Consider the following 115,343-nt stretch of genomic DNA (forward strand, 5'->3'; position numbering starts at 1 on the left):
TCAGATTTGAACCGTCGTTGACAGTACTGCTCAGAAGACATATCCCTCGATGATCCTGAACAGGTCCTCAATAACCATTTCACAGGTCGTTTCGCTATCCTTGATGCAGGCCAACGGCGTCTTGCCGTCCAAACGTGACGTTGGCTTTTGCAAGTACTCCCTAGCTGCATCAGGGCTCCCAAAGACCAAGAGTGCCAGGGCCAGGGTTTCAGTCGTCTGCCAATCTGTTAGCAAGCCGTCTGTGAATCCAAGCTCCAGTCCATTTTGCTTTTTTGGTACGCGGCTTATAGCGTGTTGAAATTCGGCTAGACGTGCCGCCGGTAAACCATCACGAATGTTCATTCTCACAGACATCCTCTTGCGGCGGGTGCCGGTGACAGAAGGATCGTCACCGGCTCATGCTCAGAATATGCTCATGATCGCGTTCATAGAGGTGGTTTTGCGCTTCCCTTCACCCACCAGAATGTAAACGGTGTTTCTGGTTTCAAAAAAACAGGGGGGAGTAAATTTGGTCAATGGTGTGGTCCTAACCCAGTTGCCCGGCTCGAAACGCCGACTGCTGTCGTACATGACGTGATGCGCATACACCATCACAGGTTTGAGATTCCGCGTCTCTAGATCCTTGATGATTTTGTCGTCCACATCCAGGTCAGCCCAAATCCAGTCGCGTACGATGCAATAGGGCATGCACTTAGCAAAGGCTTGCCCCTGTTCTTTAGCCTCTTCCAGCGTGAAGATGCCGCCCTGCATGGGTTCGCCTTCACCGTATAGTAGGTCAGTCATTTCTTTTAGATCAGTCATATCAGGTTCCGTCATGTATGCCTTGGCTATCGGTGGGAGTATGGAAGAGCCAATGGCTGTATGTATAGCCAGTATTTTTACCAGCATGACTTCGATGCTTGTCAATCAACCGAGCAGGATTTGAACAGGCCATTAAAGGCCAGATGCTCAGCCACGCCGGGTCTCTGGGTCCAGGGCTTGCATCGCAAGCCCTGATTACCAGATGACCTACGGCGGGCTCGGCAGCCAGTAACTGCTGGTGGGCCCGGGGCCTTGATCCTTGGCGAAGGTTTGCCACTCGGGTAGCTGGCTAAACGCCCTTTGACGATTGCTGGCAGCCGCGCTCATTACGTCAGCTTGTTTAATGGTTAATGCAATCGGCATCAAAGGCCTTTGTTGTTTGGGGCGAAGCATCCAGTCAAACAGGTAGCGCAATGCATTGGCTCCGTCAGGCCATTGCGTGTCGAGCTGAGCCAGCGCTGGTAATGCCAGTTCCAGCCCCAGTAACTCATGGCTGACCAGATAACCCGTTTCGGTTCGGCGACCGTCCGGATGAATGCTACGGACCTTGCCTAAGTCATGCAGCAGCCCGGCAACCGCCGCTAGCCAGCGTTCATGTTCAGCAAAGCAGCCGCTCACTGCATATACCGATTTCGCGACTTCCAGGCTGTGTTCTGCCAACCCACCGGGATAACAGTGGTGGTGGCTGGCACTGGCGGGAAGATTGAAAAAAGCGCAGCCAATAGCAGGTTCCCCCAAAACCTGATAGACAAAACTCTTCAGGGATGGATAGGGACAGGACTTCAGCCATTGCTCAACCCTCATCACAGACTCCATCGAGCTGACCCGGCTGACGGGCAGGTGACATAACGATTTGAAGCTCTGCGGTGCCATTACCTGACTATCCTTGCCCAGCAGAAAACTGCCGTGTCTGGTGGCCTGCATGCTGACGGCAACCAAACCGTTAGACGGCCACCTCGCAGGGTGGTCTTCCAGGTCCAGCAGTACCTCATGGCAGCCGAACAGATTTTCTAAAACAAGAAAAATGGCTGATTTCAACGGTAACACCTGATAAGCCTGTTGTGGTACCAGACAACCTGTCAGCCAAAACGTCTCCAAATTCTGACCATGAATAACAGGAGGCATAGATTGATTCATCAGGCAGCCCCCCAGCGTTCCATGGTGCTTTTCAGGTGTACCAGCAGGTAAGGCAAAACGGCTTTGTCACATTCCTCTTCCAGCTGAGGCAGTGCTTCCTTAACCCAGGTTTCCAGGGCATCCAGGTTGGAAGTCTCGTGGCCACGTCCGATCAGAAAGACCAGCGCATCGCCATCAGGGATGCGCAAAGCGACCTGAATGGCACTGGCAAGGCGGCGGCAAGTGCGATGCGATACGTTAAGCATGTTCATTCTCCTGAACTTCGGTCTGGCTGTCCTGGTGAAACTCATTCATTAACAAACGCTCCATCGCCGAGCCGTCACGGCGAGTCAGATTGGGTACATAACGGGAATACACACGGAACAGCATTTCGGTCGTGGTATGCCCCATCTGCCGTGCGATCCACTCGGGAGCCTCGCCTGAAGCCAGCCAAAGTGTCGCCGCGGTATGCCGGGTCTGATAGGGCCTGCGTTTTCTGAGACCTAGATGGCGTAATAGCGGATACCAAACCCTCTGGGTGATATTGCGATGCGCCATCGGCTTGCCATTTCGTGTACAGAACACATATTCGAACTCGCCGGTAGCTTGCCGTTGTGATTGCAATGCCTCAAAGACTGGCCCAGACATATCGATGGTGCGGAACGAGCCATCATTCTTGGTGTAAACCAATTCGTCTTTGACCAGCGCTTGGCGAACCAGGATCTGCCGTCGTTCAAAATCAACGTATTGCCATTGCAGGCCGTCAATTTCACCGGTACGCATTCCGGTCAGAAATCGCACGGTGTAGTAATTCTTGAAGTCGGGCCGGATTGTTTCAAGAATCTGCTTCACTTCATCGAAGGTGAAGGGCGCAACATCCGTCCGTGGTACCTTTATGGATTTGATGCCTAGATAAGGTGAGGTAAACTCGAAGCGGTCGGCTGCTTCATTAAGGATCATGCGCAAAGGCGTCATGATATGGTTGATTCGCTCTGCTGAGAGGGGTTTGTCTTTTCCGTTTCTGACTTTGGCGAGCTGGGACCGGAATGACAAAATCTCTGCTTTGGTGATGGAGCCGACCCCCTTTTCACCGAACGCTGGTTTTAAATGGGCGCGCAAGGTGGTTGCCACCGTGTCGATGTGCGAGCGCCGCCACTGAGCCTGCATCTCCGCAAACCAGGTATCGGCGAAATCGCTGAATAGCGGTGTTGCGTGTTGCTTTACAGGCGCCCTGATCGCATCCGCCTCGCTAAACTTGCGCGCATTGCTACTACCTGGAAAGTACCGGGCATACTCGAACGAGCCAAGGGTAATCTCGGCCTCAATTTTTTTCAGGATAGTCTCAAGCTTGCGTCGGTTGGCCGGTGTGTCATCCAGCGCTGTTTGCTCGCGACAACGCTTGCTCCTGTAGCGGAAGTCGAAGAACAGCTTTCCCGTCTCCGGCCGGGTAACAATCCTACCCATGACACATCCCTCCACGTGCCATCGGCACGGCAAGGCCGTTCGCATTCGAATGTCCGCCCATGTCTCGCTCTATTGCGTCCCAGATATACAGAATTTTGCGTCCGCCGAATGGGCGGATGTAATGAGTGCCCTCCAGCAGAACGCTGTCCTTGAACCGCTCGCGGATGGTTCTGGCGTCGTACTTGATACGGGCGGCTAGCTCGTCGGTAGTCAAATATTGAGTGCTCACAGGTGTTCTCCTTAGCTTCAAATGTAGCTATTTGGCTACATATATCAACTTATAGCTTCGCCAGGTGATGTGTGCAAGCTTTTTTTGAAGCGTATTGCTAACATTTGCAAATTACTGGTAACGGTTGTAGTCAATATGCTTCGTTTCAAGATCAAAGAAATGATCGCTCGCAGGGAGTTTGAGGAGGGGCGGCGCATCACCATCGCAGAGGTTGCGAAGGGCGCTGGGATCCACCGGGTGACGTTATCGAAGATGATCAACCGGCGCGGATTCAGCACCAGTACAGATCACATTGACGGGCTGTGCCGGTACTTTGACTGCAAGGTTGAGGATCTGGTTGAATACGTGCCGGACGAGCTGGTCCGGGAGGCCGATTAGATCGGTAGTCAGTTAAGAGTTGATGTTAGGGCTTTCAGAGTGTTGACACGCTTGGGTGATGTTGGAAGCACTGCAGAATGTGATGCTGGCCAGTGATTTTGCCACACGCCTCTGACTCAAAAATCGATAGGGAATAGCTACTTTACTGCGTCCGGTAAAGCGTCGTTCTCACATCGCATCATCGTCATCACGACCAACAACTGGAGCGAGCACGCCAAGGCGACTTGCAGGGGTAGTAGCTCCAGTCAGCAAGATTGATCTGCAAGCGCTGGAATACAGCCAGAATGACTGGACAAGGTACCAATGAAGGAAAAGAAGCAGCTCAGGGATCACTAGCAGTCGACCTTGAACGCTGTCTCAGTTGGGCTCAAATCAGCAGGCCGGGGCAAGCTGATCATGGCTTGTGGTACCGGCAAAACCTATACCAGCCTGAAGATCGCGGAACGCTTGGCAGGCAAGGGCAAGGGCAAGGGCAAGCGCGTGCTGTTTTTGGTGCCGAGCCTTTCGCTGTTGTTCCAGACCCTGGCTGAATGGACGCAGGAGAGCGACATCCCGCTCCACGGTTTTGCCGCCTGTTCTGATAGCGACATGGGCAAAAAGCGCAAGCAAGGGGACGATGCGATCCAGGTCTTTAACCCGGCCACCACCAAAGCAGACCGGCTCGCCGCGGAGATCCTCAAGCGCCACGATAACGAGCATATGAGCGTGGTGTTCTCTATTATCACTCCATCAACGTGATCAGCCGCGCCCAGCATGAACACGAGTTGGCAGCTTTCGATCTGATCGTTTGTGACGAGGCGCACCGCACAACGGGCGCAACCTTTTGTGAGGATGACGAAAGCACCTTCGTACGTGTTCACGATGAGGACTACATTCGTGCTGCGAAGTGCATGTAGATGACGGCCATACCGCGTACCAGCGATAAAAATGCCACGTTCGTTGATGGCGCTCTGCGTGTAACAGTCAGCGAGCAATGCGACTGTCAATGGCCATCTACTTTGGCCTACTTGAGGGTGATTCGGCACCACGATGTGCTATGACGCCGCGGAATGTTTCCGCAGCGGAAGTCGCTGCGAACCCATCAATGCAGCAAGCGCTAACGAGGGTGCGAAAAATCCCATCTTGAAAACATGGCTAAATGGTGCTGCTAAGGTGGTCATGAGCGTTTCCTAGGAATTTCTTATTTTTTTGATCAAGGGTAAGCGCCAAGAACCCGCACTTGTTTTCCATAGTCAAGCCATACCACACTGACTACATCGCAACCACAACGAGAATGTCAGATCAGCACGGAGCTCAAACAATACTGTCAACAGTATGTAGCCGATTGGCGAGCATCCGGGCAGCTTCTAATTCCACGATAAACAACACGCATTGCTCTGGAACATCCTTTTCGCCATGACAGCTAAAGAAGCTGATTTTGATCGAGCGAACCACTTCCAGCACATTTACCCGATGCGTCTGAATCTTGACGCTAAACCGCTAACGCTTGTGCCGGGAAAAGGTGTCTTGAGCTCACAGGCGGCATTCCCTAACCGTCCCGGAGCTGGATTGGTGGACAGCGCGCCCTACCTAGCTATCTGATGTGATTGGGTCGAGTTTCACCTGTGCAAACTCAAGATTTACCGACCTTCGCATAAATTTTTGCGTGTGGCCCATTTACCTGTGATTGCCAGGCTTTTGGCGTCTCGTCGAAGTCGAACTCGGCATAGTCCACAGTGATGTTTTCCGTGGTGGTGATATCCAGCAAGCGTTCCCAGATTTTGCGACGATCAGCCGGAGGGCGCTGACCGGTGCCGATGCATGAAAGCGTCCTGAACAGGAGGTCGGCGATGTCCAGGTTGAGTTGCCGTCCCGCACCGGTGCCTACTGTAACGATGCGTGCTCCCCACCGCGTTGCCTTCAGTGCATTTAGCATGGGCTGACCACACACCAGATCAAGCACTACGTCGTAACCTTCTCGCGCTTCGGCTTTGAGTGCCGCCACATCAGTTTCGTCGCCCTTGAGGCATACCGTCGCATCGGTAATTCCGCGCTCTTTCAAGCGCGCCAGAGCTGCTTCACTTCTGCCTGCGGCAACGACCTTGCCTGCTCCCAGATAACGGGCAAGCTGCAAGGCGATCTGCCCGAGCGTGCCGGTACCGCCGAGGATCAATACGGTCTCACCGGGCTGAATCTTTGCGGTTTCCAGCGGAATCAGCGCGCCGGTTGCGGCGATACCCATGGTAATGGCGGTGCGGTCATCGATATGGTCCGGCACATCCCAGACTTCTTCGGCAGGGACCAGTGTGCGTTCGGCCCAAGCGCCAAAAGGCAGTACAGAACGTTCGCCGAAGTACACTCGCTTGCCTTCCGCCGTGCGACCGACGCCCTCGCCCCGGATGACGCAGGGATAGGCTACGCCGAGTCGATACGCGCCGAGCACGTCCCAGCCGCCGAGGCCTGCAGTATCAACGTCGATCAGTATCGCGCCGTCCTGGGCTTCCGGTTCCTTGAAGTCCTGCATGACGGGGAGGGCGCCGCGTTCGGTAATGACAGCTGCTTTCATTGTTATCTCCTGTTGCTGACGGATGCGCGAGAGGGAGGCTCCGGCTGATGTCTGGCATGTATTGTGCGCTGTAGTAGGATTTCATTCTGTAGTAAGATTGATATTCTGTCAAAAGAACGGGGCGTGGCGAATGGAGGATATTTCTAAAGTCTCTTCGCGATACTCTGACCCAAGCACCCGCACTTGGTGAATACTGGATGAGTTGGTTACATAACAGCAAAACGCAGTTCAAAATCTACAATGGCCCGGCAGCTGGCTGGGGTGCGTTGCTGAGCGTTACCCATGCGTGGCTGAACAGCGAACAGCCCATCAAGAACATCAAAGCGTTGCTCAGAACCAATCAGCAGGGAGGCTTTGATTGCCCCGGTTGCGCCTGGGGTGATTCACCGGAATCCGGTGCGGTCAAATTCTGTGAAAATGGCGCCAAGGCGGTCAATTGGGAAGCGACCAGTCGCCGGGTGGACGCCGAGTTTTTCGCCCGGCATAGCGTCGCCCAATTACGTGAGCAGAGTGACTACTGGCTTGAGTACCAGGGACGCTTGACGGAACCGATGCGCTATGACGCAGCGACCGACCGATATCTCCCGATCAGTTGGGATGATGCTTTTGTGCTGATTGCGGGCCACCTCAACCATCTGGAATCTCCGGATCAGGCTGAATTTTATACGTCGGGTCGCGCCAGCAACGAAGCGGCTTTTCTCTATCAGTTGTTCGCCCGTGCTTACGGTACCAACAATTTTCCCGATTGCTCGAACATGTGCCACGAGGCGAGCGGTGTAGCGCTGAACGGGAGTCTGGGGACGGGCAAGGGCACGGTGACCTTCGAAGACTTCGAGCACGCCGATGCCATATTCGTTCTGGGGCAGAATCCCGGTACCAACCACCCGCGCATGCTTGAGCCGCTGCGGGATGCTGTCAGGCGCGGCGCGCAGGTGGTGTGTTTCAATCCATTGAAGGAGCGCGGGCTGGAGCGATTTCAGCATCCGCAGAAGATGTCGGAAATGCTCACCAACCGGTCGAAGGCGATGCATACGGACTTCTTTCGACCGGCGCTGGGTGGTGACATGGCCATCCTCCGGGGTATGGCGAAATACCTTCTGGCATGGGAAAGAGACGCGCAACGCCGCGGTGTTTCCGGCGTACTGGACGATGACTTCATTCTCATGCAGACCGATGGATTTGCCGCCTATCTGGAGGTGCTGGACGCCACTGGCTGGGAACACATTGTCGAGCAATCAGGCCTGAGTCTGGGTCAGATCGAGAGGGCCGCGAAGCTCTATTGCGAGGCGTCCAACGTCATCTTCTGCTGGGCAATGGGCATCACCCAACATCATCACGGCGTGGCGACTATTCAGGAAATAGTCAACCTGCAGCTATTGCGCGGCAACGTCGGACGCCCCGGTGCTGGCCTCTGTCCGGTTCGCGGGCACAGCAATGTTCAAGGCGATCGCACCATGGGTATCAGCGAAAGACCGCCGCAGATATTTCTCGACCGGCTGGCGGAAAATTTCAGTTTCGAGCCGCCCCGCCATCCGGGCCACAACACAGTGGAGGCCATCGGCGCGATGTTAAGCGGCTCCGCTCGTGTGTTCGTAGGTCTCGGTGGTAATTTTGCCCAAGCCACCCCAGACAGCCCTGTGACGCATCAGGCGTTGAGCAATTGCGATCTGACGGTGCAGATTAGTACCAAACTAAATCGCAGTCATTTGATGGTCGGCAAGGAAGCGTTGATTTTGCCCTGTCTCGGCAGGACTGACATTGATCAACAGGCAGCGGGCGCGCAGTGCGTGACCGTGGAAGACTCCTTCAGTATGGTTCACGCGTCCTTTGGTCAGCTTGAACCTGCATCCGATCAGATGCGTTCGGAGCCCTGGATCATAGCTGGGATAGCTCAAGCTACTCTGGGCGCACGGCCGGTTGACTGGCAGGCAATGCGAGATGATTATCGGTTGATCAGAGCCGCGATCGCTCAGGTCATACCGGGATTCGAAAATTTCGAGAATCGGCTCACAGGTCCTGGCGGTTTTCATTTATCCAACCCAGCCAGTTCGCGTGAGTGGCAGACCAGCACCGGAAAAACGCAGTTTTCCGCCAATGTTTTACCCATCAGTCTGATTCACGAGAAGGTTCATGCCAGTGGACGAACCCATGATTTGATCTTGCAAAGCCTCCGCTCACACGATCAGTACAACACAACTATCTATAGCTTGAATGATCGCTATCGGGGAGTTTCGGGGCAGCGTGAAGTCCTTTTCGTCAATCAGAAGGATATCGACAGGTTGGGCTTTGAGGCGGCTCAGAAAGTAGATCTGGTTTCACTCTGGGATGATGATGTTGAGCGAAGGGTAAAAGGTTTTACGCTGCTTCCCTACGATATTCCGGAAGGGCAGGCTGCGGCCTATTACCCAGAGGTCAATCCGCTGGTGCCGCTGGATAGTTACGGTATTGACAGCTTCACGCCAGCATCGAAGTTCATACCGATCAAGCTTTATCCGAGTGATTTCGGATCGAAGCATCAATTAAGGTTTGTCCATGGATAGGCCAGTAAGTCGCTACCTGCCAGGATTTATGCGCGAAAGGCCTCGGTTGGCTATGTTTATGCTTCTGGCTATCGCTGTATCAGGGTTTGGCCAGACCTTCTTTCTCGGTTTTTGGCGTCCACATTCGAGACGGGCTGTCTCCCAACAACGCGGATTATGCTTTTTATTACAGCACAGCCACTTTGGGCTCCGCAACTCTGTTGCTTAAAGCCGGGCCCTGGGTAGATGGCTGTCGCAAAGTCAGCCGACACCGGAACAGTCTCGATCCTCAACAGGTCACTCGGCGCATGTCACCCGCGCAACAGCAAGGCTGGACGGTGTCGGAATTGGCCAGGCGTTTGCCGGATTTGCTGCAGGTCACTTATTCAGTTCGCTGCTGGCAGGACCGCTGGTTGACAGGCTTGGTGCTCAGCATTCCTTGCCATTTACGCTGTTGCCTATGATTCTGGGCTTATTGTGTCTGGCATTAACAAAAGCCAGTTGGACGCCCTATGCTTCTTGGGGCTGACCGGCGTAAATCTTGGATTAGCTGGTACCGCGAGCGGGGTACTCTGGCCCGAGCGATACGGAATCACCCACATGGGTGCTATCCGGTCTGTGGCCCATGCTGCGCTTGTGGTAGCTACGGCGGTTTCTCCTATTACTATTGGTTTGCTGTTAGATTTGTTATTGGTAACCCCTCAATCCTTGGCGGGTTACCTAACTTTAGGCTCAAGCTTGGCTGCAGCGCTGGCATGGACCTCCGGAAGCCCTTCTGAAGGGAAGCGCTCCGAGGCGCGTTACTAATGTCAGAAGCGATTTGATCGTTTTACTCCGGCTGCTTTTTTCGTTGCTGTTGAGAGCGCACTAACTTTCGCTGATGCAGCTGGCTACTAATTTGTGACCGTCCGGGTCACGTATGTAGGCTGCATACACATTTGGTCCCACGTCCCGAAACCCTGGGGCGCCGGCGTCAGTGCCTCCCCTTTGCAGGGCACGTTTGTGAAATTCATCCACTGAGGCTCGGTCCGCTGCTGCAAAGCCTACTGTCAAGCCGTTACCTACACTGGCTGCGTTGCCATCCGACGGCGTTAGGACTACGAAGCGCGGGCCTGCGCCACCCCAGAGAGATGCCGTTTCCTTGTTGCCGAGGTTTTCATAACCCAGTGCATCAAGCACTGAATCATAGAAGGTGCGAGCTCTGGGTAGGTCGTTGGTACCTACAGTGACGTGTGAAAACATAGGCAGTTCTCCTGGTTGGAGCGCGTTACATGGCGCCCAGTTGATCACAAGGTTTCTCGGGCGCGCGGAGGATTTAGCCATCCATGCCTAGCAATGTGGTGATGTCACGTCCCGGTTCCGCATCAGTACCGTAGGAAAAGTCCCCCCGGCGCTGGCGCTTAGCCAGTTGTTCCATCTGGTAGCGGTATCGGGTGCCAGGTGCATCGAAGCGAGAATGCAGGTCACGCCTGTCTGATTCATCCAGATAACGTTGATTCTGCGGACGTACCACCGAGTTGTCTTGAGGCTGGATGATGTAATTGATTCGCGGCATCAAATAGCGAAAAGGAGAGGGCGCAGCGGTGGTATTGAAAGTAACGTCGCAACGGGAGCGATGCCGTCCCACCGGCAAAAACGGTTGCAGATTGGGAACGTCGTAACCAGGTCGAAATCGGGGGTAGGAAATGCAGACATTGCTGCGCAAGTGAATATGCAGCACAGCACGGAAATCCTGATACTTGGCGCGTATCCCACCCACCCAGCGCATCACCGGCGCGACTGACTTTTGCGTGACCATACGGGTTCTGGTTACCGTCTCGGACGTCCATTCGACTTCGACGACGTCGGATTCGGAGATGCCGTCGCCTATGGTATTGGCATGCAGGAAATCGGCGTGGGTCAGGTCTATGAGGTTTTCCACCGAGAGCGCCGATGAGGCGTCGAACCGGACAGTCCGCTGCGTGTAGCCCGGAATATTGCCGTCCAGGGGCAAGAAGGGGATATGCGGCAGCAGCTGAATATCTGCGTGATCGGGGTTGCCATACCACGCCCAGATATAGCCGTAGCGTTCGATGACAGGATAGCTGCCGGAACCTCCGGTGAAGGCGCTGCTGGCGTGGCGCAGGGCTGCCAGCCGCGATGGATGGAACTCGGCCGCCTGAGATATACCGTTTTCACGCCAGAGAAAATAAGGCTGGGAGTGGATGATCCGGCGGATGGGCCTTGAGCTCACGTCGCGACTGTGCGAGACCGGAAACCAGGTATCGTGCAGATCATAATTGACCGGAGTCCAGTCTGAGGGACGCTTGCTGCGCTGCCCTGCGACAGTGTCGTTGGTGGATACAGTGTGCATTGTGAATTCTCCTTGGGACAATCAGACGGCGGCGCGTACAGGAATCAGCGATTGATCGCGTAGCCGGTCCAAGTCACGGGAGGGTGCTACCAGCAGAGCGGCTAACGCTTCGCCATCGACATGGGAGTGCACCCGAAAAGGTGGGCGTTGTGCCCGGCGCGCTGCACGCCAGCGCAGCGGTGCAACGCCGCCCTCGCTTCGGTGCAGAAAGCCTCGCCAACAGAGACTGGTGGTACCGCGTCGGTTGGCTCCCGAGGCAATGAAAACGGTACACAGCGGCGTTTCCTCCTCGGTGAGAAGGTCGACGCGAATGTCTCCTCCGCATACAGGAACGGACGTACGGACGATCAGGGGATAGTCGACAACGAATTGCGGCGGCAGTACCTTGGTAGACCAGACTGCACCTCGATCAAGGACCAGATGGTTATCCTTCAGACAGGGATCGCCCAGAAAGAAATCGGTCATCCTTACCGCATCAAAACTGATCAGGCAGTGGGGTCCATCAAGCATTGCGGCGAGATATTCCTCGTGCTGAATACTGACGGTGGCCGCACCGGTATATTCGCGACCTTCGGGCAGATAAGTTGCCGCAGGCACCGACTCGTTCGGCTCATCTTCTCCTAACCAGACGTGAACAAATCCGTTTCGTTCAGCCACCGAGTAGGCTCGCGCAGCATATCGGGCAGGCACTCGTTCATTGGCGTGCAGGTTGGGTATCGCCGTGCAAGCGCCGCTGGCGCCGTCAAATGTCCAGCCATGGTAGCCACACTGGATTCCGCTCTCTACAACGCAGCCAAGGGATAGGGGCACGCGGCGGTGGGGGCAGCGATCTTCCAATGCAAACGCCTGACCTTGCCTATCCCGAAACAAGGCTAGCTCCTCGCCATTGCAGACGACTGCCAGGGGTTTTCCATTGTTTACGGCCTCGGACAAAGCCGAAGCCCACCAAGCGTTATCAGCCATCAAGGTCTACCTCGTTGTTGTTGTTTTAGTGTTGTTCTTGAGAGAAATGCCTGTGATCACTTTAGGCGTGGCTGGGAATATTATCCAATAATAATAAACAGATATATGATAAGTGTTCAAATGCGTTCCGAGGTCGGGCATCATGGCAATAGTGATTTATTACCGTTACCCACGCGCAGGGACTCCCGCATGCCAACTGTGATTTTTAACTTTGCTGACGGTCGTCAACGTACTGTAGAGGCCGTTGCAGGCCAGACGCTCATGCAGGCTGCGGTTAGCAGCGGTCTGGAAGGAATCCTGGGCGACTGTGGTGGGGTGTGTCAGTGTGCCACCTGCCACATTTATATTGACCAGTCATGGCTGGACAAACTGGCTGAAAAGGATGGTATGGAAGATGACATGCTTGAAGGTACCGCTGCTCCCCGGCTTGCACAGAGCCGCCTGGGCTGTTGCGTGATACTGGAGGCTGTGCATGAGGGCATGGTGGTGACTTTTCCACCAACACAAATCTGATGAAAAGTGGCGCGGAGCCGTCCCCGGCTCCGCGCCGGCGCTGATCAATCGCGCTCGACTGCCAGCGCGACGCCCTGACCACCACCGATACACAGCGTCGCCAGGCCTTTCTTGGCATCACGTCGAGCCATTTCATAGATCAAGGTAACCAGCACACGGCAGCCGGATGCGCCGATGGGGTGACCCAGGGCGATAGCGCCGCCGTTGACGTTGACCTTTGACACGTCCCATTCCAGTTCCTTGCCGACCGACAGACACTGGGCGGCGAAGGCCTCGTTGGCTTCGATCAGATCCAGTTCCGCGATAGACCAGCCGGCTTTGCTCAGGCATTTCTTGCTGGCTGGCACCGGTCCGATACCCATGATCGCCGGATCCACCGCTGCGCTGGCATAGCCCTTGATACGAGCCAGCACCGGCAGATTCAACGCCTTCGCTTTGTCCGCCGTCATGAGCATTACTGCCGCTGCGCCGTCATTCAGCGTCGACGCATTGCCGGCGGTGACGCTGCCGTCCTTCTTGAACGCCGGACGCAGGCCTGCCAGGCTGCATTCAGAGGTGTCGGCCCGGGGTTGCTCGTCGGTATCGAAGGCAACGGGATCGCCCTTGCGCTGGGGAATCATCACCGGCGTGATTTCATCCTGGAAGCGGCCAGCGCTGATCGCCGCATTGGCGCGCTGCTGGGAAAGCAGGGCGTAGGCGTCCTGATCCTCACGGCTGACCTGATACTGGCTTGCCAGGTTTTCGGCGGTGATGCCCATGTGGTAATCGTTGAAGGCGTCGATCAAACCGTCTTTCAGCAGGCTGTCTTCGAGCTGCGCATGGCCCATGCGCAGGCCGGTGCGCGCCTTGGGCAGCACGTAGGGCGCGAGGCTCATGCTTTCCATGCCACCGGCAATGATGATCTCGGCGTCGCCACAGCGGATCGCCTGGATGGCCATGTGCACGGCCTTGAGGCCGGAGCCGCACAGCTTGTTCAGCGTCAGCGCCGGGGTGCTGAACGGCAGGCCGGCATTGATCGCCGATTGCCGGGCCGGGTTCTGGCCACAGCCAGCGGACAGCACCTGGCCGAGAATGACTTCATCAACCTGGCTGGCGTCCAGGCCGGTGCTGCTCATTAACGAGCGGATAACGGTGGCGCCCAGTTCAACCGCGGGCACGTTGGCCAGCGCGCCTTGAAAACTACCGATGGCGGTACGCGTTGCTGCGACAATGACGACGTCTTGCATGATCTTTTCTCCAAAAAAAAACGTGGCTACCGCAATGGAAAGCCACGTAAAACCTTCAACGGGCAGCACTCCCAGTGCAGCTTGGTCAGCTACTCTGGAAATCAGTGAAGCCTACCCCGTAGGGCAGTAGGGCAGGCTAGTGTTTGCTTTGGTATTGCTCGGTCAGCACCGGGCAGCCGGTCGCTTCCTGCAATGCCTGGACGGTGATGCCGGGCGCCAGTTCAAGCAGCGCCAGGCCGGCGTCGGTAATGTCCAGCACAGCCAGATCGGTGATGATCCGGGTGACCACGCCAAGGCCGGTCAGGGGAAGGTCGCACTGCTTGAGAATCTTCGGGCTGCCGTCTTTGGCGTTGTGCTCCATCAGCACCACGACGCGCTTGACGCCGGCGACCAGATCCATCGCGCCGCCCATACCCTTGACCATCTTGCCGGGAATCATCCAGTTAGCCAGATCGCCTTTCTCCGACACCTGCATCGCACCCAGGATCGCCAGGTTGATATGTCCGCCACGGATCATGGCGAAGGAGTCGGCATTGTCGAAGAAGCTGCTGCCGGGCAGGCTGGTAACAGTCTGCTTGCCGGCGTTGATCAGGTCTGGATCGACCTTGTCGTCCTCGGGGAAGGGGCCGATGCCGAGCAGACCGTTCTCGCTCTGCAGCCACACATCCATGCCTTCGGGAATATAGTTGGCCACCAGCGTAGGCAGCCCGATGCCAAGGTTTACGTAAAAGCCGTCAGCCAATTCCTGAGCAGCTCGTTGCGCCATTTGTTCGCGTGTCCAGGCCATGATCAAGCGCTCCGTGTGGTACGTTTTTCGATACGTTTTTCCGGATTGGCATTGAGCACAATCCGCTGCACATAGATTCCCGGCAGGTGAATCTGATCGGGATCGAGCGCGCCGGTTTCGACGATTTCCTCGACCTCGACAATGCAGATCTTGCCGGCCGTCGCCGCCAGGGGGTTGAAGTTGCGCGCGGTCTTGTTGAACACCAGATTGCCGGATTTATCAGCCTTCCAGGCTTTGACCAGCGCTACGTCAGCTATCAGCGAGGTTTCCATGACGTACCACTCACCGTTGAACTGGCGGGTTTCCTTCCCTTCGGCGATCAGCGTGCCGTAGCCGGTCCGGGTATAGAAGGCCGGAATCCCGGCGCCACCGGCGCGCAGCTTTTCCGCCAGGGTACCCTGGGGCGTGAACTCCAGCTCCAGCTCGCCTGACAGGTACTGGCGCTCGAACTCCTTGTTCTCGCCGACATAGGACGACACCATCTTGCGGATCTGGCGGGATTCGAGCAGCAGCCCAAGCCCGAAACCGTCAACGCCAGCGTTGTTGCTGATAACGGTAAGATCCTTCTTCTGCGTATCGCGCAGGGCTTCGATCAGCGCTTCGGGAATACCGCACAACCCGAACCCGCCGACCGCCAGGGTCATGTCGTCTTCGACAAGCCCGGCGAGGGCCTCCCGAGCGTTAGGATAGATTTTGTTCATTGTTATAGATGCTCCTATTCCCGTTAAAGTCTGTCGTTATTGGTCACATTGGCTGCTGTTGGCTCGGGCAATGCGCGAACCGGAGGGCCGGTTCAACAGCGTACTGATACGGTTGCCGGCCTGAATCAGTGCGTCCAGGTCTATTCCAGTGTGGATGCCCAGGCCGTTGAGCATGTAGAGAACGTCTTCGGTGGCGACATTACCGGTGGCACCCTTGGCGTAGGGGCAACCGCCGAGGCCGGCAACCGAGCTGTCGAATACCTGGATGCCTTCCAGCAGCCCGGCGTAGATATTGGCCAACGCTTGCCCGTAGGTATCGTGAAAGTGGCCGGCCAGTTGATCACGCGAAATATGCTGCGCAACGGTTTCAAACAGATTGCGCGTGGCGCCGGGCGTGCCGGTGCCAATGGTGTCGCCCAGGGAGATTTCGTAGCAACCCATGGCGTGCAGTTCGCGGGCCACGCTGGCGACCTGGCTGGCGGCGATCTCGCCGTCATAGGGACAGCCCAGCACGCAGGATACATAGCCGCGTACCCGCACGCCGGCTTCGGCTGCGGCGCTCATGACGGGTTCGAAACGCTGTATGCTCTCGCTGATCGAGCAATTGATATTGCGCTGTGAAAAGCCTTCGGAGGCTGCGGCAAACACTGCCACCTCTTCAGCGCCGGCTTGCAGAGCCATTTCGAAACCTTTCAGGTTCGGTGTGAGCGCCGCGTAGGTCGTGTCGGCGCGCCGCTGAATCCCGGCGAATACGTCCAAAGAGCCGGCCATCTGCGGGACCCACTTGGGCGAGACGAAACTGCCCACCTCGATGTAGCCCACCCCTGCGTTGCTCAGGTCGTCGATCAGGCGGATCTTGTCAGCGTTGCTGACCGACTGGGCTTCGTTCTGCAGACCATCGCGCGCGCCCACTTCCACCAGTTTGACCGAGGCGGGCAGGCTCATTGCGCTTCCTCCATTTCCACTAGCAGGGTGCCCTCGGCGATTAGCTCGCCCTCGGCGCAGAAAATTGCCTTAACCGTGCCGGCTTCGGCTGCGCGAATGCTGTGTTCCATCTTCATCGCTTCGAGCACCAGCAGCACGGCGCCAGCCTCGACCTGTTGGCCTGGCTCGACCATGACGCGCACGACGCTGCCATTCATCGGCGCTTGCAAACCACCAGCATGCTGGTGGGAATGGTCCACTTCAGCAATCGGGTCAAATCGATCGATCCGCTGCCAGCTGTTATGCCATTGCAGATACAGGGCGCCATTGCTGATCAGCAGGCGGTGGCGGCTGGTCTGCTGCCCCTCGGTGATCAATAGCGTCTGGGTAGTCGGGCAATAGGAGCAGCCGGATACGTCTACGGCGGCAAAAGGCTGGTCCAGCTCGCCACAACGCAGGTGCAGGCGGCTCTGCGCGGGCAGTCCGGCGCGCCAGCTGGTCAGGTCAGTCCATGGGCTGGATTCGCCAGGTCCGGAGGCTACGGACGAAGCGCCCGGCATCGCCAGCAACCAGGCCTTCGCTGCGGTGCGCCAGAACCGCTCATCGAGTGCTTCAGGCGCGGGCAACAATTGCTCTGCATGACGCGGAATAAAACCAGTATCCAGTTCGGCCTGGGCGAAGGCGGGGTGGGCCAGAATACGGGTCAGGAACTTCAGGTTGGTCTGCACGCCAGCCACCACGGTCTCGCGCAGCATGGCCAGCAGGGACAGGCGCGCCTCTTCCCGCGTCTCGCCCCAGGCAATCAGTTTGGCGATCATCGGATCGTAGAAAGGCGAGACAACATCGCCTTCGGTAACGCCGCTGTCCACGCGGCGGCCCTTGCCGGCGGGTGGCTCGCGATACAGCTGCAAAGTGCCGCTGGCCGGGAGAAAGTCGTTATCGGTATCTTCGGCGTACAGGCGCACCTCAATGGCGTGCCCTATCAGAGGCACCTGCTCCTGGGTCAGCGGAAGCTTTTCGCCCTGGGCCACCCGCAATTGCCAGGCGACCAGATCCTGCCCGGTAATGGCTTCGGTGACCGGATGCTCGACCTGTAGGCGGGTGTTCATTTCCATAAAGAAGAATTCGCCGCGCGCGTCCAGCAGAAACTCCACCGTGCCGGCACCGACGTAGCCGATAGCCTGGGCAGCCTTGACCGCCGCATCGCCCATGGCCTTGCGCAGCTCGCGCGAAATGCCCGGCGCCGGCGCTTCTTCAACCACCTTCTGGTGACGGCGCTGGATCGAACAGTCGCGTTCGTTCAGGTACACGCCATTGCCGTGCTGGTCGGCAAACACCTGGATTTCCACGTGCCGCGGCTGCAACACGTATTTTTCCACCAGCATGCGCGCATCGCCAAAGGAGGACTGGGCTTCCCGCTGCGCCGACGCCAGTGCTTCAGCCATATCCGCTTCGCGCTCGACCACCTTCATGCCTTTGCCGCCACCGCCGGCGGTGGCCTTGAGCAACACCGGGTAGCCGATGCGCTCAGCAGCGGTTACGAAGGTCTGCAGATCCTGCTCGTCGCCATGGTAGCCAGGCACCAGCGGCACGCCGGCCTTTTCCATCAACGCCTTGGCCGCTGATTTGCTGCCCATGGCATCAATGGCTGAGGCGGGTGGCCCGACGAAGATCAGGCCCTGCTCTTCGCAGGCGCGGGCAAAGCCAGCATTTTCGGACAGAAAACCGTAGCCGGGATGAATGGCCTGGGCGCCGCTAGCGTGAGCGGCGGCGAGAATCTTGTCGACCAGCAGATAGCTGTCCGCTGGTTTCGCGCCGCCGAGACCGATGGCTACGTCGGCCTGTAGGACGTGCTGCGCCTGACGGTCAACGTCACTGTGTACGGCGACAGTGGTAATGCCCATCTCTCTGGCGGTGCGCATGACCCGGCAGGCAATTTCGCCGCGGTTGGCGATAAGCAGGGTATTGATCATTTTTGTTCGTCCCACATCATGGCGAAGTTGTGTGTTGTTCGGTGTTCATTGTCTTTAGCCTTGTTGCCATGCCGGCTTGCGCTTTTCCAGAAAGGCGCTCAGGCCTTCCTGGCCCTCAGTGCTGACCCGGATTTTGGCAATAGCCGCTTCGGTATAACTGCGTACTTCCCCGGTCAGTTCGCCGTGCTTGACGGTCTGCATCAGTGCCTTGGTCTCGCTCATGGCCTGGGGGCTGTTCAGCAGCAGGTTATCGACCCACTCCTGTAGCGCTACGTCCAGCTTCTCGGCCGGATAACATTCGGCAAGCAAGCCCAGTTCCCGTGCTCGCTCCCCGCTGAAACGCTCGGCGGTCAGAGCGTAGCGGCGCGCCGCCCGTTGCCCGATGGCTTGCACCACGTAGGGGCTGATAACGGCGGGAAGCAAGCCGATACGCACCTCGGACAGGCTGAACAGGCTGTCGCTGGTGCCAATGGCGATATCGCAGCAACTGATCAAACCCAGCGCGCCACCGAAGGCGGCCCCTTGCACCACGGCCAGGGTCGGCAGGCTGAGCTGCGCCAGACTGGCCATCAGTTGCCCCAGTTCCTTGGCGTCACCCAGGTTGGCCTGGTAATCGAGCTTGGCGCATTCCTGCATCCAGGCCAGATCGGCTCCGGCAGAGAAATGCTTGCCGCGCCCGCGCAGCAGGAGAAACCGCAGTCCTTCGGTAGCCTGAACCTCGTCCATGGCCGCCAGCAGCTCGTTGATCATTTCGGCATTGAAAGCGTTGTTGCGCTCTGGCCGGTTCAGCCACAGGGTTGCTACGCCGTTGTCGCTGTATTCGAGTTCGATTGTCTTGAAGCTGGTCATGGCTTTCTCAATCCGTGTTGTGGAATCAGCCGCCCGTGTGAAGCGGCAGCTGAAGCAATCACATCCTGAACACCCCAAAGCGGGTCGGTACAATAGGCGCATTTTTCGCGGCGGATATCGCCAGCCCGAGTACGTCGCGGGTCTGCGCCGGGTCAATTACCCCGTCGTCCCATAACCGCGCGCTGGAATAGTAGGGGTGACCCTGCCGCTCGTACTGCTCGAGAATGGGCTTGCGCAGCGTCTGTTCCTGCTCGGAGCTGAAGGTCTCGCCGGCGCGCTCAGCCTGCTCATGCTTGACCTGCACCAGCACGCCGGCAGCCTGTTCGCCGCCCATTACCGAGATACGCGCATTGGGCCACATCCATAGAAAGCGCGGATCATAGGCGCGGCCACACATGCCGTAGTTGCCGGCGCCGAAGCTGCCACCGATGATCACGGTGAACTTGGGCACCTGGGCGCAGGCCACGGCGGTGACCAGTTTGGCGCCGTGCTTGGCGATACCGCCGGCCTCGTACTTCTGGCCGACCATAAAGCCAGTGATGTTTTGCAGGAACAGCAGCGGAATGCCGCGCTGGCAGGCCAGTTCGATAAAGTGCGCGCCTTTCTGCGCGGACTCGGCGAAGAGGATGCCGTTGTTCGCCAGGATCGCCACCGGGTGTCCATGCAGATGGGCAAAGCCGCACACCAGCGTGGTGCCATACAGCGCCTTGAATTCATCGAACTGGCTGTCATCGACCAAGCGAGCAATGATTTCGCGCACGTCGAAGGGTTGCTTGGCATCGGCTGGAATGATGCCGTACAGCTCGTCGCTGGCGTAGCGCGGGTTAATCGGTGCGCGGCTATTCAGTTCACCCTGCTTGCGCCAGTTCAGATTAGCGATGCAGCGGCGGGCCAGGGCCAAAGCATGTCCGTCGTTCTCGGCATAGTGATCGGCCACGCCGGAGGTCTTGCAGTGCACATCGGCGCCGCCCAGATCCTCGGCGCTGACCACTTCGCCGGTGGCGGCTTTGACCAATGGCGGGCCAGCGAGAAAGATGGTCGCCTGATTACGCACCATGATGGCTTCGTCCGCCATGGCCGGCACATAGGCGCCGCCGGCGGTGCAGGAGCCCATCACCACGGCGATCTGCGGAATGCCTTGGGCGCTCATGTTGGCCTGGTTGAAGAAGATGCGGCCGAAGTGTTCGCGGTCGGGAAAGACCTCATCCTGGCGTGGCAGGTTGGCGCCGCCGGAGTCCACCAGATAGATACACGGCAGGCGGTTCTGCTGGGCAATGGTCTGCGCGCGCAGATGCTTCTTAACTGTCAGCGGATAATAGGAGCCGCCTTTGACCGTTGCATCGTTGGCCACGATCATGCATTCGACACCTTCCACGCGTCCGATGCCGGCGATCAGGCCTGCGGCCGGCACGTCTTCGCCATAGACCTCATGGGCGGTCAGCTGACCGATTTCCAGAAACGGCGAACCTGGATCGAGCAGGGCATCGATGCGCTGGCGGGGTAACAGCTTACCGCGCGAGAGGTGGCGTTCCTGGGCCTTGGCGCCGCCGCCTTCGGCAACGCGCGCCAGCAACTCGCGGAGGTCCGTCACCAGTGTTTGCATGGCCGAGCAGTTAACCGCATAGTCCGGCGCGTTGCGGTTGATTTGACTGTTGAGAATGCTCATGGGTTATCTCTTTTTATAAGGGCGCTTCTTATGAGGGGGCTTCACCGGGTCTCGTTGAACAGTTCACGCCCGATCAGCATGCGCCGAATTTCGCTGGTGCCTGCGCCAATCTCGTACAGTTTTGCGTCACGCCAGATGCGGCCGGTAGGGTAGTCATTAATATAGCCATTGCCGCCGAGAATCTGGATTGCTTCACCGGCCATCCACGTGGCTTTCTCGGCGGTGTACAGAATCACGCCCGCACAATCCTTGCGCACCTGACGGACGTGCCCGCTGCCCATGGCGTCGAGATACTTGCCGACACTGTAGAGATAGGCGCGGCACGCCTGGAGGGTGCTGTACATGTCGGCGACCTTACCCTGGATGAGCTGGAACTCGCCGATGCTCTGACCGAACTGCTTGCGGTCATGAATATAGGGCGTGACGATGTCCATGGATGCCTGCATCAGACCCATAGGGCCACCGCTCAGCACGGCGCGTTCATAATCCAGCCCGCTCATCAGCACCTTGGTGCCTTCGCCCAGGCCGCCGAGAATGTTCTCTTCGGGGACTTCAACGTTGTTAAACACCAGCTCGCCGGTGTGCGAGCCGCGCATGCCGAGCTTGTCGAGCTTCTGCGAAACGGAGAAGCCAGGGGTATTGGTATCCAGAATAAAGGCAGTCATGCCTTTGGCGCCAGCGGCGGGATCGGTCTTGGCGTAGACCACCAACACGTGGCAATCAGGGCCGTTGGTGATCCACATCTTGGTGCCGTTCAGAACGTAGCGGTCGCCTTTCTTGTCGGCGCGCAACTTCATGGAAACCACATCAGAGCCGGCATTTGGCTCGCTCATGGCCAGGGCGCCGATGTGCTCGCCGGAGATCAGCTTGGGCAGGAATGTCTGCTTCTGCGCTTCGCTGCCGTTGCGGTGAATCTGGTTCACGCACAGGTTGGAATGGGCACCGTAGGACAGGCCAATGCCGCCGGCTGCACGGGAAATTTCTTCCATGGCGATCATGTGCGCCAGGTAGCCCATGCCCGAGCCGCCGTATTCTTCGGCTACGGTGAGACCGAGCAGGCCCATATCGCCGAACTTGCGCCACAGATCCATCGGAAATTCGTCGGTGCGGTCGGCTTCGGCGGCACGCGGGGCGATTTCCTTGGCAGCAAAGCTGGCAACCGAATCACGCAGCATGTCGATGTCTTCGCCAAGGAAGAAGTCCAGTCCGGGTATAGCGCTCATATCGTGTTATCTCCTGTTCTTATGTTTATAGCTGCGTGGCCTGGATGCGCGCATCCTTGGCGGTGGCGTCGTGAAATTCCGCTTTGCGTTCATTGCGCAAGGCTGATAGCAGCCGGGCGTGCTGAATGCGGGCCTGATCCAGAAAGCGCTCCTTGACCGGACCGTAGCCGCGAACGATGTCCGGCAGGTTTGCGAGCTCTATAGCAGTTTGCAGCTTTTCCGCACTCAGCTTGTCGATAACCTCGTCAAGAATGCCTTCGTAAGTCGCCAACCACTCGCGTTCCGCCTTCCGCTCGGCGGTATAGCCAAAGGGATCGATGACCGAATTACGCAGGAATTTCAGACGTGCCAGCAATTTGAAGCTGCGCATCATCCAGGGGCCGAAACTGCGCTTTTTCGGTTCTTCGCCTGGCTTGGCATTGTTCATTACGGGCGGAGCCAGGTGGAAGTTGAGCTTGTAGTTGCCCTCGAACTGCGATTCGATCTTTTTCATGAAATCGCCGTTGGTGAACAGCCGCGCCACTTCGTACTCGTCCTTGGTGGCCAGCACCTTGAAATAGTTGCGCGCCACGGTCTCGGTCAGCTTGCCCGGTGCGCCAGCGATCTGCGTTTCAGCCTCGCGGAATTGCTGCACGCGAGCCAGGTATTTGTCACCCAGTTTGGCGTTCTGATATTCGGTCAGCGTGGCGATACGGCGCCGAATGATCTCATCCAGATTCTGCGACAGCTGCTGCCCTGCGGCTTTGCTGCTGTTGCTTTCGATCAGGCTGCGCAGGCGTGGTAAATCTGCGGCGGCGCGGCGGCCCCAATCGAATGCCTTGAGATTGAAGTCGATTGCCGTCCCGTTCAGTTCGATGGCCTGGACCAGCGACTCTTGCGCGACCGGCAACCAGCCCTTCTGATAGGCGAAGCCGAGCATGAAGGTGTTGGTGGCAATCGAATCGCCCATCAGCACCGTGGCGATGCGACTGGCATCCAGGAAATTGGACTGGCCCTCGCCAACCGCTTCGGCAATCTGCGCCGACATGGCCTGGGTGCGGAACTTGGGATCGGGGTGCGCTTCGAGGTTGCCGCTCTCGGCCTGCATGGCAAAGGTGCGCACGAACTCGCTGGTGATGCTTTCGTCCGAATTCACCACGGCATGTGTCACGCCGTGACGGAGCTTTTCCAGGGTCTCGTTGTTGGCGCTGACCACCAGATCGCAACCCAGCAACAGACTGGTTTCACCAGCGGCAATGCGCGGTGCATGCAGCTGCGATTGCTCGGCGGCGATGCGGATATGCGACCACACGGCGCCGCCTTTCTGCGCCATGCCGGCCATATCCAGGTTCAGCACGCCTTTGCCCTCGATGTAGGCGGCCATCCCCAGCAACGCGCCGATGGTCACTACGCCGGTTCCGCCTACGCCGGTAATCAGAATGCTGTAGGGCTGATCCAGCGAGGCCATGGCCGGCGTTGGCAGATGCCATTCATCGGCACCGGTGTTGCCCAGCGCCTTGGCCTTGCGCAATGCGCCGCCTTCCACGGTCACGAAGCTCGGGCAAAAGCCGGACAGGCAGGAGAAGTCTTTGTTACAGGATGACTGGTCGATGCTGCGCTTCTGGCCGAATTCGGTATCGACGGTCACTACGGACATGCAGTTAGATTTGCTGCTGCAATCGCCGCAACCTTCGCAAACCGCCTGGTTGATGACCACCCGGCGCGCCGGATCAGGGAATTTGCCGCGCTTGCGACGGCGGCGCTTTTCGGCGGCGCAGGTCTGGTCGTAGACGATGGCGGACACACCGTTGAACTCGCGCAGCTCCTTCTGCAGCTTTTCCATCTCGTCCCGGTGCAGCACTGGTACGCCATCGGCCAGGTTCTTCACCGATTCGTATTTTTCCGGCTCGTCGGTCACTACGGCAATACGCTTGACCCCCTCCGCGGCCAGTTGCTGGGTGATCTGCGGCACCGTCAGAATGCCGTCGACCGGCTGCCCGCCAGTCATGGCTACGGCATCGTTGTACAGAATCTTGTAGGTGATTTGCACCTTGGCAGCGACCGCTGCACGGATTGCCAGAATGCCGGAGTGGAAGTACGTACCGTCGCCCAGATTGGCGAATACATGCTTGGTGGTGGTGAACGGCGCCTGACCGATCCAGGCTACGCCTTCGCCACCCATCTGGCTGAACGTCTGAGTTTGCGGATAGATCCATGCGGCCATGTAATGACAGCCGATACCCGCCAGCGCCCTGCTGCCTTCCGGCACCTTGGTGGAGATATTGTGCGGGCAGCCCGAACAGTAGTGAGGTACCCGATCCATCAGCGTGCCCAGGACATTCTTGGTGGTGAGCTGTGCTTCGAGTTGCTGCAAGCGGTTCTGCAGTCTGTCGTCTGGATGCAGGCGAAGAATCCGCTTGGCCAGGGCACGGGCGATGTGCGCCGGTGTCAGTTCACTGATGGCCGGCAGCAGCCAGTCAGTGTGAGGCATGCTCCACTCGCCCTTGTCGTCAAACTTGCCGACGATGCGTGGCCGCACGTCCTCACGCCAGTTGTACAGCTCTTCCTTCATCTGGTACTCGATCATGTGGCGTTTTTCCTCCACCACGATGATCTCTTCCAGGCCCTCGGCGAAATGGCGCACGCCTTCGGCTTCAAGGGGCCAGACCATGCCCACTTTGTAAACGCGCAGGCCCATCTGCTGGACCTGCTCTGCATCGATGCCGAGCATCTCCAGCGCCTGGCAGACGTCCAGGTAGGATTTGCCTGCGGTGATGATGCCGATCCGGGCGTTGGATGAGTCCATGACCACGCGGTCGATACGGTTGGCGCGGGCATAGGCCAGGGCGGCGTACAGCTTGTGTTCGAGCAGGCGCTGTTCCTGAGCTAGTGGCGGATCGGGCCAGCGAATGTTCAGGCCGCCTTCGGGAATCTGGAAGTCTGGAATGATCGATTCGACGCGGAACGGGTCGATATCGACAATCGCTGCGCTCTCAACGGTATCGGCGACGGCTTTCAGCGCCACCCAGCAACCGGAGTAACGGGACATGGCCCAGCCGTGAATGCCGTAATCCAGATATTCCTGAACGCCAGAAGGCGCCAGAACCGGCATCATCACGGCTTTGAATATATGCTCTGTCTGGTGCGGCAGTGAAGATGAGCGGGCGCCATGGTCGTCACCGGCGACGGCCAGCACACCACCGAACTTCGAGGTGCCGGCAGCATTGGCATGCCGGAAGACGTCTCCAGAGCGGTCAACGCCAGGACCCTTGCCGTACCACATGCCGAATACGCCGTCATAGGTGGCGCCTTCAAAGATGTTGACCTGCTGGGTGCCCCAGATGGAGGTGGCGGCCAGCTCTTCGTTAACGCCTGGCTGGAAATGGGTGTGGCTCTCTTTCAGATATTCCCGGGCGCGCCACAGATGCTGATCGAAGCCGCCCAGGGGCGAGCCCCGATAGCCAGAGATAAAGCCAGCGGTATTCCGGCCCGCAGCCAGATCACGCTGGCGCTGCATAAGCGGCAACCGGACCAGCGCCTGGACTCCGGTCATCAATTGATAGCCGCTTATCTGCGTATACTTGTCGTCAAGCGAGAGGGAAGTTCCCATGGCTGATCATTACCTGTCTTGTTCTGTTTATGGCTACTGCAATTGCACGGTAGTACGGATTGACTGGAGTATATGAAGGGCTGCTGGTATCGTAAATTTATAAAAACTAGATACAGGTATCTGAAAAACAAATGGCAAGCCATGACGTTTCGATGCGCCAGTTGCGCTATTTCGTTGCCGCTGCGGAGACCGGCCAGTTTTCCCAGGCGGCTAGCAAGGTGCATGTATCGCAGTCGGCAATCACCACTGCGGTCATGCAGCTGGAGGAGCGCCTGGGCGTAAAGCTGTTCGAGCGGATGCCCTACGGCGTCAGCCTCACCGCGGAGGGCAACAAGTTCTTCCAGCATGCAAGCCACATTCTCGATACGCTGCAGGATGCGCTCAGCGAGCCGTTTTTTCTTAGCCATGCGATTAACGGGGTGGTCAGGGTAGGGGCGTCCTATACGGTGCTGGGCTACTTTTTGCCCAATTTGCTGGCGCGGTTCAAACGCAGTTACCCCGATGTCGAAATCGACCTGATCGATATGGATCGGGGCAGTATCGAGGCGGCAGTCAGCTCGGGTGAACTCGACGTGGGGTTGACCGTGATATCCAATGCCAGCGATCTCGGTGGCCTGGAGCACAGCGTGCTGATCAGGTCTCGTCGGCAACTGTGGCTGCCTTCTACCCATCCTCTGATGCAGTCGGCGTCCATCACCTTGAAGGATGTCGCCGGACACGCCTATATCATGCCCACGGTGGATGAAGGCGAGACATCGGCGCTGCGCTACTGGCATAGCCAAAACCTTGAGCCGCAGGTGGCGTTTCGTACCTCTTCAATGGAATCGTTGCGCGGGCTGGTGGCCCATGGTTTCGGGGTGACCATTCTGTCGGATATGCTTTATCGCGCCTGGTCACTGGAAGGCAAGAAGATCGAAATCCGCCCGCTTACCGACGCCGTGCCGCCGATGGAGCTGGGCCTGTTGTGGCGTGAAGGCGCAAGCCTGAACGAGGCTGCCAGCGCCTTCCAGCAATTCCTCATTCATGCTTGCGGGTCCTGAGTCGGCAATGCTGTCCAGCCAGGCGACGCATTGTTCAATCAGGAAATCGTTCAATCCTGCGCGGTGTTTTCCCTGCGCTGCCTGATCGACTCGGCGAAGTCGCGCTTTAACGTAGGGAAATAGGCAATCTGCCCGCCCATGCCGCCAGCAATATCGATAGAGGCACCGCTGATGAAGCTCGCGTAGTCACTCGCAAGGAACAGCGCCATGCCGGCCACGTCCTCTGGGCGGCCATAACGCCCGAGGGGTACTACCTTCATGACCATTTCATCGAACTCTTCCCGGGTTACGCCTGGCCCCATTTCCTTAAAGTGTCGATCCCACTGGCCGGTGTCGATCCAGCCCATGTTCAGCGAGTTGACCAGAATATTGTCCGTGGGCAGCGACATGCCAAGCGATTTTGATAGTGCTACGCAGGAGGCGCGGTTGATCACCGACGGAATCCCCTCGGGGGTGGGCACTACGCCTGCCAGTGCATTGATTTCGATGATTCTGCCCCAGCGCTGCTTGCGCATGAAAGGTACAACGGCCTGAACAAAGCGAAAGTGACCCATCTGCAACACGTTGGCATGGGCAAGAATATCTTCGGGCGTGAGGGTGTCCAGATTACCGCCTTTACCTTGGCCGGCATTATTGACCAGCACATCCACACCGCCCCAGGCCTCAACGATCTCTGCGACGAATGTCTGGACCGCGGCGGTGTCCGTGACATCGACAGAGCGTGCTATCACCGCAGCTGCACTGTTCGCCAAGTCTTTACCGGTTTCTGCTACAGCCTGCGCATCGCGAGCGCAAATGGCGACCTTGGCACCATCCGCCGCAAACGCTCTGGCAATCGCTCGGCCAATACCTCGGGAGGCGCCTGTAATGATCACTCGCTTACCACTTAAATCAATATTCATACATTCTCCGTAGTGATGGAAGTCGGGGTATACCCACTCTACCCTCGGCTGGGAGCGCCATTCAGGGCGTTTCAGACGAGACCCTGCTTTCTATTAAAACGACAACCGCCGAAAAAATTAAACACAAATGGAACAAAAAATAAATTTATGTTTAATTTAGGCTATTGATTACAAGCAAAAAACGGCGAATGCGCGGTTTTGATGGCTCTACCGCAGATTTGATGGCTGTTGCATCTGCTCCAATTTCGCTGTTATCTTCAAATCTGAATGCAGAATCAAAATCTTGATATGGAATTGTGAATTGTCTTCCGCTAGGATGGCTAGACGCTGAACGGAGCGCGGCAGGCTAAGCCAACTGATGTTGCGGTTGAGCAGGCTTGTGGTCTTGCAGCGATACGCGAAAAATTTTCATTAGCCACTGAAAATAAAAACAAGGAATACAGATGAACACTAAAATCAAATTTGGTCACATCGGTTTGGCTCGCAGTGCGCTGGCTCTTGCGGTTCTAGCGGCTACAGGCAGCGCTTCAGCCATGCAAATCGATGTCGGAAATCCTGATATTCGGCTGCGCTGGGACAATACCGTTCGCTATAACCTGGGTATCCGTGCGGAGGACCAGGATAGCGCGATCATGAACAACCCGAACTTCGACGAGTCAGACGGGAAGTTTGACAAGGGCGACATCGTTACCAACCGTCTCGATCTGTTGACGGAAATCGACCTTGCCTACAAATGGCATTTCGGTGCCCGGGTCAGCGCGGCTGCCTGGTACGACGACGCCTACAGTGATCGCACCGTTGAAAGCAACGTGCCGGGTTATGACACCAGTTATGACAACGATACCTACAGCTCCGAAGTGGAGCGTTATGTTTATGGTCCTTCCGGAGAGATTTTGGATGCATTTGTCTGGGCTAACTTCGATCTGGGCAATACTCCGGTCAACGTAAAAGTCGGGCAGCACACGCAATACTGGGGTGAAGGTCTGCTGTTTGGCGCCCATGCCATTTCCTATTCCCAGGCACCTTTGGACGCGGTGAAAGCAGTCACCAGCCCGGGTATCGAAACCAAAGAAGTATTTCTGCCGATCGGGCAAATATCCGCCAAAGCACAGGTGACCAACAACCTGTCCATTTCAGGGCAATATTTTTACGAATGGGATCACACGCGCTTTCCGTATGGTGGCACCTACTTTGGCGCGGCTGATCCTTTCTTTGAAGGGCCTGACCGTTTGCCAGCGGCCCCCGGCTTCAATCTTCGTCATGCCAACTCCAAGTTCGGGCGAGATGACGCCAACTGGGGTCTCATGGCGCGCTATGACCTTCAGAATCTAGGCGCAACGGTTGGCGCTTATTACCGTCAATTCGACGACTACCAGGCATGGCTAGCTCCTCAGATTGATCTGGCTGCTGGTGAGTACCGCCTGGTTTATCCACGAAACGTGAAGCTGATGGGTATCAGCTATGCAGGCAACATAGGCTCGGCTTCCATTGGCGCTGAACTGTCGTACCGCCAGGATGGCGCACTGAACGCCACCGGAATCAGCGCTGTGAATAACGAAGGTCCTCGCGGTGATACCTACCATGCTGTGCTGAACGCGGTGTATGGTGTGCCGCGCAACTGGCTCGCCAATAACTCGGTACTGGTAGCTGAACTCGCATTCAGCCATCTGGACAAGGTCACAGAGAACGAAGAGCTCTACAAGGGCGAAGGCTTCAACTGCGTAGATCTTCGAGGCGCTGGAGAAGGCAGCAAGGAAGACGGTTGCTCGACCCGGAACTACGCGGCCGTAGCGGTAAACTATACACCGCAATACCTTGCCATCCTGCCGTCTTGGGATTTGTCCGTTCCGTTGACCCTCAACTACGGATTGCATGGCAACGCTGCCACCGCCGGTGGCGGATCTGAAGGCGCGTTGGCCTGGTCTGTTGGTGCGCAAATGACATATCGTCAGCGCCACGATTTTACCTTGCGCTATGCGGATACTTCAGCTCAGGAGAAGAACACACTGAATGCCAACGGCGCAGAAATGGTCAATGGCAACGGGGCAGTAGGTGGTACTGACCGCGGTTGGGTATCGCTGACCTACAAGACCTCCTTTTAATAAACACAATATCGGAGCACGTTATGAAACTTCATTTTGCCTTAAGCATCGCCTTGACAGGGGTTTCGGCATATTCATTGGCCGCGGTGCCTGAGCAGGAGGCTGCCAAGCTTGGCGAGTCTCTTACGCTGGTCGGGGCGATTCAAGCGGGCAATGAAGCTGGCACTATCCCCTCTTTTGAAGGGGGGCTTCGTGACGCTCCTGCTGATTTTGAACCGGGTAGCGGTTATTGGGCGGATCCCTTCAAGGATGAAGAGCCGCTGTTCCGCATTGACGCCAGCAACTATGAGCAATATGCGGATCAATTGAGTGCAGGCCAGGTTGAGTTGCTCAAACGCAATCCTGACACCTATTACATGGATATCTACCCCAGCCACCGTACCGCGGCGCATCCTCAGGATGTTCTCGACGCCAGCGTGCGCAATGCCACGACCTGTGAAACCGTGAAAGACGGTCTTGCTCTGGATCCGGAATGCCGGGGCGGTGTACCGTTCCCGATTCCACAGACCGGGCATGAGGTGATGTGGAACCAGCAAACACGTTACAACGATGGCAAATACGGTACCACTACGACCTCCTCCAATAGTTGGATCGTAGCCTCAAATGGCACCGTAACCAAGGCTTCCGAGCAGTCGACCTTTGTCGAGCGGCCTTATTATCAGACCGATGTGGACGGCCGTGATCCGCAGATGTACTCCCGGGTTTATTCGGTCACCAAAGCTCCTGCCCGCCGGGCCGGTGAGATGACTGGTTATATGGATTTTCTCGATCCGACGCAGCAACCGCGTCGAGCCTGGAGTTACACGCCAGGCCAGCGTCGGGTCAAGCTGGCTCCAGAGTTTGCCTACGATACCCCCGTAGCCAGTATGGGCGGGCTGGAATTGTTCGATGAACTCTTCATGTTCTCGGGTATGCAGGATCGTTTTGATTTCAATCTGGTTGGTAGAAAGGAGATGTACATTCCTTACAACAACTACGAGCTGTATTTTGACTGCAATGCTGACACCCAGCTGATGGATTCCCACGTTAACCCCGAATGCGAACGCTGGGAGCTGCACCGTGTATGGGAAGTGGAAGCGACGCTCAAGGAAGGTAACCGTCACGTCTACAGCAAGCGGACTTACTACCTAGACGAAGACACCTATGGTGCCGGCCTGTATGACGCCTGGGACCAGAGTGGCCAGCTTTATCGTTCAATGATGCTGGGTGGCGTACAGCTGTATGACCACGACATCCCTTACATCGTCAAACACTCGATTTATGACTTCAACAAGGGCATGTACGGTTTGATCAATGACGCGCTCAATGGTGGCTATCAGGTCCTTGAAGAGCCTCGTTCTGATCGCGAACTCAATCCTGAAGCGATCGTGGGCCGAGAAAGCGTTCGCTAACCAGAACCAGACCAGGGCAGCGCTGTTTCTCCAGAACGGATAAAGCGCCGCCAATCATACCGGTTGACCCAGGGCATCCCGCATGAGGGTGCTCCTGGGATCACTGAGGATAAAAACAATGAATGTATCCCGCCTGTTCAGTTGGTCTGCTGGTAAACGTCGCCCACGGTCCTTGCTCGTTATGGCCGGGGCTTGCTGTATCGGTTTAACGGGTCAGGTGCTGCCGGTATCGGCTTCGGAGCAAGCTTCGGAATCGCCAACCGGTTTCCATGACCCGTTGCAGCAATCCGCTTTGGTTCAGGCCGCCGCGTACGCGCAACCTGCTCTGGCTGTTACCCGTGCTGGTGAGAACCTCGTAAGTGTCGGCTTGCGCGGTTTGATCATGATATCTAACGATGATGGTGAAACCTGGACCCAGTCCCCGAGTCCGGTGGCTGTCGATCTGGTTCAAGTGTATTTCCAGAATGAACTCAACGGCTGGGCCGTCGGGCATGACTCCGTTTTGCTGGCTACTATCGATGGTGGGCTTTCATGGGAAGCGCAGCTGGACGGTCGGAGTCTGGTCACTCTTCTCAAGGAGCATTACGCCAACGCCTCGGATCTTGATGAGTTCGAAGCGGAAAGCATGCTCCGGGAAGTCGATCTTGGAACCAGCACTTCTGCCGATCCCGACATCATGGCCACACCTTTTCTCGACGTATTCGTGAGGGAGAATGGCGAAGGATTCGTGCTGGGTGCGTTTGGTATGCTGCTGCGCACTACCGACAACGGTGCTACCTGGGAACCCTGGACCGAACATACCGAGAACGACCGTCGGATGCATCTGTACAGCATCGACATGCAGGGCGATCAGGTCTACATCAGCGGAGAGCAGGGCTTGCTGATGCGGCTGGACCGTGAAGCGCAGCGTTTCGTGCAGGTGGATACCCCCTATACCGGCACCTTCTTCGGGGTGCATATCAGTGACGGTGCGTTGATGGCCTACGGCCTGAGGGGCAATCTCTACGTCAGCCGTGACGGGGGAGAGAACTGGCAGCATGTGGACACTCAGCAAAACGCGACGCTGATCGACGCCGTGGATGGCGCCGCCGCCGGACAGGTGTTGTTGGTGAGCGAGCGAGGTGAACTGGTTCGCCTGGATACCACGACGCTGGAGACCGATCTCCTGTCGGTTCCCTATGCCGGCCAGGTGTATTCCTCGGCCAGGCCAGACGCGCCCGGCACGCTCATCGTTGCGCAAGTTTCCGGGCTTCGAAAGATAGATATCAGTCAGTTTCAATAACAGCTATATCGCACTTTTATTCGCCTCGCTGAAAGTTTGAGTAAGAACAGTTCCATGCTGCTGGAAGCCAGCAACAGCGGAAAGTCCATTGGTCTAAATGATGTTATGTCCGGGATGCACTGGCATTGGTCGAACCGCCATGCAACTTGATATGTGGAGAGAATGATGGTCGATCTTAAAAGCAATACTGGAATGCCAGTCGTGCGTGACGTCAAGGACTTTGACAAAAACTCTGGCGGCCTGTTTGAGCGGATTATTTTCAGCCATCGGACCTTGGTTCTTATAACGTGTCTTTTGGTCACTATCGTACTCGGGTTCTTCGCCACCAAACTGGACGTCAACGCCAGTTTCGAACGAATGATTCCAGTCAATAATCCTTATATTCAGAACTATCTTGATAACCAAAGCGAGTTACCCGGGCTCGGCAATAACATCAGAGTCGTGGTCGCCAACAAACAGGGCAGTATTTACGACCCGGAGTATCTGCAGGCTCTGCAGGAAGTCAATGACACGCTCTATCTTATCCCCGGCATAGACAGATCCTGGATGCGCTCGTTGTGGATGCCGATCGTTCGCTGGCGCGAAGTCACCGAAGCCGGAATCAGCGGTGGGGCGGTAATGCCGTCCGATTATGACGGCAGCGACGCCAGCATCACCGCGCTGCGTCGTAACGTCACCCGCGCGGGTCTGACCGGCAGCCTGGTGGCCAACGACAGCGCATCAAGCATGATTGTTGCGCCGCTACTGGAGACACATCCGCAAACGGGTGAGCCGCTGGATTACAGCGAATTTTCCGATCAGCTCGAGGAACAAATCAGATCGTTGGAAAGCGATCAGATCGGTATCCATATTGTCGGTTTCAGCAAGCTGGTCGGTGATCTGATCGATGGCTTGCAGGTCGTGATGTTGTTCTTCGCGATTTCCGTGGCGATTGCTGCGCTGTTTGTCTATCTCTACACGCATTGCGTACGCAGCACACTACTGCTGGTGGGTATCGCGATTACCGGCGTGGTCTGGCTGTTGGGGCTGATGCAGCTTCTGGGCTATGACCTCGATCCCTATTCAATCCTGGTGCCGTTTCTGATCTTCGCCATTGGTCTGTCGCATGGCACCCAGAAGATGAACGGTATCCTTCAGGACATCGGACGTGGCACCCATAAATATGTTGCGGCACGGTATACCTTCAGACGGCTGTTCCTGACCGGTTTGACCGCGCTGCTGACCAATGTGGTCGGGTTCGCGGTGCTGGCGATCATCGATATTCCGGTCATTCGGGACTTGGCGCTGACCACCAGTATCGGTGTCACCGTGCTGATTTTCACCAAGCTGATTCTGATTCCCGTCGCGCTGTCTTATATCGGGGTGAGCAAAAAAGCTGCCAGATTGGCCATCGAGAAAGATGCAGCCGAGCAGCAAAACAAAAGTTGGCAAGGCAAGATCTGGCAGGGTCTGGATCTGTTTACCCAGCGCAAGTGGGCCACCGTGGCTGTCGTGGTCTCGGTCCTGATCACTGGCGTCAGTGCGGTCGTCATGATGGACCTCAAGATCGGCGATCTGGATCCCGGTGCGCCAGAGTTGCGGGCCGATTCCCGATATAACCGGGACAACGCGTTCATATCAGCCAATTATGGTCTGTCCAGTGACCAGTTTGCGGTCATCATGAAAACCGATGTAGACGGTTGCCGCTTCTATGGGCCGTTGCAGACTATGGACAAGCTCGCATGGCAGCTACGCCAGACCGAAGGCGTACAGACCACCAACTCCCTGGCCGACTCAGTGCGGTTCATGACCTCGGGAATGGCTGAGGGCAGCGGCAAGTGGCTGACCATCAGCCGGGATCAGGCCATTACCAATGCGTCGGTCGACGCAGCGATGATCTCGTCGCCTGGTATCACCAACCAGAACTGCTCGGTTACCCCATTGATCGCCTACCTTACCGACCACAAAGCAGAGACCCTCACCCGTGTGTTGAACGTGGTGGAAGATTTCAACGCGGAGCACGGAACCGGACCCGACGGTGAGCAGCCTGTCCAGTTCTTGCTGGCTGCCGGCAACGCGGGCATCGAAGCGGCAACCAATATCGAGGTACAGAAAGGCATCATCATCATGTACTTCGCGGTTTACGGCGCTACGGCACTGTTGTGTCTGATAACCTTCCGCAGTATTCGCGCCACCCTGGTTGCGCTGATCCCGCTGATCATGACCACCATCATTGCCAAGGCGCTGATGGTCGGGTTGGGGATTGGCCTGAAGGTAGCCACCTTGCCGGTCATGGCTGTGGGTGTCGGAGTCGGGGTTGATTACGCGCTCTATCTTCTGAGTGTCCAGCTTGCCGTGCAGGCCCGCGGGGAATCGCTGGCAGTGGCCTACCGCCGTTCGCTTGATTTTACCGGCCGGGTAGTTGCGCTGATCGGTCTGACGATGGCAGCAGGCGTTATCACCTGGGCCTGGTCACCGATCAAGTTCCAGGCCGATATGGGCATCCTGCTGACCTTCATGTTCCTCTGGAACATGCTGGGAGCGCTGATTCTGATTCCGGCACTGTCCCACTTTCTGCTCAGAGATTTTGGTACCGGGAAGAAAGGCAGCGGAGGATTTTCTTCCCCCGCCGAGGCTCCGGTGCCTATTGCCTCACAGCCTAGCCAGGCTAAAAAGCACGCGGCGGTCGATACCCACTGAAGCGCTACTTGAGGTAGCGCCTGCCAAACAACAAGATTTTTTCGCTCCCCTGTAAGAAATGGAGATAAAGATGTTCGAATTGCTGATGAGCGCCGACATGATGGTGCCAGACCCCGATGGAATGACCGAATTGCTGGTGGACAAGCTGGGCATCCACAAGCACGAGCGCTGGCGCCAGGCCTTTGATGACCATCCCTATATCGCCCATTTCCTGCGGGTGCACAAATCATTGGCCGTGTCGCCGACCCGGGTCGAGCCGCAGTGGCATCTGGACCGCCCCAATCCGGGTGATCCAATGTTTCATGATTTCCTGGAAAGCCTGAAGGAGTTCCAGGGTCGGCACCGTCCGATGCTGACTCACTCCATCGTGCTGACCCTGCATGGGGATAAATTCGATGCCCTGGTAGCAAAGCTGATGCGTCGGCGTCTACCGTTCCGAATGGCGCAACGCACGCCAGACATGCCTTTCGACCGCCTATGGTTGGGAGCGTCGCCAGAAAAGCCCGTCTACGATCCCATCGTCGATGGCGGACTGTGTATCGAAGTCATGCCGATGGAGCCGCTGCAGATGCCGGCCGAGACGTTCTCGGTACCCGCTCCGCAGCCACGTGATTCCAAGCCTGGCGATATGGTGCGTGTTTCCGCTCGCGGCTATCTGGTGCGCGACCTGAACGAGACACTTCGCCGTTGCTCTGCCAATCTCGACTGGGAACCCTCAGGCCCGGTTGAGCTGATCGAGGGCGAAGGTTATCGCCGTGCGCGCATGGGCTTCAGCTTGGCCAACAGCGCTACGCTGGACATCATCGAAGCGACCCGCTGGAACAGTGAAGCGGGTCTGTACCTCAACAGCTGGGGTCCCGGCCCCTATTACATCCGCATTGCGGTAAACGATCTGGCCGCCAAGGCTGAAGACCTGCGGGCGCGGGGCACCGCGTTCAGCTGGATCGAGTCCAGCGATGCGGTGGGTGGCAAGGCGCTGATCAGGATCGATCCGTCTGAGCTCAGAGGCCAGTTGTTCGAGTTCGAGGAGTGCTGACATGAGCACAGAGGAAAGCCTGCCCGAAGTAATCAACGAAGCAGTGCAGATGCACTGTGACGGGACCGTGGGGTGGGTGGTGCTCACCCGTCCCGGCCAGATCAACGCCATCAACGATGCAATCCGCGCTGGTGTTCCAGCGGCCCTTGAACGCCTGGAGAATAACGACAGAATTCACGTCATAGTGATTCGCGGTGAGGGCGAACGGGGGTTGTGCGCCGGGGCTGACATCAAGGAAAAGCGCGGACTCGAGACCTCCATCCAGGTGCGTAAACGGATGGAGGGTGCCCGCTGGATCGAAGCTATCGATGCGGTCAGCAAGCCGGTCATCGTCGCCATTCACGGTTACTGCATGGGCGGAGGTCTGGAACTGGCGCTAGCCTGCGATATCCGCTTTGCTTCGCCCAATGCGGTACTGGCGTTGCCGGAAACCGGTCTGGGATTGATCCCTGGCGGCGGCGGTACGCAGCGCTTGTGCCGGGTAGTAGCGCCAGGTCATGCGCTTGATCTGCTGCTGACGGGTGAACGCCTGGATGCCGAAAGGGCGCGGCAGATCGGCCTGGTGTCGCGTGTTGCTAAAAGCGCCGAAACCTTGCTTGAGGAAGTGTCGGCGCTGGCATTGCAGATCGCTGGAAAATCACCGATGGCCTCGGTGTATGCAAAAAGAGCCGCGCGAGCTGCCTCGGAAGTCGACCTGAAAAAGGGCCTGGATCTCGAACTGGACCTGTTTTCGTTGCTGGCCACCACCAAGGACGCCAAGGAGGCTGCTCTGGCCTTCGCCGAACGTCGCGCGCCGCAGTTCACTGGTGAGTGAAATTGATCGTCTCGTATCAAGACAAGAGAACAATAAAATGACAACAGACAAGCTCAAGGATCGTGTAGCGATCATCACCGGCGCTGGTGGTGGTCTGGGCGCCGAGTGCGCGCGGGTACTGGCCTCCCATGGCGCCGCCATCGCGATCGTCGATATCAATCAGGAAGCGGCGGCCAGTGTGGCGGCAGAGATCGAATCGGCCGGTGGCCAGGCGATTGCCATACGCACCGATGTATCCAGCGAAGAAGACGTCAAGGCGATGGTCGAACAGGTGATGAACCGGTTCGGCCGTATCGACGTGCTGCACAACAATGCCGCCGTGCTGGATGTGAACCAGCGCCAGAAGGACCGCGATATCTGCAACCTGGACATGGACGCCTTTGATCGCGCCATCGCCGTTAATTTGCGCGGTGCCGTGTTGTGTTCCAAACATGTCATTCCGGTGATGCTGAAACAGGGCAAGGGCTCGGTAATCTTTGCTACCTCCGGACTGGGCGCCCAGGGAGACCTATCCCTGACCGGTTACGCGTCAACCAAGGCTGCGTTGAACATGCTGCCCAAGCTGGTAGCGGCGCAATATGGCAAGCTGGGCGTGCGCGGCAACGCGGTGCAGATTGGTCTGGCGCCTGCGGAAAACGCCCACGGTTCCATGCCGCCCGAGCTGCTGAATATTCTGCGCGACAATCACCTGACGCCTGAACTGGGCACCCCGCGACAGATCGCCGATGTGGTGGCCTTTCTCGCCTGCGACGAGTCATCCTTCGTGACCGGTACCACCCTGGTAGCAGATGGCGGCTTTGGCAGTCACACGCCTTCACTGGTGGCAATGCGCGCCTTCTTCGAGCAGTCGGGCCGCGGCAGCATGTAATTGGGTTCGCGGCTCTGATTTGCGCCCCTGGCCTGGGGCGCTACAGGCGTCAGGGCTGCCGCCTGATGCTGGCAAGAATGAAGTTGGCCGAGTGTTCACGCCAGATCCGCATGCCATCCTCCGAGGTAGTGTCAAAGCCGACCAGGACGGACATGGTGTAATGATTGGTGAACCCGCCTGACATCAGTAGCGCGGAACTCGCCAGGAACAGACGGGCGTCGATATCCCGCTTGAACACGCCAGCTTCGATTCCACGCTTGAGAACCGCTGAAAACTTGATGGCCAGCGCCGGGGACTGACTGGTGAAACTGTTGGGCCTGGTTTCTGCCGCTTCGTGATAGCGAATGCCTTCCAGGGCCAGGGCGCCCAGGAGTGGATCTTCCATATATTGGTCAAAACAGCAGTAGAGCAGTCTTCGCAGCGCTTCTTCCGGCGGCAGGTCATCTATATCAAGTGCTATCAGTTCCTGCATTATCTGCTGCGAGGCGTCATCCAGGACGGTTGAAAACAACACTTCCTTGGAGCCGTAATAGTGATAGACCAGTTGTTTGGTCACGCCGGCTTCCCGGGCGATATCTTCTACCCGGGCGCCCGCCAGGCCTTTCAGGGAAAAGATCCGCCTGGCGGCGGCAAGCAGGCGATTCATGGTATCCCGCTTGCCGGGTTCCGTGCGGGTTGACGGGCTGTTCATAGTTGTCTCTGGCTTCATTGAAAAAAACATCAGATATCAGTGCTCACAGCATAAAGGATTGCGGCATCACTGTAATGAACTTGAGCCGCTGACGAGTCGGCAACGGGAGCAGATATGGATCTGGATATTACCGGTCGCAAGGCCATTGTTTGTGCTTCTTCGCGGGGCTTGGGTAAAGCCTGCGCCATGGCCTTGGCTGCTGAAGGATGCGAGGTTTTCATCAACGGCCGCGACGCCGTCAGCTTGAATGAGGCTGCGATGGCAATCCGTGACAGCACGGGGCTCGAGGTGGTTCAGGTGGTCGCGGATCTCAACGCCAGCGCTGGCCGGGACGCGCTCCTTGCGGCTTGTCCCGCTCCGGATATTCTGATCACCAACAATGGTGGGCCCGCGCCGGGCAAGTTCCAGGACTGGGACCTCGATTGCTGGCAGCAAGCGCTGGAGGCTAATATGCTCAGCGCCATCCTGTTGATTCAGGCAGTAGTTGAGGGAATGCGCGAGCGCCGTTTTGGCCGGATCGTCAATATCACCTCGGCCATGGTCAAGTCCCCGCGTTTGCCAATGGGTCTGTCGACAGCGGCCAGGGCAGGGCTGACGGCGTTCTCGAAGGCGCTGTCGGTGGAAGTCATCCGCGACAATGTCACGATCAACAACCTTTTGCCCGAACGCATCGCGACCGATCGGCTGGCCTACATGACCGGCCAGTTGGCAAAGTACAGGAACATCAGTCTGGAGGAGGCGCGAGCCGAAATGCTCCGGCCGGTTCCGGCACGGCGTTTCGGCACTCCTGAGGAATTCGCCGCCGCCTGTGCTTTTCTGTGCGCGGCTCAGGCGGGTTACATTACCGGGCAGAATTTGCAGCTGGATGGCGGGGCCTATACCGGCCTGATTTGAGATCAGGCTTTGCTTCTGGTTTTCCAGTCGGCTGGAGCCTGCTCTTCGTGAGCAAAATCGAGTTCGACGTCCACGTCATTGGGGTCCTTGAAGAACACCTGCCAGGTCCGGATGTCCCCTGGGGCGCGGATGATTCGATAACGAATGGCGTGCTGGTCGAGTCTGTTCAGTGTCTCTGTCAAACCCTGCGCAAAGAACGCCATATGATCCAGCACGCCGCGGCGAGGGTTGGGCATGTCATCTACTGCGATGACGTGAAGCACAGGGTGGCCTGTGGCGTAAAGCCACAGCCCGGGCACGGGGAAGGGTGGTCTCGGCCCCACTTCGAGTCCAAGCAGGTTTACATAGAACTGCTGTGTTTCCTCGAGCTGGTCAGTGACGATGGTGAAGTGGTCCATTCTGAGAATCATGGCTTGCCTGCCGTTTTCATGGGAGTTTGCCTATTGCGGGCTAACCCCCAGGTGGTTAGCCCGCAATAGACGTACATTACTCTTCTTCGCTGCAGATCAGTTTCGCTCGCATCGTGGCGCTTGCATAACTACCGTCCAACCGCAGAACGGCCGACTCACCTGCCTTGATGGAGGCCATTGGGGATTCAGATGCCGCGGTTTCGGCTGGACCCGGGTCTAACTGACAGGTCACGGTGGAATCACTGTTATTGGTTACCTGAAGCACCTGGGTACCGGCTGCTGCTCCAGGCCCTGGCGCAGTGGCAGTACTGTCACCGATTATCTCCGTTTCGATATCCAGACCGTTCAGTTCCTTGTCCAGCTCGATATCTTGCGCGAAAGCCGCTAATGGCAGACAAGCGAGCAAGCCTAGTGTCGTCGCAATCTTCTTCATTGTAATCTCCTGCAATGTGCTCCGAGAAGTTTGGGTTTGTTCGACGAAAAGAGCAAGTTCCCACTTTGCTCTTTATTGATTAAAAAAGTGGTTTCAGATATTGGTTTTTCCGATACCTGAAACTGTTATTTATCGATTGTGTATTGAGCTTGAACGGTTATCCTGAAGTGTAAAGATCAGTGCTAAATAAAAATAACTGCTGAGAGTGCCTCTTATGTATTCAGTACATTACGATGAATACGATCCGTCCGCGGCTGGAGAGTTTCTGACAGAGTCTCGACTGGTGAATGACGGCTTTGATATACGTATTGAACATGCGCACTGGTCGAATTCCGGCACCGCGGTGATTCAGGCGAAGAGCAGCTGTCTGCTGCGTCTGGTACTACCGACACCGACAAGACGATGGTCTCCTTTTTCGGATAACAAAGGCCGTTTTTCCGACCTCAGCTGTGAGTTTCAGCCACTTGGGCAGGCGCTATTTCTACCGCGGGATACGGAATTTCAGTTTTGCCACGGCGTGTCCGAATACAAGGCCATGATATGTCTGTTCGATCCCGGCATCATGGGGCCGCTGGCCGGGGTCCAGTGGCAATGGGATGGCTGTCTGAGCGACAGCATGCTGAATCTGGAGAACCCCTACCTTAGGATGTCACTGCAGCGTCTTGCCCAGGAGGTTGCTGCACCCGGTTTTGCCAGCGAACTGCATACCGAGTGTCTGCTGACGGGTATTGCACTTGATTTGCATCGGCAGTTCCTGAGTTCTCAGGTTACCGCTGATTCAGGGAAATTGAGCCCCAGGCAGTTGCGAACCCTGCGCGAAATGGTCGAGACGGAACCTGAACACAGCAGCTCCCTCAAGCAACTGGCAGACGCGCTCGATATGCCGGCCAGGCGCCTTTCGGAGCAGTTCAAGAACACTACTGGTCTCACGCTACGCCAATTTGCCGCGCAGGCACGCATCCGGCGCGCCAAGTCACTGCTGCTCGATAGCAAGGTGTTGATCAAGCAGATCTCCTACCAAACCGGGTTCCTCAATCCGGCCTCCTTTACGGCAGCGTTCCGTAAGGAGGTCGGCATGACCCCTGAAGCCTTTCGTCAAATGCACCGGTAGGGCAGTTGCCCTCAGTAAGCGGGCACGGCGTTGTCGCGGCGAAATACCGGGTAACCGCCCAGCGTCAGTAGCATCAGGGGTCCGACAACAAAACAGACGGTGCTGAAGGCCAGCAGCCCGGAGTAGTCGCCAGTAAGACTGTAGAGCGCGCCAAACAGCAACGGCGCTGCGGCAGCACCCGCTGTGATCAAACCCAGGTGAACACCAAAGAGCCGGCCATAGTCACGCATGCCGAAATACCGGGCGATAAGAAAGGCGGCGATGTCGAACTCCGCTCCTGCACCTATGCCTACCAGCAAGGTCGCCAGAACATAGAGCGCGGTATTGCCGCTGCTCAGGGCGAAAATCAGACAGGCAACAGCGGGCATAAGCAGCGCGATGGCCGCTACTCCCGGAGCCCACAAACGATCGATCAGATAGCCTACTACCAGTCTTCCGAAGATCAGCGAAATACCGAAGGCACTGAAAATCTGTCCGGCCTCAACGGCGCTCAGCCCTCTGTCCTGCAGCAGCGGGATGATATTGGTGACCAATCCGACAACGCAGGCTACCACCAGCGTCATGGACAGGTTGCACACCCAGAAGCGCCAGGATTTTAGCGCCTCACTCAGCATCATGCCGCTGGATGAGTCCTGGGGCTTGGGTTGTCCCACCGAAGCAGTACTGTTTTCTGACCTGACAGGCATCAACCAGCGCAAGGTCAGCGGCATGGCGATCAGAACCGGCAGCAGCGACAGCGCGATGAATCCGGCTTGCCAGTTCCAGGTTGATACAGCCCAGGTGACCAGTAGCGGCAACCCGGCTGCGGCGAGTCCGGAGCCGCTGAGAATGATGGCCAGGGCCAGCCCGCGATTTTCCACAAACCAGAGGTTGACCAGATGGGACCAGGTGATCTGCAATGTCCCCAGGCCCGCCAGGGGTACCAGAAAATAACCCAGATACAGGCTCCATATCGTGGTCTGCATCTGGGTCAGCAGAACCATGCTGATTGAAAGAGCGAGCAGCGAAAGGATGGTGACAATTCGCAACCCGAATTTCAGGTTCAGCCAGCCCGCGAGTTGAGCCGCGACTATGGTGCCGAGCGACAGGGCGGTGATGGCGGCCTGCAACTCGCTACGGCCCCAGCCCATTGCCTGCTCCAGCGGTATCATCATTGCGCTGAAGCTGTACAGCAGCAGCGAGCTGGAGCTGGTCGCCACGCCGACGATGGCGAGAATGAGGATCTTCCAGCCGATTTTGAATTCTCTGTTATCGAACTGTTTCATGGTCTCTGCCCGTTAAAGATAGTTTCAAGTCATGCGGTATGGCGTCAGTCGTTACCGATAAACTGAGCCGCCTCGGTACTTTTTTTCATCACGTGGTCACGCCTCAGGCTGCCGGGGGAGGCTGCGCCTGCCGCCACCGCAAGATCCTCGGGATGAATGAGCGTCGGCCCGTTGCGCAGTTCCTGCAGAGCCAGGCGGGCAATGTCATCCGCCTGCGGTAGCGGCATGGTCATGGCATTGGGAATATTCAATCGTTGCATGGTCTCGCGCATCGTTGGGGTATCCACGGTGCTGATCAGCAGATTGAGCACATCGACGCCCCGGTCCTTCCATTCGGCCCAAAGCGATTCACCCAGATTGAGCGAGAAAGCCTTCGTCGCAGAATACATCCCCAGCTTGCGCACGCCGCCCAGTGCCGCATGTGAACCTACCAGCAGCAACCCGCCACGGCCCCGCTCTATCATCCGGCCGCCAAATGCGTGGCTGATGTCCATGACCGTCTGCGTGTTCATCCTGAGCAGCTTCATCCAATGCTCGGCATCGGTGTTGAGAAACTGGCTGATAAAGGGATCACCGCCGGCGTTGTATATCACCAGGCCGACCTGACGGGTGCCGGTGGCTTCAATTAGCCTGGCAGTGGCATCCGCTGCCGACAGGTCCTGCGTCACGCACAACGCCTGAATGCCGTGCTGCGCTTCGAGCTCGGCTTTCAGGGACTCAAGCGCTGTCTCGTTTCGGGCGACCAGAATGCAATTCAGACCCTGCGCTGCGACCTGGCGCGCGAAGGCTGCACCGATGCCATGGGATGCCCCCGCGATAAGCGCCCAGTCACCATAACGCTGGTGAAACGCGGGCGCATCGTCCAACTGGTTGAGTATTTCTTCAGACATATCCGCTCCGGGTACGATCAGTGTCCAGGTTCATAGGGGAGGAAGGTCAATGTGGCTGGCCGAGGCGCCAATAGTTGTGCCGCCAAACACCTGGACGCGTCGCTCAATCTGTGAGGCAAAGAGTGCCAGCAGAGACAGGTCATGTTCGGCGTCAGCTGTGGTCACGAAGCTCTCGAGCGCCAACTCCATTTCCTGATGGTGGTCAAAGCGCTGGCCGATCAGTGCTTCGGCTTCACGCATGTCCTGGGCTTGCAGCTCCAGCATCATGGCGTCGGCCTTGCCCAGATATTCCACGATCTTGCGCACGGCGTTCAGCTTGGTCTTCTGGAAGGGGTCAGCCGCTTCGACCTGCTCCACTGCATCGCTCAGCATGCTCAGCAGTTCGGCGTTGGGTCCCTGTGGTTTGACGGGGGTGGCTGGCGTCTCGATTGCCACGCCCATTGATTCGGCTAGTGCATGTACCACCACGCGGCGCAGCGCAATGTCGAATTCAATATAGGTATCGTGGGGATCTCCCGGTTTTGGCGTAGCGACCGTCGAGGAGAACTGCATCGTACTGACGGTGGAGAACAGTAAGGTATGAAACCGCACAACGTCGGGTTCAGGCGGTTCGCCGCTAACCTGCTGGTAATATTCGTAGAGCGCTTTGAAAGGGCCTCCGAGTGGTTCGTAATTGTCCCGCATCCGCGCTGATGCCAGGTCGGCCAGCGGGTCGCCGATCATCGCGAACTCGAAATCATAGAGAGTGGTCAGCTTGCCGTTCTCGAACAGATACTGCCCCGAGTCGTACTGTACCAGGCTCGGTTTGCTGCGATGCTGCGGGACGTTGCGGCGCAGCCAGTTGAGGGCAAATTCCAGCAGCGGCTGCGGACGGGTTTTATTGCGCGCGTAAAGCGGGTAATAGGCATCAAGCCCGGCCAGCGAAATGGCTTCGGCGCCCTCGGGCAGCGCGATGCCCTTGGCCACAAAGTCATCCAGTGGCAGCTGGTGCATGGCGACCATGGCGTCTATGTATTGTTTGGCCAGGCTCAGACGCTCAGCGTCGTCGCTGGCGGCGGAAATGTCTCGGGTGCCGGGTACAGCTTGCATGACGATGGCTAGCGGGTCCTCGCAGAAGCCATAGATATGCGGTACTGGAACGCCCTGCTGACCGAGCAGCGCGAGAATATCCGCTTCGCGGCGCAGATCATCCGGAAACGGGCTGACATCGCCGCCGCGGTCGCCACGGATGTGTAATTTGAGTATTTCATTGCCCCGCTGCAGATCCATGTTCCAGGCAGGGCGCCAGCGCGGTAGCCGGTCCGTGCGGATCACCGTGCCGCCGAGTAACGTTTCGATGAAATCCCGTATTTTCTGCTCCATCAACTGGTCGCTACCGGCATTGTCTAAGGCCATGTTCATTGTTACTCCAGGAATAAGCTTCTTCGGCCCGACAGCGCCAGGCCGTGTAAATAAAGTGTGTTCAGGTCTTTGGGGTAGCCAATTCCGGTCCGCCAACCTGATCCAGGGATACCCCCTTCTTTTTCGCCAGATCAGCGGTGTCAAGGTATTCGCGCCATGCCGTGATTTTGCCTTCAGCATTTAGCTCGTAAACCGCGACCATGGAGTGCGGCATCGGTTTGCCGCTGGAGACGGCGTAGTCATCGCGTTCGGTCATGACGATGCTGTCCGAGGACACGATGTTGCGGATAACGCAGTGGTTGTGGGTGACGTAACTCATTTGCCGCTGGATCTCGTCGCGTAACGCAGCGCGGCCGCGAATCACTGGCCCGCCGGGCACCCAAAGCTGCCAGACGGCGTCCTCGCTCATCATGTTCAAAATAATGTCCAGCTGCGGTCGCGATGTAGCAGTGCCGTCGCCCCAAGCGGCGCAGAATTCCCTGATGATCTGTTCTTGTCGTAAGCCCATGGCATAAGTCTCGTTGGAGTAGGTTGAGGTTCGTGCTCAGAGGTAGGCGCGGACGACCGGGACCATGGGCGTTCCGCAACTCATGCCGCCGTCGACACGCATCAGGGCGCCGTTCACATAGCGCGCCTCATCCGAGGCGAGGAACAGCGCCATATTGGCGATATCTTCCGGCTCACCCAGCTGTGGCACGTTCTGCAAGTCGAGGAAGGCGCGGGTCATCTCTCCATTGGCCCAGCCTTCAAGCGCAGCGGTACGGATCACGCCGGGCAGGATCGCGTTACAGCGAATGCCCTGCTTGCCGAAGGTGGCGGCGATGGTTTGCACATACCAGTTGAGTGCCGCTTTGGACGCGCCGTAACTGAATTGGGCGACTTCCCCGGCAATCGAACTGGTGGACGAGGTGAAGATGATTGAGCCGGAGGCTTGCTCCAGCATGTGGGGCAGGGCGTGCTTGCAGGCAAGCACGCCACCCAGCACGTTGACGCGCATGTTGGCGTGGAACAGCTCTTCATTGAAGTTGATGAAGTCCACATCCCGCGCTGTTTCGGGATTCTTGTTGACGGCGTTGTTGAAGAGGATGTCGATGCGGCCGTAGGTCTCGATGGTGGTGGCTATCATCTGCTTGATATGTGCCTCCTGGCCGACATCGACCTTGAGCGCCGTCGCTTTGTTACCCGCCGCCGTGATGCTGTGCACGACGCGCTCCGCGGCGTCGGCGTACAAATCAGTCACCACAACCTTGGCGCCCTGGGCGGCAAATGTGATGGCGCTGGCGCGGCCAATACCGCTTCCGGCGCCGGTGATCACGGCTACTTTTCCTGCAAGTCTGTTCATGGAAACCTCCAGTCTGGAATCAGAAACGCTTTAACGGCTCTGGCCTGCGGCGATGGTTTGTGGATTGGCTTCACGCTCCATGATCGGCGCCTCGCGGTAGCGTGTAGGGCCGTTGCCGAACATGCCGTACTGGCTGCGAGTGAAGTCATACAGCGAATAGGAGTCCTGCTGCGGATTATTCGGGATGCCATAAGCCTGAATGTTGTATTGCGCGCCCGAGCGGAACATCTCGCCGCTGTCATCCCAGGCGTCGTACAAGGCCGCGCCGAAGGTATCTTCGTCAATGTAGTAACGGCGGGATTTCTGCGCGTGCCGCACACCTTCCTTGCGCTCAGCGGAAACAACCCAGGCGCGGTGCAGCTCCCAGCGCTCGCAAGCCGGGTTGATGTGGTTTTCCATCAGCTTGGTGTCCATGTCGCAACCCCACTTCAACTCGTAGTTGCTGTAGGGCAGGAACATTTCCCTCTTGCCTTCCAGCGTCCAGCTGAAGCGATCCATTTTGCCGGAGAATAGAAAGATCTCGTCGTAGAAGGACACACTGCCGAACGCGGCATTGGGCGTGTCGTAGGAAAACTCTGGCGCTTTGCGGATGCGCCGCTGCCCAGTCGAATAGCTCCAGGCATAGCGATCATTTTCCACTGGATCGAGGTGATCCCAATAACCGGAGGCGGTGCCCGCGGTGCGAGCCGGGGCAACGATGCGTGACCAGATCCGACTGGCAATTTTCGGGTCACGTCCTTCCACATCCAGTTGATAGAAGGGTTTTTCACCGGTGGAGCGATTGGTGTTGGTCAAGGTCACGCGACCCTGATTGACCACATAGGCGCTATGATTCCAGTCCCAACCGTTGATGCCTTGATAGTTGAGTAGATAATTCCACATGGCCTGCTCGCCGCTCTGCGGAATCGGAAAGGGCAGCCCGCCACGGCAGGCTTCACTGACGGATAAACCGGCGTGCAGCGATTGGCACTCCGGGTTGCCCGCGTTATTCACAGTTGCCGCTAGAAAGGACTCGGGGAACGCTGCCGTACGGTGGGTCGGATAGATGTCCATGTAATAGGTATCCGGGTACTGCTTGAGCAGCTTCATTTGCCCGGCGGAGAGCTGGTCGGCAAATTCGTCGGCGTTCTCGGCGCTGATGCGAAACAGCGGCTCTTCGTCGGCGAACGGATTCGGCCAGGATCCGTCGGCTGGCTTCAGGCTGGCGGGCACCTCCAGGCCGCCGGTGTAAGCGGGAATGGTACCGGCCGCATTACCTGCGGCTATCGCACCAAAGCGGGTAAGGTCCTGGCCCAGGTCATCGGCGGTCCATGTCTCGTTACCCAGCGCCGAGGTAGCTATGACCGCGAGCAGGCTGATTGCAATCTGATTCATCTTCATGGAGTACTCCCAATTTTATTGTTATGTCTGACGGTTGTTGGCCTAGAACGCAGTGCTCAGGGTCAACGATACCCAGTCACGATCGGAGAGGCCGATGCTGCCGTTACCCCCTACCACGGTGTTCCCTACGCCTGGAACATTGCGGGTGATGGTGTCGGAGCCATAGCCGATGTAAGACAGGCTGATGTCGTAGCGCTCGTCCAGCACGCCTTTGATGCCCACCTTGAAGTTGTAATCGCCCTCGTTGCCACCGCCGGTGGCAGCATTGCCGGAAAGACCGTAGTTGAGGCTCATCGGCGCGGAGATATTCCAGCCGGGCAGAGCGCCTAGCCACTGAGGGGTAAAGTTGATCGCCAGCCCGGCATAGTTGCGGGTAGCACAACCCCAGTCCTTATCCTGGTCGACACAGCCGCCATAACCTTCGCCGCGGAACTGATCGGCGTTCTCGGTTACTTTGTCCAGATGGCTATAGGCGACCTCGGTAATCAGCGAGCCGGTGTCCCAAAGCGGTGTGGAAGGCAGCAGCCAGAGCGCGTTAGCGACCATGTGCCAGGTGTCGCCTCGCGCGCCTTGGTTGTCTGCCAGATCGAAAGAGCTGGAAATCAGCGAAGCGTTTTCGCGATACGACAGGTCAACACCCACCGACGCGCCGCCGAGTACCGGACCCGCTGACCAGCTCAAGCCGTAGAGCTTGATGTCTTCGGCGTAGATATAACGGGCAGAGCTGGGTCCGGTTTGCAGGCCCCAGGGGGTGTAGTCATCGAACTCCCGGTAGAACGCGCTGATATCCGACTGCATGAAGTCGAGGCTGTACCGCGCCATGACGCCCCAGTTGCCGCGGTTGTCAGGTTCGAGCGGGTCTTCGATGGGAAAGGCAAAGCCGGGCGCAACGGGCAGGCGATCCGGGCCTTGCAGAGCAACATCGGCGGATGCCAGATAGGTTCCCCCTTCAGGTGCTCGCGTCGAATCCCATTCCAGGAAATATTGTGCTGCGAGAGAAAGTCGATCAGTCACCTGAGCCTGGCCGGAGAGCTGTGCCAGAGGCAGGAATATCTCGCGGGTTTCGGTGCCGGGGTTTGCCTGGGCTTTGCGGCCATCCAGGGGAGCTTGTGCGTAGGACACGGCATGGCCGGGAATCAATAGTCCATTGCCCCAGTAGAGGGTATGGCGTCCGGCGCGAAGACTGACAGGCGCATCGCCTACATAGAACCGGGTGAATAAAAAGGCATCGAGGAGTTCACCGCTCAAGCCTCGGTGGTAGCGCTTGGTATGGGAAGAATACCGGTCGTCGAAATAACTGGTGGTGCTCGGGCCGGCAGGCGCACCAGGATAATAAACGTTGCCCGGATTGGTCTCGACGTCGGTATCGGCGTAGGCGCGGTCATACCAGGCCGCACCGCTGATGCGCAGGCCGTGGTCTCTTTTATAGGCCAGCTCGAACTCGCTCATCACGTCCAGGCGATTGGTCACCACATCACCCCGATCAAACTTGTAGTTCGATTCGTCGTAGGTGGCGTTGTTGCCGAGCGCGTTATCGCGGCCCTCGCCGCGGACGCCCAGGTTGTAGCGAATGGTGTTGTCCCAGCGGCCGATCAAGTCGGGATTACCGGTATCGAATTCTGCTGCCTGAATACTGCTGACACAGGCAAGCGAGACTGAGAGTCCTACAGCCTTGCTGAGTAATGACAACTCTGGCTTGAACATTGAGCTTCTCCGTTGATCTTGTTTTTATAATCTGACCGTTGTCAGTAGACGTCACGGGGGCGGAGGGGACAACGCGTAGGGCTATCGCTGAACTGTCTGTACCTATCGATGAACTGCGTTCGGCGCTGAACCCGGCCAAGTTGCTGGGCGAAGCGAGGTCAGTAAGAGCAACCCGGCCTCGCCTTTTCAATAGCCAGCCTCAGCTCTCCTGTAGCCAAGTATCCATGGCTTGCCAGACCTGCAGTCTTGAGGAAGCCATGTTGTGCATATGGGCGGCGCGGCCGATGAGAGTGACCGTGCTGTGAGAGGCGAGAGGATAGAATGCTGCTTCGCGCTGCGGGTCAGGGCTGACATCGACTTCGCCGTACAGCAGCATGACCGGGCAACCAATGGCCGCGGCTTCGCGCGTCACGGAACCAGGGGTAAGTGCAGCCAATGCGAGAGTTACAGGCGTCAGGCCGGCGTGCTGATCATCACGTTCGATCAGCTGCTCCGGCACATCAGGCAGGTGAAACAAGCCGCGCATGGGTTGCCGGTCAGTTGCGATGTAACCGCCCGCAGCAAGACCTGCTTGCACGCTGGCTACGTCAGTGTCACCAAGCTCCAGAGGCAGGTTGCTCCACCCAGCAACGATCAGTCGCTCAAAGCTTTGGAAGCGCCCTTGTTGATAAACCGACAGCATCCCGCCCATCGAATGGCCCAGGCCGGACACACGCAGCTTGCTATGCGGTGGCAGTTGCAGCCATTCACCGTCCAGCAGGGCGACAGCGGTTTGCCGCGCCGCAAAGTCGCTGGCAGCGGCAATCACCTCCAGCGTCAGTTGTTTTTCAGGTTCGGGTTTGCTGCTGTTGCCCATTCCGAGGGTGTCCAGCGCCAACACCAGATAGCCGCGTTCGGTCATGCATCTGGCGAAACTGTAGGAGTGGTCCAGATAGCTCGGATGGTAGTACTTACCGGAACAGCTGCCGCCATGCAGGCACACCAGCAAGTCAACCGGGCGTTCGGTCGCTATTGCTTCGTCTGGGGCGAACAATGAACCCGACAGGGTAACGGGTACGGAATAGGGTGTGAGATGGCTGACATTCCACGTCAGTTTGATTTGCCGCATGGGTCGATTCCTTATTGCAAAGAAAAAGCCCTTCAGCTGCGAATGCAACTGAAGGGCTCTCGGGTCGTTCAATTAGCGCTGTGATTCACGGGATACGATCGCTTCCGGATTCAGCTCTCGCTCACTCCTGGCTTCGGTCAACACACGATAACCGCCGTCCATGCCGTCGTTGATAATCCCGTACATACCCTTATTGAAATCAAATATGGTGTGCTTAACGATGTAGGGGATGTCGTGATCGTAAAACTGCACACCGCCCATCATCATCGAGCGATACAGCTCACCATTCTGGTCCCATGCGTCGTACAGGCCGGCTCCATAGGTGTCTTCGTCAAGATAGTAAGTGCGCTTGCTGTAAACGTGACGCATGCCAGGCTTGAGCGTTGCTTCAACTTCCCAGACGCGATGCTTCTCCCAGCGCTCGCATTCCGGATTAGCATGTGAGGTCTTGAACTGATCATCGCAGTTGAAGTAGAACTTGTAGGCGTTGTAAGGAATCAGCATCTCTTTTCTGCCAATCAGTTTGAAATCAAACCGGTCCTGCACGCCAGAGAACATGAAGAGTTCGTCGAACAGCTCCAGACCACCCATGCTACCGACCGGCGTGTCGTAATTGAATTCCGGGGCCAATTTCACGCGGCGCTGGCCTGGCGTGTAGCTCCACGCACGACGTGGCTGCTGGGTCGGGTCAAGGAAGTCCATCAGGCCTGTCAGTTCTCCGGCCTTGCGCGCAGGCGCTTTGGTTAGGGAATAGACGCGGTAGAACAATTCCGGATCGCGACCGGGAACGTCGATCTGGTAATAAGGGCGCTCGACGAAGGTCGACTGGGTAGCTGTACGAGTAACGGTACCGTTGCGGTCTACTACCCAAGTATTGGAAGCGGAGGTAGTGGTTCCGTATTTACCGTCGTTGTATCGCACCAACAGGTTCCACATCATCTCGTTTCCGGTATTCGCAATTGGGAAGGGAATCCCTCCGCGGCAGTCGGTTTCAATTGCCAGACCTTCCTTATAAGTTTCGCAGGTAGTGGCGTTACGGATGGTTGCGTCCATCACTTCCTTCGGATAGGCCGCTGTCCGGTGGGATGGATAAATGTCCATGTAATACTCGGGATTGCGCTGCAGCACTTCCTTCTGCCCGGCACTCAGCAGATCGGCATACTCCGCCATATTGGCCGAGGTAATGCGATACAGGGGCTCTTCGTCTTTGAACGGGTCCACCCAGAAACCGCTGTCTGGCTGGAAGCCTTCCGGAGCGTCGCGCAGCCCGCCTTCATAGGGAGGAATTGAACCGTCCGCATTGCCCGCTTGAATGGCTCCTACCGCCGTCAGGCTTTGCCCTAACTTCTCTGCCTCTTCGGGGCTCACAGCCGCAAGGGAGGCGGCAGATAGCCCGCCCAGCAACAAACCGATAGCAATATTCAGTTTCATGAACGTTCTCCGTTATTGATGTTGTTAGAACGAGATTTGCTGGAGCAAAGCCGGCCATAGTTGGAGCTGGACTGACCCAGAGCTCCGCGACCATCGCAAGTGTTCCATGATTGATTGGGGGCAGTGATGGGAAAGCGTGGGCTGCACTGGCCGAGCAGCGTCTGAAAAGACGCTGTTAAACGTGCTGACCATGACAAGCGTCCGGATTGATCCAGATCTGTGCTCATTTTTCTGTCCTTTTATTTTTATTTTTTACCGGCTAATGCTTTCAACGCAGCGTAGAAGGACGTCGGATAAGTCATTCGAACTGTCAGCAATGCCTGAGTAAACCGTAGCAGAGATCTTTGTTTAATTCCATATGCAGATTAATATTCTGCAATTAGAACTGTAAATGCTATGGTAAAAACACACCTGCTGGCGAAATCGGTGAGCAGTGCCAATCGTTTTACTGAGGGTAAAACGGTTGCGCAGCACCTGGGCGAGCTTTGTTATAGGGTGCTCACCAGCTTGAAAAGGGATACAACCATGAATAACAACAAGACTGATTTTGACGTGATCATCATTGGTGGCGGCACCAACGGCTTGTCGGCGGGCTGCTACCTCGGCCTGCAAGGGAAAAAGACCCTCGTGCTGGAGGCGCTCGACAAAGTGGGCGGCATGGCATCGTCGGGGTATCTGATCCCTGAAGCGCCCGAGCATCTGGTGCACCCTTGCGCTCTGGACATGATGTCGATGCGGGTTCATTCCCACATTCCCCAGGAACTGGACCTTGAACGCCACGGATTCAAGTCCATCGAGCTGGCGCCAGGGTACGTGTATCTGCACCCGGATGGGAGCTCGCTGGTGTTCTGGCGAGATCGCCTGAAAACCGCTGCGGAGATCAGGCGCTACAGCAAGAATGACGCCGAAGCATTTCTGGAGTTCATGAACGTTATAGACATGTTCTTAGAAATTGCTCTCCCGATGATGCGCGTTGACCCGGCGAAGTTGAACTTCGGGGCCAAGCTTAAAGTGATAGGCAGCGCCCTGAAAAATCGTAAGCTCAAGCCTGAATTGATGGGTCTGCTGACCGGCTCCGCGCATCAGGCAGCACGTGAACGCTTCGAGCACCCGGTCACCATTTCCGCGATGTGCGCCTTGACTGGATTGGCCGGAGATATCACCGCTGATGGCGGCGGTATCTACTATGCCTTGCTGGGCTTTCTTCACCGCTTTGGTGTTGGTCGCGTGCTCGGCGGGATGCAGCAACTGAGCAATGCCATGCGCTCCAGGCTCGAAGAATTGGACGGGCAGGTCATCACCTCTGCAACCGTGACGGAAATCGTCTCCAGCCAAGGAACGGTGAAAGGCGTCAAGCTGGCCGATGGACGCGAGTTCACGGCCCGCTCGGTCATCGCCGGCTGCCATCCTAAAGTGGCTTTGGAAATGGTGACGGCTGGCGAAATGCCCAAGCACCTGCTCACCCGTATCGCCATGGCGCCAGCCAACGCCAAGGGCTCCGGACCGCTGAAGGTGGATGTGGCGCTGGACGGTCAGATTTCCGTGCCGCGCTTCGAAGAAGCCCGGGGCGACGGCATCGACCTGCGCAAGACTTGTCTGCTGATCGGCACCGAAGAAGCCGTGCTGGAAAACTTTACCGCCTGCGCCCGGGGTGAAGTACCCACTCGTCCGTACATCACCATGGCGGTTCCCAGCGCGGCGGATCCTTCCCAGGCTCCGGCCGGCCAGGACGTGGTCTATATCTATCCGCCGGTCATGCCGGTCAATCCGAAGGAAGGCTGGGACAGCATCAGGGAAGCTGTGGCGGACCAGGTAATCGATCAGCTCTCGGCCTATGTGGAAGGTATCAAGGGGCATGTCATCGGCCGGCGGATCGAAGCCGCGCCCGACTTTACTGCACGTCTGAACACGGTGAACGGGTGTGTCGTGCATATCGACACCACCTCCATGCGCTCCAGCACCATGCGCCCGGCACACGGACTGGGCGGCGATACCCTGCCGGTCGCGGGCTTGTATCTGGGCAGTGCCGGCATTCACCCCGGTGGCGGCGTGAATGGCATGGCTGGCCGTCTGGCAGCCAAGCGCGTGGCCAGTTATCTGGCGAAGAACCCCTAGCGGTCCATAACAAGAAACTCACTCTTACCAGGAGACAACCTATGTCACTCGCAACTCAGGAATTTGATATCGAAGCCGCCTACCATGCGGTCTCGGACACCTATCTTGGCTCGGACGTCGATATCCATGGCCTTTGCAGAGAAAAGCGCCGTAACGAACCGGTAATGCAGGGGGACTTCGTCGATACCTACCTCAAGGTACCGACCAATGCGAGCGCCAAGGCTGCTAAGTGCGCAGTGACGCTGTTCGGATACAAGGATGTGATAGCGGTACTGCGCGACGCCGATACTTTCACCAGCGGCTTTATTGCCGAAGGGCTGGGTGCTTTTTTTGACGGTTTGATAGTCCTGGCGATGGATGGTGAGCAGCACCGTCGCACGCGAGCGCTACTCCAGCCGGTGTTCATGCCACAAACCGTAAATGAGTGGCGGCCCGAGATTGACCGTGTCATCCGGGAAGAATTTCTGCTGTCCATGGTGGCGAACAAGAAAGCCAATTTAATGGACTTTGGCCTCTATTTCCCGATCCGCGTCATGTATGAGCTGATGGGCTTTCCAGCCGATGACCCAGAAAAATTCAAGAAATACGCCAGTTGGGCCCTTGCGATTGTGGCGGCCAACCAGATCGACCCGGAAAAAGCCAAAATTTATGGTGCTCTGGCTGGCCAGGCAGTGAAGAGCCTTTACGATGCAATCAAAGAGGTCGTCATCTCCAAGCGTGCCGAGGGCTCTCAAGGTCAAGATCTGATTAGTAGGCTGATCAACGCGGAATATGAGGGACGGGCACTGGACGACCATGAGGTGACTACCTTCGTCCGTTCGCTGCTGCCCGCCGCAGGAGAAACCACTACCCGGACGTTTAGCTCGGTGATGACGCTGCTGCTGGAGCGGCCTGCGTTGCTGGAGCGAGTCCGCAATGATCGCAGCCTCATCGGCAAGTTGATCGACGAATCCGTGCGTTACGAGCCGGTTTCGACCTTCAAGGTCCGCCAGGCCTCCAAGGACGTCGAGATTGGGGGTGTTATGGTGCCGAAGGGCTCGATGGTCCAGTGCATGGTGATTTCCGCCAACCGGGATGACGAGGCGTTCGACAATCCGGATGTTTTCGACCTGGATCGCAAATCCCGTCCTTCGCTGGGGTTTGGGTTTGGTCCGCATATGTGCATTGGCCAGTTCGTTGCCAAGGTGGAGCTGACCTGTGCAATCAACGGCATTCTGGACCTTCTCCCCAACATCCGGTTGGATCCGGATATGCCCGCGCCGAAGATTGCCGGGGCGCAGCTGCGTGGCGCGAAGTCCATTCATGCGATCTGGGACTGAACTGCGGCACAAGCCAAATCACGATGGACTAGCCTGCAAGGTGAAATTAAATGAGCAATATCGATAGCAAAGAGATAGAGAAGTTTCTGCATGGCCAACTGAAGTGCTGGAACGCAGGTGATCGGGATGGCTTTTTTGAACACTACCGAAACGTTTCTCCCAATGGGCTGGATATCGAATACCTGGGCCGACCCGTGACGGAAGGTTTCGCGGTGCTGGAGGGCATGTGGGATCAGCAGAACAGCAAGTTCAGCGTGGAGGTCGAGCTGTCGATCATTGCTGCCAATGAAGCCGCTTGTCACCACAAGAATGTCATGCGCGACGGTAGCGGTATTATCGAGACCATTGAGCTGTACAAGTTCGAGCAGGGCAAGACGCTGGTACGCTACTTCATCAAGCAATGATGAGTAGGCCAGTCTGAACCTCAAGAAACCGCAGGTAACGCTGCGGTTTTTTGGCATATGGCACATGTTGGCGCACGACGCCTGCGCGCAAATGCAGCTCAGCTCAGCTCTGTTAATATCTGGCGTTAGCGTACCTACTCGAGCCGATACCCTCCCGGCCGAGCAATTCCACCCAGGATATCCCCTATGAGCAAACAACTCGTGGAGAGCTGGCGCATCGAAGAGCGTCGGCAGATAGTCTCCCAGCGAGGCTTGAACGTCTGGCCGCACGATCAGCCGGACGATCTGGAGCAAATCGAACAGATCCGTGAATGGCTCGACAGCCTGCCGGAGCCTGTGGTGCTGGACCATCCGCTGCACCCTTTGAAAATGCTGGTGGCCAGAGGTTTCAGCCCGCGCATGGCTTACTATTTTGCGCTCGGCGATTACGAGGAAGCGGACCTCGAGCTGATCGAGAAAATGATCAGGCCGGGGGACAAGGTGCTGGAGTGCGGCGGCGGTGCGGGCATAACCGGTTCGCTGGCGGCTCGGTGCTCGGGTAATCCGGTCACCATCGTCGAGCCCAACGAGGTAATGCATGGAATCATCCGGCAGAACGTGCAGCTTAATGGGCAGGAATGTCGGTTGATTGCGGCGGCCGTGGTGGAGGACGACTATTCAGGCGATACGCTGACCCTTCGCGTGCAGGATGAATACTGGTGGAGTTCGGTGCTGGATCATGGTTCGGGCACGCCGGTGCAGACTGCGGTCGCGAGGATTTCCGATTTACTGGCAAGCATCTGCCCCACCGTCCTGGTATTGGATATCGAAGGCGCGGAAGTAGGGCTGTTGCCCGAAAAGCTGCCCGATGAGTTGCGACTGATCATGGTCGAGTTGCATACACCGGATATAGGCGATGCGGCCACCGTCAGCGTGGTCAACACGATAATGGGCCAGGGGTTCCGTCTCTGCCATGTCAGGTCCCAGACCTGGGTGTTCGAGCGATCTCAAGCCATTTCGGGTTGATAGGGCTGGGGTTTGAATACACTGGCCGATCGCAGCGTCAGGAGGGTCAGGGACGCCACCATCGCCGCGACGAGCGAATACATGATGACAGGGTCGTAATTTCCGTAGTGGGTATGGATGTAACCGAAAAAAGCCGGAGACATACCCGCCACGATGGTGACCAGACCCAGATGCAACCCAAAGATGCGCGCATAGTCCTTCATGCCGAAATAGCGGGCCATGAGAAAGGCGGCAATATCAAATTCCGCGCCCGCGCTTAACCCTATGCAGACTGTAGCCAGCACCAGCAGAGCCGTAGACTCGGGGCCCGTCACCAGCAAAATAAGGCAACCTATGGCCGGGGTGAACAGCGCAGCGGCGGAAATGACGATGGGCGAGTAATGATCGAGCAGGTACCCAACCACTAGCCGCCCGACAATGATTGATGCGCCGAAGGCACTAAAGATCTGGCTGGCGGTAAGTGCTGGAACGCCTTTGTCCTGCAGGTAAGGCACCATCACCGTGACCATGGCAACGATAAGCGATACGGACAGGATGAGTGATAGGTTGCACATCCAGAAGATCCGGGATTTGCGCGCTTCGACAAAGGTGAATCCGGTCGCCGCCAGCGGGGCTGTGCGAGCTTTTCCTCGAGCGCTTTGGGGCTCGGCTGCCGGGAGTTGCAACCACAGCAGCGCCATCGGCAGCGTGGTCACCAGGGGCATCACCGCCAGCAACAAAAAGCCTGCCTGCCAGCCCCAGCGTTCCATGCACCAGGCCAACAAGGGCGGAACGATCAACGCCGCCACACCGGTCCCGCTCAGGATGATCGCCAGCGCCAGCCCACGGTTGCGCTCGTACCACAGGCTTATGAGTTGGGTCCAGGTGATGGCGATAGTTCCCAGGCAAAGCAGCGGCATGGCGAAAAACGCGAAATACAGCCAGGCGATATGGCCATTGAGCTGGGTCAGGGCGGCATAGCACAGAACCTGCAGAACGACCGAGACAATGGCCACACGGCGCAAGCCGAAGCGCGCATACAGCCATCCGAGCAACTGCGAGGCGACCGCTACGCCGGCGAAGAGAAAGGTAATGGACGCCTGCAATTCGCCGCGGCTCCAGCCAAAGGCCTCTTGAAGCGGGATAACCATGGTGCCGAATCCATAGAGCAGGGCCGCACTCATACTGGTAACAACGCCAAACATGCCGAGAATCAGAAACCGCCAGCCCAGGCGGAATTCGGTAAGATCCAGCCTTGATTGACGGGACAGGTTGTGGTCGGACATTTTGTAGCTCCTGCGGCACCTGCGCCTGCATAAAGCTGGCGCGCGATCAGCATTATTTTTATGGTTGTTTTTATGATTTTTTAAGTAATTCTTCGATCTTGGGTAAAGCGACCATGGTGGCTCCGCCATCCACCAGCAGCGAGGTGCCGGTGATGTAACTTGCCTCGTTTGAGGTAAGGAACAACACTGCCGAAGCGATATCAGCCGATTGCCCCAATCGGGGAACCGGAAAATGTTCCGCCAGCAGGTGGGGTAGTTCGTCGCCCAGGGTGCTTATCATATGGTCCGTGCCGATCAGGCCCGGCTCCACCACGTTGACCAGAATATTCAATGCACCGAATTCGACGGCGAGCCCTCGGGCGAAGGCATTCATGAAGGCTTTGCTTGAGCCGTAGGGGATCAGCGTTGGGGTGTACTTGCGGTTGGCCTCGCCGGAGGAAATGAAGATGATGCGCCCCTTGTTCTCCGCTTTGGTGAGGTGCGGCGCGGCATCCTTGGCTAGCCAGAACAGGGACTGGATATTGCTGCGTACCAGATGGTCGAAGGTCTCGTCCGGCATCTCGGTGATCAGCCCGTGGGCCGTATCCGCTGCGCAATGGACCACAATATCCAGCTGGCCAAAGTGCTCGATGGCACCTTCTACCATGGACTTTATCGCTGCCCGGTCGGCTATATCGCCGCCGACCAGGGTCGCTTCACAGTTCAGCGCTTTTATCTGCTCGAACGTCTCATTACCGTATTTCGGGGTTCTTGCTGAGACCACAAGCTTGGCGCCTTCCGCAGCGTAGGCCAACGCGATGGCTCTGCCCATGCCGCGCCCGGCGCCTGTCACCAGAACAACCTTGTCTTTGAATCTCATGTGTTGCTCCCGCAGTGTCGAATCGAGTTGCCTGCCTGCAAAGCAGGCAGGCATGAAGCTGCGCTACAGATCAGCGCCCCGCACATTACGGGCTGTGCCGTTGCGACGGTCGGACTCGCCCCAGGCCAGCCAGCGGTCTGGTTCGCGCTCATCGCCCACTCGACGCCAGCGTCCTTCTTGCTGGGCGGTGATCGGAAAGCCGCCGACGAAATCGATCATTTCGCCCTTAGGTGCAGGAAGGAATTCCCATTCTTCCTCACCGTCCAGGATGATTCGCGCCGAATCGAGGAAGTAACTACCGTCCTTGTGCATCGCCAACCCTTCAATATCGGTCGTGGTGCGTATTTCGCCTTTTTCATTCATGAAGATGGCGTAGCCAAGATATTCATGACCGACCATGAAGGAGCCCGAGTCCCAGGTACCGTCCTTGTAGATGGTCACGAATGACCACCAGATCACGTGCATCTTGTTGTTTACCACCAGGTCCTTCTTGAAGTGAATGGCGCCGCCCTCGGCCATGTAGAACTGGTCCAGCGCCATCGCGCCCTTCACTGGGCGGCCTTCACAGGTTCCCGAAATATCCCAGAGCTGGGAGACGTAGAAGGTGCCCCATTCAACGCCAGGCAAGTACCACTGCAGGCCAGGCCCAAGCAATTTGCCTTCCAGCTCAAACAGGCCGTCCTCCTTCCAGGTAAGCTTTTCGCTCGACGCGGTGATCTTCCATGAATTGCCCGGCTCGTCAGGCTGGTTGGTCCAGGTGACAGTGTCGCCGTCCAGCGTCTGCACCGGAATGGGCGTGGATGCCTGGGCGGCCATGCGCTCATGATCCATGCGCAAATGCTGACCATCGATATGGTTGGTTTGATAGATGAACTTGGTCGGATTGGGCGTGCCGTTGGGCGCGAGCAGCGAGCGAACGAAAGAATAGATGTTGCCCTCTTCGTCGCGCACCGAGCCAAAGGGAGAGCTCTTGCTTAACTGCAGGCCGAAGAAACCACGCTCACCGGCCATCGCTGGCCCGGTTACCTTGTGGGGGCCAACCAGTTGCTGGTAACCAAAATCGCCGCGTTCAGGAATCGTTGTAAAAGTTCGCATAGCATTCTCATTGTTTTTGGATGACTTTGGGGGGTTAGGTTATCGCTGGCTGTAACGCGAGACGATTGACTCGGGGGCCATATTCCTCTCGGGTAGAGGTGTGGGATCAAACTGATAACCGCCTTTCAACCCATCGTTGATCACGCCATACATTCCCTTATTGAAGTCATAGATCACGTTTTTAACGTTATAGGGGATGTCCAGATCGTAGAGTTGCACGCCGCTGAGAAACATAGACCGGTAGAGACTGCCTTGCTGGTCCCAGGCGTCATACAAACCAACGCCAAAGGTGTCTTCGTCCAGGTAGTAGGTACGCTTGGCATACACGTGTCTGCTGCCTGATTTGAGGGTCGCTTCTACGACCCATACACGATGCAGTTCCCAACGCTCACATTCAGGGTTCGCATGCTTCTCGAGCATCTGTTCCTCCTGACCACAATCGAAATAGAACTCGTAGGCGTTATAGGGAATGAACATCTCCTTGCGGCCGACCAGTTTGTAGTCAAACCGCTCCTGGCTGCCGGAGAACATCTGTAGTTCATCGAACAGCGTGACGCCGCCCTGACTGGCGACGGGCGTGTCGAAAGCGAACTCCGGTGCCAGTTTGATGCGGCGCTGCCCAGGGGAATAACTCCAGGCCCTGCGGGGTTGATCTATGGGGTCGAGAAAGTCGGCCAGAACGGTTACTTCGCCTGCACGGCGGGCTGGGTATCGGTTAAGAGAGAACACTCGGGCGTACATTTCGGGATTGCGGTCGTCCTGGTCCACCTGGTAGTAGGGCATTTCTTCAAAGGTCTGCTGTTCGGCAGCCTTGGTCACACTGCCGTTGGAATCGATAATCCAGCTGTTAGAGGAAGCAGTAGTCGAATACCCAGAGCCAATCTTGTAACGCAGTTGCTGGTTCCATAGCACTTCGTTGCCCGACTGGGGAATGGGAAAGGGCAGGCCGCCACGGCACGCGGCATCCACAGCCAGCCCGTCTTTCTGTACCTGGCACTCGGTTGCATTGCGAATGGTCGCCTCGACGACTTCCTCTGGATAGGCAGCAGTACGGTGGCTGGGAAAGATATCGAGGTAATAGTCCGGGTTGGTTTGCAACAGATGCTTTTGCCCGGCACTCAAATTGTCGGCGTATTGGTCCATGTTGCTGGAATCGATTCGGAACAGCGGCTTTTCATCCTTATAGGGATCAACCCAGAACCCCGAATCGGGCTCGAAGCCTTCAGGAGCCGTGCGCAGACCACCGGTATATGCAGGGATGGTACCCTCACTATTGCCTTCCTTGATGGCTCCCCAGGGCGTTAGGCTGTCTCCGAGTTTGGCTGCTTCTTCGGGGCTGACCGCAGCCAGCGAGAATGTCGAGAGGCCGCTGAGTGCTGCGAGTAACACCAATCGATGCTTCATATGGTTCTCCAATTGTTTTTATTTGAACGATGGCCCAGCTTTACGTCTGTCCGGAATAGCAGCGTGGCTCTGCAGCTGGACGGCAGGGCGTTTTTCAGGCGCGCTCGAAAAGCGCTCTGCAGGGTATGAAGAAGCTGTTCACAGAAGCGAATGCTCTCTAGCGTTGAGCTTTCCGGCAATCGATACATGACAACGCGGGAATGTGAGCTGGCCGTGCAAGGCCATTCTGGATGGTTCATCGAAGGCAACCTTTTGTTTTTGTTATTGAAACTAAATTTACGAGCGCTATATGCACGCGCCTTGACCATGCATTGAACCTAGCAGAGCAATTCGAATAAATCTACGATAGAGAATCTGGTTCTAACCGAAGAATTACATTGGAGATTAGTATGAGGGTTATTCAGGCGGTGGCTGATAGTTGTTGCAGGTCAAGCACGGTGGGAGGTGGCGAGCCCCATGGGCGTTTTTTGGGGCGGTGGCTGATGCGCCAGGAAGGCTGAATGAATCGTTTTACCCCAAGTAAAACAAAACCCCTTCTGAGAGGGGTTATGAGATGAAAATACACCATGCCGCTGAACGTCAAAGCCGCTCCGTGGCAACTAGCGGCCCGGTCCCTATCTCAACTCAGCATCAACATTCCACCGTCAATCATCAGGGTCTGGCCGGTCACGAAGCGCGAACCCTCACCGGCGAGAAAAACCAGAACGGGCGCAAGATCCTGCGTGGCATCGCCAAGCTGGCCTCCAAGCGGAATCAGACTGGCCATGAATGCATCGTGCTGCTTAAGCTGGGTCTCGCTCATGCTTGCGCGGGTGGCGTCGTACATCGGCGTCCATATCGCTGGGGCGATGGCGTTAACGGTAATGCCGTGCGGACCCCACTCGCGTGCGACGGTACGCGTCCATGCCAAGACCGCGCCCTTGCTGGCGGCATAGTGCGCTTTGCCAGGCTGCCCGCCCACTCCAGCGGCCGAGGCGAAATTAATGATCCGCCCGCCACCTTGTCGCATAAGCTTGAACGCCGCGCGGTTGGTCAGAAAGGTGCCGCGGGTGTTTACCGCAAATACTTGTTCCCACTCATCCAGGGTGATTTCATCAGCCGTGGCGTTGGGCGCTATTCCGGCAGCATTAACCAGCACATCCAGCCCGCCCAACTGACCGGTAGCCAAGTCGAACGCTTCGTTCACCGACGCGGAATCGGAGATATCGCAGATCCGGCTTTTTGCCCAACCGCCTCCCTCACCTATCACCGGCTCTTGCGAGGTGTCGACATCAAGACTGATGACATGGGCGCCCTCGGCGATGTATGCCGCGACGATCGCAGCGCCAATGCCGCGCGCGCCGCCTGTTACGATGATGCGTTTGCCAGCCAGTTGCATGAAGCCGCCCTCATGTAGTGCAGCGACGCCTGCCGCCGCTGGATAGGAAATTTGGGTTATTCGATCCGCGACAGCGCGCCCTCAAACAGCCGCAGCGCCGAGGAGTGGTGTTTTCTACCGTGTTCCATCGACGCCTTGCCCGCGCAGGCCCGGGCGTAGCTGACTTCGAGAAAAATGCCAAGCTTGAAAGCCGCGAGCACCAGGTACCAGGTAAAGGCTTCGAAGCTGCGGGAGCTACGAGCCACGTAGTGCGTCACCAGCTCGTCCGCTGCAGGAAACCCCTCCCACGGATGCACCTCGATCGTGCCGGCGCCGTGGCCGCTGGCGTCCGGCCATGTCACCACCAACCAGGCAAGATCCAGCAACGGATCGCCGACGGTAGCAAGCTCCCAGTCAACGATCGCACTAAGCTCCGGCCCCTTGCGACTGAACATTACATTGGATAGATGATAGTCGCCGTGCAGGATACCTGGGCTGAACTGTTGCGGGCAGTTGTCATTCAGCCAGCGCGCCAGCCGGTCGAGCCCGGGAAGGCTGCCTGCGCCCGGCCAACCGGCGTAGCCGGCGACGCTTTCAAGCTGATGCAGCCAGCGGGCCACCTGCCGTTGATGAAAGCCGTCGGGCCGCCCGAAGCCGTCGAGACCAATGGCTCGATAATCCAGCTCATGAAGACAAAGCAGCGCGTCGACCATGGCTAGTCCCATGCGCCGACGAATGTCGCGATCGCCGGCATGGGGCAGCGGCAAACCGGCTGCGCAATTGGGATTGAAGCCATCCACCGGTTCCATAAGATAGAACTTCGCACCCAAGACAGTCTCGTCATCGCAGGCCTCGATCAATGCGGCGTGCGGCACCCGGCTGCCCGCCAGCGCCTTTAGCATGCGGGCTTCGCGTGCGATGGTCTTGCCACCTACTTCCCGTAATTCCGCCGATGGCCGACGCAGCACAAATTCACGTTCGCCCCGGCGAAAGCGCAGCAATAGATTCTGCGTGCCGCCGGTGAGCCGCACGGCATTTTCGAGCGGTCCGGACGCAAGTTTCCGCTCATCCATCCAGGCGCCCAAACTGTCGAGATCGACCAGCTCGCGCCACTCAGCCTGGCTGCTCACCGCTGCTCTCCGCTTTGTTCCAACGTCGCTAGCGCGTCGGCATATTTCTGACGTGCCAGCGCTGCCGCAGTCGGGCGGTGGTAGCTGGGAAAGAGACTGTCGCTTGGCTGGTAGTCCCGTAGTAATTGCTTGGCCACGGTGACCTTGTGCACCTCAGTCGGGCCGTCCGCCAAGCCCATCTGGAAGGAACGCAGAATGTACCCGGCGAATGGCATCTCCTCAGACACGCCGATCGAGCCATGCACATGCAGCGCGCGGGCGGCAATGTCATGTAGCACCTTGGGCATGGCTGCCTTTACTGCAGCGATGTCTTTACGCACGCGCAAATAGTCCTGGTACTTGTCGATGCGCCAGGCGGTGCGCATCACCAGCAACCGGAACTGCTCCAGCTCGATCCAGGAGTCGGCGATTTTTTCCTGCACCATCTGCTTTTCGGCCAGCAGGCCGCCCTGGATGGTGCGCGACAGGGCGCGCTCGCACAATGCATCGAGCGCTCTTTGCGCTTGTCCGATAACGCGCATGGCGTGATGCACGCGACCACCGCCGAGTCGCACCTGAGCGACGACGAAGGCTTCGCCAGGCTCGCCGAGCAGGTCGCTGGACGATACCCGCACCTTGTCGAAACGCAGGTAGGCGTGCGTGGCCTCCGGATCGTCGGCTATACCGACGTTGCGCACGATGTTCACGCCCGGCGCATTCGCCGGAACGATAAACATGGTGGTGCCCTTGTGCACCGAAACGCTCTTGTCTGTCACCGCCATGACAATAAAAAACGCCGCGTAGCGTGCATTGGAGCCGAACCACTTCTCACCGCTGATAAGCCAGTCGTCGCCGTCGCGCACGGCCTCGGTGGTGAACACGCTGGGGTCGGCGCCGCCCTGGGGCTCGGTCATGGCGAAGCAGGAGACAATCTCGTTGCCGAGCAAGGGTTCAAGGTACTTGCGCTTCTGCTCTTCGCTACCGTAGTGCGCAAGAATTTCGCCGTTGCCCGAATCCGGCGCGTGGCAGCCGAAGACAATAGGCGCGAACAGTGCACGGCCGAGAATTTCGTTGATCAGCGCCAGGCGCACCTGGCCATAACCTGGCCCGCTCAACTCAGGACCAAGATGACACGCCCAGAGCCTGCGGGCCCGGACCTGAGCCTGTAGTGGACGCACCAGCTGCTTGAATAGCGGATCATGAATGTTCCAGGGGCTCCCCAGTACATGCTCCAGCGGCTCGACTTCCTCACGAACGAAGCGGTCGATCCAGTCCAGCTCGGTTTGAAAGTCCGGATCGGTTTCGAAATCTCAGCTCATGTCTTGCTCCTAATAAAATGAGTGACGCTCAAGCGAGCAGCATGCCGCCGTCGACCAGCAAGGTCTGGCCCAGCATGTAGCCAGCCAGCGGCGAAGCCAGGAACAGGGCAACGTTGGCCATATCCTGCGGGGTGCCGAGGCGGCCGAGTGGAATTGCACGCAGTGCACCTTCCAGGCGTTTGGGGTTATCAGTGGTGACGCGGGTGAGCTTGGTTTCCACCAGGCCCGGCGCAATGCCGTTGACCCGGATGCCGTCGCGCGCCCAAGCTTCTCCAAGCGTGCGGGTCAGGCCAAAGGCACCGGTCTTGGAGGCGTTGTAGGCCGGATTGCCTCGGGTCGAATGGAAGGCCGCCGCCGAGCTGACCGTAATCATCGCGCCACGTGATTCCTTGAGCAGCTCGAAAAACTTCTGCGCGCAGACCATCAGGCTTGTGAGGTTTATATCCAATACTTTTTTGAAGCCTTCAGTGAGAAATTCCTGACGATCGTACAGCACCGTACCTTGCGCCTGAACTAACACATCGAGCCGAGTGAACGGCACGACCGCAGCCTCGATCACGTCAGCGTCGGAGACATCGACCTGCGCGTAGTGCAGCCCTTCGAGGCGCGAATCTACCGAGTCAGCGTAATCCTGTGCGCTCGGGCGGGTCCCCCACACATGCACCTTAGCGCCGCGCTGGCGAAAGCTCTGCGCAATGCCGTTACCGATGCCGCTGGAGCCACCGACTACCAGCACTGTCTTGCCGCTGAAGTCCAATTCGTTCATATCATTTTTCCTTTGGTTCGATAGGCTGCGGACCCAGAGCTCACAATCGGACAACGCCGGCAGCAGACAATCGGTCCAGCTCGTTGTTTTCAAAGCCAAGCCCGCGGAGCACCTCGCGGCTGTGCTGACCGAGGGCCGGCGGCGGACGGCTCAGCGACAACGGCAGGTCGCCGAAATCCCAGAACGCGCCAATCTGTTGCAACTCGCCGTACACCGCATGTTGATAACGGGTATGCAAGCCAGCTTCGGCGTGGTCAGAGTTATCGAGAAAGGGGTCGAGCTGGGCCTCGAGAACGGCCTCGGAGGGCACGTCGTGCGCACTCAGCGAAGACAGCGCGTCAGCCTGGGTCTGCGCGGCGAAATGCGCCTCGGGATCAGCGCTGGCTAGCGCGCGGAAACGCTGCGCTTCTTCGGGCTCCAGCGCTGCCACGGCGACCCAGCCGTCACTGCAACAATACAGCCGATGCGTATCGCTCAGGCCGGTCTGGTTGGCGTCCAGGTGCGCTATCGGCGTGACGCTGCCGTCCTCGCGGGCCACTGCTTCGCTCATGGTGAGTAACGTGGCGCCAAGCAGCGACGCGTTCACCATCTGCCCTTCGCCGGTCCGCGCCCGCTGGTAAAGACCCAATAGCAGAACGTACAGCGAAGAAAGCCCGGCAAAGAAATCACCAACGCCGAAACGCAGCCACATCGGTGGTTGACCGGCTCCTCCCTGTTCTACTTCCCAACCGCAGGAGGCCTGCATCAGCTGGTCGAAGCCGGGCCAGTCCGCGCGCGGCCCGGTGGGTCCATAAGCACTGACGTGACAGTAGAGAAGTTGCGGGTTGATCAGCTTCAGACTGTAGTAATCGACTTTCAGCTTGCGCGCCGCCGGCAGGCGCATGTTGTGATGGACCACATCGGCCCAACGCACCAGCGCCTCGACCGCCGGCTGACTCAGCTCGTCGCCGAGTTTGAGCGCGACGCCGAGTTTGCCGCGCTGAGTACCACTGAAAATGCGTTCCAGTCTACGCATGGCGTCGCCGGTCGGGGCTTCGACCTTGATGACCTCTGCGCCTAGATCGGCCAGCATCATGCAGGCGAACGGTCCCGCCAGATAGGCGCCCAGGTCGAGCACCTTAAGGCCATGCAAGGGTGGCAACGGCTCGCCCTGACGCGCGGTGCCCGGAATCAAACTCAGCTTTGGCGAGGTCCCGAAGCCGGTGCCGTTATCCGCCCCAGGCTGTGGTGCGGAACGACCTATGCGTGCCGGCGGAGTGATTTTCCAGGCTGGCCCCGGTTGCAGCGTCTTGCCGAGCGTGGCGTCATCTACTTCAACGACATAGCCATTCAGCCGCGCCTGCTCGTCGAAATAGATGTCACCAAACGGCGTGGCAATCTGAGCGGAAACATCGTGCTGCCAGAAATGCCCGACCCAATCCTGAGCGGGCCGCGTAGCGATGATGGCCCGGTTGGCCCCGAAGTTCGGCGCCACATGGCTTGGCGGCCACTGCGCATTGAGCCGAGCGACTTCCGCCTCGCCCAGCTCAGCCATGGCGCTGGCCATCCACGGCGATTTATCCGGCGAGTAATGCACGTGAATCCAGCGGCCATCGGCGCACTGGTGCAGCGGGATCGGGATGTGCTTGTCCAATCCCTTAGCAAACACCGGTGTCGGCGTTTGCGCGCGGCTCCAGTGCATGGTCATCGGAACCAGCGCGGCCTGGGCCAGACTGGTATGCGCCGCGCCGCCACGACCATCTCGATCACGTGCGATCAGCCGCGCCATTACGCCCACCACACATAGCCAGCTTGCAAGCCAGTTGGCAAAGGGCATGCGCACGAATACCGGCCCTGCGCGGTGGCCCGGCTGTTCGTCGAGCAGGCCCAGGCGTGCCAGCACCAGGGTTTCACGTGGCATTGCTTCGGCCAATGGATGCTTCTTTGGCCAGCCCGTGATTGCTGAAACGATCAGGCCAGGAAAGCGCTGCGCCAGCTGCGCATCGGCAAGCCCCAGCGTCGCGGCCTGTTTAGGGGGGAGCTCGTGGATGAATACGTCGGCGGCGGTCAGCAGCTGTTCGAGTTGCTGCTGCCCGTCCGGCACGTCGATATCCAGCGTGACACTGCGCTTGCCCCGATTAAGCACCGCGAACAGCGCCTCGTGTCTCCGAGCCGGGTTGCCAGGCGGCTCGGCCAGGATCACCTCGGCGCCCGCTTCGCACAGCTGCAAACCCGCTGCAGCGCTCGCGATGCCAGAACCCAGGCTGACGACGCGCAGGCCGTGCAATGTTGACTCACTCATAAGCACCTCTGGGTGTCTTGCTGTTGCCCGTGAAGAAAGTTCGGACGGCCAGGTACGCTTGACCATCATAAACCTAGCGCAGAATCCCAAGTTATTCTGATTCAGACGTTTATTTCTTATACGGAATTGGTAGGCGAGCGGCTTGCACTGTTTTAGTGCCTCTCCTGATTTGATCTCGTCGTGGAGTGCTGCTGACTGCAGGTGCCATTCACCTGATCCACCTATTGCTGGGTAGGTTCTTCGATGTCCGAGCCGTGCAGAATGAGAATATTGTGGCGATGGCCGAATTGATGGATAAGCAGACTGAGGCCCGTCAGCGCCACCATAACCGCTGTCAACGGAACGGCGCTGGGCATGATCCAGATGCTCACTGCGATGGCGCCCAGCGTACCGAAGAAGAACTGTATGGCGCCTATGACCGCTGACGCCGATCCGGCGCGCTGGCCCTGGCTGGCCATGGCCAGCGCTACCGCGTTCGGCGATAACAAGCCCATGGAGGTCATGTAGACGAAGAAGCAGACCATCAGCAGCAGCAGCGAGGCAAACCCCAACAGAGTTGCCAGAAGAGCGACCGACGCCACCAGGAATGGCGGCCAGAGCATGGCTTTCAACAGCGCAGCCGGGCCGAAGCGCGCTACCAGCCGCGCGTTGATCTGGGACCCTGCGATCATGCCGAACGCGTTCATCCCGAAGAACCAGCCAAAATGCACGGCGGGCACCTCATAGAGTTCAATGATTACGTACGGAGAGCCTGCGACGTAAGCAAACATCCCGCCGAACGGCAAGGCGCCGATAAGCACATACATGATGAACTGCCGGTCGCGGAGTAAATCGGCGTAGCGCTTGAACGTGCCCGCCACACCAAGGCGCTCGGCGGTATGTCTGGACAGTGTTTCGCGCATGGTGAAATGCATGGCCAGGATCAGAATCGAGCCGGCAATCGCCAAAATGGCGAATATCTCTCGCCAGTCCATGATTTTCAACAGCAGGCTGCCGAGCACGGGGGCGAGGATAGGGGCCAACCCAAGCGCCAGCATCAACATTGAGAAGGCCCAGGCAGCCTGCGCTGTAGTGGTGCGGTCACGGATGACAGCGCGACTGACAACCACGCCCGCGCTGCCGCCCAGGGCCTGGAGAAACCGGGCCACCGTCAGAGTGGTCAGGTCTGTGGCCAACATGCAGCCGACGGAAGCGAGAATAAACAGCGTCAGGCCGAAATACAGCGGTGGCTTGCGCCCGTAGCGATCACTCAAGGGGCCGTAAATTAACTGCCCGATGGACATCCCGAACAGAAAAACGGCAAGGGTTATCTGCACATCCGCTGACTGGACACCGAGACTTTGAGCTATGGCCGGAAAAGCGGGCAGGTACAGGTCAACGGACAACGGCGACAGCGCGGTCATCATGGCGAGCAGGAACAACCAGCCGGGGAAGAAAGGCCTTGGTTCGGAATGTGTCATGAAAAGGCGATCAGCATGAAAAGATCAAGGGCCAACTCCGGGGCTTTGCGCGTGCCTGGGCAGCAAAAACAGGCCGGTCAAGGTAGCAGAACAGTTCCTTTGAATCCAGATGGAGAATCGTATTTCTCCTGCAGAATAAAATTTATAGATTCAGGAGCGCTCGCTGGATATAACTGGTGCGACGATGTCCGATTCACCCATTACTCTGATCGAGGCGGGCGAGATTGCAGTGATGCGGCTGGATAGCGGTTCAGAACTGGCGGGCGTGCCGCCCTGCGCAGGGCCAGCACCAGTATAAAACCAATGCCTGACAGCAACGCCGAGCCAAGAAACACCTGGGCAAGTCCCAAGCTGGCAGCGAGCAGCCCCATCAAGGGACCTGCCAACCCCACCGCCAGATCGAAGAACAGCGAAAGCGCGCTCAGCGCGGAGTTGCGATTAGCGTCCGGGGTACGCGCAAGGGTTTCCACCGCCAGTCCGGGGTACACCCAAGACACTCCTAGCCCAGTGAGGGAGGCACCAAGAATCGCGATCTCAGGCGAAGGCGCCAGCCAGACGAACAACAGCCCCAGCCCTTGTATCAACAGGCACAGGGTTACGACCGGGTAGCCACCGAAACGTAGCACCACATTAGGCGTGGCGAGCCTGGCGAGAATAAAGGCTATGCCGAAGCCGGTCAGGCACCAGGCGGCGTTCACCCAGCCGAGGCTGTCAAAATACAGCGCGATGAAGGCGGTCAGGCTGCCGAAACCGGCCGAGCTGCAGGCCAGTGCCAAGCCGTTGGGCAATACCGACCAGAATACGTCGATAAAGGGCAGCCGCTCGCCGCGCAACAGCGGCGCGGGGCGTTTGACTACCGCCAAGAGCAACGCAAGCAAGCCGAGCAATACGATGCACAACCCAATGCTGGCCAGGTTGAATCGGTCGCTGATCAGCACCCCCAAGGGCGCGCCGACGGCGATACCGCCATAGGCGGCAATGCCGTTCCAGGACATTACTCGTGCGGTATGCGGCTTGCCGTGCAATCCGATGGCCCAGGTACAGCAGGGAGTGGAAATCATCGCTGAAGCGATGCCTTGAATTACGCGGGCGCCGAGCAGGATCGAGACACTGAGCCAGGGCGAGGCATACATCACAATAGCCAGCGTGGTCAGCATTCCGCAAACAGTAAGGCCAGTCAGTCCAATGATGACTGCACATTTGGCGCCCAAGCGATCGGCCAGCACGCCGGCCAGTGGTCGAGACAGTAGAGTCGACACATATTGCGTACCGATTACGATGCCAGCCCAGACAGTGCTGAATTCCAATTCGTTGAGGACGAAGCCGGGCAGTACCGCCAAAGGCAGTCCATTAGCCACGTAAGACATGAAGTTGAAGCAGACGATAAAGGTGATTGACAGCGTGAGCCGCATGGGGGCTGTGGTACTGGTATCCAAAGCGTGCTGGCTCCTGAATTGAAAAACCCCTTCAACCTTTTGAGTATCCGGGGTTAAACAATCAATGATTAAAGACGATGAGCCATTTCCCAGGCTTTCAGATCGAAGTCAGATGCACTGGCCTCGGCAGCTGTGAGCTCAGGCGGACGAGAAAGAATCTTCTTACCTGCCAGGTGATCTCCGGAGCGGTTGCACGATTCGACAGCGACCAGGTGATCCCTGCGAAAGCACAGCACGGAGAACTGATTCGACTCCATTGATCCCAGGGTCACGGCACTGTCGTACCCGGTGGACAGACCGACAATCTGCAGTTTCAGGTTGCCCTGATCGGTCCAGAACCAGGGCGTCGCGACAAACGGGGCGGCTTTACCCAGCAGCCTTGCCGATACCGCTCTCGCCTGGTCCATGGCGTTTGGAACCGACTCGATACGGGTATGCTCGCCATGATTATGAACACAGGGAAAACAGGCTACGTCGCCAATGGCGGAAATGTGCGGGTCATTGGTCAAAAGGTCAGCGTCGACCTTGATACCGTTTTCTATTTCCAATCCAGCTTCGGTGGCCAGAGTGATATTCGGAATAACGCCTATGCCGTAAACCACCAGATCGGCGGGGAGTACTTCGCCGTCCGCCTTTTCCACGCCGACGACCTTGCCGTTCTCTCCGATGATTTGATCGACCGCCTGGCTGAAGTGAAATTTGACGCCCCAGGACTCGTGCGCCTTGAGGAACAAGTCGGACATCTGCGGAGAAATCGCTCTGGCCATGAGACGGCCACCGCGGTCGATCACCTGCACGCTGGCGCCTTGCGCCGCGGCTACCGCGGCGAATTCCAGTCCGATAAACCCGCAGCCGATCACTACTACATTCTTGGCGTCTTTGGCCCGGGGCGCCAATGCGTCGGCATCCGCGAGGGTTTTGATACCGAACACGCCTTCAAGGTGTTCCCCCGGGATCGAAAGCGGCCGGTTGTGGGCTCCGGTTGCCAGAACCAGATGGTCATATTCAAGTGCCTTTTCGCTTTCCAGTACCACCCGCTGATTCTGGCGATCAATAATCACCGCTTTATCGTGAATCAGTTCGATCTGCTGTTGATCAAAAAACGCGGCAGGCCGGAAGACGAGGTTCTCTGCCTTGATCTTGCCCAGCAGGTAGGCCTTGGACAAGGGCGGACGCTGATAAGGCAGGCCAGGCTCATCTCCCACCAGGGAAATCCTTCCGGCGAATCCGCCTTGGCGCAGCGACGCAGCGACCTGAAATCCGGCTTGGCCGGCACCGACAATTACAACTGACGAAAGCGTCATATCTGCTCCTGGGGCTCAGTACTGGGACTCAGGCAAACGCAGCACCATGCCGTCCATATTTTCCTGAATGGTCAACTGGCAGGTCAGGCGGCTGGTTTCCTGGCGTTCGTTGGCGAACTCCAGCATGTCCAGCTCTGCGTCCTCCGCCGCCGGGACGACGCCCGTCCAGGCGTCTTCAACGAAGGCGTGACAGGTGGCGCAGCTGCAAGCGCCGCCGCAATCGGCTTGAATGCCCGGCACCATGGCGTTCATGGCAGCTTGCATAACGGATTGGCCGACCTCACCCATGACTGAGTGCTGGGTGCCGTTGTGTTCGATAAGCGTAATTGTTGGCATTGTAAACGTCTCCGTGAACAGATTTAGGCCACTGCAGCCTTGGGTGGGGATACTTCAAATACAGGAGGCCGGCCCAGCGTGAGGAGCATTAACGGCCCTACGATGGAGCAGACCGCGCAATAGATAAGCATGGCCGTATAGGAGCCTGTCTGGCTCAGGAATGCTGCAAACAGCAAAGGTGAGGCGGCCGAGGTGGCGGTCAGCAGGCCGATGTGGAATCCGAACAGGCGACCGTATTCTTTCAGTCCGAAATAGCGCGCAATTAGAAAGGCGGCAATATCAAATTCGGCGCCTGCGCCAAAGCCAAACGAAATCGCTGCCAGCAGGAGTAGGGTAAAGTCGGTGGTGCCACTGAGCAGAATGACGCAGCCAAGGGCTGGCATGGCTAGACTCAGGGCCGATATGCCTGGAGGCCAGACGCGATCCAGTAAATAACCGACCAGAATCCGGCCAAAAACCAGTGAAATGCCAAAGCCACCGAAAATCAGACCGGCTTCTTCCGCAGACAGTCCCATGTCGCGCAAAATTGGTACGGTATTGGTAACCATGCCGATAACTACCGAAATTACCAGTACCAGGGCGATATTGCAGATCCAGAATTTTTTCGAGGTGAAACCTTCCTTGAAGGTCATACCGGCGTTGCTGCGCTGGGCAGCCTGCTTGCCAGCTTCGCTGGCATGGCGATTGGGCTTGGGTACCGAAAACCACCAGATGGTCAAGGGCAACAACAGAAACAGGTTGAGCATGGCCAGTATGATAAACGCCGATTGCCAGCCCCAAATGCCAATACCCCAGGAAAGCAACGGCGGGATGGTCGCGGCGGCCAGCCCGGTTCCGGATAGGCCAATGGCCAATGCCAGGCCGCGATTCTTCTCAAACCACATGTTGAGTAACTGCGTCCAGCTGACCGCCAGGTTGCCAATGCTCAATATTGGAATGATGGTGAATGCCAGATAAAGGCTCCAGACCGACCCGCCGATCTGCGTGGCCCCCAGGTAACCCAGCACCGTCAATGACATGGAGACTGCGGTTACTTTCTTGATGCCGAAACGCAAATTGAACCAGCCTACCAACTGCAGCGAGATGACCGCGCCCACGAACAGGAAGGTAACGGCTACCTGCAGGGCACTTCTGCTCCAGCCAAAGGCTTCTTCCAGAGGAACAACCAGCGTTCCGAAGCCGTAGAGCAATGAGGAATTAATACTGATGCCTATACCTAACAGCGCCAGGATCAGTACTCGCCAACTGGTTCGGAACTCTGAAAAGTCGATGGAGGCGTTATTGACTGAAACATTCATGTGCAATGTCCTTCATTGTTTTTATATCACCAGTTTGAGCGCTGCAGTCATTCCCTCTTGAGGTTACTTTTCGCAAGACTGGTTTTAATTTCTGGATTCAGAACTATATACTGAAGTCAGAATATTGCATGGGGACAGGATTGTCCAGACCAAGGGACTGTTCCATGCACACGACAACAATAAAAAAGACGAGGGATAACTATGCCATGGCTCAGCCGTTTTTCCATGGGCGCAAAGCTCATGTTTGCTCCTGCGCTGATTGTGCTCCTGCTGGTCTTCGTGTCAGCGGTGGCCTATTACGGATTGAACCGCCAGCAGACCGTGCTTCATCAGATTGAGCAGGTTCGCTTCAGTCAGTATCAGCGAGCGCTGGAAATCTCATCCGCATCACAAGCCGCGATGGTCGGATCCTATGCCGCAGTAGTGCAGCTTATTCAAGCCGAGGGCAAGGTATCCAAGGAAGAAATGCAGTTCTACGTGGAGGACATGCAGGCGAGTGTACGGGATATGCTGGCAGGTATCGACGCAGGGCTGGCCTATACCGCCGACCTGAGCGAGCAGGAGCAGGAGACTTTCCAGACTTTCGGTGAACAGGCCAAGGCATTCGCCCAGGGGGTGGATGATCTGGCCGAGGCCGCGCTAACCAACCCCTACATGGCACCCTCGCAGCTGGGATACGTGCGTGCTGAATATAACCGTGTGCTCGGCTTGCTGGCGCAGTTCATGACACTGCAACAGGAGCTGTCCGGTGTGTCCTTTGAAGTGGCCAACGAAACCGCCACGTCGGTGACCGAGGCGTTGGTAGTCGCCGTCTTTGCGGCCATCGCGCTAGGCTTAATTGTCGGTTTGCTGATGCGGCATCAGGTGCTCAGGTCGATAAAGGCCATTGAGCAGGCTGCGGTAAAGCTGCGCGATGGTGATCTGACCCATCGGGTGCAGGTGATCGGGCGAGATGAAATTGCCCAGACTGCAATCGCTTTTAATGCGCTTATTGATAGTCTTCAGATTGCGGTGCGTCAGGTTACTCAGGTTGCGGTATCGGTAGGGTCGTCCGCTGAAGAGCTGGTCTTCGCGTCCAACCAGGTCGCGCAGGGAGCCAATGAACAAGCCAGTGCAGCGACCCAGGCGGCGACTACGGTGGAGCAGATGAGCGGCGGTATCGCCTCCATTTCCACCCACGCGGAAGCATTGCGTTCTTCTGCTGAAGACAGTTTGCGTGGCGCGCAGGCCGGCCAGTTTGCACTTACCAAACTGCTGGACGAGATACGCCGCGTGCGTGATGCCTTTTCTGCAATCACTGCCTCAGTCGGTGATTTCGTCGCCAGCACCACCGCCATCACCGCCAGTATCAACCAGGTAAAGGAGCTCTCCGCACAAACCAATCTGTTGGCCCTCAACGCCGCTATCGAAGCCGCCCGCGCAGGCGAAAGTGGCCGCGGGTTCAGCGTTGTTGCCGATGAAGTGCGCAACCTCGCCCAGCGCTCCGCCACAGCGGCCAATTCGATCAACGAGCTGACGCACGGGCTGGAAAGCCAGTCCAACAGCGTTGCCAGCGTGCTTGATGAGGGGGCTGCCGCGCTGGACAGCAGTCAGAAGCTGCTTGGGGAGCTCGAAAGCGTGTTGTCCGAAGCTGCCAGGCTGGTGAGTGCTTCCACCTCGGGTGTGAGCGAAATCGCGTCGGCCGTGCAGGTTCAGAATGAGGGCGGGAAGGACATTTCGCTGGGTATCGAACGCATAGCCAAAATGGCGGAAGAGGGCGACATGGTCTCCCATCAGGTCACGTCGGCCGTAGGATCGCTACGGGAACTGGCAGGGGAGTTAAAAATGTCGGTCGGCCATTTCCGGACGTGATGAGCCAGTACTTCGTTAGGTAAAGGAGTCGAGAGCAGGCGTTGCGTGTTCTCGACTCCGTCGCCTGGGTTGGCATTACGGCAGGGTGAAAAGCACCTTGACCTGATCGTTCACCACTGAGCTGTCCACATAGCCGATGGCGTCGGCTTCCGCAGCTACCTTTGCCAGCACGGCGGTGTCGTCACCGACGCTGGGAAGCGGCTGGCCTTTTCCGGTAAAAATCAAGCCAGACCAATACGACTTGAGCTGCGACTCGTTCTTGTTGGCCACCGATGTGTAGAACTTGTCCTTGGTAGGGTTCCAGTCCTTCTGGTCGACACCTGACAGCGACTTGTCCTTGCCTAGGAAAATGTTGGCAACTTCAGCCTGGGAGGGCGTGTTGGCGGCGCTTGGGTTGACGATGACGGCCACCTCGGCCTGAACCAGCGTTGCGGTCAGACTCAACATGGCGATGGCGAGCGTTCTGTGCATGAAAAGATTCACTCTACTTCTCCTTAGAATATGAAGTCGGCGCCGATGCTGACGATGTCACCGTCGAAGGTACGGTCGACGACGCTGAAGTCCGGCACGAAACCACCGCTGAAGCCCCGAGTCGATTCCACACGCTTGTACTCGCCCTTCAGGGTCACGCTGGGGGTGAGGCTGTAATTCAAGCCATAGGCCCAGGAAGACTGGCGGCCTGGTTCACCCTTCTCATCCCACTGGGCATAGGTTACATGCGGCAGGTAGTCACCAAAGCGGTGTCCAGCCATGAGGTAGAAGGACTCGATGGTGCCGAGCGGGCTCTGGCGCTTGATAGCTTCGGCGTTGGTCAGCCAGTTGCCGTTGTCGTACTGGTGACCCACGGACTCGAACTTGCCCTTGAACTTGCCGAACATCTCGAGATTCAGGTCGGATTCGGTATAGCTGTAACGCAGCGTGCCAAGGTTCATGGTTGCCAGGCTTACGCTGCCGGTAACCACTTCCTTGAAATCCACGTCCAGCGGGCCGTCCAGGTTGTGAATGAATACCTCGCGGTCTGTTGCCTGGCCGTAACTGACCTGGAAGTTCAGCGTGCCAAAGGAAACGGGCAAGCTGTACAGAGCATCGACGCCCTCATAGTTGCTGACCGGCATCTGGCTATAGACTTCATCAGGCAGGCGCAGCCAGGGATAGGAGTAGCCCACATCAAGCGTTTCGGAGAACATGAACGCACCAGGACGCAGGCGGCCTGCGCGCAGGGTCAACTGGTTGTTAACCTGGTAGGCCAGATAGGCCCATTCGACTTCCAGGTTCCACTGGTCCTGTTCAGCCTTGGCGACCGTCTGGATGGTTGCGCTGAGCCGGTCAGCTACGCCGTAGGACAGCTGGCCGCCCAGTTTTGACAACTGGTCGCCGCGCCAGGCGTCTGTGGTCTGGCCCTGAATGCCGTAGCCCTTTGCGTCGTCGGCTCCACCGAGGTGTGTAATGGCTGCGGTACCGAATCCATTAAAGCGATATTCCCCCGGCTCCAGTGCCATGGCGGAGGTGCTTGCCAGGCAGACGGCCAGGCCAAGTAGGTTGCGTTTGTTCATGGTTCTTCAAGCTCCGAATAGTAGTGTTATGTGCGAAATTGTGCGGTGGCCGAACGCAGGTTGTCCCCTGCGCCGACCAACTGCTCGCCAAGGCGGGCGGTGGCCCCGGCGCCGTGCGCGGTTGCTTGTGCGTCCTGCTGCAACACTTGGGTTTCCTGCTGAATGGAACTCGACAGCCCGATCTGCTCCTGGGTGAACTGGGCAATCCCGGCGTTGAGTTCGTCGATCTGGATGACGGTGCGGGCGATGGTCTCGAGTAGTTGTGTGGCTTCGACCGACCGCTCGATGCTTTCCCGGGACTTCTCGCCGTTGTTGTGCATGACGTTCAGCACTGTGTTGGCGCTGTTTTGCAGGCGCTGGATGATCTGCTGGATTTCTGCCGTCGACGCGGCTGTCTTCTGTGCCAGGTTGCGTACTTCATCGGCGACCACGGCGAAACCGCGCCCCTGTTCACCGGCACGAGCGGCTTCTATCGCGGCGTTGAGTGCGAGGAGGTTGGTCTGTTCGGCGATGCTGCGAATGACCGTCAGCACCGAGCCCACTTCCTGGGTTTCCTTTTCCAGCTGTTGCATGGCCTGCACCGCACCCATCACGCTGCTGCCCAGGTCGCTGACGCTGGTCGACAGGTCGCCGATATGTTTGCGCGCCGTAACGGCCTGACGCGAAGCGGAACCGGCCTCTTCGGATGCCTGTTTCGAGCGCCGCGCTACCTCCTGAATACGGTCGGTCATGGTCAGGATGTCGCGGCTGATTGAGTTGGTGTGATGCTGCTGGGACTTGGCGCTTTCCTCCGAGTCCTGGGTCAGCCGGTAGAGCTCCTTGGACACGTGACCCAGCGGGCTGGCCGCCTCGATCACCTGGCGCATGGTGCCCTGCAGGGTGTCGAGGAAGCCGTTGAACAGATGGATCATGGCGCCAATCTCGTCGTGTGCTTCGACATTGACGCGGCGCGTCAGGTCACCGTCGCCGCTGGCGATGGCCTGCAGCGACTCGATGACGCCGCGGACATTTGCCATCACGCTGCGGATCACCGTCCAGGCAGCTAGCGACACCAGCACCAGCAAGCCCAGGCTGAGGATGATACCCAGGCGGGTGGTCTCGGCATTGTTCTGGCGGGTTTCCGCCAGCGTTCGTTCGAAGTCCTGATAGGCATTGCTGCGGAACGCGGCAGCGAGCTTCTGGGTTTGCGCGAGATCGGAGGCCATGCGGTCAAGGCTAGAGCGCAGGTCATCAAAGGAGGCGCTGCCACTGATCAATTGCTCCGACGCGCTGAGAGCATTATCAGAATAGGTCAACACGGCTTGGCGCCAGACCTGCAGGTCCTGGAGGCGCTGTGGCTGGCTCTGCAGCAAACTCGCGAGCGCCGCCTGTTGTGTAGCAATCTCCTGGAGAACCTGGCGCGCTTCGCCGAGAATCGTTTGCTCACCGGCTGCGACAGCGTTGTTGAGCAAGCCGGGCAGGCGGGAAAACTGGAAGATCACCGCATCGGCCTTTTCGAGCGTGGGGTAGCTTTGGGACTCCAGCGATTCCAGTCGGTTATCTGTGACGGACAATTGCAGCGACGTATAGGCGACATATAAAACGAGGCCGAGCATGGCGACGGCTGGCGGCATGGCCAATTTGAGATTTAGTGACAGATTCTTGAGCATTTCTGGCCCCCAGGTGAGATGCGAACTAGCGAAGCTGAAGTGAAATTGAACAGTAATTACAAAAATGTTCACTAAGCTGTTGAGGGGTTTCGGCTGAAAGGGGCAGGACTTTAGCGCCGTGTGACAATTTGTAGTCGCAAGGAGGGGATGATCTGAATAGGGGCGAGCAGAAAGCTGCCTTCAGTCATGGCGCGTCGGTAGGCCAGGTGTGATCGGCAGCGTAGTTAGAAGGCGTCGATGGGCGAGGGCCAGGTGCCGTTGTTCAAGAGCGCGTCGAATGCCTCGGTCATGTCGCTGGCCGGGTAGGGATAGTCGTGACGCACCCACCATAACCAGAGCCCGATGAGCGCGCCCACAAAGCAGCGCACTGCTACTTCGCCGCGTAGCTCGTCCGCTTGGTAAAAGCCTTGCTTGCGGTAATGTTCGCGAACCTGGATGAGCAGAATGTTTTCCAGGTGAGCGAGGATAACGGTCTGGGAAGGGCTGTTGAAAAACGAGGTGGTGAGGGAGGCATGCCGCTCGGTGGCTATGAACAACCAGGTCGATGCATCCAGTACAACGCGCTTGTGGCCTGATACATCGACCACCCGGGTAGGCGGCGTGCCGATGCTCTCGTAACCCGCTACCAGGAGATCTTCCTTGTCACGGAAATGAGCGTAGAAGGTTGATCGCGCAACCCCGGCGCGCTCGAACAACTCCTGCACGGTTATATCCCTGAAGTCCTTTTCCAGTGCCAGTCGGTACATGGAATCGAGCAGCCGCTCCCGCGTACGCCGGGCTCTCGCCTTGTGGCGATCACCGGTTTGATCTTCATCGTTGCTGTGTTCCGGGGGGGCTGTCAAAGGCGCGTTCCTGCTGGTCTCTTAAGCGATAGGGTCTCGCGAGATGAGGCTCAGGTTCGAGACTGACACAGGCAGCGTGGGCCGGGCAAGTTAAACCCTATTGCGGATTCTGTATTAGAAATCGAACGGATGCGGGATTCCGTCTGTTGTGGCGCAAATTGGTGCGGCTCTACACTCATCTGCGTCAGCAATAAAAACCGGACAATAATAATGAATACCGATAGCGTGACCAATGCGATACCGTCCAATGTGCCTGCTCATCTGGTCCAGGATTTCGACCTCTGGGCTGCGCTTACTGCCCAGGGCGAAAACGCCTACGCCTGGGCCGCCAAGTTGCATGAGAGCATGCCACCCATTTTCTGGGTGCCGAGCCTGGGCTTTCTGCCAGGCACCTGGATTCCACGTCGTTCGGAGGAGCTGCGGCGAATCCTCCAGGATCCCGAGACCTTCAGCAGCGCTGGCTTGACGCCTTACCCCATGCTACTGGGCGAAAGCTGGCGCCTGGCGCCGCTTGAGGTCGATCCGCCGGACCATGCCAAGTACCGCGCCCTGCTGAATCCTCTGTTCACCCCTAAAAAAGTCAATGCGCTGGAAGAAGATATTCGCCAGTTGGCTACCCAGCTCATAGACGACATCGCTCAGACAGGGCGCTGCGACTTCAATGAAGACTTTGCCAAACCGTTCCCGACGTTGATTTTTCTCAAGCTGATGAGCTGGCCGCTGGAACACCGGCCGCTGTTTCAGCACTGGACCCAAACGCTGATCAAGAGCTCGGATCCCCAGGTGGTGACGGACAATGCTCGCGAAATTACTGGTTGGATTCGCGCACGCATCGCCGAATGCCGGGCCAATCCCGGGGATGATTTCACCAGCTACCTGCTGGCTAGTCAGATTGACGGCCGGCCGCTCACCGATGACGAAATGCTCGGCATCAACTTTCTGATATTCATCGGCGGGCTGGATACCGTTACTTCGACGATCGGACTGTTCTTTCGCCATCTGGCGCGCAATCCGGAGCAGCAGGCGCAACTGCGCGCCGATCCGTCGCTGATCTCGGATGCGGTGGAAGAGATGCTGCGTTCCTATTCCATCGTCAATATGCGCCGTACCGTAGCCCGGGATGTGCAGATCGGCGAGGCGACGATGAAAAAGGGCGACATCGTGCTGATCAGTACCGAGTTGGCCAACCTCGATCCTGAAGTGTTCGACCAGCCGGAAAAGGTCGACTTCCTGCGTAGCGCCGGGCATGCACCACACATGGCTTTCTCGTATGGCGTGCACCGTTGTGTAGGGTCGCACTTGGCCCGTCGCGAACTGCGTATTGCGCTGGAACTCTGGCTGACCAAGGTGCCACCGTTCCGCATCGCAAGCGGCACCACGCCGCGCTTCAACGCCTTCGGCATATTCGGTATGGAAGAGCTGCATCTGGAATGGGATGTGGAGGAAACCAAATGAAAATCATCGTCGACAACAAGGCCTGCGCCGGACACGCGCGCTGCAATGAGGTCGCGCCGGGGCTTTATGAACTCGATGACAACGACTACATCAGTACCGATGGCTTCGACGTCGAGGTCGGACAGCAGGCACTTGCCCGGCGTGGCGCCAGGGCTTGCCCCTAGCGGGTGATCCATGTCGTGGATGAACCTGCAAACCCGCCAGGCAATGGGCTGAATAAAGGACAGGAGCAATGAACATGAAAGAAAGCTACGACTACATCATCGTTGGAGCGGGGTCGGCCGGCTGCGTGATGGCGAACCGGCTCTCGACCGACCCCAGCGTCTCGGTGTTGCTGATCGAGAGCGGCCCGGAGCACACCAGCCCATTAATCGCGATGCCGCGAGGTATAGGCAAGCTGTTGATGCCCGGCAACCCGCACGTTTGGGATTATCAAGCCTCGCGGGGAGAGGGCATGGCGACGGAACTGTGGCTGAAGGGTAAGGCTATTGGCGGCTCCAGTTCGGTGAATGGGATGGTTTACGTGCGTGGCGCACCTGCCGATTACAACGCCTGGGAGGCGCAGGGATGTACCGGTTGGGGTTGGCAGGATATGGGCCGGCAGTTTGTCGCCATGGAAGATCATCAGCTGGGCAGCTCCGAGTGGCGGGGTGTGGGCGGACCACTGAAGGTGACTGTGCACCCGCCGGGCAATGAGTTGTGCGATGCGATTATCGACGCGGCTGCGCATATCGGCACGACGACCGTCGCGGATACCAATCATGTAGACTCGGTGACGCAAGGCGGCTTCGGCTATCAGCCGCAAACTACCTGGAAAGGGCAACGCTTTAGCGCGGCGAAGGCGTTTCTTGATCCAGTGCGTGCACGGCCCAATCTGACGGTGTTGACGGGCACCCATGTACAACGCATTCAGTTTGAGGGACGCCGTGCTGTCGCGGTGCAGGTGCGCGAGAAGGACGGCGAGCGCCGCATCCGCTGCCAGCGTGAAGTGCTGTTATGCGCTGGCGCTATCGAATCTCCAAAACTATTGCAGCTGTCAGGTATAGGTCCTGCCTATTTGCTGCAATCGTTGGGAATTCCCGTCATCCAGGATGCCCCGGATGTAGGGCGTAACCTGCGCGAGCATGTCTATATTGCCGCGCAATTCCGGGTGACCCGGGGCAGCTTCAACCATTGCTTCGCCGGATTGGGGCTGGCCCGCTCGGTGCTGAGTTACTTTGTCGGCAAGAAAGGCCCCATGACCCACGCGGCTCATGAAGCAGGGGGCTTCGTAAAAACTCGGCCTGAACTGGAGCGTCCTGATGCGCAGATCGGGGTGAGTCTGTTCTCCATGGATGGCGACGGCAAGACCGTGGCGATTGATAAACAGCCGGGGATAACCCTTGGGGGGTATTTCATGCACCCGCAGAGCCAGGGCGAGATACGCATCGAGTCGGCCGATCCGGCGGTGCCGCCGAAAATCGTCGCTAATTACCTCAGCGCCGAAGCGGACCAGGCGGCGGCAATCGCGCTGCTGAAGTGGATCCGCAAGCTGGCGGCGCAACCGGCGCTCAAGCCCTTCCTGGTCGAAGAGCTGACTCCCGGTCCGCAGGTGCAGAGCGACGAAGAAATGCTTGCCGCCTTCCGCCGCTTTGGCCAGACCGCCTATCACGTAGCCGGAACCTGTCGGATGGGCACTGACGAGCGCGCTGTGCTGGACCCCGAGCTCAGGGTGCGTGGGGTCGACGGCTTACGGGTGATTGATACATCGATCATGCCCGCGCTGGTATCGGGCAACACCAACGCGCCGGCCATGGCTATCGCCATGCGTGCGGCAGAAATCATCGCTGGTGCGAATCAGCAAGGAGCGAACGCAGCATGACTATTCCTTTTACCCATCTGAACAAACTCTACATAAACGGCCGTTGGGAAGCGGGTAGTGAAGGCGCTGAAGCGATCATTAATCCAGCCACCGAAGAGGTGATTGGCCATGCGCCTGTGGGTGGCGTGGCCGCTGCCGAGGCGGCAGTTGCTGCCGCCCGCGAGGCGTTCGATCAGGGCCCGTGGCCCTGGCTGAGCATGGCCGAGCGGGCGGATTACATGCGGCGTATGCACGCTGCACTGGTAAGCCGGCGGGAACAGATTGCTGCGCTTATCGTAGCCGAGGTCGGCTGTTCGCAAATGGTCACTCAGGCCATGCAAGTGGATATGCCGTTGGGGCATGTCCTGAAGGCTATCGATCGTTCCCTGGTGACCGAGGCCCGGCAGATCCCGGTCGAAGCGGTACCCAATCCGATGAACCCCGGCGGCCCGATGATTCTGGGAAGCGGCAGCATCGAACGCGAACCCGTGGGCGTGGTGTCGGGTATCACTGGCTACAACTTTCCCTTCCTGCTGAACCTGGCCAAGGTCTTTCCGGCGCTGCTGGCAGGCAACACCCTGGTGCTCAAACCGTCCCCCTTTACGCCGTACTCGGCCTTGCTGTTCGGCGAGATTGCCGAGGAAATCGGTTTGCCCGAAGGCGTATTGAATATCGTCACCGGTGGTGTCGAGGTGGGCAGCCTGCTGAGCAGCGATCCGCGGGTGGACCTGGTCTCGTTTACTGGCTCGGAGGCGGTCGGCATCAGCATCATGACCCAGGCAGCTGCCACCTTGAAGCGGGTACACCTGGAGCTGGGCGGCAAGTCTGCGCTGATCGTGCGCGCCGATGCCGACATTCAGGCGGCCGCCATGGGCGCCGTTGCCGGACTGATGATCAATGCCGGGCAAGGTTGTGCGCTACTGACGCGTTTCGTGGTGCACAACTCGGTCCGCGAGCAGTTTGTGCAGTACGCAAAAGCCACTGCCGGTCAATTCAAGGTGGGGGATCCGTCGGATCCGAGCGTGATGATGGGGCCGCTCATTCGCGAATCGCAGCGGGCCAAAGTCGAAGGCTTGATCGCCAGCGGACTTGAGCAAGGCGCCAAGCTGGTATGCGGTGGCGGTCGTCCGGCCGGCCAGGAGAAGGGTTTTTTTGTCGACATCACTCTGTTTGATGACGTCACCAATGACATGACCATCGCCCAGGAAGAGGTCTTTGGTCCGGTTGGGGTAGTGATCGGTTTCGACACCGACGAAGAGGCTGTCGCCATTGCCAATGATTCACGCTTTGGGCTCAACGGCGGCGTAATGACCGCCGATGCTGCCGTTGCGTACAAGATGGCCAAACGTATCCGTGCCGGCAGTGTTTACCTCAACGGGGGTGGCGGAAGCATGCCCTACGCGCCTATTGGCGGCTTCAAGCGCTCGGGTATAGGTCGTGAGTTCGGACCTGACTGGCTCAATGAATTCACCGAAGAAAAGTCCATTATCTATCCCATCGGGCGCTGAACACTTGACGAGCCCTGGCGCGGCGAGCGACGAGAGTCGACCGACCGAGTCAGGGCAGGCTGTGTACATACAAACAATAAATACAATAAAGTTCGTAGGAGACACCATGCATAAAGCATTCGGCGCAGATCTGCTCGCTGCCACCCTGGCTTTGGTTGGCTGCAACAATGATGACAACAGGGACAGCAAGGAGGACGATCTTCGCGCGGAAGAGCCGCGTATCGAAGCCGCTGCCGGCGGTGCGGGGGAGGCGGCCCTGGCCGCAGACCTGCAGTTTGCGATGGACAGTGTCGGCTACAGTGAAAAGGAATTCATCCTTTCTGGAACTGCTGTTTCTTACCTGCCAAAGGGCGGGCAGTTGCTCGGTACGGATGGGCAGTGGGACGTCGAAGAGAATGACAGCGCCGCTTACGTCACGCGGGCGGTTGTCTACCAGCCACTGGATGCCGAAGCGTTCAACGGCACTGTTATCGTCGAGTGGATGAACGTGACCAGCGGGAGCGATTCCAGCCCGGTCTGGACCTATACGCACAACGAGTTGATCCGCGAAGGCTATGCACTGATCAGCCTGTCCGCGCAGGCAGCCGGGGTGGCCAGCACCAAAACGATGGATCCCGAGCGATATGCCAGTCTGATGCACCCCGGGGACAACTATTCCTACGATATCTTCTCGCAAGCTGGGCAGGCTGTGCGGGATCATGCTGATGTTCTGCTGAATGGGCTGCAACCCAAGCGGGTGCTGGCGGCAGGGGAGTCGCAATCCGCTTACCGGCTGGTCTCCTATGCCAATGCTGTCCACCCGTTGGTGACTGTCTATGATGGCTACCTGCTGCAAAGCCGCCTGGCCAATGCCGCGCCGCTGGCCACAGCCGATGACGTCTCAGGCTCGACGGAAATTCGCTCGGACCTCGGCGTGCCGGTCCTGATGTTCCAGACGGAGACCGATGTCAACGAGGCGACGCGCCAGGCCGATACCTCCACGTACCGGCTCTGGGAAGTCGCCGGAACGGCTCACTTTGACGTATACGGCGGCGGCATTGGATTGATCGACACGGGCGATGGAGAGGGCGCGTTACTTGCGCTGGAGGCACTATTGGATCCCCCGAGCACGGTGTTCGGATTCATCAACTGCGACAAACCAATCAATGCCGGTCCGATGAGTTTTGTGCTGAGCGCCGCGGTGCATGCAATCAATGAATGGGTCACAACCGGTACGCCACCGGCTTCGGCAGAAATCTTGCAGGCTACCGACTTCACGCTCTATAGCCCTGGCTATGCGCGAGATGCACAGGGCAATGCCCTGGGTGGCATCCGCACGCCCTTTGTCGACGTGCCGCTAGCGGCATTGAGTGGCACAGGTAACACCGGGGGCGAAGGCTTTTGCTTGCTATTCGGAACTACCGAGCCGCTCAGAGCGGGTGAGCTCGACACCTTGTATCCGACGCAGCAGGCCTTCGTAACGGCGTGGACTACGGCTACCGAGGCGGCGGTGGTCAGGGGCCATATTCGTCCTGTGGATGGGCAAGCCCTTATCGATGCGGCGGCCCGGGTGCAGATTCTGCCCTGAGATGTACGCTTCATCACGTGCCGAAATGCGGCACGTGATGAGGTAAGTTAAACATAAAAGTACTTTATGTATGTATTAAGAATATCGCCGTAAAGAAGGTTTTCTGTACGCTTACTCTCTAATTTTAAAGGAGTTATCTGTTGGGTGGGTGCAGGTGCTACGCTGCAGCTCACTGATTCAAGGGAAAATAATAGTGATTCATCAACTAAAAATTTACAAAAATGAATTTTTTGTTCATTATCTTCCTATCGCTGAGCCTGACAAAGAGGATAAGAGTATGAGTTCAGATAAGGTTATTTTCCGTGCCGTTGCTGATCGCGGTCGCTGCTGTGGGTATGGCTTATGCGCTTCGATCTGTCCAGAAGTTTACAAGCTTGATGCCGATGGCCTGGTCTACTTTGAAGACGACAAAGTAACGCCCGAGTTGGAAGAGGCGGCGCGTGAAGGCGCCGAAGCCTGTCCTGCCGAGGCCCTATGGCTGGAAGAAATCAAACCCTGAGCATCGTACTCTCCAGCAAATAATAAAATATTTTGACGAGGTAGATTGCTATGGGACGTCTGGAAGGCAAGGTTGCGCTCATCACCGGAACGGGCGGTGGACAAGGCAGGGTTGCAGCGCTGCGTTTTGCCCGTGAGGGTGCGATCGTGGTTGGCTGTGATACCAACGAAGCCGAAAACAAGGTGACGGCTGAACTGCTGTCTCAGGAAGGGTTCACTCTCTACGGGTACGCGCCGGTCGATCTTGGCGACCATGAGCAGGCCAAGGCCTGGGTCGAGTCTGCCGTAGCCGAACATGGCCGGATTGACGTTCTGTATAACAACGCATCTGCTGCACGTTTTGCGCCGGTTCAGGATATGACCATCGAAGACTGGCACTTCACTATTCGCAACGAAGCGGATCTGATCTTCTACACCACCAAGTACGCCTGGAATCATCTGGCGGAACGCAAGGGGGTGATTCTGAATGTATCGTCCACCGCTGCCTGGGGTGGCTCCAAAGTAGCCGGTATCTCGGCGCATTCGGCAGCCAAGGGAGCCGTGGTTTCCTTTACCCGCCAAATCGCCGTCGAAGGCGCGCCCGCGGGCATTCGTGCGATCAGTATCAGTCCTGGTTTTGTCGCCACGCCGGGTACCGCCGCGTTCATGGAAAACCCGGTAGCGCGTGCCGCGCTGCTCGACGGCGTGCTGATGGACAGGCCCGGACAGCCTGAAGAGGTTGTCTCGCTGGCCGTTTACCTGGCATCCGATGAGGCGTCCTTCATCACCGGATCGGATATCGTCATTGATGGTGGATTGCTGGCTATATAAGCGATCCACCGGCATCTGATAGAACGAGGAGAAGCAGATGGATATTATTGGACTAGGTTACATGGGCTTTGAAGCCACTGACCTTGAGGCCTGGCGCGACTATGGCCCGTCGGTAATGGGTTTTGCGATAGGCAAGAATCCGGAAAGCGATCCGGACTCGCTGTATTTCCGTATAGATGATCGCCGCCACCGTTTTGCTTTCCACCCTGGCAAGGTTGACCGGCTGGCCTACCTTGGTTGGGAAGCCAAAGGGCGGATGGAATTCAAGGCAGCCTGCCAGACGTTTATCGATGCTGGCGTGGAGTTTACCGTCGGCGACGCGGAGCTTTGCGAGAAGCGCGGCGTCAAGGAGCTGATCCGTTTCTTTGACCCGGTCGGCTTTCGGCATGAGCTGTTCTACGGGCAGAAATGGCTTCCCGATTCCTTTGTGCCTGGGCGCCGCCATGGCGGCTACCTGGCTGACAAGAGAGGCCTTGGCCATGTCGTACTGATGACTCCCGAGTTTCCGCCGGAACTGGAACATTTCCTTATCAATATCATGGGCTTTCACTGGTACGGTTCGGGCGCGGGCAAGGGCAAGACCGGCTTTTTCCGCTCCAAGCTCAACACCTCCACCAGCCATGATATTGCCTACGGACACGCTCCGGGCCGTATGGGGATTCAACACGTCGGCTTGTTCGTCGGCAGCCTGCGTGATGTGGGCGAGACCTACGATATCGTGAAGAAGCGCGAGCTGCAGATGATGATGACACTGGGTCAGCATTCCCAGGACCCACATGTTTCGTTCTACCACTTTAATCCGTCAGGCTTCGCCTTTGAGTGCATCGCTGAAAGTGAACCATGGCATGACGATGGGTTCGAGCTGAACCCGGAGAAGATGAGCGTGTGGGGCCACGAGTTGGTGGGCCCGATTCTGGGGCCTAGCGTCAAAACCCCGGAAGAGGTTGGCGATCCGGAATTCACCGCCAAGAAGGGCTAGAAATGCGCCTGGCTCGGGTAGAAGATGCGACGGGAGCGCGGTTCTGGGTTCTGTTGCATCCTGATACCGGCACCGGCCAGCGCATCAATGCCCCGTTCTCCCATTGGGCAGGCAAGGTCAACACCGGCAGTATTGCGGCGCTCGATCTGTCTGCCACAACGCTCGAGTCAGATACGTTTCGGCTCGTAGCGCCCGTTGAGCCCGGTGCCCGTATATTCGGGGTCGGGCTCAATTATTTGTCGCACCTGACTCGCCTGGGCAGTGCCGCGCCTCCTCATCCTCTTGCCTATATCAAACCGGACTCTGCGATTGCCGATCCCCACGGGGCGATTTCCTATCCAGCGATGACGGGCGAGCTGGATTATGAGATCGAGCTGGTGGCGGTGATTGGCAAGCCGCTTGGCGACGCCGTTGCAGCGTCGTCCTGCGTGATGGGTTATACCGTCGGCAACGATATCAGCGCGCGAGATGCGGGCCGTGCGCTGGGGCGGTTGGATCTGTTCACCCAGAAAGGCATGGATGGCACGACACCGGTCGGGCCATGGATTGCCACGCTTGATCAGCTGGGCGGCGGTGGTCAGCCGCAGCTGGATATGCGCATGACCATCAACGGCGAGGTTCGCCAGCAGGACAACACCCGGGAGATGATCTTCGCGGTCGATGAGCTACTGAATTACCTTGACGCGCGCATCACCCTGCGGCCGGGGGACCTGGTGTTCACGGGATCGACCCATGGGGTCGGGCTGGAGACCGGACGTTTTCTCCAGCCTGGCGACATACTGGAGGCACACATCGAAGGCGTCGGGATGCTGCGAAATGAAGTGGGCCCACAGCGCCTCCTTGCCACAGCACGACAATCGGGACGGCTGGGTCATCCCGCTACTTAACCTTGCGCCCCAGTCCCCTGACAAGAGGCAACCATGAATCAAGGGGCAACCTGGTATCCGTTGAAGCACCGTCAGTTTCGTATGTTCTGGAGCGCGGGCGCTGTCATCAATCTTGCTATCTGGATGCAGACCGTAGGTGCGGCCTGGATCATGGCCGGACTCACTGAGTCTGCCTGGATGGTGTCGCTGGTGCAGACCGCCATGACGCTGCCAGTGTTTCTGTTCGGCCTGCCGGGCGGCGTGATCGCGGATCTGGTGAATCGCAAGTACTGGCTGCTCTTCACCCAGTCGGTGATGTTGGTTGCCGCTACCGTTCTGTTTGTGCTGGTCTCCACCGGCGGCCTGAACGCCTGGTCTCTGTTGTCGCTGACGTTCTTGCTGGGCACGGGAAGTGCGCTCAGCATGTCGGCGTGGATGGCCGTGATCCTCACACTGGTTCCGCGTGAAATTGTGCCCGCGGCGGTCGCGCTCAATGCGATTTCGACAAACGTCGCTCGGGCGTTGGGCCCTGCCATAGCCGGTCTGCTGATCGCCGTAGCAGGTCAGGCTTCGATGTTCCTCTTGATCGCCTGCTGTTTCGCGGGTGTGATCCTGTTTCTGCTTGGCTGGCGCTCCTCTCGAGTCATCGACGTACTGCCTCCGGAAACCTTTCTGGGCGGTATGCGCAGTGGCCTGCGTTATATTCGCCATTCGGTGTCGTTGATCAGTTCGCTCAAGCAGGTATTCATCTTTACAAGCTGCGCCAGCGCGCTCTGGGCGTTACTGCCGCTGATCGCCAAGGATCAGCTTCAGATGGATGCTGGCGGGTATGGCCTGTTGATGGGCGCCCTAGGCGCGGGAGCCGTCATCGCAGCGGTAAATCTGACCCGTCTGTACCGTCTCTTTGCACTGCGCAAAGTGGTTGTGGCGGGTGCCATTGCCTTCGCTGTGGTCACGGCCGCGGTATCGCTGGCCGATGTCGTCTGGTTGGTCTGGCTGCTTCTGGTCATCGCCGGGATTGCCTGGATGGCGGTGAACGCCACGGTCGCTACCATTGTGCAGACCTGCGCGGCGGACTGGGTTAGAGCCAGGGTCGCTTCGGTGTATCTGCTCATGTATATGGGAGCGATGGCGGTAGGCGGGGCGGTGTGGGGCTTGATCGCGGATTATATGGGGACGACCAACGCTCTGCTGCTTGCCGCTGCGTGTATCGTTTTGGGATTATGGTTCACGCGAAACGGCATTTTCGTACTAGGTAGCGAAGCTGATTACCGAAGCGTTCCGCAGACAGACAAACTCGAGGTGGCGAGAGAAATCAGTCACTCCGATGGCCCGGTCTCCGTCGAAATTAGCTACCGGGTGCCAGCCCGTAATCAGCACGAGTTCATCAAGTGCGCCTACGCCGTGGGCAAGTCTCGACGTCGAAACGGGGCGCGCAACTGGCGGCTCTACCGCGACCTGGCTGATCCGGACCGCTTTGTGGAACGCTTTATAGTAGAGTCCTGGTTGGGATACCTTCGGCAAAGAGATCGAGTTACTCAGGCCGACCAAACTATGGACAAAGAGCTGGGGCGTTATCTGGTCGAGTCTGGTTCAACCAGACGCTACATCCACCAGCCAAATGCCAATCCCGGATGGCAGTAAAAAATTCGATTTAAAAATGCAATTCTTGATATAGAATGCTTGGCAGGCCATTATCAAAGGCGTAAACCTGGGATCCGGTGATCCCTGCGCCGAAGAGGAACCTTAAAAATGGATGCTGAAGTCAATACCAATGACAAAAACGCTGCCAAGTCGTCCTTGGTGACCGTGAAGCCGGTAGTCAATGCTGTCCGCATTCTCCGTTTTCTCAGCCAGGCTGCTGCGCCGGAGCGCTCCGTGGATATCGCCAGGAAGCTGGATATAAATCCTAGCACCTGCTTCAACATTCTCAGAACCCTGGTCGCAGAGGATATGGTCGATTTCAGTCCCATGTCAAAGCGTTACTCCGCCGGGTTGGGCCTGGCCCGCCTGGTTGAGCAATTCGTGACCCAGGGGCAGAAGGTTCAATTGACCAAGCCGCTGCTGGAGAGCTTCGCTGCTCGCTCGAAGGTGACGGTTACCTTGTGGCGACGTATGGGTAACGACCGGATCGTCATCGTCAGCTCCGCGGCCTGTCCTACCGACGTGCGGATCGATATGAGCGAGGGCCAGCGGCTGCCGATCCTGATGGGCGCCAGCGGACGCTTGTTTGCCTCTCAACTCGACCTTGATCAACCGCAATCCAGAGCGATCTTCGACAAGATCCGCTGGAGCGGTGCGCTGTCCTACGATGAATATCGCGATCAGGTGACGGAGGCCGCCAGGCTGGGCTGGTCTATCGACGACGGTAATTTCTCTATTGGTATCCTGGCTGTGGCAGCACCAGTTTATTCTCCATCCCAGACCATCGACTTCACGGTTTCAGCCGTTATGTTCCGCGGCCAGCGTGATGAGGCGGGAATAGCAGAGCTGGGTCAGTCGCTTCGCAACCTGGGCGATGAGTTGAGAAGCGTGCTGTTCTGACTATCGGTCGCGCACCAGCAACAGACTGCCGCCAAGCGGACCGCCCCCGGCGGCGGTAACCGCTACGTTGTGGTCGGCAACCTGGCGTTTGTCGGCACGCCCCCACAGCTGCAAACAGGCCTCATGCACGTAGCCCAGACCATGGGTTCGTCCGCCCGACAGTTGGCCACCATTGGTGTTCAGGGGCAACTCGCCATCCAGCGCGATACGCTGCCCACCTTCGACAAAGCGCCCACTTTCGCCCACCGGGCAAAGCCCCAGGGCTTCCAGCCAGATCATGGTCAGTATGGAGAAGCCGTCGTAGAGCTGGGCGGAACCCACGTCCTTGGGCTTCAGATCGGTACGCGCCCACATCATGCGGCCGACATCGAACGCTGCGCCCTGGGTAAGCGAAATCTGGTCCCATGACCAAGGCTGGTTCAGGGCTGCACCCATGGCTTCGATCCGGATGGGGGGGTTGCGTCCGTCCTTCGCAACATCACGCCGCGACAAGACGATCGCTGTGGACGCATCGCAGTGCACATCGCAATCGAACATGCGTAGCGGCGTGGAAATCATCCGCGACTGCATATAGTCGTCCATGCTCATAGGCGTTCGATAAACGGCCTTGGGGTTGAGCTGGGCATTGCGCCGACAGGTGAGAGCGATCTGGGCCAACTGTTCCGAGGTCGTGCCGTAGTCGTGGAAATGCCGCTGTGCGTACATGGCCATCAGATTGACGGCCGAAAGCACATTGAAGGGGGTATACCATTGCCAGGCAAAGCTGCTGTCGCGCCCCTGGGTTTTGTTGGTCAGGGCTGAGGCTTGCTTGTTGTGTTGCCGGGTGGAGGATTCGGTGATGGTACGAAACACCAGCACATTGCGGCACATGCCGCTGGCTATGGCCATTACGCCGTTGATGATTCCGGCCAGGGGACCTGGACCCTCATAGCCACCGCCGAACCAGTTCACGTTCAAGCCAAGCGCATTCTTCAGCGCATTGGGCCCGACGGGAGAGAAACTGTCTCCGTTGTTGTTATCGCCTGGCCAGCAAGCTACGCCATCGATGTCGTCCCGGGTCAGTCCCGCATCCGCAATGGCTTCAAGGCAGGCGTCAGCGGTCAAGCGCATGGCCGACAGCTGTGAAGGGCGGCCAACCTCGGATTGGCCGATACCGGTGATGGCGACATCTTTTTCATACAGACGGTCAAACATGCTCAATCCTTAACAAATAGTGGAAGCCACACATCGTCTTCCTGCTGAAAGTGCACTCTGACGGGCATCCCTATATGGACGTCTGTCACCGGAATTCCTTCGATATTGCTGACAAAGCGAAGATCGGTCTGCTCCTCCAGTTCCACGATGGCAATGACAAAGGGTTCCTGCAGTTCGGGTGTCCAGGGCTGGTGGTTGATCGTGAAGCTGGCCACCTGGCCCTTGCCCGATACGGCCTGCGGACCCACTTCAAAGCTGTTGCAAGTAGGGCAAACGGGGCTGGGGGGGTGGAAATAACGACTACAGGCGCTGCAGCGGTGGATCAGCAGCTCGTTGTTTTTACCGCCTTGCCAAAAGGCGCGATTGTCACCGGTGAGGGCTGGCAGCTTTCTCGGCATCGGATAAATCCTGTCTCAACAACCTGGGTAGCGTCAAGGTTAGCATTTGTACATATATTAAAAAAGTGTTCTAATTTAACTGTACCGGGCCTCTCACTGGCTCATCCTAATAAGACTAGCTTGCGGAGGACCTCCGATGACTCTTTCCCTGCAAGGCCGCGCTGTGATCGTCACAGGCGGCTTTGGTGTGCTCGGTAGCGCGCTGACCAGATTGTTGCTTGAGCAGGGCGCCCAAGTAGCGGCCCTGGATCTGAATGAGGTGCCTGCCTCGTTGGTTGCTACCGCTGATTTTCTCCCCTTGGGCAAGGTCAATCTGACCGAAACGGCCTCCGCAGAACAAGCGATGACCCGAGTGGTCGATACGTTTGGCCACATAGATGCGGTCGTCAATGTCGCCGGCGGCTTCGCCTGGGAAACCTTTGAATCAGGCTCCCTGGACACCTGGGATCGGCTGTATCAGATGAACGTGCGTACCGCCATCGTCAGTACCAAGGCAGCGCTGCCGCATATCCTGAGCGCGGGCAATGGTCGAGTAGTCAACGTCAGCGCTTTGGCTGCCAACAAAGCCGGACCGGGCGTGTCTGCCTATGCAGCTTCCAAGGCGGGTGTGGCGCGCTTTACCGAGTCGCTCGCCGAAGAGCTGAAACAGCGCGATGTGACGGTCAACGCGGTGATGCCAAGCATCATCGATACCCCGACCAATCGGGCTGACATGCCTGATCAGGATTTTAGCTCCTGGGTGACACCCGAAGCGTTATCTGCCGTTATCGCCTTTTTACTGTCGGCTGAAGGGCAGGTCATTACCGGTGCCTGCCTGCCAGTGAGTGGGCGAGTATGAATGACTTGATTAGCTGGAGATTGCTGTCATGAGGTTGGTCACTTTTGTAAATAGCGAAGGCTTGGAACTGGCTGGCGCCCTGATCGAGCAGGATCAGTCGGTGCTCGACCTGCAACAGGCTTACACCGAGCTCCACGGTGGACGGGCCGCTCCGCTGGCCAGCGTTCTGGCGCTAGCCGAAGCTGGGGAAGAGGGTATGGAGCTCGCCCGGAATCTGGTTGCCAAGGCGCCATCTACCGCTGTGCAGGAGCGAACCTCGGTGCGGCTTCGGGCACCTATTCAGCCGCCGCCACAAATGCGTGATTTCTCCTGTTTTGAGTTACATCTGCGTCAGAGCTTTGCTGCTGCTCGGCGCTTTCGTGCCATGCGTACGCCAGATCCCGAGGCGACACTCAAGGCCATGAACACCAGTGCCGATGACCGTGTCATCGACACGTTCAACCGCCAGCCCATCTACTACAAGTGCAACCGCTTTGCCGTGGTAGGTGTGGACGATCAGTTCGAGTGGCCTGCCTACAGCAAGGGGCTGGATTTCGAGCTTGAATTTGGCTGCTACATCGGCAAGCGCGGCAAAGACATCACGCGCGAAAACGCCAGACAACATATCTTCGGCTACACGATTTTCAACGACATCAGTGCGCGCGATGCTCAGGCCAAAGAAATGAGCGGCATGCTGGGGCCGGCGAAGGGAAAGGATTTCGATACCGCCAATATTATGGGCCCCTGTCTGGTTACGGCTGATGAGCTTGAAGATCCCTATGATCTGAATATGATCGCCCGGGTAAACGGGGAGGAGTGGGGCCGGGGTAACACCCGCGACATGCGCTGGCAGTTCGAAGATGTGATAGCGCATGTTTCTCAGTCCGAGACGCTGCACAGCGGGGAGTTTCTGGGGTCAGGCACGGTGGGGAATGGCTGTGGTCTGGAGCAGTTACGTTATCTGAAGCCTGGCGATGTGGTTGAGCTCGAAATCGACGGAATCGGCATGCTGCGGACTCAGGTGGGAGAGAAGGGTAATCCCTTCTAAAAGAACAGCAGAATTCTGGCTAAGACTACAGTTGAAATGGTACAGATCAATAAAATCTGTTCACAAATTCGTTTCAATGTGATTTGCTTGGCAATGAAGCGAAACTTTATCAGAGATTCAATAAATTGACGTTTAGCGCGGCCTGATAAGACCCCTAATAAAACTGGAGGCGAACATGCTTACTAAAACCAGCCAGGTGCTTTCTGATGGCACCAAGATTTCCGACCTGATTTATCCTGACACTCGTGAAGTGCAGATGCGCGTGCTATCGGACCCGGAAATCTATCAGATGGAAATGGAAAAGATCTTCGGGAAGACCTGGGTATTGCTAGGTCACGAATCCGAGATTCCCAATGTCAACGATTTCATGGTTCGCGATATAGGGGGCGACTCTGTCATTGTTACACGCGACAAAAACGATGACATTCACGTATCCCTTAATGTCTGTCCGCACCGGGGCATGCGCGTGGCGCTGACCGACTGTGGTAATGCCCAGATCCACAAGTGCATCTATCACGGCTGGGCTTTCCGCCCGAACGGCGACTTTATCGGCTCCCCTGTGAAGCGTGAGTGCATGCACGGCAACATTCTTCCAGAATCCGAGCTAGGCCTGAAAAAAGCCCGCTCGGTCCTCTATGGCGGCTTGATCTTCGCGACCTGGAATATCGACGGTCCTTCGTTCGACGAGTTTCTCGGCGATGCCAAGTGGTACTACGACATTCTCTTCCTGCGCAGCGACAAAGGCATGGAAGTGCTTGGGCCACCGCAGCGTTTCATAGTCAATGCCAACTGGAAGACCGCGGGTGAACAGTCAGCTGCAGATGGTTTCCACACGCTGACGCTGCACCGCTGGCTTGGTGAGGTAGGTAACTACGCCAAGAAGGGCGACGCCGCTGCGGAAGAGAGCGATGAGCCGGATCTGACCCCCGAAATGTACGGCGTCGAGATAAGTTCTCCCCACGGCCACGCGCTGCGCTGTATTGACCTGGCGCGCAAGATCCGTCGCCTGACGGGTCTGGAGCCTGACGATTTGAGCATTCAGGAAAAGCTCAATGCATTACCGCCAGCCGGCATGACCAAGGACATGGTCGAGCAGTTGGCACGCAACCTGTCGGAGGATCAGCTCAAAGTTCTGACCACGATGCCCCCGCAGGTTGGCGGAATGTTCCCGAATATCCTGTTTGGTTTCGTCTATATCCCGCAACCAGATGGTTCGGTTGTTGGCTCGATGACGTTGCACACATACATCCCCCGTGGCCCGAACAAGCTGGAGTTCTGCAACTGGATCTTCGCTGAAAAGGACGCGCCGGAAGAGCTGCGCGAGAAGATGCTAAAACAGACCATTCAGCTGTTCGGCACCTCCGGCATGGTCGAGCAGGACGATTCGGATACCTGGCCGCACATGACGCTGTCAGCCAAGGGCGCCATGGGCAAGCACATGACCTTGAAGTATCAGGCCGTGTATGAAACAGGCAAGCCTGAAGGCTGGCCCGGACCGGGAATCGTCAATGAAGGGTTTACCAAGGACGATACTCAATGGCACTGGTGGCTCTACTGGAACGAGCTGATGAGCGCTGAATAAACCATTCTCCAGATTATAAGAACAGGAGTTTCTCATGCAGCAGGTTCAAGAAAAAAGCGCCGAAGCCCCCCAGGGTCAGGCTGTTCCGGTCGGATCGGCGGAATACAACGCCATTCTTACCTTTCTATATGAAGAAGCGGCGCTGCTCGATCAGCTTCGCCTGAACGAGTGGGGCGAGCGGCTGGCGACGGATCTGGTCTATACCGCACCGTTGCGTCACACCCGGCTGGGCGTTGATCATGCGAAAAGCTTTGTTCGCACCGTCATGCACTTTCATGACGATTATCGCTCGGTAATGGGTCGGATCCTGCGCCTGTCGGGCAAAAGCGCCTGGGCGGAAGATCCGCCGTCGCGTACTCGTCGACTGGTAACCAACGTAATGGTTCGGGAAACGGCCAAAAGCGATGAGTTCGAGGTAGTCAGCTATTTGCTGATGACTCGCAGCCGCTTCAGCGAGTCCCATGTCGATGTGATCAGTTGCGAGCGCAGGGACGTAATTCGCCGGGAGACGGATGGCAGTTTCAAACTGGCTAAACGTGAAGCTTTGCTGGATCAGTCCGTTTTGGGAACCGCCAATCTGGCCGTGTTCCTGTAAGAGTTTGGTTGGGTGCGGTCACACCCGGCCATGCGGAGGATGAAGCCCGCCTTGAAAAAGGCGGGCTTTGTTCTGTCTGACGGTTGAGTTTGAGCGGCAATGTCCCTGACTGCCCTGTTTAAAGCTGCTGAACCGGGAGATTCGGCTCCTTGCCCGCAAACCAGTCCTGATCGCTGGCGCACAGGGCGCGGGGGCGATCAGTAAAATCTAGCGTCGAGCCCTTCATGCGCAGGGCGTGCGCGGCTCGAACCGGCTGCTGGGCATAGCACAGGCTGGTCTCCCTCGCATGTTGCATCACGTCCAGATCATATTCACGCCCACGGGAAATCGTCGTGCATCGCCGTAACAGCAGTGCGGCTTCCGCGTCCTCTGGATCCAGGGTCTTGATCGCCCAGCCCGCCATGCCCTGATTCAAATCGACACCGCTATAGGGCGCCGGCTGTTCTATGAGGGTGCCTTTGATCTGCCACTGCAGACACGGCTGGCCATCGCGGAAAAGGACTGGCGATGTGCATCCGTTAACCCGTGTCGGGATTTCTACGTCGTAGACACGATGCTCGTTCTGCCTCGCCGCAGCGGCAATAGCCAGGCCTGCAAGGTCAAGCATGTGCGTGCACTGATGCCTGCCATCCGTGGCCCTGGTTACACTGTGGGCAACCGCTGACAACTGCATGCCGACCAGGTCCTCCAGGGGCTTGGCAGCGCCGGGGCAGGCGGTATAGGGAAAGCGCACGGCGTAGCCGCGAATAGCCGTGACGATACCCTGGTGATGGCGGATGCTGACCCTGAAATGATGGAAGTCATCCTCCAGCGCTGCGCGAATTTCCCCGTCTTTCTGGGTATGAATCTCTACTCGTCGTCGGAAAAGCATATGGATAGCCTTAAGCAAGCAGGATGGATTTAGGTGGGGAAAGCGTCTACAATATGAACATTAACAAAAAAAGTGTCTATTAAAAAGGCTGCAGATATGAGACTGCTTGAAAACAAAGTCGGGCTGATAACAGGTGCTGGTGGCGGTATTGGTGAAGGCGTGGCCCGATATTTCGCCAAACAGGCCGCTGCGGTGGTGGTAGCAGAGCTGAACGAAACAATGGGCGAAGCCGTTGCTGCCGACATACGTGCGCAGGGCGGTCAGGCTATCTTCTTCAAGACGGACGTGTCGAGCAAGGAAAATATCGCTGCCGCTGTTCAGGCCGCAGTGGATGAGTTCGGTGGCCTCGACATTCTGGTCAACAATGCCTTCGCCCCGACACCTAACGTCTTGATGGAAGACAAGACTGACGAGATGCTGCAGCAGACCCTCGATACCACTGTCTGGGCAGCCTGGTGGGCGATGCGTGCCGCAATGCCACACATGCGTAAACGCGGTGGTGGCTCGGTGATCAATTTTTATTCGATCGATACCGAGATCGGTGCCTGGCTGCATGCCGACTACAACACCGCCAAATCCGCGATTCTCGGGCTTACCCGCAGTGCTGCCGCCGAGTGGGGTCGCTTCAATATCAGGGTAAATGCCATCGCCCCCACCGCCATGGGCGCAACCTTTCACAAGCTTGCAGCAGAAAATCCCGGTTTCGCCGAACGCTCCGCATCGATGCGCCCGCTGGGCCGCTGCGGCGAACCTGAAGCGGATATCGGTCCGGTTGTGGCCTTCCTTGGCTCGGAAATGTCCCGCTTTGTCACCGGCGAGACGATTCACGTGGACGGCGGACTGCATTTACCCGGCTACAACTCCAGACCTGCCGATATTCCGGTAAAGGAATAATTAAAGGCGCTCCAGCACGGAAATCAGCCGAGCTGACAGGCCCGCCAGCACTTGCTGGCGGGCTTTTTGCTGTAAGGGTCTGAGATGGGCACTTCCTGGGACTGTCGAGCACTAGTTCGATACTAAAAACTGTCAGCTAACGCCGCCTTCTCAGGCCACCTCCGCAGGATCAAGCTGGTGCTTGATCGTCCCAGGCAAAGGCAAACCCGATCCAAGCTGCCGCGAAGACGCTGCGATCCGAGACTGTTTCTCCCTGGGACTGTCGAACGCCAGCTCGATACTCAAGACTGGCAGCCAACGCCGACTCCTCAGGCGCCATCAACCGTCTGCAAGTACGCGGTGATTGATGGCGGAGGCCCGATCAGCGCTTCTTGACGCTGATATCGGTGTCTTCCAGATCCCAGGTGTTGGCTGTTTTGCCTTCATCTCTTAGCTCGTACTTGAGCACGCGACCCTGGGGGTTTTTGGGAAGCGTATCGCGGAACTCGATATAGCGAGGCAGTGCGTAGTAGGGAACGGCATCGGTTGCCCAGTGGAACAGCTCTTCCTCGGTCAGTGACGCGCCTTCATGCAGAATGGCTGTCACTTTGACGTCATCTTCGCCCTTGTCGGAGAGCACTGCATGAACCGCTACTTCGGATATGGCCGGGTGGACGGCAAAGGCCGATTCCATCTCGAAGCTTGAAATATTCTCGCCCCGACGGCGCAGGTAATCTTTCTTGCGGTCCACAAAAAAGAAGAAGCCGTCCTCATCGAATTTGCCGATGTCACCGGTGTGAAACCACATGTTGTTCATCAGCTTGAGGGTCGCTTCAGGCCGCTGCCAGTAACCCTGGAACATGATGTCGGGACGCAGAGGACGGACCACGATCTCGCCAGCTACGTTGGTCGGCAGCTCCTGATCATTGTCATCCATGATGCGCACGTCAAAATCAGGAATACGTTTTCCCGATGACCCAGGTTTGGCGTATTCGCCAGCCGCCAATGAAGTGATCACGCAGGCTTCGGTCAGGCCGTAACCATTGCCGCCCACCAGCGGAGTGCCGAACCGGGTGCGCCAGATTTCCTTGGTTTCCTCGGTGTAAGGGTTGCCCCGCGCGGTATGGATCTGCCCGAAGCAGCGTTTCATGGATTCGTTATCCGGTGCCTGGGCGAGCAGGCCGCCCATGCCGCCGAGGATAGACGCGATGGTTGCACCACTGCGTTCCACTTCCGGCCAGAAATTGGAAACCGAGAAGCGGGGCAGTATCGCTGCACGTGCGCCCACCAGAATGCTTGCGATGATGGTCACGCACAGGGCATTCATATGGAACAGGGGCAGGGGCGTGATTGTCACATCATTTTCATTGGCTGGTCCCGAACGCAATTGCAGGCGCGCCAGGTTGCACATGAAGTTGTAACTGACCATACAGCCCTTGGAAGGTCCGGTAGTGCCGGATGTGTAGATCAGGCAGGCAAGATCGGAGGGGGCGGGCTTGTCTTCTATCGCGGTCGTGTTCGTACCGCGGTGTTCATCCAGGGGCGCAACAGGCACTGTGCAATCGACTGTCGCTTCCAGCGATCCGCGGTGCAGGACGCGCTTCAATACCGATAGCTGGCCGCTGATGGCCGCAACGCGGTCCATGTAGCCGGCTTCACATATGAGTAACTGGGTGTCGGCATCCGCAATCTGGTGCCGCAGGAACTCGCCGCGTAGTGCGGTATTGATGGGCACGCTTACGGCGCGGAGCTTGTTGATCGCGAGCCAGCACACGACGGCATCAATGTTGTTGTCCAGCATGGTAACGACTGTAGCGCCGCGCGTTACTCCCAGCGAAGCCAGGGAGTGGGCTAGCTTGGTAGAAAGTAAGTCAACTTCTCGAAAAGTGTATAATTCTCCGCTGAAGTCGAGCAGCACTCGGTCTGGATGGCTCGCTACAGCGCGATCCAAAGCTGCGATAGCCGTGTCTTGTTCTCCCACGAACCAGGTTTCGGGATTGCCAGTACCGCTCATACGCATCTCCTTCCAATGCGGCTCCAGACGGGAGCCTGACCGCTTTATTTTTGATAGAGAATGGCATTCTATATCTTATTTTTTCCGTTGTCTCTATCAAGAGTTGAACAGAAAATGCTGAATGTGGCTATTTAACCTGCTAGGATGGCGTTTACAGGAAATTGACCGGGGGGGTGCAGTATGCTCATTGAGGAGCTTGACGATACAGTGTCTATTGATGGAGTTCAGAAAGGCGCCGCACCTAAAGGTGATGGGGATACGGGCCAGGAACGCCCCAAGGCGAAGAAGGCCTCGTCAAGGCTGGCTTCCAGTTCAGGCAAGACCCGAGCGGTCAAACCCAACAAGCGATCAGAAGAAACCATCAACAGCATTCTGCAATCCACTGAAGAGGTGGTTTTGCAATCAGGAGCGGACAGGATCTCCATTCTTGATGTCTGCAAATCGGCGGGCGTGTCACGGGGTACCTTCTATCGCTATTTTTCCTCCCAGGAAGATTTGCTGGATACCTTTTCGCGGCACAAGCGCGATCACTTTCATCAGGTACTGATGAACACCATCGGTACGGTTGAAGACCCCGAAGCACGACTCAATGCTCTGATCACCTTTATCGACAATTACCTTGAGCAAAGCCGGGCTCAGCGTCTGCTGCTGGTGGCGCCTGAGTATGCCCTTGGGTTTTTCCGGCGAATATTTCACGATTCAATACTGCGTTTCCAGGATACGCTGGATATTGTGTTCGACGACTGGGATGCAAAGCTCGGGGTCAAGCTGGATCGAGAGCTTATCTGCGAAATGATCATTCGGTATGTGTTGAGTGAAATCCTGGTGCCGGAAAATTCCGGTAGACGTTTGCTTCCTGCGCGTGTCAGGCGTCTGGTTGCTTCCCTTACCATGGGTTCTACCTCACGGACACGGCGCTGATATCAACCGGGGGAGGTGCCTGCCTCCCTTATAGGCGTTTTCCATAAGCTGTCGGTCCGTCTTCCCTACTTCCCCTCCTTCTCGGCTGATCGTCGCGGCAGCGCTGCGTCTTCCTTTTCTGTGGCTATTATTTAGTCGTTATCGTCACGTTTGTCTCATTTACGGTTATTGCTGAAACCGCGTCCTGTAGGAATCCAGGCATCTTACGCTCTGAACATTTCTTGTTTTTCAACAAGATAGATATCTGTTCTCCCCATTAACCGTCGCACCAGGGCGGTGCAATACGGGCCAGAGGTCGCGCGAAAGCCACAAAAAACTTGAACAGTTTTGCGATATATGATCATTTTGTATTATGCTGCTGCATAGGGGCGCGGCTCGCTTTGGCCACAAGTGCCTGGCTTTCTACCAAATTAGAACAAAACCGAGGTCTACATCATGCTTATCGATCTTCATGCACATGCGCCACATCCGGAATACTATGACCAGCATCCTCACTGGGGTCCGGCCTTTGAGTCACAGCCCGATGGCGACATAAAACTGCGCGTTGGTGAGTGGATCCTGTCCCTGGGTGCGCCAGAGCGCAAGGTTGCTCTGCGTGAAGCCCACGCCCGCGGTGAGACGCTGCAGGTTGCTGAATACATGGCTAAATGGGCCGACCCCAAGCATCGCCTCGCCGGGATGGATGCGGCTGGTCAGAATGCCCAGGTCATTTCCGTGCCAAGCCACTGCTACATGTATTGGGCGGAAGCCGAATTCGGCGTTCCCTTTGCCCGCACGGTAAACGATTCGCTGGCCAAATATTGCTCCGGCGCACCGGAACGCCTGATGTTCTGGGCACATGCACCGTTGAACGTGCCTGTCGAGGCAGCGAAAGAAATTCGCCGCGCGGTGACCGAGCTTGGCGCCAAAGGTCTTGTAGCGGGCGGTTCGAACTTTGGCGGTCTGGAGTTCGATTCGCCGGAAATGGATCCTGTCTGGGAAGCGCTGTGTGACCTGGATGTGCCCATGTTCGTGCACGGCTACAACCAGTCAGTGACCTGGGGCAAAGAGGCCAATACCGACCGCTACGAAACCACCGCAATCGTCGGCATGAACTACGATGAAACCAAGTGTTTCTGGTACATGATCAACGGTGGTGTGTTTGATCGCTTCCCGAACCTGAAGGTCTACATCACCCATGGCGGCGGCTACGTGCCTTACCAGCTTGGTCGCATGGCTCAGACCAACCCGAATCTTGATGTATCCCACAACAAGAAGCCTTTCCTGGAATATCTGCGCAACTTCTATTTTGACGTTGAGCTGCATGAAGTACCGATGCGTCAGGCGATGGTTGAGGTGATCGGTGCTGATCGCGTTCTGTATGGCTCGAACTTCGGCGGCAGTGACGCGGTGCGCCACGATCTGACCTCCGACCTGAAGCTGTCCCAGGAAGATATGGACCGGATTCGCTGGAAGAATGCTTGCGAACTGCTGCACCTAGATCCCGCCAAGGTAGGCAAGGTGGGTGATCCTGCCAAGACTGCCGGTAAGGTAGGTGCCTGATGAAACTGGCGCGCTGTTCTCTCAAGGGCGGTAAGCCTTTCTGGGCGGTTGTGGATCTGGAGCACAATGAGGTCAACGCAATCCAGGGCGACTTTCAGGAGTGGGCTCCTCGGGTCGCCGCCGGTGCGGGAATCAGCGCGCTGTCGCTGGCTTCCGCACCAGTGGCAATGGCCGATATTGTGCTCTTGCCGCCAATCGATCCGGTCAACCGGGTCGTGGTGGCGGGTGCCAATTACCTGAAGCACTTGCAGGATGACTTCGGCCTTGAGGCGCCTGCCCAGCCGGTGGCTTTCCTCAAGGCTTACGGCGCCTTGATCGGCGCCCACGACCCGATCCGTTTTCCTCCGCTTACCGAGGAGCTGGATCACGAAGTCGAGTTGGTTGCGGTGATTGGCAGCAGTCAGATCGACCTGCAGAACCCGCTCGCATGCGTACTCGGTTATACCGTGGGCAATGACGTCAGCTCGCGCGATCTTCAGCGCAGTGGTCCCAAGGGCATTGGCATGGATCTGTTTGCTGCCAAGAGTCAGGATCGCACCACTGGCGTCGGGCCCTGGATCGTCACCAAGGACGAATTTCCCCAGGGTTCACCCAAACTGCGTCTGACGCTGGCGGTCAATGGCGAAGTCCGTCAGGACGGCACCACGGCGGATATGACCTGGGATGTAGGGCAGTTGATCGCTTTCGTCCAGGCCCGGTCGAGCTTTGCCTGCGGAGATATCCTGTTTACCGGGTCACCCGCAGGTGTCGGATTGGGGACAGGCCGCTTCCTGAATGCAGGGGACGTTGTTGAAGCCTCGGTTGAAGGCATTGGCACCCTGCGCAACGTGGTAAGTGAAAAAAACGTTTAAAGAGGCTCTTCGAATGAGTGCTGATAAAAGTAACAAGGTTGTGGTTGTCGGTGCTGGCCTGATGGGCACTGGCATCGCTCACGCTTTCGCGAGCTCGGGCTTTGAGACCGTATTGGTTGATACCAACGCCGAGTCACTCAAGCGAGCCTATAGTAGCATCGAGAAAATACTGGGCGATGGCGTGCGCCTGGGCAAGGTCACCGAAGAGGCCGCGCAGGCCGCGTTTGCGCGGCTATCGACTAACGAGAATCTGACTGAAGCCGCTACCGGCGCCCAGGTGCTGGTCGAAACCGTTTCCGAGCAGTTGGCGGTGAAAAAGGCGGTCGTTACCCAGGCTGCGGCAGTCATGGCTGATAACGCGATCATTGCCAGCAACACCTCGGCATTGAGTGTGACCGAGATCGCTGCCTCGATTCTGGCACCTGAACGTTTCATTGGCATGCATTTCTTCAATCCTGTGCACAAGATGAAACTGGTCGAACTGGTCCGCGGCCTGGCCACCAGCGATGAAACAGTCGCCAGAACCAAGGATCTTTGTGATGCCATCGGCAAGACCTCGATCACCGTCAACGAATCGCCCGGCCTGACCACCAGCCGGATGTCCGCGCTGCTGGGCAACGAGGCGATGTACATGCTCCAGGAAGGCACGGCTACCGCTGAGGATATCGATACGGCGTTACGCATGGGTTTCAATCATCCGATGGGCCCACTGGAACTCGGCGATCTCACCGGCTGGGACACGCGCCTTTCCGTGCTGCGCTATCTGCACCAAACCCTCGGCGAGAAGTTCCGCCCCTGTCCGCTGATCATCAAGATGGTTGGAGCAGGGCGCCTCGGTCGCAAGACCGGCCACGGCGTATACAAATACGAAGACGGCAATCGGGTTTCGGCTTCCGGGCTCAAGGCCAGCGCGTTATGAATGACATCGTCATTGTAGAAGCAGTACGAACCCCGGTTGGCCGCTTTCGCGGCAGCCTGGCCGGGGTACGGGCCGATCACCTTGGATCGCTGGTCATCAATGAATTGCTTCAGCGGACGGGTCTGTCCGCCGAGCAAATCGATGACGTGATCTTCGGTTGCGTGACGCAGATCGGTGAACAGTCGGCCAACATAGCGCGTACTGCTCTGCTGGGTGCGGGCTGGCCGGCTTCGGTGCCGGGACTGACGCTGGATCGCAAATGTGGTTCAGGCGAGGCAGCGGTGCACGCGGCCATGGGCGCTATTGCTGCCGGTGCAGCGGATATCGTGGTAGCAGGCGGCGCGGAGAACATGAGCCGGGTGCCCATGGGCAGCAATCGGGACCTTCACGGCGAAGCCTTCGGCTGGAAAGCCACGGAGCAGTACGAGCTGACCTCGCAGGGTGAAGCGGCAGAGCGCGTCGCTGAAAAGTGGCAGATCAGCCGCGAAGAACTGGATGCCTTCGCCCTGGAAAGCCATCGCCGTGCTGCGGCTGCCGTCGATGCGGGGCACTTCGATCGGGAGATCGTGCCGGTGCCGGTGGGCGAGTACTGCGAAAAGGGTTACGAGGGGTTCACCGGCCTGTTCGCCGCCGACGAAACCATTCGTCGCGATACATCCCTGGAAAAGCTGGCCACGCTGAAAACCAGCTTCCGTCCGGAAAACGGGCGGGCAACAGCTGGAAACTCGTCGCAGATTTCCGATGGCGCCGCTGCGCTGATGTTGATGTCGGCCGAAACAGCCTCAAGACTGGGATTGAAGGCACGGGCACGGATCAAATCGATCACAACAGTGGGCGCTGACCCGACACTGATGCTGACAGGTCCGATTTCAGCTACTTACAAAATTCTGGCCAAGTCAGGCCTGCAGCTTGCGGACATCGACCTGTTCGAAATCAATGAGGCGTTTGCTTCGGTGCCGATTGCTTGGCTCAAGGAAACGGGTGCTCCGGCGGACCGCTTGAACGTCAACGGCGGCGCCGTAGCGCTGGGGCATCCGCTGGGCGCCAGTGGTGCGCGTATCATGACGTCTATGCTCAACGAGCTCGAACGTCGGAACGGTCGTTATGCCCTGCAAGCGATCTGCTGCGCCGGTGGCATGGGCACCGCGACCCTGATCGAGCGCCTTCCCTAACCTGACAGCGCCGATTCAGGTCGGTGCAGGGTGGTCTTGTATGTCGAGGATTACACCGGTTCCGCTTTCGGCTTTGCCCGAGAGTCTGGCGACTGCCCTGGCCCGAGGTCTGGGTTCAGGGATGCTCAGTTCGAGTGTGCCTGTCCAGGTCTGGGCGCACCGTCCAGCGATAGCGCAAGCTTGGCTTTCGTTGCTCGAGCAGTTTCACACACAGAGTTTGCTGGGTGAGCGGCTCAAAGAGCTGGTTCGCCTGAAGATCGCCAGCATTACTACCTGCAAAGCTTGTCAACTGGCGAGAAAATCGGATGAAGTGAGCGAGGATGATATCGCCTGCCTGGCAACAGACAGTGACCGTTTTTCCCCGCCCGAGCAGGCAGCCCTGCGCTACGCTGAGCTTTTTGCCGGTGACTACATGGAGTTGGGTGACCAGCACTATGCAGCCCTGGCGGAATTCTTCAGCCTGGCTGAAGTTACCGAACTCAACATGTATTGCGCGCTAATGCTGGCCGGCGGCCGCATGACCTATGTCCAACAAGCCTATGAGGATTGATTATGAACACTGAACTGCAACAGATCTCTCTGAAAAAAATGGATGGCACCAGCACTACGCTCGGCGAGTTCGAAGGCAAAGTGGTACTGATTGTCAACGTGGCGTCCCGTTGCGGGCTCACACCACAGTATTCAGCGCTTGAAAAACTATACCGTGAGAAGCAGGACGCGGGATTGGTGGTGTTGGGTTTTCCCGCCAACGATTTCAAAGCGCAGGAGCCCGGCACTGATGAAGAAATTGCCAGTTTTTGCAGCAGCACCTATGACGTCACGTTCCCCTTGTTCTCGAAAATCAGCGTGCAGGGCGAACAGCAACATCCGCTTTACAAAGCGCTGACCGCTGCCGCGCCGGAAGCAATAGGTGATGGCCCCATGCGCTCGAAGCTGGCGGGATATGGCATTGAGCCGAACGCGGCACCAGAGGTGCTGTGGAACTTCGAGAAGTTTCTGGTGAACCGCGACGGTCAAGTCGTGGCGCGCTTTGCCCCTGACGTGGATATGAGCGAGCCCCAAGGGCTGGCAGTTATCGATGAATGGTTGGCCCGTTGAAAAACGGTTATTGAGCAATATACCTAAAATAGTTCAAATTCTGCTCGTTCAGGCATAAGCTGAAAAGCGATGCCAGGAACAACAAGAGGATAGCGTCATGTCTGAACAGAACAAAAGCAACCTTGAACAGGTGTTCGCCGATGTGGCGAGCAATTATCAGGGCACCGATATTGACCTGCATGCGGCCTATGCCGAGATGCGCAAGAATAGCCCGGTGCTGGAAGGGAACTTCATGGAGCGCCTTGGGGTTCCGTCGATAGCGGGTGTAGACCCTGATCGGCCCTGTTTCACTCTGTTCAAATACGACGACGTCATGCACGTCATGCGTGACGCTACCCAATTTACCAGCGGGTTCATTGCAGAAGGGCTGGGCGCTTTCTTTGATGGATTGATCCTGACCGCAATGGACGGTGATCAGCACAAGAACATGCGCAACCTCCTGCAGCCGGTATTCATGCCGGACACGGTCAACCGCTGGAAGGAAGATCGCATCGACAAGGTCATTCGTGAGGAATTTCTGACTCCGATGGCGCCGCAGAAGGGTGCGGATCTGATGGATTTTGCCCTGTATTTTCCGATCCGGGTGATCTATTCGCTGATCGGCTTTCCCAACGACCAGCCTGAAAAAATCAAGCAGTACGCTGCCTGGGCACTGGCCATTCTCGCCGGTCCGCAGGTCGATCCGGCCAAGGCCCAGGCGGCCAGGAAAGCCGCCATGGAAGCGGTGGTTGCGCTCTATGATGCGATCAAGATCGTCGTTGCCGAGCGCCGCGCCGAGGGTGGGGAAGGCGATGATCTTATCAGCCGCCTGATCCGTGCCGAATATGAAGGTCGCTCGCTTGATGACCATGAAATCACCACCTTCGTACGCTCGCTGCTGCCTGCGGCGGGAGAAACTACCACCCGGACATTCGGCACGCTGATGACGCTGCTGCTGGAAAGCCCGGAACTGCTGGAGCGCGTGCGCAACGACCGCAGCCTGGTGAACAAAGCGATCGACGAATCCATTCGTTTCGAACCGGTTGCGACGTTCAAGGTGCGCCAGACAGCTGAGGAAACCGAAATTCGCGGCGTTAAGATTCCCAAGGGGGCGATGGTGTCGTGCATCGTCAGCTCAGCCAACCGGGACGAGGAGTTCTTTGACAACGCCAATACCTTTGATATTGACCGTCGGCAGCGTCCGTCCTTCGGTTTTGGTTTCGGCCCGCACATGTGCATTGGCCAGTTCGTCGCCAAGACTGAAATCAACTGCGCCCTGAACGCAGTGTTGGACATGTTTCCAAATATCCGTCTCGATCCTTCCAAGCCGGCCCCGGAAATTACCGGCGCGCAGCTGCGCGGACCGCATAAATTGCACGTCCTTTGGGACTGAATTAGCCGCACCAGTATCAAGCAGGCCTCGCTGAAAACCGGCCGGAGGCCTGCTTGTTTCCTTGTCTCCAGCGAATCGAGGGGGGTAGCTCAGGCAAGATCCTCCGTGATTACCCAAAAAGATATAGACACAAATCAAAAATGTGTTTAAATCCATTCTGATCTGAACTAACATCATAGAACAAACACAATCCGCGAACAGCGAAGGGGAATACACCATGAATCTCGAAGACCTCATCCTCGTCAGTGTGGACGACCATGCGATCGAGCCGCCGGACGCCTTCAAACACCACATGCCTGAAAAATTTAAAGGTCGCGAGCCGCACGTCGAAAAGCGTGGCGAGCGTGATGTATGGGTATTCGAAGAAGAAGCTACCGGCTACATGGGTCTCAACTCTGTAGTGGGGCGTCCAAAGGAAGAGTACGGGATGGAACCGCTGGGTTACGACCAGATGCGTCGTGGTACCTGGGATGTGAAAGCGCGTGTCGATGACATGAACGCCAACGGCGTGCTGGGCTCACTGTGCTTCCCGACCTTCCCTGGCTTTGCCGGTCAGCGTTTCCAGACCCATGCCAACCGGGAAATCGCCCTGGCGGCGATCCAGGCCTACAACGACTGGCACCTGTACGACTGGTGTAACGCCATGCCGGGTCGATTCATTCCCCTGATGCTGGTCCCTTACTGGGACATGAAAGCCGCCGTCGCCGAGATCAAGCGTCTGTCTGCCCAGGGTGTGCACGCGCTGTCATTTTCTGACAATCCCGCCCGCCTGGGTTATCCGTCTATTCACGACGAATACTGGGACCCGATGTGGAAAGCTTGCGCCGATAACAACGTGGTGATCTGCTGCCATATCGGTTCCGGCGGCAAAGCTGAACACGCCTCGGACCTGTCGCCTATTGACGCCTGGATTACTACCATGCCGATTTCGATCGCCAACGCGGCGGCCGACTGGATCTGGGCTCCCATGTGGAAAAAGTTTCCGACCCTGCGCATGGCGCTTTCAGAGGGCAGCATCGGCTGGGTGCCTTATCTCCTCGAGCGGGCTGATTTCACCCACCGTCATCACAAAGCCTGGACCAATGCGGACTTCGGCGGAAAAATGCCGAGTGACATCTTCTTCAAGCACTTCGTTACCTGCTTTATCGAAGACAACTTCGGATTGCAGAATCTCAAGTTCATGAACGAAGACATGGTTACCTGGGAAAGCGACTATCCGCATTCCGATTGCACCTGGCCGCATTCTCCGGAAACGACCTGGGCGCATCTGAAAAACCTGACCGACACGCAGATCAACAAGGTGACGCATCTCAACGCCATGCGTGAGTTCTCCTACGATCCGATCTCTATCTTTGGTCGTGAGAACTGCACCGTCGGCGCATTGCGCGCCCAGGCGACGCATGTCAGCACCGAGCCTGCTCTGGGTCTTGGCGGTGCCGAAGTCACGCGTAAAGATGGCAAGCCCATCACCTCGGGCGACATCGCCGCGATGTTTGCAAGTGCAGACGCCAAAACGGCTATCTGACGCTTGGACTAACGCCTCTCCTTGCCATCGGCCGCCGCCGGTGGTGAGGCGAGGGCCAACCAACAAACCTGCTTTCTGCATTGCTTCGAGCAGTTGAGGGTGTCTTGTTGATGAGTATTTCCCAATTTAACTACAGCACCATACCGTCAGAAGCTGAAGCGCTGCGTGCTGACGTCAGGGCGTTTATCGAACAGACCCTGCAGGATTATCCGGCGGTCAAACGAGCCTATTCATGGATGGGATTCGACGCCGAGTTCAGTCGCCTGCTCGGGCAGAAAGGCTGGCTGGGTATGGCGCTGCCAAAACGCTACGGCGGGGCAGAGGCATCGCCCTTTGCACGCTATGTGATTATTGAAGAGTTGCTTGCTGCGGGTGCGCCGGTATCGGCCCACTGGATCGCTGATCGGCAAAGCGCGCCGCTGATCCTGCGCTTTGGCACCGAAGCTCAGAAGGAAAAATACCTGCCGCCGATCTGCCGCGGCGAAAGCTATTTCTGTATCGGGATGAGCGAGCCGAACTCCGGCTCCGATCTGGCGTCCATCAAGTCCAACGCCCAGCGCGTCGACAATGGCTGGCTGGTCAATGGTCAGAAAGTATGGACCACCAATGCCCAGCATTCGCATTACATGATTGCGTTGCTGCGCACCGGTAACAAGGAAGAAAGCGGCCGCCACGGCGGCATGTCGCAGTTCATCATCGATCTGAGTCTGCCCGGCGTCACGATTCGGCCAATTGCCGACCTGGCGGGCGGCGAGCATTTCAATGAAGTGTTTCTGGATAACGTACGCCTGGATGCGGACGCGCTGGTAGGTGAAGAGGGCAACGGCTGGGGACAGGTGACTGCCGAGCTGGCATTCGAGCGCAGTGGCCCGGAGCGTTTCCTCAGCAGCATTGCGCTGCTGCACACGGCCATCAAGGCTATTGGCCCCGAGCCCGACGCGCTGCAGGCTCGGGAAATAGGCCGTATCACCGCCCGATTGCTGACGCTGCGTAACATGTCGCTAGCGGTAACCAGGCAGTTGAGCGACGGTGAGAACCCGGCCTGGGCTGCCTCCTGTGTTAAAGATTTGGGTAATGTTTTTGAACAGGACCTCCCGGAAATAGTACAGGTGCTGGTTGAAGAGCAACCCCAGGTGGGCGGTGGGTCCGATCACGCCCAGGTGCTTGCCTACCTGACCCAGATGGCGCCGTCTTTCTCATTGCGCGGAGGCACTCGCGAGATCCTTCGCGGAATCATTGCACGTGGATTGGGGCTCAGATAATGCGAGAACTTTATGAATCGACGATAGAACGCTTGCTGGGTGACATTGCCACGCCCGAATACATCCGCGCGGCTGAGTCGGGTGCCTGGTCTGCCGATCTCTGGAGCGCGCTGGAGGACAACGGCATCCTGTTGGCAGGCGCGCCGGAAGCTGCCGGTGGCGCAGAGGCCAGTTGGTCCGAGCTGTTTGTTATCGCCCGCGCCGCAGGCCGGTTCGCAGCGCCCGTTCCGCTGGTTGAAATGTTGCTGGGCAACTGGTTGCTGGAGAAGGCCGGTATCGGCGCCCGCAGCGGTGTGCTGACGATCGCTACCGACTCTGCCTTGCAGTGGAACGGTGACAGGATTTCCGGCGAGCTGCGTCAGGTTCCATGGGGACGGCACGCCGAACTGGTAGTTGCGGTGGTAGGGGCGGGAGCCGAAAGCGCTGTTTTGCTACTGGAGCCGGCCGCAGCGGAAAACATCGTGCAGGGAACCAATATTGCCGGTGAGCCTCGCGATACGCTGCAGTTCACCGCAGCGAACGTCATGGCATCGGCACCTTTGCCCGCCGGGCTCAGCGAGTCGGTCTTGCTTACCGGTGGCGCCATGTTGCGCTCCGCTCAGATGGCTGGCGCGCTGACCGCATTGATGGAACTCACCTCCGGTTACGCGGCGGATCGCAAGCAATTCGGGCGGCCCATTGCGGCATTCCAGGCGATCCAGCAGCAGCTGGCTGTACTGGCGGAGCAGACGGCCGCAGCGAACATCGCAGCCGAAGCCGCCTTCGTTGAATCCAACGACCACCTGGCTGCCTTCAGTATCGCTGCGGGCAAGATAAGCACCGCCGAGGCGGCGAGTCTCGGGGCGGGGATTGGTCACTCAGTGCACGGCGCTATCGGCTTTACTCAGGAATACACGCTGCACCTGCTGACCCGTCGCCTGTGGGCATGGCGGGGTGAATACGGATCATCGACGTTCTGGAGCAAGCTGCTCGGTGCGCATGTGTGCGCCGCCGGCGCCCAGAACTTCTGGCCCGCTATTACTCATGCGCAGCAACAACAGCTGATCGTCCCGACACAAGGATCACCTCTATGAGCGAGTTTCTACAGGTACAACGCAACGGCGGAGTAGCGGTAGTCAGGATGAATAGTCCTGAAACACGCAACGCCTTGTCCGAACCGTCCCAGATGCAAGAGTTTGTCGACCTCTGCCGCGATCTGCGACGCGACCAGAGCGTCAGAGTCATGGTCCTGACCGGTAACGGAAAGGCCTTTTGTGCGGGTGGCAACATCAAGGACATGCAGAATCGCGAGGGCATTTTTGCCGGCTCGCCGTATGACCTGCGCGATACCTACCGCAACGGCATCCAGCAGATTCCGCTGGCGCTCTACGAACTGGACATTCCGATTATCGCTGCGGTAAACGGACCCGCTATTGGGGCAGGGCTCGATCTGGCGTGCATGTGTGATATCCGTATCGCCAGCAACAAAGCCCTGTTCGCCGAAAGCTTTGTGAAACTAGGGATTGTGCCGGGTGACGGCGGCGCCTGGTTGCTGCCACGCATCATTGGTATCCCCAAGGCCAGCCTGATGGCGTTCACGGGCGACACCATCGATGCGGCCAAGGCACTTGAATGGGGCCTGGTTGAGCAGATTTGCACGCCAGAGGCGCTAGAGTCGGAAGCGTTGGCGTTGGCCGAGCGCATCGCCCGGAACCCGGGGCACGCCCTGCGTCTGTGCAAGCGGCTGCTGCGCGAAGGGCAGCACATGCGTCTGGACTCACTGCTCGAGCTGTCGGCCGCCTATCAGTCTCTGGCTCACCACACTGAAGATCACCGCGAAGCGGTCAGTGCGTTTGTAGAGAAGCGCGAACCGAATTTCAAAGACAAATAATGAGCCTGCTCAAAGGAGACCATCACGATGCGTAGCGTTTTTCGTGAAGACCACAACATGTTCAGGGACCAGGCCCGTCGCTTTGTCGAGAGGGAAATCGTTCCAAATCTGCATGAATGGGAAAAGGTCGGCATCGTTCCCAAGGAAGTGTGGCTGAAAGCCGGCGAAATGGGCTTGCTGTGTTCAACCGTGCCTGAGAAATACGGCGGTGCGGGTGGGGATTTTGGACACTCGGCGGTGATGATCGAGGAACTCGCACGCGCCAACGCCACCGCCGTGGGTTTCACCACCCATTCGGAAATCGTCGCACCCTATCTGGTTGCCTACGGTTCCGAAGAGCAAAAACACAAATGGCTGCCCAAAATGGTCAGCGGCGAGATGATTGGCGTGATTGCGATGAGCGAGCCGGGAATCGGCAGCGACCTGCGTTCCATGCGCACCGTACTGCGCCAGGATGGCGATGAATACGTAGTGTCTGGTCAGAAAACCTTTATCACCAACGGCGGCAACGCGGATCTGGTGGTGACGGCTACCAAGCTGGACCCTGCTGGCAAGGATCTTACGCTGGTGTGTGTGGAAACTGACCGGGCCGGATTCTCCAAGGGCCGGTTGCTCGACAAGATCGGTCTGAAAGGCCAGGACACTGCCGAGCTGTTTTTCGACGACGTGCGTGTACCGGTGAGCAACCGGCTGGGCGAAGAAAATCGGGGATTCAAGTACCTCACCCATCAGCTTGCCTGGGAAAGATTGATCATCGCGCTGCGCGCGGCACAGTCGATTGAAACCCTGCTCGAAGAAACAATTACCTATACGCGTGAGCGCAAGGTCTTTGGCAACACCGTTTTTGATTTCCAGAACACTCGGTTCAAGCTGGCTGAAGTGAAAGCCCAGGCGACCATGTTGCGGGTGTTCGTGGATGATTGTCTGGAAAAGGTTATGGCTGGCGAGCTGACCGCCGATGTGGCGGCGATGGCAAAATTGCTCGGTTCGGAAATGCAGGGAAAGATGCTCGACGAGTTGCTGCAGCTTCACGGTGGCTACGGTTTTATGAGCGAGTACAAGATAGGGCGTGCCTGGGTTGATGCTCGCGTTGCGCGGATCTACGGTGGAACCTCGGAAATCATGAAGGAGATTATCAGCAGGAATCTTTGACGAGGCCTGGGTCTTCAAATATTGCCGTCCAAAACAACAAGTAGGAGATAGGCCATGTTACTGATCTGTCGAAATGTCGCTCTGGTTGCCACGATCTTCCTGGTTGCCAATGTGTTTGGTCAGGGCATCCCGGAAGATCGCTACGCCGAAGAGGCGGATCGCGCAAAGTCGCTTTTGCGC

The 115,343-nt window shown here is 57.8% G+C and carries 102 protein-coding genes and 1 pseudogene (1 of these 103 running past the window's edge); 49 read left to right on the forward strand and 54 right to left on the reverse strand.

The features are described 5' to 3' along the window. Positions 1-30: 30 nt before the first annotated feature. The 6 genes from FHK95_RS09255 to FHK95_RS09280 all read right to left on the reverse strand — a co-directional run bounded on the left by FHK95_RS09255 (position 31) and on the right by FHK95_RS09280 (position 3,610). Entirely contained in the window at positions 31-342 is a 312-nt protein-coding gene (locus FHK95_RS09255) for an antitoxin Xre/MbcA/ParS toxin-binding domain-containing protein (RefSeq protein ID WP_178114754.1), read from the reverse strand. A 60-nt stretch (positions 343-402) separates the two neighbouring features. Further along, positions 403-801, reverse strand: a complete 399-nt coding sequence (locus tag FHK95_RS09260; protein ID WP_150304333.1) for a DUF6957 family protein — start codon at positions 799-801, stop codon at positions 403-405. Positions 802-1,008: 207 nt separating this feature from the next. Then, entirely contained in the window at positions 1,009-1,938 is a 930-nt protein-coding gene (locus FHK95_RS09265; protein WP_150304334.1) for an HD domain-containing protein, read from the reverse strand. After that, on the reverse strand, positions 1,938-2,183 hold the full coding sequence (locus tag FHK95_RS09270; RefSeq protein WP_150304335.1) for a hypothetical protein: 246 nt from the start codon (positions 2,181-2,183) through the stop codon (positions 1,938-1,940). The genes FHK95_RS09265 and FHK95_RS09270 overlap by 1 nt, the downstream gene beginning before the upstream one ends. Continuing rightward, positions 2,176-3,381 carry an Arm DNA-binding domain-containing protein gene (locus FHK95_RS09275; protein ID WP_150304336.1) on the reverse strand — a complete coding sequence of 402 codons (1,206 nt, stop codon included), beginning with the start codon at positions 3,379-3,381 and terminating at the stop codon, positions 2,176-2,178. The genes FHK95_RS09270 and FHK95_RS09275 overlap by 8 nt, the downstream gene beginning before the upstream one ends. Continuing rightward, positions 3,374-3,610, reverse strand: coding sequence for a hypothetical protein (locus tag FHK95_RS09280; RefSeq protein WP_150304337.1), 237 nt, complete (start codon positions 3,608-3,610; stop codon positions 3,374-3,376). The genes FHK95_RS09275 and FHK95_RS09280 overlap by 8 nt, the downstream gene beginning before the upstream one ends. A 135-nt stretch (positions 3,611-3,745) precedes the next feature. Between FHK95_RS09280 and FHK95_RS09285 the strand changes: the two genes are divergently transcribed. Together FHK95_RS09285 and FHK95_RS09290 are read left to right on the forward strand one after the other, a co-directional pair. After that, positions 3,746-3,988, forward strand: coding sequence for a helix-turn-helix domain-containing protein (locus FHK95_RS09285; protein WP_150304338.1), 243 nt, complete (start codon positions 3,746-3,748; stop codon positions 3,986-3,988). A 117-nt stretch (positions 3,989-4,105) separates the two neighbouring features. After that, positions 4,106-4,881, forward strand: a pseudogene (locus tag FHK95_RS09290) (DEAD/DEAH box helicase family protein); the annotation flags it as partial. A 719-nt stretch (positions 4,882-5,600) separates the two neighbouring features. Here the strand turns inward: FHK95_RS09290 and FHK95_RS09295 are convergent. After that, a complete protein-coding gene (locus tag FHK95_RS09295) occupies positions 5,601-6,533 on the reverse strand; it encodes a quinone oxidoreductase family protein (RefSeq protein WP_150304339.1) in 933 nt (310 codons plus the stop codon). 197 nt (positions 6,534-6,730) lie between these two features. On the opposite strand from FHK95_RS09295, the gene FHK95_RS09300 reads away from it, so the two are divergent. Next, on the forward strand, positions 6,731-9,073 hold the full coding sequence (locus FHK95_RS09300) for an FdhF/YdeP family oxidoreductase (protein WP_150304340.1): 2,343 nt from the start codon (positions 6,731-6,733) through the stop codon (positions 9,071-9,073). A gap of 846 nt (positions 9,074-9,919) precedes the next feature. Here FHK95_RS09300 and FHK95_RS09305 read toward each other — a convergent pair. From FHK95_RS09305 to FHK95_RS09315, 3 genes are read right to left on the reverse strand one after another with little or no spacing between them, the layout of a single operon-like run. Further along, positions 9,920-10,375, reverse strand: a complete 456-nt coding sequence (locus FHK95_RS09305; protein WP_328592933.1) for a VOC family protein — start codon at positions 10,373-10,375, stop codon at positions 9,920-9,922. Beyond that, positions 10,368-11,405, reverse strand: coding sequence for an aromatic ring-hydroxylating dioxygenase subunit alpha (locus FHK95_RS09310; protein ID WP_150304341.1), 1,038 nt, complete (start codon positions 11,403-11,405; stop codon positions 10,368-10,370). The genes FHK95_RS09305 and FHK95_RS09310 overlap by 8 nt, the downstream gene beginning before the upstream one ends. A 21-nt stretch (positions 11,406-11,426) precedes the next feature. Further along, positions 11,427-12,368, reverse strand: coding sequence for a Rieske 2Fe-2S domain-containing protein (locus tag FHK95_RS09315; protein WP_150304342.1), 942 nt, complete (start codon positions 12,366-12,368; stop codon positions 11,427-11,429). 189 nt (positions 12,369-12,557) lie between these two features. Here FHK95_RS09315 and FHK95_RS09320 point away from each other — a divergent pair, with 189 nt between their 5' ends. Further along, a complete protein-coding gene (locus tag FHK95_RS09320) occupies positions 12,558-12,881 on the forward strand; it encodes a 2Fe-2S iron-sulfur cluster-binding protein (protein WP_150304343.1) in 324 nt (107 codons plus the stop codon). Between the two features lie 44 nt (positions 12,882-12,925). On the opposite strand, the gene FHK95_RS09325 is transcribed toward FHK95_RS09320, so the two are convergent. From FHK95_RS09325 to FHK95_RS09365, 9 genes are all read right to left on the reverse strand, one after another. Beyond that, positions 12,926-14,107, reverse strand: coding sequence for an acetyl-CoA C-acetyltransferase (locus FHK95_RS09325; RefSeq protein ID WP_150304344.1), 1,182 nt, complete (start codon positions 14,105-14,107; stop codon positions 12,926-12,928). A gap of 136 nt (positions 14,108-14,243) precedes the next feature. Continuing rightward, on the reverse strand, positions 14,244-14,894 hold the full coding sequence (locus FHK95_RS09330; RefSeq protein ID WP_150304345.1) for a CoA transferase subunit B: 651 nt from the start codon (positions 14,892-14,894) through the stop codon (positions 14,244-14,246). A 2-nt stretch (positions 14,895-14,896) separates the two neighbouring features. After that, positions 14,897-15,595 carry a CoA transferase subunit A gene (locus FHK95_RS09335; RefSeq protein WP_150304346.1) on the reverse strand — a complete coding sequence of 233 codons (699 nt, stop codon included), beginning with the start codon at positions 15,593-15,595 and terminating at the stop codon, positions 14,897-14,899. A gap of 36 nt (positions 15,596-15,631) precedes the next feature. Beyond that, entirely contained in the window at positions 15,632-16,540 is a 909-nt protein-coding gene (locus tag FHK95_RS09340; protein WP_150304347.1) for a hydroxymethylglutaryl-CoA lyase, read from the reverse strand. Next, positions 16,537-18,492 carry an acetyl/propionyl/methylcrotonyl-CoA carboxylase subunit alpha gene (locus FHK95_RS09345; RefSeq protein ID WP_150304348.1) on the reverse strand — a complete coding sequence of 652 codons (1,956 nt, stop codon included), beginning with the start codon at positions 18,490-18,492 and terminating at the stop codon, positions 16,537-16,539. Before FHK95_RS09345 ends, FHK95_RS09340 begins: the two co-directional genes overlap by 4 nt. 54 nt (positions 18,493-18,546) lie before the next feature. Beyond that, positions 18,547-19,341, reverse strand: coding sequence for a gamma-carboxygeranoyl-CoA hydratase (locus FHK95_RS09350; protein WP_150304349.1), 795 nt, complete (start codon positions 19,339-19,341; stop codon positions 18,547-18,549). A 58-nt stretch (positions 19,342-19,399) separates the two neighbouring features. Beyond that, entirely contained in the window at positions 19,400-21,007 is a 1,608-nt protein-coding gene (locus FHK95_RS09355; RefSeq protein ID WP_150304350.1) for a carboxyl transferase domain-containing protein, read from the reverse strand. Positions 21,008-21,048: 41 nt separating this feature from the next. Beyond that, positions 21,049-22,230, reverse strand: a complete 1,182-nt coding sequence (locus tag FHK95_RS09360; protein ID WP_150304351.1) for an isovaleryl-CoA dehydrogenase — start codon at positions 22,228-22,230, stop codon at positions 21,049-21,051. A 25-nt stretch (positions 22,231-22,255) separates the two neighbouring features. After that, positions 22,256-25,819: an indolepyruvate ferredoxin oxidoreductase family protein gene (locus tag FHK95_RS09365; protein ID WP_150304352.1), complete on the reverse strand. Its 3,564-nt coding sequence runs from the start codon at positions 25,817-25,819 to the stop codon at positions 22,256-22,258. Between the two features lie 131 nt (positions 25,820-25,950). On the opposite strand from FHK95_RS09365, the gene FHK95_RS09370 reads away from it, so the two are divergent. Then, entirely contained in the window at positions 25,951-26,859 is a 909-nt protein-coding gene (locus FHK95_RS09370; RefSeq protein WP_150304353.1) for a LysR family transcriptional regulator, read from the forward strand. A gap of 50 nt (positions 26,860-26,909) precedes the next feature. Here the strand turns inward: FHK95_RS09370 and FHK95_RS09375 are convergent, their stop codons facing one another. Next, positions 26,910-27,761: an SDR family oxidoreductase gene (locus FHK95_RS09375; RefSeq protein ID WP_150304354.1), complete on the reverse strand. Its 852-nt coding sequence runs from the start codon at positions 27,759-27,761 to the stop codon at positions 26,910-26,912. 443 nt (positions 27,762-28,204) lie between these two features. Here FHK95_RS09375 and FHK95_RS09380 point away from each other — a divergent pair, with 443 nt between their 5' ends. The 7 genes from FHK95_RS09380 to FHK95_RS09410 all read left to right on the forward strand — a co-directional run bounded on the left by FHK95_RS09380 (position 28,205) and on the right by FHK95_RS09410 (position 37,933). Continuing rightward, the gene (locus tag FHK95_RS09380; protein WP_150304355.1) at positions 28,205-29,863 is read left to right on the forward strand and encodes a DUF1302 domain-containing protein; all 1,659 of its coding nucleotides are present in this window, start codon (positions 28,205-28,207) and stop codon (positions 29,861-29,863) included. Between the two features lie 23 nt (positions 29,864-29,886). Further along, positions 29,887-31,254 carry a DUF1329 domain-containing protein gene (locus FHK95_RS09385; RefSeq protein WP_150304356.1) on the forward strand — a complete coding sequence of 456 codons (1,368 nt, stop codon included), beginning with the start codon at positions 29,887-29,889 and terminating at the stop codon, positions 31,252-31,254. 382 nt (positions 31,255-31,636) lie between these two features. Next, a complete protein-coding gene (locus FHK95_RS09390; protein ID WP_178114755.1) occupies positions 31,637-32,536 on the forward strand; it encodes a WD40/YVTN/BNR-like repeat-containing protein in 900 nt (299 codons plus the stop codon). A 165-nt stretch (positions 32,537-32,701) separates the two neighbouring features. After that, a complete protein-coding gene (locus FHK95_RS09395; protein WP_150304358.1) occupies positions 32,702-35,215 on the forward strand; it encodes an efflux RND transporter permease subunit in 2,514 nt (837 codons plus the stop codon). A 70-nt stretch (positions 35,216-35,285) separates the two neighbouring features. Then, a complete protein-coding gene (locus tag FHK95_RS09400) occupies positions 35,286-36,251 on the forward strand; it encodes a VOC family protein (RefSeq protein ID WP_150304359.1) in 966 nt (321 codons plus the stop codon). 1 nt (position 36,252) lies between these two features. After that, positions 36,253-37,065 (forward strand): enoyl-CoA hydratase/isomerase family protein, encoded by an 813-nt coding sequence (locus FHK95_RS09405; protein WP_150304360.1) that lies wholly within the window; start codon positions 36,253-36,255, stop codon positions 37,063-37,065. Between the two features lie 37 nt (positions 37,066-37,102). After that, complete coding sequence (locus tag FHK95_RS09410; RefSeq protein WP_150304361.1) at positions 37,103-37,933, forward strand: SDR family NAD(P)-dependent oxidoreductase; 831 nt, start codon at positions 37,103-37,105, stop codon at positions 37,931-37,933. A gap of 49 nt (positions 37,934-37,982) precedes the next feature. On the opposite strand, the gene FHK95_RS09415 is transcribed toward FHK95_RS09410, so the two are convergent. Continuing rightward, complete coding sequence (locus tag FHK95_RS09415) at positions 37,983-38,624, reverse strand: TetR/AcrR family transcriptional regulator (protein WP_150304362.1); 642 nt, start codon at positions 38,622-38,624, stop codon at positions 37,983-37,985. A gap of 114 nt (positions 38,625-38,738) precedes the next feature. Between FHK95_RS09415 and FHK95_RS09420 the strand changes: the two genes are divergently transcribed. After that, a complete protein-coding gene (locus FHK95_RS09420) occupies positions 38,739-39,518 on the forward strand; it encodes an SDR family oxidoreductase (RefSeq protein WP_150304363.1) in 780 nt (259 codons plus the stop codon). Positions 39,519-39,520: 2 nt separating this feature from the next. Here the strand turns inward: FHK95_RS09420 and FHK95_RS09425 are convergent, their stop codons facing one another. After that, positions 39,521-39,928: a VOC family protein gene (locus tag FHK95_RS09425; protein WP_150304364.1), complete on the reverse strand. Its 408-nt coding sequence runs from the start codon at positions 39,926-39,928 to the stop codon at positions 39,521-39,523. Between the two features lie 76 nt (positions 39,929-40,004). Further along, on the reverse strand, positions 40,005-40,361 hold the full coding sequence (locus tag FHK95_RS09430; protein WP_150304365.1) for a hypothetical protein: 357 nt from the start codon (positions 40,359-40,361) through the stop codon (positions 40,005-40,007). 214 nt (positions 40,362-40,575) lie between these two features. Between FHK95_RS09430 and FHK95_RS09435 the strand changes: the two genes are divergently transcribed. Then, complete coding sequence (locus FHK95_RS09435; protein ID WP_150304366.1) at positions 40,576-41,472, forward strand: helix-turn-helix domain-containing protein; 897 nt, start codon at positions 40,576-40,578, stop codon at positions 41,470-41,472. An 11-nt stretch (positions 41,473-41,483) separates the two neighbouring features. On the opposite strand, the gene FHK95_RS09440 is transcribed toward FHK95_RS09435, so the two are convergent. From FHK95_RS09440 to FHK95_RS09480, 9 genes are all read right to left on the reverse strand, one after another. Next, positions 41,484-42,737 (reverse strand): MFS transporter, encoded by a 1,254-nt coding sequence (locus FHK95_RS09440; RefSeq protein WP_150304367.1) that lies wholly within the window; start codon positions 42,735-42,737, stop codon positions 41,484-41,486. A gap of 44 nt (positions 42,738-42,781) precedes the next feature. Then, positions 42,782-43,627: an SDR family NAD(P)-dependent oxidoreductase gene (locus FHK95_RS09445; RefSeq protein ID WP_150304368.1), complete on the reverse strand. Its 846-nt coding sequence runs from the start codon at positions 43,625-43,627 to the stop codon at positions 42,782-42,784. A gap of 30 nt (positions 43,628-43,657) precedes the next feature. Then, a complete protein-coding gene (locus FHK95_RS09450) occupies positions 43,658-45,028 on the reverse strand; it encodes a phosphotransferase family protein (protein ID WP_150304369.1) in 1,371 nt (456 codons plus the stop codon). 61 nt (positions 45,029-45,089) lie between these two features. After that, positions 45,090-45,536 (reverse strand): nuclear transport factor 2 family protein, encoded by a 447-nt coding sequence (locus FHK95_RS09455; protein WP_150304370.1) that lies wholly within the window; start codon positions 45,534-45,536, stop codon positions 45,090-45,092. A gap of 36 nt (positions 45,537-45,572) precedes the next feature. After that, positions 45,573-46,370 carry an SDR family NAD(P)-dependent oxidoreductase gene (locus tag FHK95_RS09460; RefSeq protein WP_150304371.1) on the reverse strand — a complete coding sequence of 266 codons (798 nt, stop codon included), beginning with the start codon at positions 46,368-46,370 and terminating at the stop codon, positions 45,573-45,575. Positions 46,371-46,400: 30 nt separating this feature from the next. Continuing rightward, positions 46,401-47,750, reverse strand: a complete 1,350-nt coding sequence (locus FHK95_RS09465; RefSeq protein WP_150304372.1) for a DUF1329 domain-containing protein — start codon at positions 47,748-47,750, stop codon at positions 46,401-46,403. A gap of 42 nt (positions 47,751-47,792) precedes the next feature. After that, positions 47,793-49,454: a DUF1302 domain-containing protein gene (locus FHK95_RS09470; RefSeq protein ID WP_150304373.1), complete on the reverse strand. Its 1,662-nt coding sequence runs from the start codon at positions 49,452-49,454 to the stop codon at positions 47,793-47,795. A gap of 199 nt (positions 49,455-49,653) precedes the next feature. Then, on the reverse strand, positions 49,654-50,562 hold the full coding sequence (locus FHK95_RS09475) for an alpha/beta hydrolase (RefSeq protein ID WP_150304374.1): 909 nt from the start codon (positions 50,560-50,562) through the stop codon (positions 49,654-49,656). Between the two features lie 72 nt (positions 50,563-50,634). Then, positions 50,635-51,993 (reverse strand): DUF1329 domain-containing protein, encoded by a 1,359-nt coding sequence (locus tag FHK95_RS09480; RefSeq protein ID WP_150304375.1) that lies wholly within the window; start codon positions 51,991-51,993, stop codon positions 50,635-50,637. 525 nt (positions 51,994-52,518) lie between these two features. On the opposite strand from FHK95_RS09480, the gene FHK95_RS09485 reads away from it, so the two are divergent. From FHK95_RS09485 to FHK95_RS09500, 4 genes are all read left to right on the forward strand, one after another. Beyond that, on the forward strand, positions 52,519-54,108 hold the full coding sequence (locus FHK95_RS09485; protein WP_150304376.1) for a phytoene desaturase family protein: 1,590 nt from the start codon (positions 52,519-52,521) through the stop codon (positions 54,106-54,108). Positions 54,109-54,149: 41 nt separating this feature from the next. Continuing rightward, on the forward strand, positions 54,150-55,427 hold the full coding sequence (locus tag FHK95_RS09490; protein ID WP_150304377.1) for a cytochrome P450: 1,278 nt from the start codon (positions 54,150-54,152) through the stop codon (positions 55,425-55,427). A 50-nt stretch (positions 55,428-55,477) separates the two neighbouring features. Further along, positions 55,478-55,831, forward strand: a complete 354-nt coding sequence (locus FHK95_RS09495) for a nuclear transport factor 2 family protein (protein ID WP_150304378.1) — start codon at positions 55,478-55,480, stop codon at positions 55,829-55,831. 186 nt (positions 55,832-56,017) lie between these two features. Then, entirely contained in the window at positions 56,018-56,836 is an 819-nt protein-coding gene (locus FHK95_RS09500; protein WP_150304379.1) for an FkbM family methyltransferase, read from the forward strand. Here the strand turns inward: FHK95_RS09500 and FHK95_RS09505 are convergent. The 14 genes from FHK95_RS09505 to FHK95_RS09570 all read right to left on the reverse strand — a co-directional run bounded on the left by FHK95_RS09505 (position 56,818) and on the right by FHK95_RS09570 (position 74,125). Further along, positions 56,818-58,101 (reverse strand): MFS transporter, encoded by a 1,284-nt coding sequence (locus FHK95_RS09505; RefSeq protein WP_150304380.1) that lies wholly within the window; start codon positions 58,099-58,101, stop codon positions 56,818-56,820. The genes FHK95_RS09500 and FHK95_RS09505 overlap by 19 nt on opposite strands. 70 nt (positions 58,102-58,171) lie before the next feature. After that, a complete protein-coding gene (locus tag FHK95_RS09510) occupies positions 58,172-58,960 on the reverse strand; it encodes an SDR family NAD(P)-dependent oxidoreductase (RefSeq protein ID WP_150304381.1) in 789 nt (262 codons plus the stop codon). Between the two features lie 63 nt (positions 58,961-59,023). Next, the gene (locus FHK95_RS09515) at positions 59,024-60,055 is read right to left on the reverse strand and encodes a hypothetical protein (RefSeq protein WP_150304382.1); all 1,032 of its coding nucleotides are present in this window, start codon (positions 60,053-60,055) and stop codon (positions 59,024-59,026) included. Between the two features lie 39 nt (positions 60,056-60,094). Beyond that, entirely contained in the window at positions 60,095-61,459 is a 1,365-nt protein-coding gene (locus FHK95_RS09520) for a DUF1329 domain-containing protein (protein ID WP_150304383.1), read from the reverse strand. A 619-nt stretch (positions 61,460-62,078) separates the two neighbouring features. Next, entirely contained in the window at positions 62,079-62,837 is a 759-nt protein-coding gene (locus FHK95_RS09525; protein WP_150304384.1) for an SDR family NAD(P)-dependent oxidoreductase, read from the reverse strand. 56 nt (positions 62,838-62,893) lie between these two features. Beyond that, positions 62,894-63,946, reverse strand: a complete 1,053-nt coding sequence (locus FHK95_RS09530) for a phosphotransferase family protein (RefSeq protein WP_235906753.1) — start codon at positions 63,944-63,946, stop codon at positions 62,894-62,896. After that, a complete protein-coding gene (locus FHK95_RS09535; protein ID WP_235906762.1) occupies positions 63,943-65,202 on the reverse strand; it encodes an acyl-CoA dehydrogenase family protein in 1,260 nt (419 codons plus the stop codon). The genes FHK95_RS09530 and FHK95_RS09535 overlap by 4 nt, the downstream gene beginning before the upstream one ends. Positions 65,203-65,272: 70 nt before the next feature. Then, the gene (locus FHK95_RS09540; RefSeq protein ID WP_150304385.1) at positions 65,273-66,010 is read right to left on the reverse strand and encodes an SDR family NAD(P)-dependent oxidoreductase; all 738 of its coding nucleotides are present in this window, start codon (positions 66,008-66,010) and stop codon (positions 65,273-65,275) included. Between the two features lie 40 nt (positions 66,011-66,050). Next, positions 66,051-68,291, reverse strand: a complete 2,241-nt coding sequence (locus FHK95_RS09545; RefSeq protein WP_150304386.1) for a CoA transferase — start codon at positions 68,289-68,291, stop codon at positions 66,051-66,053. Positions 68,292-68,512: 221 nt separating this feature from the next. Beyond that, positions 68,513-69,751, reverse strand: a complete 1,239-nt coding sequence (locus tag FHK95_RS09550; protein ID WP_150304387.1) for a multidrug effflux MFS transporter — start codon at positions 69,749-69,751, stop codon at positions 68,513-68,515. A gap of 200 nt (positions 69,752-69,951) precedes the next feature. Next, complete coding sequence (locus FHK95_RS09555) at positions 69,952-71,187, reverse strand: MFS transporter (protein ID WP_268977560.1); 1,236 nt, start codon at positions 71,185-71,187, stop codon at positions 69,952-69,954. 68 nt (positions 71,188-71,255) lie between these two features. Then, the gene (locus tag FHK95_RS09560; protein WP_150304388.1) at positions 71,256-72,491 is read right to left on the reverse strand and encodes an NAD(P)/FAD-dependent oxidoreductase; all 1,236 of its coding nucleotides are present in this window, start codon (positions 72,489-72,491) and stop codon (positions 71,256-71,258) included. Between the two features lie 15 nt (positions 72,492-72,506). Then, entirely contained in the window at positions 72,507-72,827 is a 321-nt protein-coding gene (locus tag FHK95_RS09565) for a 2Fe-2S iron-sulfur cluster-binding protein (RefSeq protein WP_150300500.1), read from the reverse strand. Between the two features lie 23 nt (positions 72,828-72,850). Continuing rightward, the gene (locus FHK95_RS09570; RefSeq protein WP_150304389.1) at positions 72,851-74,125 is read right to left on the reverse strand and encodes an MFS transporter; all 1,275 of its coding nucleotides are present in this window, start codon (positions 74,123-74,125) and stop codon (positions 72,851-72,853) included. Between the two features lie 201 nt (positions 74,126-74,326). On the opposite strand from FHK95_RS09570, the gene FHK95_RS09575 reads away from it, so the two are divergent. Next, complete coding sequence (locus FHK95_RS09575) at positions 74,327-75,976, forward strand: methyl-accepting chemotaxis protein (protein ID WP_150304390.1); 1,650 nt, start codon at positions 74,327-74,329, stop codon at positions 75,974-75,976. A 75-nt stretch (positions 75,977-76,051) separates the two neighbouring features. On the opposite strand, the gene FHK95_RS09580 is transcribed toward FHK95_RS09575, so the two are convergent. The 4 genes from FHK95_RS09580 to FHK95_RS09595 form a co-directional block, all read right to left on the reverse strand. Next, complete coding sequence (locus tag FHK95_RS09580; RefSeq protein ID WP_150304522.1) at positions 76,052-76,447, reverse strand: type 2 periplasmic-binding domain-containing protein; 396 nt, start codon at positions 76,445-76,447, stop codon at positions 76,052-76,054. A 23-nt stretch (positions 76,448-76,470) separates the two neighbouring features. After that, positions 76,471-77,529: a porin gene (locus FHK95_RS09585; protein WP_150304391.1), complete on the reverse strand. Its 1,059-nt coding sequence runs from the start codon at positions 77,527-77,529 to the stop codon at positions 76,471-76,473. Positions 77,530-77,555: 26 nt separating this feature from the next. Further along, positions 77,556-79,178, reverse strand: coding sequence for a methyl-accepting chemotaxis protein (locus FHK95_RS09590; protein ID WP_150304392.1), 1,623 nt, complete (start codon positions 79,176-79,178; stop codon positions 77,556-77,558). Positions 79,179-79,402: 224 nt separating this feature from the next. Continuing rightward, on the reverse strand, positions 79,403-80,020 hold the full coding sequence (locus tag FHK95_RS09595; protein WP_235906755.1) for a TetR/AcrR family transcriptional regulator: 618 nt from the start codon (positions 80,018-80,020) through the stop codon (positions 79,403-79,405). A 210-nt stretch (positions 80,021-80,230) separates the two neighbouring features. Between FHK95_RS09595 and FHK95_RS09600 the strand changes: the two genes are divergently transcribed. From FHK95_RS09600 to FHK95_RS09650, 11 genes are all read left to right on the forward strand, one after another. Next, positions 80,231-81,475 (forward strand): cytochrome P450, encoded by a 1,245-nt coding sequence (locus FHK95_RS09600; RefSeq protein WP_150304393.1) that lies wholly within the window; start codon positions 80,231-80,233, stop codon positions 81,473-81,475. Beyond that, positions 81,472-81,639 (forward strand): ferredoxin, encoded by a 168-nt coding sequence (locus FHK95_RS09605; protein WP_150304394.1) that lies wholly within the window; start codon positions 81,472-81,474, stop codon positions 81,637-81,639. Before FHK95_RS09600 ends, FHK95_RS09605 begins: the two co-directional genes overlap by 4 nt. A 74-nt stretch (positions 81,640-81,713) precedes the next feature. Further along, positions 81,714-83,336, forward strand: a complete 1,623-nt coding sequence (locus FHK95_RS09610) for a GMC family oxidoreductase N-terminal domain-containing protein (RefSeq protein ID WP_150304524.1) — start codon at positions 81,714-81,716, stop codon at positions 83,334-83,336. Beyond that, the gene (locus FHK95_RS09615; RefSeq protein WP_150304395.1) at positions 83,333-84,823 is read left to right on the forward strand and encodes an aldehyde dehydrogenase family protein; all 1,491 of its coding nucleotides are present in this window, start codon (positions 83,333-83,335) and stop codon (positions 84,821-84,823) included. The genes FHK95_RS09610 and FHK95_RS09615 overlap by 4 nt, the downstream gene beginning before the upstream one ends. Positions 84,824-84,929: 106 nt before the next feature. After that, complete coding sequence (locus FHK95_RS09620; protein WP_206668558.1) at positions 84,930-86,390, forward strand: alpha/beta hydrolase domain-containing protein; 1,461 nt, start codon at positions 84,930-84,932, stop codon at positions 86,388-86,390. Positions 86,391-86,667: 277 nt separating this feature from the next. Continuing rightward, positions 86,668-86,889: a ferredoxin gene (locus FHK95_RS09625; protein ID WP_150304526.1), complete on the forward strand. Its 222-nt coding sequence runs from the start codon at positions 86,668-86,670 to the stop codon at positions 86,887-86,889. A 50-nt stretch (positions 86,890-86,939) separates the two neighbouring features. After that, positions 86,940-87,698: an SDR family NAD(P)-dependent oxidoreductase gene (locus FHK95_RS09630; protein WP_150304396.1), complete on the forward strand. Its 759-nt coding sequence runs from the start codon at positions 86,940-86,942 to the stop codon at positions 87,696-87,698. 37 nt (positions 87,699-87,735) lie between these two features. Further along, entirely contained in the window at positions 87,736-88,677 is a 942-nt protein-coding gene (locus FHK95_RS09635) for a VOC family protein (protein ID WP_150304397.1), read from the forward strand. Positions 88,678-88,679: 2 nt separating this feature from the next. Next, positions 88,680-89,564, forward strand: coding sequence for a fumarylacetoacetate hydrolase family protein (locus tag FHK95_RS09640; protein WP_150304398.1), 885 nt, complete (start codon positions 88,680-88,682; stop codon positions 89,562-89,564). Between the two features lie 33 nt (positions 89,565-89,597). Next, the gene (locus FHK95_RS09645; RefSeq protein ID WP_150304399.1) at positions 89,598-91,187 is read left to right on the forward strand and encodes an MFS transporter; all 1,590 of its coding nucleotides are present in this window, start codon (positions 89,598-89,600) and stop codon (positions 91,185-91,187) included. A 108-nt stretch (positions 91,188-91,295) separates the two neighbouring features. Then, the gene (locus FHK95_RS09650; RefSeq protein ID WP_150304400.1) at positions 91,296-92,087 is read left to right on the forward strand and encodes an IclR family transcriptional regulator; all 792 of its coding nucleotides are present in this window, start codon (positions 91,296-91,298) and stop codon (positions 92,085-92,087) included. Here FHK95_RS09650 and FHK95_RS09655 read toward each other — a convergent pair whose 3' ends face one another. Then, positions 92,088-93,281 (reverse strand): thiolase family protein, encoded by a 1,194-nt coding sequence (locus tag FHK95_RS09655; RefSeq protein ID WP_150304401.1) that lies wholly within the window; start codon positions 93,279-93,281, stop codon positions 92,088-92,090. Positions 93,282-93,283: 2 nt separating this feature from the next. Continuing rightward, a complete protein-coding gene (locus tag FHK95_RS09660) occupies positions 93,284-93,679 on the reverse strand; it encodes a Zn-ribbon domain-containing OB-fold protein (protein ID WP_150304402.1) in 396 nt (131 codons plus the stop codon). 136 nt (positions 93,680-93,815) lie between these two features. On the opposite strand from FHK95_RS09660, the gene FHK95_RS09665 reads away from it, so the two are divergent. The 4 genes from FHK95_RS09665 to FHK95_RS09680 all read left to right on the forward strand — a co-directional run bounded on the left by FHK95_RS09665 (position 93,816) and on the right by FHK95_RS09680 (position 97,721). Then, entirely contained in the window at positions 93,816-94,517 is a 702-nt protein-coding gene (locus FHK95_RS09665; RefSeq protein WP_150304403.1) for an SDR family NAD(P)-dependent oxidoreductase, read from the forward strand. A gap of 28 nt (positions 94,518-94,545) precedes the next feature. Beyond that, positions 94,546-95,544: a fumarylacetoacetate hydrolase family protein gene (locus tag FHK95_RS09670; RefSeq protein WP_150304404.1), complete on the forward strand. Its 999-nt coding sequence runs from the start codon at positions 94,546-94,548 to the stop codon at positions 95,542-95,544. Positions 95,545-95,719: 175 nt separating this feature from the next. Next, positions 95,720-97,126, forward strand: a complete 1,407-nt coding sequence (locus FHK95_RS09675) for an aromatic ring-hydroxylating dioxygenase subunit alpha (RefSeq protein ID WP_150304405.1) — start codon at positions 95,720-95,722, stop codon at positions 97,124-97,126. A gap of 34 nt (positions 97,127-97,160) precedes the next feature. Further along, positions 97,161-97,721: an aromatic-ring-hydroxylating dioxygenase subunit beta gene (locus tag FHK95_RS09680; protein ID WP_150304406.1), complete on the forward strand. Its 561-nt coding sequence runs from the start codon at positions 97,161-97,163 to the stop codon at positions 97,719-97,721. 118 nt (positions 97,722-97,839) lie between these two features. On the opposite strand, the gene FHK95_RS09685 is transcribed toward FHK95_RS09680, so the two are convergent. Further along, positions 97,840-98,592, reverse strand: a complete 753-nt coding sequence (locus tag FHK95_RS09685; RefSeq protein ID WP_150304407.1) for a DUF2889 domain-containing protein — start codon at positions 98,590-98,592, stop codon at positions 97,840-97,842. Positions 98,593-98,688: 96 nt separating this feature from the next. Here FHK95_RS09685 and FHK95_RS09690 point away from each other — a divergent pair, with 96 nt between their 5' ends. Beyond that, entirely contained in the window at positions 98,689-99,486 is a 798-nt protein-coding gene (locus tag FHK95_RS09690; RefSeq protein ID WP_150304408.1) for an SDR family NAD(P)-dependent oxidoreductase, read from the forward strand. A 361-nt stretch (positions 99,487-99,847) separates the two neighbouring features. Here FHK95_RS09690 and FHK95_RS09695 read toward each other — a convergent pair whose 3' ends face one another. After that, positions 99,848-101,479: an ATP-dependent acyl-CoA ligase gene (locus tag FHK95_RS09695; RefSeq protein ID WP_150304409.1), complete on the reverse strand. Its 1,632-nt coding sequence runs from the start codon at positions 101,477-101,479 to the stop codon at positions 99,848-99,850. A gap of 300 nt (positions 101,480-101,779) precedes the next feature. On the opposite strand from FHK95_RS09695, the gene FHK95_RS09700 reads away from it, so the two are divergent. From FHK95_RS09700 to FHK95_RS09765, 14 genes are all read left to right on the forward strand, one after another. Continuing rightward, the gene (locus FHK95_RS09700; RefSeq protein WP_235906763.1) at positions 101,780-102,400 is read left to right on the forward strand and encodes a TetR/AcrR family transcriptional regulator; all 621 of its coding nucleotides are present in this window, start codon (positions 101,780-101,782) and stop codon (positions 102,398-102,400) included. 435 nt (positions 102,401-102,835) lie between these two features. Beyond that, complete coding sequence (locus tag FHK95_RS09705) at positions 102,836-103,942, forward strand: amidohydrolase family protein (protein ID WP_150304411.1); 1,107 nt, start codon at positions 102,836-102,838, stop codon at positions 103,940-103,942. Then, on the forward strand, positions 103,942-104,793 hold the full coding sequence (locus tag FHK95_RS09710) for a fumarylacetoacetate hydrolase family protein (protein ID WP_150304412.1): 852 nt from the start codon (positions 103,942-103,944) through the stop codon (positions 104,791-104,793). Before FHK95_RS09705 ends, FHK95_RS09710 begins: the two co-directional genes overlap by 1 nt. Positions 104,794-104,806: 13 nt before the next feature. Continuing rightward, a complete protein-coding gene (locus FHK95_RS09715) occupies positions 104,807-105,712 on the forward strand; it encodes a 3-hydroxyacyl-CoA dehydrogenase (protein ID WP_150304413.1) in 906 nt (301 codons plus the stop codon). Further along, positions 105,709-106,884 carry a thiolase family protein gene (locus tag FHK95_RS09720; protein WP_150304414.1) on the forward strand — a complete coding sequence of 392 codons (1,176 nt, stop codon included), beginning with the start codon at positions 105,709-105,711 and terminating at the stop codon, positions 106,882-106,884. The genes FHK95_RS09715 and FHK95_RS09720 overlap by 4 nt, the downstream gene beginning before the upstream one ends. A gap of 40 nt (positions 106,885-106,924) precedes the next feature. Further along, a complete protein-coding gene (locus FHK95_RS09725; RefSeq protein WP_150304415.1) occupies positions 106,925-107,434 on the forward strand; it encodes a carboxymuconolactone decarboxylase family protein in 510 nt (169 codons plus the stop codon). 2 nt (positions 107,435-107,436) lie between these two features. Next, positions 107,437-107,982, forward strand: a complete 546-nt coding sequence (locus FHK95_RS09730) for a glutathione peroxidase (protein ID WP_150304416.1) — start codon at positions 107,437-107,439, stop codon at positions 107,980-107,982. A gap of 97 nt (positions 107,983-108,079) precedes the next feature. Further along, positions 108,080-109,354, forward strand: a complete 1,275-nt coding sequence (locus tag FHK95_RS09735) for a cytochrome P450 (RefSeq protein ID WP_150304417.1) — start codon at positions 108,080-108,082, stop codon at positions 109,352-109,354. A gap of 217 nt (positions 109,355-109,571) precedes the next feature. After that, the gene (locus FHK95_RS09740; protein WP_150304418.1) at positions 109,572-110,879 is read left to right on the forward strand and encodes an amidohydrolase family protein; all 1,308 of its coding nucleotides are present in this window, start codon (positions 109,572-109,574) and stop codon (positions 110,877-110,879) included. Between the two features lie 110 nt (positions 110,880-110,989). Further along, entirely contained in the window at positions 110,990-112,141 is a 1,152-nt protein-coding gene (locus FHK95_RS09745; protein ID WP_150304419.1) for an acyl-CoA dehydrogenase family protein, read from the forward strand. After that, positions 112,141-113,214: an acyl-CoA dehydrogenase family protein gene (locus FHK95_RS09750; RefSeq protein WP_150304420.1), complete on the forward strand. Its 1,074-nt coding sequence runs from the start codon at positions 112,141-112,143 to the stop codon at positions 113,212-113,214. Before FHK95_RS09745 ends, FHK95_RS09750 begins: the two co-directional genes overlap by 1 nt. After that, entirely contained in the window at positions 113,211-114,011 is an 801-nt protein-coding gene (locus FHK95_RS09755) for a crotonase/enoyl-CoA hydratase family protein (protein ID WP_150304421.1), read from the forward strand. The genes FHK95_RS09750 and FHK95_RS09755 overlap by 4 nt, the downstream gene beginning before the upstream one ends. Positions 114,012-114,038: 27 nt before the next feature. After that, entirely contained in the window at positions 114,039-115,163 is a 1,125-nt protein-coding gene (locus FHK95_RS09760; protein WP_150304422.1) for an acyl-CoA dehydrogenase family protein, read from the forward strand. Between the two features lie 54 nt (positions 115,164-115,217). Further along, positions 115,218-115,343: the 5' end (the start) of a cache domain-containing protein gene (locus FHK95_RS09765; RefSeq protein WP_150304423.1), read on the forward strand. It continues 741 nt past the right edge of the window; only the first 126 of its 867 coding nucleotides appear in the window; its start codon is at positions 115,218-115,220; the stop codon falls past the right edge of the window.

The sequence above is a fragment of the Pseudomonas saliphila genome (assembly GCF_008638345.1).
Lineage (GTDB): Bacteria > Pseudomonadota > Gammaproteobacteria > Pseudomonadales > Pseudomonadaceae > Halopseudomonas > Halopseudomonas saliphila.

Coding starts and splice junctions, on each gene's coding strand:
- FHK95_RS09255 (WP_178114754.1), bottom strand. CDS start 342: ATGAACATTCGTGATGGTTTACCGGCGGCACGTCTAGCCGAATTTCAA.
- FHK95_RS09260 (WP_150304333.1), bottom strand. CDS start 801: ATGACTGATCTAAAAGAAATGACTGACCTACTATACGGTGAAGGCGAA.
- FHK95_RS09265 (WP_150304334.1), bottom strand. CDS start 1,938: ATGAATCAATCTATGCCTCCTGTTATTCATGGTCAGAATTTGGAGACG.
- FHK95_RS09270 (WP_150304335.1), bottom strand. CDS start 2,183: ATGCTTAACGTATCGCATCGCACTTGCCGCCGCCTTGCCAGTGCCATT.
- FHK95_RS09275 (WP_150304336.1), bottom strand. CDS start 3,381: ATGGGTAGGATTGTTACCCGGCCGGAGACGGGAAAGCTGTTCTTCGAC.
- FHK95_RS09285 (WP_150304338.1), top strand. CDS start 3,746: ATGCTTCGTTTCAAGATCAAAGAAATGATCGCTCGCAGGGAGTTTGAG.
- FHK95_RS09295 (WP_150304339.1), bottom strand. CDS start 6,533: ATGAAAGCAGCTGTCATTACCGAACGCGGCGCCCTCCCCGTCATGCAG.
- FHK95_RS09300 (WP_150304340.1), top strand. CDS start 6,731: ATGAGTTGGTTACATAACAGCAAAACGCAGTTCAAAATCTACAATGGC.
- FHK95_RS09305 (WP_328592933.1), bottom strand. CDS start 10,375: ATGGCTAAATCCTCCGCGCGCCCGAGAAACCTTGTGATCAACTGGGCG.
- FHK95_RS09310 (WP_150304341.1), bottom strand. CDS start 11,405: ATGCACACTGTATCCACCAACGACACTGTCGCAGGGCAGCGCAGCAAG.
- FHK95_RS09315 (WP_150304342.1), bottom strand. CDS start 12,368: ATGGCTGATAACGCTTGGTGGGCTTCGGCTTTGTCCGAGGCCGTAAAC.
- FHK95_RS09320 (WP_150304343.1), top strand. CDS start 12,558: ATGCCAACTGTGATTTTTAACTTTGCTGACGGTCGTCAACGTACTGTA.
- FHK95_RS09325 (WP_150304344.1), bottom strand. CDS start 14,107: ATGCAAGACGTCGTCATTGTCGCAGCAACGCGTACCGCCATCGGTAGT.
- FHK95_RS09330 (WP_150304345.1), bottom strand. CDS start 14,894: ATGGCCTGGACACGCGAACAAATGGCGCAACGAGCTGCTCAGGAATTG.
- FHK95_RS09335 (WP_150304346.1), bottom strand. CDS start 15,595: ATGAACAAAATCTATCCTAACGCTCGGGAGGCCCTCGCCGGGCTTGTC.
- FHK95_RS09340 (WP_150304347.1), bottom strand. CDS start 16,540: ATGAGCCTGCCCGCCTCGGTCAAACTGGTGGAAGTGGGCGCGCGCGAT.
- FHK95_RS09345 (WP_150304348.1), bottom strand. CDS start 18,492: ATGATCAATACCCTGCTTATCGCCAACCGCGGCGAAATTGCCTGCCGG.
- FHK95_RS09350 (WP_150304349.1), bottom strand. CDS start 19,341: ATGACCAGCTTCAAGACAATCGAACTCGAATACAGCGACAACGGCGTA.
- FHK95_RS09355 (WP_150304350.1), bottom strand. CDS start 21,007: ATGAGCATTCTCAACAGTCAAATCAACCGCAACGCGCCGGACTATGCG.
- FHK95_RS09360 (WP_150304351.1), bottom strand. CDS start 22,230: ATGAGCGCTATACCCGGACTGGACTTCTTCCTTGGCGAAGACATCGAC.
- FHK95_RS09365 (WP_150304352.1), bottom strand. CDS start 25,819: ATGGGAACTTCCCTCTCGCTTGACGACAAGTATACGCAGATAAGCGGC.
- FHK95_RS09370 (WP_150304353.1), top strand. CDS start 25,951: ATGGCAAGCCATGACGTTTCGATGCGCCAGTTGCGCTATTTCGTTGCC.
- FHK95_RS09375 (WP_150304354.1), bottom strand. CDS start 27,761: ATGAATATTGATTTAAGTGGTAAGCGAGTGATCATTACAGGCGCCTCC.
- FHK95_RS09380 (WP_150304355.1), top strand. CDS start 28,205: ATGAACACTAAAATCAAATTTGGTCACATCGGTTTGGCTCGCAGTGCG.
- FHK95_RS09385 (WP_150304356.1), top strand. CDS start 29,887: ATGAAACTTCATTTTGCCTTAAGCATCGCCTTGACAGGGGTTTCGGCA.
- FHK95_RS09390 (WP_178114755.1), top strand. CDS start 31,637: ATGATATCTAACGATGATGGTGAAACCTGGACCCAGTCCCCGAGTCCG.
- FHK95_RS09395 (WP_150304358.1), top strand. CDS start 32,702: ATGGTCGATCTTAAAAGCAATACTGGAATGCCAGTCGTGCGTGACGTC.
- FHK95_RS09400 (WP_150304359.1), top strand. CDS start 35,286: ATGTTCGAATTGCTGATGAGCGCCGACATGATGGTGCCAGACCCCGAT.
- FHK95_RS09405 (WP_150304360.1), top strand. CDS start 36,253: ATGAGCACAGAGGAAAGCCTGCCCGAAGTAATCAACGAAGCAGTGCAG.
- FHK95_RS09410 (WP_150304361.1), top strand. CDS start 37,103: ATGACAACAGACAAGCTCAAGGATCGTGTAGCGATCATCACCGGCGCT.
- FHK95_RS09415 (WP_150304362.1), bottom strand. CDS start 38,624: ATGAACAGCCCGTCAACCCGCACGGAACCCGGCAAGCGGGATACCATG.
- FHK95_RS09420 (WP_150304363.1), top strand. CDS start 38,739: ATGGATCTGGATATTACCGGTCGCAAGGCCATTGTTTGTGCTTCTTCG.
- FHK95_RS09425 (WP_150304364.1), bottom strand. CDS start 39,928: ATGATTCTCAGAATGGACCACTTCACCATCGTCACTGACCAGCTCGAG.
- FHK95_RS09430 (WP_150304365.1), bottom strand. CDS start 40,361: ATGAAGAAGATTGCGACGACACTAGGCTTGCTCGCTTGTCTGCCATTA.
- FHK95_RS09435 (WP_150304366.1), top strand. CDS start 40,576: ATGTATTCAGTACATTACGATGAATACGATCCGTCCGCGGCTGGAGAG.
- FHK95_RS09440 (WP_150304367.1), bottom strand. CDS start 42,737: ATGAAACAGTTCGATAACAGAGAATTCAAAATCGGCTGGAAGATCCTC.
- FHK95_RS09445 (WP_150304368.1), bottom strand. CDS start 43,627: ATGTCTGAAGAAATACTCAACCAGTTGGACGATGCGCCCGCGTTTCAC.
- FHK95_RS09450 (WP_150304369.1), bottom strand. CDS start 45,028: ATGAACATGGCCTTAGACAATGCCGGTAGCGACCAGTTGATGGAGCAG.
- FHK95_RS09455 (WP_150304370.1), bottom strand. CDS start 45,536: ATGGGCTTACGACAAGAACAGATCATCAGGGAATTCTGCGCCGCTTGG.
- FHK95_RS09460 (WP_150304371.1), bottom strand. CDS start 46,370: ATGAACAGACTTGCAGGAAAAGTAGCCGTGATCACCGGCGCCGGAAGC.
- FHK95_RS09465 (WP_150304372.1), bottom strand. CDS start 47,750: ATGAAGATGAATCAGATTGCAATCAGCCTGCTCGCGGTCATAGCTACC.
- FHK95_RS09470 (WP_150304373.1), bottom strand. CDS start 49,454: ATGTTCAAGCCAGAGTTGTCATTACTCAGCAAGGCTGTAGGACTCTCA.
- FHK95_RS09475 (WP_150304374.1), bottom strand. CDS start 50,562: ATGCGGCAAATCAAACTGACGTGGAATGTCAGCCATCTCACACCCTAT.
- FHK95_RS09480 (WP_150304375.1), bottom strand. CDS start 51,993: ATGAAACTGAATATTGCTATCGGTTTGTTGCTGGGCGGGCTATCTGCC.
- FHK95_RS09485 (WP_150304376.1), top strand. CDS start 52,519: ATGAATAACAACAAGACTGATTTTGACGTGATCATCATTGGTGGCGGC.
- FHK95_RS09490 (WP_150304377.1), top strand. CDS start 54,150: ATGTCACTCGCAACTCAGGAATTTGATATCGAAGCCGCCTACCATGCG.
- FHK95_RS09495 (WP_150304378.1), top strand. CDS start 55,478: ATGAGCAATATCGATAGCAAAGAGATAGAGAAGTTTCTGCATGGCCAA.
- FHK95_RS09500 (WP_150304379.1), top strand. CDS start 56,018: ATGAGCAAACAACTCGTGGAGAGCTGGCGCATCGAAGAGCGTCGGCAG.
- FHK95_RS09505 (WP_150304380.1), bottom strand. CDS start 58,101: ATGTCCGACCACAACCTGTCCCGTCAATCAAGGCTGGATCTTACCGAA.
- FHK95_RS09510 (WP_150304381.1), bottom strand. CDS start 58,960: ATGAGATTCAAAGACAAGGTTGTTCTGGTGACAGGCGCCGGGCGCGGC.
- FHK95_RS09515 (WP_150304382.1), bottom strand. CDS start 60,055: ATGCGAACTTTTACAACGATTCCTGAACGCGGCGATTTTGGTTACCAG.
- FHK95_RS09520 (WP_150304383.1), bottom strand. CDS start 61,459: ATGAAGCATCGATTGGTGTTACTCGCAGCACTCAGCGGCCTCTCGACA.
- FHK95_RS09525 (WP_150304384.1), bottom strand. CDS start 62,837: ATGCAACTGGCTGGCAAACGCATCATCGTAACAGGCGGCGCGCGCGGC.
- FHK95_RS09540 (WP_150304385.1), bottom strand. CDS start 66,010: ATGAACGAATTGGACTTCAGCGGCAAGACAGTGCTGGTAGTCGGTGGC.
- FHK95_RS09545 (WP_150304386.1), bottom strand. CDS start 68,291: ATGAGTGAGTCAACATTGCACGGCCTGCGCGTCGTCAGCCTGGGTTCT.
- FHK95_RS09550 (WP_150304387.1), bottom strand. CDS start 69,751: ATGACACATTCCGAACCAAGGCCTTTCTTCCCCGGCTGGTTGTTCCTG.
- FHK95_RS09560 (WP_150304388.1), bottom strand. CDS start 72,491: ATGACGCTTTCGTCAGTTGTAATTGTCGGTGCCGGCCAAGCCGGATTT.
- FHK95_RS09565 (WP_150300500.1), bottom strand. CDS start 72,827: ATGCCAACAATTACGCTTATCGAACACAACGGCACCCAGCACTCAGTC.
- FHK95_RS09570 (WP_150304389.1), bottom strand. CDS start 74,125: ATGAATGTTTCAGTCAATAACGCCTCCATCGACTTTTCAGAGTTCCGA.
- FHK95_RS09575 (WP_150304390.1), top strand. CDS start 74,327: ATGCCATGGCTCAGCCGTTTTTCCATGGGCGCAAAGCTCATGTTTGCT.
- FHK95_RS09580 (WP_150304522.1), bottom strand. CDS start 76,447: ATGCACAGAACGCTCGCCATCGCCATGTTGAGTCTGACCGCAACGCTG.
- FHK95_RS09585 (WP_150304391.1), bottom strand. CDS start 77,529: ATGAACAAACGCAACCTACTTGGCCTGGCCGTCTGCCTGGCAAGCACC.
- FHK95_RS09590 (WP_150304392.1), bottom strand. CDS start 79,178: ATGCTCAAGAATCTGTCACTAAATCTCAAATTGGCCATGCCGCCAGCC.
- FHK95_RS09600 (WP_150304393.1), top strand. CDS start 80,231: ATGAATACCGATAGCGTGACCAATGCGATACCGTCCAATGTGCCTGCT.
- FHK95_RS09605 (WP_150304394.1), top strand. CDS start 81,472: ATGAAAATCATCGTCGACAACAAGGCCTGCGCCGGACACGCGCGCTGC.
- FHK95_RS09610 (WP_150304524.1), top strand. CDS start 81,714: ATGAAAGAAAGCTACGACTACATCATCGTTGGAGCGGGGTCGGCCGGC.
- FHK95_RS09615 (WP_150304395.1), top strand. CDS start 83,333: ATGACTATTCCTTTTACCCATCTGAACAAACTCTACATAAACGGCCGT.
- FHK95_RS09620 (WP_206668558.1), top strand. CDS start 84,930: ATGCATAAAGCATTCGGCGCAGATCTGCTCGCTGCCACCCTGGCTTTG.
- FHK95_RS09625 (WP_150304526.1), top strand. CDS start 86,668: ATGAGTTCAGATAAGGTTATTTTCCGTGCCGTTGCTGATCGCGGTCGC.
- FHK95_RS09630 (WP_150304396.1), top strand. CDS start 86,940: ATGGGACGTCTGGAAGGCAAGGTTGCGCTCATCACCGGAACGGGCGGT.
- FHK95_RS09635 (WP_150304397.1), top strand. CDS start 87,736: ATGGATATTATTGGACTAGGTTACATGGGCTTTGAAGCCACTGACCTT.
- FHK95_RS09640 (WP_150304398.1), top strand. CDS start 88,680: ATGCGCCTGGCTCGGGTAGAAGATGCGACGGGAGCGCGGTTCTGGGTT.
- FHK95_RS09645 (WP_150304399.1), top strand. CDS start 89,598: ATGAATCAAGGGGCAACCTGGTATCCGTTGAAGCACCGTCAGTTTCGT.
- FHK95_RS09650 (WP_150304400.1), top strand. CDS start 91,296: ATGGATGCTGAAGTCAATACCAATGACAAAAACGCTGCCAAGTCGTCC.
- FHK95_RS09655 (WP_150304401.1), bottom strand. CDS start 93,281: ATGTTTGACCGTCTGTATGAAAAAGATGTCGCCATCACCGGTATCGGC.
- FHK95_RS09660 (WP_150304402.1), bottom strand. CDS start 93,679: ATGCCGAGAAAGCTGCCAGCCCTCACCGGTGACAATCGCGCCTTTTGG.
- FHK95_RS09665 (WP_150304403.1), top strand. CDS start 93,816: ATGACTCTTTCCCTGCAAGGCCGCGCTGTGATCGTCACAGGCGGCTTT.
- FHK95_RS09670 (WP_150304404.1), top strand. CDS start 94,546: ATGAGGTTGGTCACTTTTGTAAATAGCGAAGGCTTGGAACTGGCTGGC.
- FHK95_RS09675 (WP_150304405.1), top strand. CDS start 95,720: ATGCTTACTAAAACCAGCCAGGTGCTTTCTGATGGCACCAAGATTTCC.
- FHK95_RS09680 (WP_150304406.1), top strand. CDS start 97,161: ATGCAGCAGGTTCAAGAAAAAAGCGCCGAAGCCCCCCAGGGTCAGGCT.
- FHK95_RS09685 (WP_150304407.1), bottom strand. CDS start 98,592: ATGCTTTTCCGACGACGAGTAGAGATTCATACCCAGAAAGACGGGGAA.
- FHK95_RS09690 (WP_150304408.1), top strand. CDS start 98,689: ATGAGACTGCTTGAAAACAAAGTCGGGCTGATAACAGGTGCTGGTGGC.
- FHK95_RS09695 (WP_150304409.1), bottom strand. CDS start 101,479: ATGAGCGGTACTGGCAATCCCGAAACCTGGTTCGTGGGAGAACAAGAC.
- FHK95_RS09705 (WP_150304411.1), top strand. CDS start 102,836: ATGCTTATCGATCTTCATGCACATGCGCCACATCCGGAATACTATGAC.
- FHK95_RS09710 (WP_150304412.1), top strand. CDS start 103,942: ATGAAACTGGCGCGCTGTTCTCTCAAGGGCGGTAAGCCTTTCTGGGCG.
- FHK95_RS09715 (WP_150304413.1), top strand. CDS start 104,807: ATGAGTGCTGATAAAAGTAACAAGGTTGTGGTTGTCGGTGCTGGCCTG.
- FHK95_RS09720 (WP_150304414.1), top strand. CDS start 105,709: ATGAATGACATCGTCATTGTAGAAGCAGTACGAACCCCGGTTGGCCGC.
- FHK95_RS09725 (WP_150304415.1), top strand. CDS start 106,925: ATGTCGAGGATTACACCGGTTCCGCTTTCGGCTTTGCCCGAGAGTCTG.
- FHK95_RS09730 (WP_150304416.1), top strand. CDS start 107,437: ATGAACACTGAACTGCAACAGATCTCTCTGAAAAAAATGGATGGCACC.
- FHK95_RS09735 (WP_150304417.1), top strand. CDS start 108,080: ATGTCTGAACAGAACAAAAGCAACCTTGAACAGGTGTTCGCCGATGTG.
- FHK95_RS09740 (WP_150304418.1), top strand. CDS start 109,572: ATGAATCTCGAAGACCTCATCCTCGTCAGTGTGGACGACCATGCGATC.
- FHK95_RS09745 (WP_150304419.1), top strand. CDS start 110,990: ATGAGTATTTCCCAATTTAACTACAGCACCATACCGTCAGAAGCTGAA.
- FHK95_RS09750 (WP_150304420.1), top strand. CDS start 112,141: ATGCGAGAACTTTATGAATCGACGATAGAACGCTTGCTGGGTGACATT.
- FHK95_RS09755 (WP_150304421.1), top strand. CDS start 113,211: ATGAGCGAGTTTCTACAGGTACAACGCAACGGCGGAGTAGCGGTAGTC.
- FHK95_RS09760 (WP_150304422.1), top strand. CDS start 114,039: ATGCGTAGCGTTTTTCGTGAAGACCACAACATGTTCAGGGACCAGGCC.